General features: G+C 73.7%; 96 protein-coding genes, 1 pseudogene and 2 riboswitches. Of the genes and pseudogenes, 50 read left to right on the top strand and 47 right to left on the bottom strand.

What is annotated here, in order from left to right:
* Positions 1 to 60: 60 nt before the first annotated feature.
* From KSK32_RS24545 to KSK32_RS24535, 3 genes are all read left to right on the top strand, one after another.
* On the top strand, positions 61 to 645 hold the full coding sequence (locus tag KSK32_RS24545) for a DM13 domain-containing protein (RefSeq protein ID WP_216933320.1): 585 nt from the start codon (positions 61 to 63) through the stop codon (positions 643 to 645).
* 30 nt (positions 646 to 675) lie between these two features.
* A riboswitch (cobalamin riboswitch) is annotated at positions 676 to 883 on the top strand.
* Positions 884 to 1,013: 130 nt separating this feature from the next.
* The gene (locus KSK32_RS24540) at positions 1,014 to 1,526 is read left to right on the top strand and encodes an acyl-CoA thioesterase (protein WP_216933319.1); all 513 of its coding nucleotides are present in this window, start codon (positions 1,014 to 1,016) and stop codon (positions 1,524 to 1,526) included.
* A gap of 3 nt (positions 1,527 to 1,529) precedes the next feature.
* Positions 1,530 to 2,153: a LysE family translocator gene (locus KSK32_RS24535; RefSeq protein ID WP_216933318.1), complete on the top strand. Its 624-nt coding sequence runs from the start codon at positions 1,530 to 1,532 to the stop codon at positions 2,151 to 2,153.
* 71 nt (positions 2,154 to 2,224) lie between these two features.
* Here the strand turns inward: KSK32_RS24535 and KSK32_RS24530 are convergent, their stop codons facing one another.
* Positions 2,225 to 3,028: a PrsW family intramembrane metalloprotease gene (locus KSK32_RS24530; protein WP_254187177.1), complete on the bottom strand. Its 804-nt coding sequence runs from the start codon at positions 3,026 to 3,028 to the stop codon at positions 2,225 to 2,227.
* A 119-nt stretch (positions 3,029 to 3,147) separates the two neighbouring features.
* Positions 3,148 to 3,364, top strand: a riboswitch (cobalamin riboswitch).
* Positions 3,365 to 3,478: 114 nt separating this feature from the next.
* Between KSK32_RS24530 and KSK32_RS24525 the strand changes: the two genes are divergently transcribed.
* Together KSK32_RS24525 and KSK32_RS24520 are read left to right on the top strand one after the other, a co-directional pair.
* A complete protein-coding gene (locus KSK32_RS24525) occupies positions 3,479 to 5,875 on the top strand; it encodes a ribonucleoside-diphosphate reductase subunit alpha (protein ID WP_216933317.1) in 2,397 nt (798 codons plus the stop codon).
* The gene (locus KSK32_RS24520; RefSeq protein ID WP_216933316.1) at positions 5,866 to 6,894 is read left to right on the top strand and encodes a ribonucleotide-diphosphate reductase subunit beta; all 1,029 of its coding nucleotides are present in this window, start codon (positions 5,866 to 5,868) and stop codon (positions 6,892 to 6,894) included. Before KSK32_RS24525 ends, KSK32_RS24520 begins: the two co-directional genes overlap by 10 nt.
* A 21-nt stretch (positions 6,895 to 6,915) precedes the next feature.
* Here the strand turns inward: KSK32_RS24520 and KSK32_RS24515 are convergent, their stop codons facing one another.
* The 3 genes from KSK32_RS24515 to KSK32_RS24505 are packed head-to-tail and all read right to left on the bottom strand — an operon-like array spanning position 6,916 to position 10,798.
* On the bottom strand, positions 6,916 to 8,151 hold the full coding sequence (locus KSK32_RS24515) for an MFS transporter (protein WP_216933315.1): 1,236 nt from the start codon (positions 8,149 to 8,151) through the stop codon (positions 6,916 to 6,918).
* Positions 8,152 to 8,189: 38 nt separating this feature from the next.
* Positions 8,190 to 9,629, bottom strand: a complete 1,440-nt coding sequence (locus KSK32_RS24510) for a condensation domain-containing protein (protein WP_216933314.1) — start codon at positions 9,627 to 9,629, stop codon at positions 8,190 to 8,192.
* Positions 9,630 to 9,643: 14 nt separating this feature from the next.
* Positions 9,644 to 10,798: a glycosyltransferase gene (locus tag KSK32_RS24505; RefSeq protein ID WP_216933313.1), complete on the bottom strand. Its 1,155-nt coding sequence runs from the start codon at positions 10,796 to 10,798 to the stop codon at positions 9,644 to 9,646.
* A gap of 105 nt (positions 10,799 to 10,903) precedes the next feature.
* Here KSK32_RS24505 and KSK32_RS24500 point away from each other — a divergent pair, with 105 nt between their 5' ends.
* From KSK32_RS24500 to KSK32_RS24440, 13 genes are all read left to right on the top strand, one after another.
* The gene (locus KSK32_RS24500; protein ID WP_254187176.1) at positions 10,904 to 12,178 is read left to right on the top strand and encodes a DegT/DnrJ/EryC1/StrS family aminotransferase; all 1,275 of its coding nucleotides are present in this window, start codon (positions 10,904 to 10,906) and stop codon (positions 12,176 to 12,178) included.
* A gap of 39 nt (positions 12,179 to 12,217) precedes the next feature.
* Positions 12,218 to 13,438 carry an inositol-3-phosphate synthase gene (locus tag KSK32_RS24495; RefSeq protein WP_216933311.1) on the top strand — a complete coding sequence of 407 codons (1,221 nt, stop codon included), beginning with the start codon at positions 12,218 to 12,220 and terminating at the stop codon, positions 13,436 to 13,438.
* Between the two features lie 76 nt (positions 13,439 to 13,514).
* Positions 13,515 to 14,759 (top strand): acyl carrier protein, encoded by a 1,245-nt coding sequence (locus KSK32_RS24490; protein WP_216933310.1) that lies wholly within the window; start codon positions 13,515 to 13,517, stop codon positions 14,757 to 14,759.
* On the top strand, positions 14,756 to 16,255 hold the full coding sequence (locus KSK32_RS24485; protein WP_216933309.1) for a class I adenylate-forming enzyme family protein: 1,500 nt from the start codon (positions 14,756 to 14,758) through the stop codon (positions 16,253 to 16,255). The genes KSK32_RS24490 and KSK32_RS24485 overlap by 4 nt, the downstream gene beginning before the upstream one ends.
* Positions 16,248 to 17,495: an alanine racemase gene (locus KSK32_RS24480; RefSeq protein WP_216933308.1), complete on the top strand. Its 1,248-nt coding sequence runs from the start codon at positions 16,248 to 16,250 to the stop codon at positions 17,493 to 17,495. Before KSK32_RS24485 ends, KSK32_RS24480 begins: the two co-directional genes overlap by 8 nt.
* Positions 17,496 to 17,499: 4 nt before the next feature.
* Entirely contained in the window at positions 17,500 to 17,754 is a 255-nt protein-coding gene (locus KSK32_RS24475; protein ID WP_216933307.1) for a phosphopantetheine-binding protein, read from the top strand.
* Positions 17,751 to 18,911: an acyl-CoA dehydrogenase family protein gene (locus KSK32_RS24470; protein WP_216933306.1), complete on the top strand. Its 1,161-nt coding sequence runs from the start codon at positions 17,751 to 17,753 to the stop codon at positions 18,909 to 18,911. Before KSK32_RS24475 ends, KSK32_RS24470 begins: the two co-directional genes overlap by 4 nt.
* Positions 18,904 to 19,998: an acyl-CoA dehydrogenase family protein gene (locus KSK32_RS24465; protein ID WP_216933305.1), complete on the top strand. Its 1,095-nt coding sequence runs from the start codon at positions 18,904 to 18,906 to the stop codon at positions 19,996 to 19,998. The genes KSK32_RS24470 and KSK32_RS24465 overlap by 8 nt, the downstream gene beginning before the upstream one ends.
* A 58-nt stretch (positions 19,999 to 20,056) precedes the next feature.
* Positions 20,057 to 21,547 carry an amino acid adenylation domain-containing protein gene (locus KSK32_RS24460; protein ID WP_216933304.1) on the top strand — a complete coding sequence of 497 codons (1,491 nt, stop codon included), beginning with the start codon at positions 20,057 to 20,059 and terminating at the stop codon, positions 21,545 to 21,547.
* Positions 21,547 to 22,080 (top strand): flavin reductase family protein, encoded by a 534-nt coding sequence (locus KSK32_RS24455; protein ID WP_216933303.1) that lies wholly within the window; start codon positions 21,547 to 21,549, stop codon positions 22,078 to 22,080. Before KSK32_RS24460 ends, KSK32_RS24455 begins: the two co-directional genes overlap by 1 nt.
* Positions 22,077 to 22,940 (top strand): inositol monophosphatase family protein, encoded by an 864-nt coding sequence (locus KSK32_RS24450; RefSeq protein WP_216933302.1) that lies wholly within the window; start codon positions 22,077 to 22,079, stop codon positions 22,938 to 22,940. Before KSK32_RS24455 ends, KSK32_RS24450 begins: the two co-directional genes overlap by 4 nt.
* Positions 22,924 to 23,880, top strand: coding sequence for a Gfo/Idh/MocA family protein (locus KSK32_RS24445; protein WP_216933301.1), 957 nt, complete (start codon positions 22,924 to 22,926; stop codon positions 23,878 to 23,880). The genes KSK32_RS24450 and KSK32_RS24445 overlap by 17 nt, the downstream gene beginning before the upstream one ends.
* A gap of 104 nt (positions 23,881 to 23,984) precedes the next feature.
* Positions 23,985 to 25,820, top strand: coding sequence for an AfsR/SARP family transcriptional regulator (locus KSK32_RS24440; RefSeq protein WP_216933300.1), 1,836 nt, complete (start codon positions 23,985 to 23,987; stop codon positions 25,818 to 25,820).
* Between the two features lie 55 nt (positions 25,821 to 25,875).
* On the opposite strand, the gene KSK32_RS24435 is transcribed toward KSK32_RS24440, so the two are convergent.
* On the bottom strand, positions 25,876 to 26,910 hold the full coding sequence (locus tag KSK32_RS24435) for a hypothetical protein (protein ID WP_216933299.1): 1,035 nt from the start codon (positions 26,908 to 26,910) through the stop codon (positions 25,876 to 25,878).
* Between the two features lie 400 nt (positions 26,911 to 27,310).
* Between KSK32_RS24435 and KSK32_RS24430 the strand changes: the two genes are divergently transcribed.
* Entirely contained in the window at positions 27,311 to 28,201 is an 891-nt protein-coding gene (locus tag KSK32_RS24430; RefSeq protein WP_216933298.1) for an SGNH/GDSL hydrolase family protein, read from the top strand.
* A 55-nt stretch (positions 28,202 to 28,256) separates the two neighbouring features.
* Here the strand turns inward: KSK32_RS24430 and KSK32_RS24425 are convergent, their stop codons facing one another.
* Positions 28,257 to 29,525, bottom strand: coding sequence for a glycoside hydrolase domain-containing protein (locus KSK32_RS24425; RefSeq protein WP_216933297.1), 1,269 nt, complete (start codon positions 29,523 to 29,525; stop codon positions 28,257 to 28,259).
* Between the two features lie 207 nt (positions 29,526 to 29,732).
* On the opposite strand from KSK32_RS24425, the gene KSK32_RS24420 reads away from it, so the two are divergent.
* Together KSK32_RS24420 and KSK32_RS24415 are read left to right on the top strand one after the other, a co-directional pair.
* A complete protein-coding gene (locus KSK32_RS24420) occupies positions 29,733 to 29,885 on the top strand; it encodes a hypothetical protein (RefSeq protein WP_216933296.1) in 153 nt (50 codons plus the stop codon).
* The gene (locus KSK32_RS24415) at positions 29,885 to 30,850 is read left to right on the top strand and encodes an N-acetylmuramoyl-L-alanine amidase (protein ID WP_216933295.1); all 966 of its coding nucleotides are present in this window, start codon (positions 29,885 to 29,887) and stop codon (positions 30,848 to 30,850) included. Before KSK32_RS24420 ends, KSK32_RS24415 begins: the two co-directional genes overlap by 1 nt.
* A gap of 128 nt (positions 30,851 to 30,978) precedes the next feature.
* On the opposite strand, the gene KSK32_RS24410 is transcribed toward KSK32_RS24415, so the two are convergent.
* Positions 30,979 to 31,197: a hypothetical protein gene (locus tag KSK32_RS24410; RefSeq protein WP_254187175.1), complete on the bottom strand. Its 219-nt coding sequence runs from the start codon at positions 31,195 to 31,197 to the stop codon at positions 30,979 to 30,981.
* A gap of 186 nt (positions 31,198 to 31,383) precedes the next feature.
* Between KSK32_RS24410 and KSK32_RS24405 the strand changes: the two genes are divergently transcribed.
* Positions 31,384 to 33,606 (top strand): hypothetical protein, encoded by a 2,223-nt coding sequence (locus KSK32_RS24405; RefSeq protein WP_216933294.1) that lies wholly within the window; start codon positions 31,384 to 31,386, stop codon positions 33,604 to 33,606.
* A gap of 64 nt (positions 33,607 to 33,670) precedes the next feature.
* Here the strand turns inward: KSK32_RS24405 and KSK32_RS24400 are convergent, their stop codons facing one another.
* Complete coding sequence (locus KSK32_RS24400; protein WP_216933293.1) at positions 33,671 to 35,713, bottom strand: penicillin acylase family protein; 2,043 nt, start codon at positions 35,711 to 35,713, stop codon at positions 33,671 to 33,673.
* A gap of 229 nt (positions 35,714 to 35,942) precedes the next feature.
* On the opposite strand from KSK32_RS24400, the gene KSK32_RS24395 reads away from it, so the two are divergent.
* From KSK32_RS24395 to KSK32_RS24380, 4 genes are all read left to right on the top strand, one after another.
* Positions 35,943 to 37,496: an aspartate aminotransferase family protein gene (locus KSK32_RS24395; protein WP_254187174.1), complete on the top strand. Its 1,554-nt coding sequence runs from the start codon at positions 35,943 to 35,945 to the stop codon at positions 37,494 to 37,496.
* Between the two features lie 22 nt (positions 37,497 to 37,518).
* The gene (locus tag KSK32_RS24390) at positions 37,519 to 38,805 is read left to right on the top strand and encodes a lysine N(6)-hydroxylase/L-ornithine N(5)-oxygenase family protein (protein ID WP_216933292.1); all 1,287 of its coding nucleotides are present in this window, start codon (positions 37,519 to 37,521) and stop codon (positions 38,803 to 38,805) included.
* 110 nt (positions 38,806 to 38,915) lie between these two features.
* Positions 38,916 to 39,500 carry a GNAT family N-acetyltransferase gene (locus tag KSK32_RS24385; protein ID WP_216936336.1) on the top strand — a complete coding sequence of 195 codons (585 nt, stop codon included), beginning with the start codon at positions 38,916 to 38,918 and terminating at the stop codon, positions 39,498 to 39,500.
* Positions 39,497 to 41,281 carry an IucA/IucC family siderophore biosynthesis protein gene (locus tag KSK32_RS24380; protein WP_216933291.1) on the top strand — a complete coding sequence of 595 codons (1,785 nt, stop codon included), beginning with the start codon at positions 39,497 to 39,499 and terminating at the stop codon, positions 41,279 to 41,281. The genes KSK32_RS24385 and KSK32_RS24380 overlap by 4 nt, the downstream gene beginning before the upstream one ends.
* A 61-nt stretch (positions 41,282 to 41,342) precedes the next feature.
* Here the strand turns inward: KSK32_RS24380 and KSK32_RS24375 are convergent, their stop codons facing one another.
* The 5 genes from KSK32_RS24375 to KSK32_RS24355 are packed head-to-tail and all read right to left on the bottom strand — an operon-like array spanning position 41,343 to position 47,677.
* Positions 41,343 to 42,245: a siderophore-interacting protein gene (locus KSK32_RS24375; RefSeq protein WP_216933290.1), complete on the bottom strand. Its 903-nt coding sequence runs from the start codon at positions 42,243 to 42,245 to the stop codon at positions 41,343 to 41,345.
* 45 nt (positions 42,246 to 42,290) lie between these two features.
* Positions 42,291 to 44,393 (bottom strand): iron ABC transporter permease, encoded by a 2,103-nt coding sequence (locus tag KSK32_RS24370; RefSeq protein ID WP_216936335.1) that lies wholly within the window; start codon positions 44,391 to 44,393, stop codon positions 42,291 to 42,293.
* A gap of 5 nt (positions 44,394 to 44,398) precedes the next feature.
* Positions 44,399 to 45,388, bottom strand: coding sequence for an iron-siderophore ABC transporter substrate-binding protein (locus KSK32_RS24365; RefSeq protein WP_216933289.1), 990 nt, complete (start codon positions 45,386 to 45,388; stop codon positions 44,399 to 44,401).
* Between the two features lie 28 nt (positions 45,389 to 45,416).
* Positions 45,417 to 46,226, bottom strand: a complete 810-nt coding sequence (locus KSK32_RS24360; protein WP_216936333.1) for an ABC transporter ATP-binding protein — start codon at positions 46,224 to 46,226, stop codon at positions 45,417 to 45,419.
* 41 nt (positions 46,227 to 46,267) lie between these two features.
* Entirely contained in the window at positions 46,268 to 47,677 is a 1,410-nt protein-coding gene (locus KSK32_RS24355; RefSeq protein WP_254187173.1) for a PLP-dependent aminotransferase family protein, read from the bottom strand.
* Between the two features lie 346 nt (positions 47,678 to 48,023).
* On the opposite strand from KSK32_RS24355, the gene KSK32_RS24350 reads away from it, so the two are divergent.
* The 14 genes from KSK32_RS24350 to KSK32_RS24285 all read left to right on the top strand — a co-directional run bounded on the left by KSK32_RS24350 (position 48,024) and on the right by KSK32_RS24285 (position 61,795).
* Positions 48,024 to 49,484: an anthranilate synthase component I family protein gene (locus tag KSK32_RS24350; protein ID WP_289256384.1), complete on the top strand. Its 1,461-nt coding sequence runs from the start codon at positions 48,024 to 48,026 to the stop codon at positions 49,482 to 49,484.
* Positions 49,481 to 50,071, top strand: a complete 591-nt coding sequence (locus KSK32_RS24345) for an aminodeoxychorismate/anthranilate synthase component II (RefSeq protein ID WP_216933286.1) — start codon at positions 49,481 to 49,483, stop codon at positions 50,069 to 50,071. Before KSK32_RS24350 ends, KSK32_RS24345 begins: the two co-directional genes overlap by 4 nt.
* A gap of 16 nt (positions 50,072 to 50,087) precedes the next feature.
* Positions 50,088 to 50,798 (top strand): SDR family NAD(P)-dependent oxidoreductase, encoded by a 711-nt coding sequence (locus KSK32_RS24340; RefSeq protein ID WP_216933285.1) that lies wholly within the window; start codon positions 50,088 to 50,090, stop codon positions 50,796 to 50,798.
* A 23-nt stretch (positions 50,799 to 50,821) separates the two neighbouring features.
* Complete coding sequence (locus KSK32_RS24335) at positions 50,822 to 52,243, top strand: phenylacetate--CoA ligase family protein (protein ID WP_216933284.1); 1,422 nt, start codon at positions 50,822 to 50,824, stop codon at positions 52,241 to 52,243.
* Positions 52,227 to 52,892 (top strand): prephenate dehydratase, encoded by a 666-nt coding sequence (locus tag KSK32_RS24330; protein ID WP_216933283.1) that lies wholly within the window; start codon positions 52,227 to 52,229, stop codon positions 52,890 to 52,892. The genes KSK32_RS24335 and KSK32_RS24330 overlap by 17 nt, the downstream gene beginning before the upstream one ends.
* Complete coding sequence (locus KSK32_RS24325; protein ID WP_216933282.1) at positions 52,889 to 54,187, top strand: amidohydrolase family protein; 1,299 nt, start codon at positions 52,889 to 52,891, stop codon at positions 54,185 to 54,187. The genes KSK32_RS24330 and KSK32_RS24325 overlap by 4 nt, the downstream gene beginning before the upstream one ends.
* Positions 54,188 to 54,320: 133 nt before the next feature.
* Positions 54,321 to 55,106, top strand: coding sequence for a B3/4 domain-containing protein (locus KSK32_RS24320; RefSeq protein ID WP_216933281.1), 786 nt, complete (start codon positions 54,321 to 54,323; stop codon positions 55,104 to 55,106).
* A complete protein-coding gene (locus KSK32_RS24315) occupies positions 55,103 to 56,338 on the top strand; it encodes an ATP-grasp domain-containing protein (protein ID WP_216933280.1) in 1,236 nt (411 codons plus the stop codon). The genes KSK32_RS24320 and KSK32_RS24315 overlap by 4 nt, the downstream gene beginning before the upstream one ends.
* A complete protein-coding gene (locus tag KSK32_RS24310; protein ID WP_216933279.1) occupies positions 56,329 to 57,552 on the top strand; it encodes an MFS transporter in 1,224 nt (407 codons plus the stop codon). The genes KSK32_RS24315 and KSK32_RS24310 overlap by 10 nt, the downstream gene beginning before the upstream one ends.
* A 29-nt stretch (positions 57,553 to 57,581) precedes the next feature.
* The gene (locus KSK32_RS24305; RefSeq protein ID WP_216933278.1) at positions 57,582 to 58,886 is read left to right on the top strand and encodes a TrpB-like pyridoxal phosphate-dependent enzyme; all 1,305 of its coding nucleotides are present in this window, start codon (positions 57,582 to 57,584) and stop codon (positions 58,884 to 58,886) included.
* A gap of 57 nt (positions 58,887 to 58,943) precedes the next feature.
* Entirely contained in the window at positions 58,944 to 59,648 is a 705-nt protein-coding gene (locus KSK32_RS24300) for a flavodoxin family protein (RefSeq protein WP_252448752.1), read from the top strand.
* Positions 59,638 to 59,985 (top strand): cupin domain-containing protein, encoded by a 348-nt coding sequence (locus tag KSK32_RS24295; RefSeq protein WP_013477221.1) that lies wholly within the window; start codon positions 59,638 to 59,640, stop codon positions 59,983 to 59,985. Before KSK32_RS24300 ends, KSK32_RS24295 begins: the two co-directional genes overlap by 11 nt.
* Positions 59,982 to 60,335: a chorismate mutase gene (locus KSK32_RS24290; protein WP_216933276.1), complete on the top strand. Its 354-nt coding sequence runs from the start codon at positions 59,982 to 59,984 to the stop codon at positions 60,333 to 60,335. The genes KSK32_RS24295 and KSK32_RS24290 overlap by 4 nt, the downstream gene beginning before the upstream one ends.
* Positions 60,332 to 61,795, top strand: a complete 1,464-nt coding sequence (locus KSK32_RS24285) for a UbiD family decarboxylase (RefSeq protein WP_216933275.1) — start codon at positions 60,332 to 60,334, stop codon at positions 61,793 to 61,795. The genes KSK32_RS24290 and KSK32_RS24285 overlap by 4 nt, the downstream gene beginning before the upstream one ends.
* Here KSK32_RS24285 and KSK32_RS24280 read toward each other — a convergent pair.
* The 3 genes from KSK32_RS24280 to KSK32_RS24270 form a co-directional block, all read right to left on the bottom strand.
* Positions 61,740 to 63,248 (bottom strand): PLP-dependent aminotransferase family protein, encoded by a 1,509-nt coding sequence (locus KSK32_RS24280; RefSeq protein WP_216933274.1) that lies wholly within the window; start codon positions 63,246 to 63,248, stop codon positions 61,740 to 61,742. The two genes, KSK32_RS24285 and KSK32_RS24280, sit on opposite strands and share 56 nt — an antisense overlap.
* A 141-nt stretch (positions 63,249 to 63,389) precedes the next feature.
* Complete coding sequence (locus tag KSK32_RS24275) at positions 63,390 to 64,979, bottom strand: cellulose-binding domain-containing protein (RefSeq protein ID WP_216933273.1); 1,590 nt, start codon at positions 64,977 to 64,979, stop codon at positions 63,390 to 63,392.
* A 203-nt stretch (positions 64,980 to 65,182) separates the two neighbouring features.
* Positions 65,183 to 65,653: a hemerythrin domain-containing protein gene (locus KSK32_RS24270; RefSeq protein ID WP_216933272.1), complete on the bottom strand. Its 471-nt coding sequence runs from the start codon at positions 65,651 to 65,653 to the stop codon at positions 65,183 to 65,185.
* Between the two features lie 234 nt (positions 65,654 to 65,887).
* Here KSK32_RS24270 and KSK32_RS34240 point away from each other — a divergent pair, with 234 nt between their 5' ends.
* Entirely contained in the window at positions 65,888 to 66,022 is a 135-nt protein-coding gene (locus KSK32_RS34240) for a hypothetical protein (RefSeq protein WP_256451505.1), read from the top strand.
* Between the two features lie 171 nt (positions 66,023 to 66,193).
* Positions 66,194 to 68,947: a beta-L-arabinofuranosidase domain-containing protein gene (locus KSK32_RS24265; RefSeq protein ID WP_216933271.1), complete on the top strand. Its 2,754-nt coding sequence runs from the start codon at positions 66,194 to 66,196 to the stop codon at positions 68,945 to 68,947.
* 51 nt (positions 68,948 to 68,998) lie between these two features.
* Here the strand turns inward: KSK32_RS24265 and KSK32_RS24260 are convergent, their stop codons facing one another.
* The 4 genes from KSK32_RS24260 to KSK32_RS24240 form a co-directional block, all read right to left on the bottom strand.
* The gene (locus KSK32_RS24260; protein WP_216933270.1) at positions 68,999 to 69,817 is read right to left on the bottom strand and encodes an endonuclease/exonuclease/phosphatase family protein; all 819 of its coding nucleotides are present in this window, start codon (positions 69,815 to 69,817) and stop codon (positions 68,999 to 69,001) included.
* A gap of 123 nt (positions 69,818 to 69,940) precedes the next feature.
* Complete coding sequence (locus KSK32_RS24255) at positions 69,941 to 71,908, bottom strand: translation factor GTPase family protein (protein ID WP_216933269.1); 1,968 nt, start codon at positions 71,906 to 71,908, stop codon at positions 69,941 to 69,943.
* Positions 71,909 to 72,322: 414 nt separating this feature from the next.
* Positions 72,323 to 74,548 (bottom strand): hypothetical protein, encoded by a 2,226-nt coding sequence (locus KSK32_RS24245; protein WP_289256382.1) that lies wholly within the window; start codon positions 74,546 to 74,548, stop codon positions 72,323 to 72,325.
* A 61-nt stretch (positions 74,549 to 74,609) separates the two neighbouring features.
* The gene (locus KSK32_RS24240) at positions 74,610 to 75,554 is read right to left on the bottom strand and encodes an SDR family NAD(P)-dependent oxidoreductase (protein WP_216933268.1); all 945 of its coding nucleotides are present in this window, start codon (positions 75,552 to 75,554) and stop codon (positions 74,610 to 74,612) included.
* Positions 75,555 to 75,659: 105 nt separating this feature from the next.
* Between KSK32_RS24240 and KSK32_RS24235 the strand changes: the two genes are divergently transcribed.
* Entirely contained in the window at positions 75,660 to 76,325 is a 666-nt protein-coding gene (locus tag KSK32_RS24235; protein WP_216933267.1) for a TetR/AcrR family transcriptional regulator, read from the top strand.
* 70 nt (positions 76,326 to 76,395) lie between these two features.
* On the opposite strand, the gene KSK32_RS24230 is transcribed toward KSK32_RS24235, so the two are convergent.
* The 4 genes and pseudogenes from KSK32_RS24230 to KSK32_RS24215 all read right to left on the bottom strand — a co-directional run bounded on the left by KSK32_RS24230 (position 76,396) and on the right by KSK32_RS24215 (position 80,665).
* A complete protein-coding gene (locus KSK32_RS24230; RefSeq protein ID WP_216933266.1) occupies positions 76,396 to 76,848 on the bottom strand; it encodes an OsmC family protein in 453 nt (150 codons plus the stop codon).
* Positions 76,841 to 77,547 (bottom strand): annotated as a pseudogene (locus tag KSK32_RS24225) (TIGR02452 family protein). Before KSK32_RS24225 ends, KSK32_RS24230 begins: the two are co-directional and overlap by 8 nt.
* Positions 77,548 to 77,642: 95 nt before the next feature.
* Entirely contained in the window at positions 77,643 to 79,340 is a 1,698-nt protein-coding gene (locus tag KSK32_RS24220; protein WP_216933265.1) for a GMC oxidoreductase, read from the bottom strand.
* 44 nt (positions 79,341 to 79,384) lie between these two features.
* On the bottom strand, positions 79,385 to 80,665 hold the full coding sequence (locus KSK32_RS24215) for an AarF/ABC1/UbiB kinase family protein (protein ID WP_289256121.1): 1,281 nt from the start codon (positions 80,663 to 80,665) through the stop codon (positions 79,385 to 79,387).
* 465 nt (positions 80,666 to 81,130) lie between these two features.
* On the opposite strand from KSK32_RS24215, the gene KSK32_RS24210 reads away from it, so the two are divergent.
* Entirely contained in the window at positions 81,131 to 82,339 is a 1,209-nt protein-coding gene (locus KSK32_RS24210; protein ID WP_216933263.1) for a HEAT repeat domain-containing protein, read from the top strand.
* Positions 82,340 to 82,697: 358 nt separating this feature from the next.
* On the top strand, positions 82,698 to 83,591 hold the full coding sequence (locus KSK32_RS24205; protein ID WP_216933262.1) for an AraC family transcriptional regulator: 894 nt from the start codon (positions 82,698 to 82,700) through the stop codon (positions 83,589 to 83,591).
* 84 nt (positions 83,592 to 83,675) lie between these two features.
* On the opposite strand, the gene KSK32_RS24200 is transcribed toward KSK32_RS24205, so the two are convergent.
* The 14 genes from KSK32_RS24200 to KSK32_RS24135 form a co-directional block, all read right to left on the bottom strand.
* Positions 83,676 to 84,092 carry a thioesterase family protein gene (locus tag KSK32_RS24200; RefSeq protein ID WP_216933261.1) on the bottom strand — a complete coding sequence of 139 codons (417 nt, stop codon included), beginning with the start codon at positions 84,090 to 84,092 and terminating at the stop codon, positions 83,676 to 83,678.
* Entirely contained in the window at positions 84,089 to 89,944 is a 5,856-nt protein-coding gene (locus KSK32_RS24195) for a type I polyketide synthase (protein WP_216933260.1), read from the bottom strand. Before KSK32_RS24195 ends, KSK32_RS24200 begins: the two co-directional genes overlap by 4 nt.
* Positions 89,941 to 90,843, bottom strand: a complete 903-nt coding sequence (locus KSK32_RS24190; protein WP_216933259.1) for a hypothetical protein — start codon at positions 90,841 to 90,843, stop codon at positions 89,941 to 89,943. The genes KSK32_RS24195 and KSK32_RS24190 overlap by 4 nt, the downstream gene beginning before the upstream one ends.
* Before the next feature lie 96 nt (positions 90,844 to 90,939).
* The gene (locus KSK32_RS24185; protein ID WP_216933258.1) at positions 90,940 to 92,463 is read right to left on the bottom strand and encodes a phosphatase PAP2 family protein; all 1,524 of its coding nucleotides are present in this window, start codon (positions 92,461 to 92,463) and stop codon (positions 90,940 to 90,942) included.
* A gap of 51 nt (positions 92,464 to 92,514) precedes the next feature.
* On the bottom strand, positions 92,515 to 93,090 hold the full coding sequence (locus KSK32_RS24180; RefSeq protein WP_216933257.1) for a nuclear transport factor 2 family protein: 576 nt from the start codon (positions 93,088 to 93,090) through the stop codon (positions 92,515 to 92,517).
* 188 nt (positions 93,091 to 93,278) lie between these two features.
* Complete coding sequence (locus tag KSK32_RS24175; RefSeq protein ID WP_216933256.1) at positions 93,279 to 93,725, bottom strand: hypothetical protein; 447 nt, start codon at positions 93,723 to 93,725, stop codon at positions 93,279 to 93,281.
* A gap of 3 nt (positions 93,726 to 93,728) precedes the next feature.
* Positions 93,729 to 94,196, bottom strand: a complete 468-nt coding sequence (locus tag KSK32_RS24170; RefSeq protein WP_216933255.1) for a hypothetical protein — start codon at positions 94,194 to 94,196, stop codon at positions 93,729 to 93,731.
* A 95-nt stretch (positions 94,197 to 94,291) separates the two neighbouring features.
* Complete coding sequence (locus KSK32_RS24165; protein WP_216933254.1) at positions 94,292 to 94,939, bottom strand: hypothetical protein; 648 nt, start codon at positions 94,937 to 94,939, stop codon at positions 94,292 to 94,294.
* Between the two features lie 85 nt (positions 94,940 to 95,024).
* The gene (locus KSK32_RS24160; protein ID WP_216933253.1) at positions 95,025 to 96,236 is read right to left on the bottom strand and encodes an L-seryl-tRNA selenium transferase; all 1,212 of its coding nucleotides are present in this window, start codon (positions 96,234 to 96,236) and stop codon (positions 95,025 to 95,027) included.
* Entirely contained in the window at positions 96,233 to 98,098 is a 1,866-nt protein-coding gene (locus KSK32_RS24155) for a VCBS repeat-containing protein (protein ID WP_216933252.1), read from the bottom strand. The genes KSK32_RS24160 and KSK32_RS24155 overlap by 4 nt, the downstream gene beginning before the upstream one ends.
* Positions 98,099 to 98,167: 69 nt before the next feature.
* Positions 98,168 to 99,145 carry a DUF1702 family protein gene (locus tag KSK32_RS24150; protein ID WP_289256381.1) on the bottom strand — a complete coding sequence of 326 codons (978 nt, stop codon included), beginning with the start codon at positions 99,143 to 99,145 and terminating at the stop codon, positions 98,168 to 98,170.
* A complete protein-coding gene (locus KSK32_RS24145) occupies positions 99,142 to 99,387 on the bottom strand; it encodes a hypothetical protein (protein ID WP_216933251.1) in 246 nt (81 codons plus the stop codon). The genes KSK32_RS24150 and KSK32_RS24145 overlap by 4 nt, the downstream gene beginning before the upstream one ends.
* Before the next feature lie 28 nt (positions 99,388 to 99,415).
* Complete coding sequence (locus KSK32_RS24140) at positions 99,416 to 100,279, bottom strand: class I SAM-dependent methyltransferase (RefSeq protein WP_216933250.1); 864 nt, start codon at positions 100,277 to 100,279, stop codon at positions 99,416 to 99,418.
* A gap of 79 nt (positions 100,280 to 100,358) precedes the next feature.
* Positions 100,359 to 102,131, bottom strand: coding sequence for a DPP IV N-terminal domain-containing protein (locus KSK32_RS24135; RefSeq protein ID WP_216933249.1), 1,773 nt, complete (start codon positions 102,129 to 102,131; stop codon positions 100,359 to 100,361).
* A gap of 310 nt (positions 102,132 to 102,441) precedes the next feature.
* Here KSK32_RS24135 and KSK32_RS24130 point away from each other — a divergent pair, with 310 nt between their 5' ends.
* The gene (locus tag KSK32_RS24130; protein WP_289256380.1) at positions 102,442 to 102,996 is read left to right on the top strand and encodes a nitroreductase family protein; all 555 of its coding nucleotides are present in this window, start codon (positions 102,442 to 102,444) and stop codon (positions 102,994 to 102,996) included.
* Entirely contained in the window at positions 102,993 to 103,811 is an 819-nt protein-coding gene (locus KSK32_RS24125) for a class I SAM-dependent methyltransferase (RefSeq protein ID WP_216933247.1), read from the top strand. Before KSK32_RS24130 ends, KSK32_RS24125 begins: the two co-directional genes overlap by 4 nt.
* A 46-nt stretch (positions 103,812 to 103,857) precedes the next feature.
* On the opposite strand, the gene KSK32_RS24120 is transcribed toward KSK32_RS24125, so the two are convergent.
* The gene (locus KSK32_RS24120) at positions 103,858 to 104,712 is read right to left on the bottom strand and encodes an SRPBCC domain-containing protein (RefSeq protein ID WP_216933246.1); all 855 of its coding nucleotides are present in this window, start codon (positions 104,710 to 104,712) and stop codon (positions 103,858 to 103,860) included.
* 132 nt (positions 104,713 to 104,844) lie between these two features.
* On the opposite strand from KSK32_RS24120, the gene KSK32_RS24115 reads away from it, so the two are divergent.
* Entirely contained in the window at positions 104,845 to 105,450 is a 606-nt protein-coding gene (locus tag KSK32_RS24115) for a PadR family transcriptional regulator (protein ID WP_216933245.1), read from the top strand.
* A 55-nt stretch (positions 105,451 to 105,505) separates the two neighbouring features.
* On the opposite strand, the gene KSK32_RS24110 is transcribed toward KSK32_RS24115, so the two are convergent.
* The gene (locus tag KSK32_RS24110) at positions 105,506 to 106,126 is read right to left on the bottom strand and encodes a nuclear transport factor 2 family protein (RefSeq protein ID WP_216933244.1); all 621 of its coding nucleotides are present in this window, start codon (positions 106,124 to 106,126) and stop codon (positions 105,506 to 105,508) included.
* A gap of 293 nt (positions 106,127 to 106,419) precedes the next feature.
* On the opposite strand from KSK32_RS24110, the gene KSK32_RS24105 reads away from it, so the two are divergent.
* Both KSK32_RS24105 and KSK32_RS24100 read left to right on the top strand, forming a co-directional pair.
* Complete coding sequence (locus KSK32_RS24105) at positions 106,420 to 107,064, top strand: hypothetical protein (protein ID WP_216933243.1); 645 nt, start codon at positions 106,420 to 106,422, stop codon at positions 107,062 to 107,064.
* Positions 107,065 to 107,078: 14 nt separating this feature from the next.
* A complete protein-coding gene (locus KSK32_RS24100; RefSeq protein WP_216933242.1) occupies positions 107,079 to 108,110 on the top strand; it encodes a hypothetical protein in 1,032 nt (343 codons plus the stop codon).
* 77 nt (positions 108,111 to 108,187) lie between these two features.
* Here the strand turns inward: KSK32_RS24100 and KSK32_RS24095 are convergent, their stop codons facing one another.
* From KSK32_RS24095 to KSK32_RS24065, 7 genes are all read right to left on the bottom strand, one after another.
* Entirely contained in the window at positions 108,188 to 108,571 is a 384-nt protein-coding gene (locus KSK32_RS24095) for a VOC family protein (RefSeq protein WP_013285662.1), read from the bottom strand.
* A gap of 127 nt (positions 108,572 to 108,698) precedes the next feature.
* Complete coding sequence (locus KSK32_RS24090; RefSeq protein ID WP_254187168.1) at positions 108,699 to 110,108, bottom strand: peroxidase family protein; 1,410 nt, start codon at positions 110,106 to 110,108, stop codon at positions 108,699 to 108,701.
* A 215-nt stretch (positions 110,109 to 110,323) separates the two neighbouring features.
* Positions 110,324 to 111,073 (bottom strand): SDR family NAD(P)-dependent oxidoreductase, encoded by a 750-nt coding sequence (locus KSK32_RS24085; RefSeq protein WP_216933240.1) that lies wholly within the window; start codon positions 111,071 to 111,073, stop codon positions 110,324 to 110,326.
* The gene (locus KSK32_RS24080; protein ID WP_254187167.1) at positions 111,070 to 112,473 is read right to left on the bottom strand and encodes an MFS transporter; all 1,404 of its coding nucleotides are present in this window, start codon (positions 112,471 to 112,473) and stop codon (positions 111,070 to 111,072) included. The genes KSK32_RS24085 and KSK32_RS24080 overlap by 4 nt, the downstream gene beginning before the upstream one ends.
* Positions 112,474 to 112,573: 100 nt before the next feature.
* Positions 112,574 to 113,923 (bottom strand): cytochrome P450, encoded by a 1,350-nt coding sequence (locus tag KSK32_RS24075; RefSeq protein WP_216933238.1) that lies wholly within the window; start codon positions 113,921 to 113,923, stop codon positions 112,574 to 112,576.
* Positions 113,924 to 114,081: 158 nt separating this feature from the next.
* Positions 114,082 to 114,687, bottom strand: a complete 606-nt coding sequence (locus KSK32_RS24070; RefSeq protein ID WP_216933237.1) for a copper resistance CopC family protein — start codon at positions 114,685 to 114,687, stop codon at positions 114,082 to 114,084.
* 1 nt (position 114,688) lies between these two features.
* Positions 114,689 to 115,267 carry a hypothetical protein gene (locus KSK32_RS24065; RefSeq protein WP_216933236.1) on the bottom strand — a complete coding sequence of 193 codons (579 nt, stop codon included), beginning with the start codon at positions 115,265 to 115,267 and terminating at the stop codon, positions 114,689 to 114,691.
* Positions 115,268 to 115,343 lie beyond the last annotated feature (76 nt).

Here is a 115,343-nt window from a genome sequence, read left to right as displayed (position 1 = left end):
CGGTCGGCCCGTAAGCGGTCGGAAAGATCTTTCCGCCGGGTCGGCGCCTACTGTCGGAGCATGGGCAGAAGACGTGTGGTGTTGTCGGGGCTCGCCGTCGTGGTCGTCACCGGTCTCGCGGTGGGTCTGTACCTGTTCCAGCCGTGGCGGCTGGTGACCGACCGTGAGGTGCGCGAGGCGCTGCCGTCGGTGGCGGAGCCGCAGCCGGCCGGTACTTCCGGCCCGTCGCCCTCCGGTACGGCCGGCCCCTCGGCGACCGGCGCGGCGCCCGCCGACGTGCTCCTCGCCGCCGGTGACTTCGTCACCCACGAGCACGACACGTCCGGCCGGGCGCAGCTGGTCCGCCTCGCCGACGGCCGCCGCCAGCTGCTCCTGCGGGGACTGGACACCTCGGACGGCCCCGACCTGCGGGTGTGGCTCACCGACCGGAAGGTGCTGCCCGGCCGCGCCGGCTGGCAGGTGTTCGACGACGGCCGCTGGGTCGAACTGGGCCGGCTCAAGGGCAACATCGGCGACCAGGCGTACGACATCCCGGCGTCGGTGGACCTGGACGGGTTGCGCAGCGTGTCGATCTGGTGCAAGCGGTTCGCGGTCTCGTTCGGCGCGGCGCCGCTGGCCGGTGTGACGGGATCGGCGCCGGCCTGACGCTGGTGCCGCCGGCCTCGGACGCTGGGCTACGCTGCGGGAAGCGCTGGTTCACCCGGTCGGCGACGGCCGGGTGTCGTAAGAGGGAACCCGGTGGGAATCCGGGACTGCCCCGCAGCGGTGAGCGGGAACGACCGCCGTCAACAGCACTGGGCCACGGCCTGGGAAGCGACGGCCAGTAGGCGACCTCGTGTCCGGCCCGCGAGTCCGAAGACCTGCCCGCGTCGCGCGTACCACCGGTGCGCGCCGCCGTCGACCTCGCGGGTGGGTCGGGCGGGTGACACGCCGTGCGGAGGGCCGTCGGCGGGCCCTCGACGTGCACACCCCGGCCGGTCGGCGGTCCGCTTCTGCGAGGACGGAACCGCACAGTGCCCGACACCATCACGCTCACCGGCCGACCACCGTCGGCCTCGCACCTGACCCTGTCGCAGATCATGGACCAGCACCACACCAACCTGATGGGCACGGTCCACGGCGGGCGCATCCTCAACCTGATCGACTCGGTCGCCGGAGTGGTCGCCGCCCGCCACTCCGACGGCCCGGCAGTCACCGCCGCCATCGACGAGACCGCGTTTCTGCGTGCGGTACGCGTCGGGGACGTGGTGCACGTGGACGCCCGGATCACCTGGGCCGGCCGCAGCTCGATGGAGGTGGCGGTCAAGGTCAGCGCGGACCGGTGGGACCGCGCGGTGCCGCCGGTGGACGTGGCCACCGCGCATCTGGTGATGGTGGCGGTGGACGACGAGGGGCAGCCCCGGCCGGTGCCGCCGCTGCACACCGAGACCGAGGGCGACCGGCGGCGCTACCGGGAGGCGCAGATCCGGCGCGAGCACCGGCTGGCGCTGCGGCGGGCGCTGCTCGACGGCGCCGGGGAGGGCTGAGCGGTGCTCGGACTCTCAGCGGCCACGCTCGCCGGCTATCTGGCCGCCATCGTGGTGCTCATGCTCACCCCGGGGCCGGACATGATGTTCGTGCTCGCCAACGCCACCCGGTACGGCCCGCGGGCGGGCGCGGTGGCCGCGCTCGGGGTCGCCGCCGGGGAGGCGGTGCACGTCGCCGCCGTGGTGGCCGGGCTCGCCACCGTCATCGCCGCGTCTCCGGTGCTGTTCACCGCGATCCGGTGGGCCGGTGCGGCGTACCTGATCGTGCTGGGCCTGCGGGCGCTGCGCGGCACGGGCCGGCCCGGCGCGCGTGCGGACCGGCCGGACGGCGGCGCCGGTCGGGCGTTCCGGCGCGGGCTGCTGACGAACCTGCTCAACCCGAAGATGATCCTGTTCAGTGTGGCGTTCCTGCCGCAGTTCGTCCGGCCCGAGGCGGGCCCGGTGGCGGCGCAACTGGTGCTGCTCGGCGTGCTGTTCGTCGCGGTGCAGCTCGCCGTGGACCTGGCGCTCGGCGTGGGCGCCGGGCGGTTCGCCAGCCGGTGGGGCGACAGCCGCTGGTCGCGGCGCGTCGACCGGCTCTGCGCGGTCGCCTTCGTGGCGCTCGGCGTGCGGCTGGCCGCCGGCTGATCGACTCCGTCACGCCGAGGTGGCGGCATCAGAGGTGCTCCGACCCCGCCACCTCGGCGAACTGGCGATGATCATGACGCCGTCTCCAGCGGCGACTCCGCCGGCGTGCCGGGCAGGGCCGGCCGCTCTCGGTCCAGGTGCAGGCGCAGCAGCACCCAGCCCAGCGACACGCCGCCGATGAACACGTACGCGGGCTGGGTGCCGAACGTGTCCCAGCAGGTGTGCAGCGTGACGGCGGCGGCGAAGGTGAGCAGGAACGCCGCCAGCTTCCGGCCGCCGGGGGCGGCGGCGAACGTGAACAACGCGGCGGCGGTCAGCCCGGTCCAGGCCAGGTGCGCGGCAGGCGCGGTGAGACCGCGTACCAGCAGCGTCTGCTCGACCGCGCCGAGACTGCCCTGCGACCCGACGAACGCGGCGAACGCGTAGCCCATGGTCTCCAGCGCGGCGAACCCGGCGCCGGAGGCCACGCCGATCACCAGCCCCTGCGCCGGGGACGGGTGCCGCCGCCACAGCAGCAGGATGCCGGCCGGCACGATCAGCTTGGCGGTCTCCTCGGCCAGCCCGACGAGCGCCATCGGCAGGACGCCGAGGCGGTGCAGTGTGCCGTACTCCAGCCAGCCGGCGGCGACCACGCCGATCACGCCGCCGAGCAGCGCGGCGACGCCGACGACGGAGCCGGGGACCGGGCGGCGCGCCGGCCTCCCCTGGGCGAAGGTCAGGAACGTGGCGGGCGCGACGGACGCGCCGAGCACGATCAGCGCCGGTACGAACGTGACGGTCCCGGTGCCGGCGAGTGTCTCCAGCACCAGCAGGTGGAGCCCGACGCCGACGAGCAGGACCGCCACCCACGCCCAGCGGCGCCCGGTATTCCCCATACCGCCGAGTATCGCGCCCGCCGCGCCGCGCCCGAATCGGGGTGGGCACTGTGGACGGTGAGATCAATCCGACACGCCGACACGACATCTGGTGTTGCACGGGAGCCCTCACCGCCATATATGGTGGTGCCGCAGCTGGTTCGGCCGAGCCCTTCGGGGCGGGGCCGAGGCAAGAGGGAACCCGGTGGAAGTCCGGGACTGCCCCGCAGCGGTGAGTGGGAACGACAGCCGTCAACAGCACTGGGCCACCGGCCTGGGAAGCGACGGCCGGTAGGCGACCGGCGACCCCGGTCGGGCCCGCGAGTCCGAAGACCTGCCAGCGCGCCGTACGCCTCCGCGTACGGCGGTCGGAGGTCGCGCGGGACGACCGACGCCAGCAGCCGGGCCGGCCGTGCGCCGCGCCCGTTGGCGTCTCCCGCCGTCTCCAGACGGTGACAGCGAGGAGAGGTCATGACTGTCGTACAGGAGAGTCCCCCGTCCGGCACCGGCGGGTCCGAGGTCCGCCGGCCGGCGATGCGGGTACGCAAGCGCGACGGCGACACCGAGCCGGTGGACGTCAACAAGATCGTCCGGGCGGTGGAGCGCTGGGTCGCCGACCTGGACGAGGTGGACCCGCTGCGGGTGGCCACCAAGACGATAAGCGGGCTCTACGACGGGGCGACCACCGCCGAGCTGGACCGGTTGTCGATCCAGACCGCGGCGGAGCTGATCGGCGAGGAGCCGCAGTACTCGAAGCTGGCGGCGCGGCTGCTGGCCGCGTACGTGGACAAGGAGGTCCGCGGTCAGGGCGTGGCGAGCTTCAGCCAGTCGATCGCGTACGCGCACGGGCTGGGGCTGATCGGCGACGAGACGGCGGCGTTCGTGGCCCGGCACGCCCGCAAGCTGGACGACGCCGTGGACCCGGACGGCGACCTGCGGTTCGAGTACTTCGGACTGCGCACGGTGGCGGACCGCTACCTGCTGCGGCACCCGGAGTCCCGGCTGGTGGTGGAGACGCCGCAGTACTGGCTGCTGCGGGTGGCCTGCGGGCTGTCCCGCACCCCGGGCGAGGCGGTCGGCTTCTACCGGCTGATGTCCGCCCTGGCCTACCTGCCCAGCTCCCCCACGCTGTTCAACTCCGGCACCCGGCACACCCAGATGTCGTCGTGCTTCCTGGTCGATTCGCCGCGCGACGAGCTGGACTCGATCTACGAGCGGTACCACCAGGTGGCGAAGCTGTCGAAGTTCTCCGGCGGCATCGGCATCTCCTGGTCGCGGGTGCGCGGCCGGGGCGCGCTGATCCGGGGCACGAACGGCCGGTCCAACGGCATCGTGCCGTTCCTCAAGACGCTCGACGCCGGGGTGGCCGCGGTCAACCAGGGCGGCCGGCGCAAGGGTGCGGCCTGCGTCTACCTGGAGCCGTGGCACCCGGACGTGGAGGAGTTCCTGGAGCTGCGGGACAACACCGGCGAGGAGTCCCGGCGTACGCACAACCTCAACCTGGCCAACTGGATCCCGGACGAGTTCATGCGCCGGGTCGAGGCCGACGGCGAGTGGTCGCTGGTCGACCCGTCGGACGCCCCGGAGCTGCCCGACCTGTACGGCGAGGCGTTCGACTCCGCGTACCGGGCCGCCGAGAAGAAGGCGGTCCGCACGGTGCGGGCCCGGGACCTGTACGGGCGGATGATGCGCACGCTCGCGCAGACCGGCAACGGCTGGATGACGTTCAAGGACGCGTCGAACCGGTTGTCCAACCAGACCGGTGAGCCGGGCAACGTCATCCACCTGTCCAACCTGTGCACCGAGATCCTGGAGGTCAACGACGACGCCGAGACCGCCGTGTGCAGCCTCGGCTCGGTGAACCTCGGCGCCCACGTCACCGCCGACGGGGTGGACTGGGAGCGGCTGCGCGCGACGGTCCGCACGGCAGTGGTCTTCCTCGACCGGGTGATCGACATCAACTACTACCCGGCCGAGCAGGCGGCGGCGTCGAACCCGCGCTGGCGGCCGGTCGGGCTCGGCCTGATGGGGTTGCAGGACGCCTTCTTCACGCTGCGCCTGCCGTTCGACTCGGCGCAGGCCAAGGAGCTGTCCACCCGCGTGCAGGAGGAGATCCTGCTGACCGCGCTGGAGACCTCCGCCGGGCTGGCCGAGCAGTTCGGCCCGCATCCGGCGTACCCGCAGACCCGGGCCGCCAAGGGTGACCTGCACCCGGACCTGTGGGGCGCGGACCTCACCCAGGTCGACCGGTGGGCGGCGCTGCGGCTGCGCATCGGCGAGCACGGGCTGCGCAACTCGCTGCTGGTGGCGATCGCGCCGACCGCCACCATCGCGTCCATCGCCGGCTGCTACGAGTGCGTGGAGCCGCAGGTGTCCAACCTGTTCAAGCGCGAGACCATGTCCGGGGAGTTCCTCCAGGTCAACACGTACCTGGTGCGGGAGCTGAAGGCGCGTGGGCTGTGGACGCCGCAGGTCCGCGACCGGATCAAGCGGGCCGAGGGCTCGGTGCAGGACATCACCGAGCTGCCAATCGAGGTGCGGGAGCTGTTCCGCACCGCGTGGGAGCTGCCGCAGCGGGCGCTGATCGACCTGGCCGCCGCGCGCGCCCCGTTCATCGACCAGTCCCAGTCGCTGAACCTGTTCCTGAGCGCGCCGACCATCGGCAAGCTGTCCTCGATGTACCTGTACGCCTGGAAGGCCGGGCTGAAGACCACCTACTACCTGCGTTCCCGTCCCGCCACCCGCATCCAGCAGGCCACCGTCGCCCCGGTGCTCGCCCCGCTCTCCGGCGTGGTCTCCGCCGTGAGCGACGACGAGGCGCTGGCCTGTTCCCTGGAGAACCCCGAGAGCTGCGAGGCATGCCAGTGACCACCACCGCACCGACCCGGCACATGCTGCTCGACCCCGGCATGGACCTGACCCTGCGGCCGATGCGCTACCCGCGCTTCTTCGACCGGTTCAAGGACGCGATCAAGAACACCTGGACGGTCGAGGAGGTGGACCTGCACTCCGACCTCGCCGACCTGGCGAAGCTGTCCCCGGCCGAACGGCACCTGGTCTCCCGGCTGGTGGCGTTCTTCGCCACCGGCGACACCATCGTGGCCAACAACCTGGTGCTCAACCTCTACCAGCACGTCAACTCGCCCGAGGGCCGGCTCTACCTGTCCCGGCAGCTGTTCGAGGAGGCGGTGCACGTCCAGTTCTACCTGAATCTGCTCGACACGTACGTGCCGGACGAGAAGGAACGGTTCGCCGCGTTCGCCGCGGTGGAGAACATCCCGTCGATCGCCCGCAAGGCCGAGTTCTGCTTCCGGTGGATCGACTCGATCTTCGAACTGCGGGAACTGCGGACCCGGGCGGACCGGCGGGCGTTCCTGCTCAACCTGATCTGCTTCGCCGCGTGCATCGAGGGCCTGTTCTTCTACGGCGCGTTCGCCTACGTCTACTTCCTGCGCTCCCGGGGCCTGCTCAACGGGCTGGCCTCCGGCACCAACTGGGTGTTCCGGGACGAGTCGATGCACATGGCGTTCGCGTTCGACGTGGTGGAGACCGTACGCGCCGAGGAGCCGGACCTGTTCGACGACGAGATGGAGCGGCAGGTGAAGGAGATGCTGGCCGAGGCGGTGGAGTGCGAGGTGAGCTTCGCCGAGGACCTGCTGGGGCAGGGCGTACCCGGGATGTCGCTGGCCCACATGCGCGAGTACCTCCAGCACGTGGCCGACCGGCGACTCGCCGTGCTCGGCATCGCCCCGATGTACGGCAGCGGCAACCCGTTCGCGTTCATGGAGTTGCAGGACGTGCAGGAGCTGTCCAACTTCTTCGAGCGCCGGGTGTCGGCGTACCAGGTCGGGGTGACCGGCTCGGTCACCTTCGACGACGACTTCTGACCGCCGCCCCCGCCCCGGCCGTCACGGCCGGGGCGGGACCGGGCTCTCGCCGGGCAGCGCCGTCGCCCGGACCCGCCCGATCAACGCCACCACGGCGACCGCCATCACGGCCACCACCACGAACGCGCTGCGCAGGTCCAGCGCACCGGCGAGCAGGCCGATCACCGGTGCCGCCAGCAACGCGCCCGGCCACTGCCCCATGGCCACCACCGAGACGCCCTCGCCCGAGGTGAGGCCGGGCTGCTCCCCGGCGAAGCCGAGCACCGTCGGCGTCACGCACGCCAGGCCGAAGCCGAGCAGTCCGAAGCCGGCCATCACCGCGGCCGGATGGGGGTACGCCACCGGCAGCGCCACGCCGGCGGTGGCCACGAGCGCGGACAGCCGGACGAAGCGGATCCGCCCGAACCGGCCGGCCAGCCGGTCGCCGAACAGCCGGGCGACGGTGGCGGCCAGCGACAGGCAGGTGTACGTCGCAGCGGCCAGCACCGCTGCGGCGCCTGCGACCTCGGTCGCGTACAGGGCGCTCCACTGTGCGCCGGCCATCTCGATGAACGAGGCGAGGAAGGCGATCACCGCGAGCAGCAGCAACTGCGGGGTGAACCGGTCGCGCAGCCGTCGCCGGTCCTCGCCGTCCTTCGTCTCCTGCCGGGGCGTGTCCGGCAGCCAGCGGTGCGTGCCGACCAGCAGCGCGCCCAGCAGGACGCTGGTGACCGCCATCTGCGCCGACGGGGACATCCCGATCGCCGCGGCGCCGGTGCCGCACAGGCCGCCGGCCAGCATGCCGATGCTGAACCCGGCGTGGAAGGTGGACAGAATGGGCCGCCCGTACCGCTTCTGCACCTCCACCGACTGGGCGTTCATCGGCGTGGCCAGCAGGTTCGCCGCGAAGCCCCAGACCGCGAGCCCGCCGACCAGCGCCACCACAGTGGTGGACGCGGCCAGCAGGGGGGCGTTGACCAGGATCAGCGCGGCCCCGGCCAGCGCCAGCCGCCGGGTGTTGATCCGGCTGATCAGCACCGCCACCACGACCAGGGAGACCAGCTCCCCGGCGTTCGTGGCGATGTTCGCCAGGCCCCAGCCGGTGTTGCCGACGCCCACCGCGTCCCGCACCTCCGGCACGCGGGCCGACCACCCGCCGATGGCCAGACCCATGATGACGAAGAGCAGCGCCACCGACCAGCGGGCCCGTACGGCCGAGCGTGGCACCGGCGGCGCGGGCTGCTCCGTGGTGCGCTGGTTCGTCGAGGTGTCCGTCATGGTCGTCGTACCTCTCTCCGATCGGTCCGTCGGAACTCCTACCCGATCGCGTGGTCGAGGAAGCACGCACCGTCAGGAAGGCGTACTTGCGCCGGGGTGGTCGCGGGGTCGGTGACGAGCGCCGAGACCACCGCGACGTAGTCGTCGATCAGCCCGCTCACCAGGTCGTCGCCGAAGACGCCCCGGTTGCGGATCACCACGCCGCCGGCCCGGTCGTCGTCCACCACGACGATCGGTGAGCCGCGCTTGACCCAGACGGGCAGGCACTCGGGCGGCACGTCGGCGGCGACCACCGGCGGCGGTGTGCCGGGAGCGGGCCGGGCGGTGATGTCGACCGGCTCCACGAGCAGCTCCGGGCAGTGCAGCACCGGCGACGCCGACGCGGCGGACTGGAACCAGGCGTCGAACAGGTGGTTGTCCGGCCAGGGGCGGACATCTGCGAAGTCGGGACGGACCGCCCGGGCCAGCCGGTGGAACGCGGTGGCGTGCGCGACCGCCTCGGTCAGCGACGCGTGCGCGGCGTCGGTAACGGCGCTCATCGGCGCGTCCGCCGCCACGTCGACCGGCAGGTAGACGTTGTTGGTGAACTGACCGACGAGCTGCCGGGACAGCGGGCTCTCCCGGCCCAGCGTGGTGGTGCCCAGCACCACCCGGGACCGGCCGGCCCGCCGCGACAGCAGCACCAGGTACGCGGCGAGCAGCAGCACGTACGGGCTGGTGCGGGCCCGCCGGGCGGCCGGGCGCAGCCGCGCGGTGACCTCGGGCGGGAACGCGAAGCGGGTGGCCACCTCGGCGCTGAGCGCGACGTCCGGCGCCGGCGGCGACGCCGGGAACAACTGGTACGGCTCCACCGGCCGCAGCCGGTCCCGCCAGTACGCGGCCCGGGCGGCGGCGCCGACGCCGTTGCCGGCCTGCTCCGCCTCCTGGAGCGCGGCGAGCGCGGTGGGGTCCACGCCCAGCGGCGGCTGCGGATCGGCCGCGCCGAGCCGGGCCGCGTACGCGTGGCACAGGTCCTCCACCACGACGCGGCACGACCAGCCGTCGGAGACCATGTGGAAGAAGCAGAGCGCGAGCACGTGCTCGGTCTCGGAGAGCCGGACCAGCGCGGCCCGCCACAGTGGCGCCCGGCCGGGGTCGAAGGCGTCGTTGCGGTGCGCGTAAGCGATCCGCTCGACGCGGGCCTGCTGCTCGGCCGGCGGCAGGCCGGACAGGTCGACGTACTCCAGCGGCGACTCCACGTACGGCAGGATCCGCACCTCGGGCTCTGCGCCGATGCGATCGAACCGCATCCGCAGCGCGTCGTGGCGGTCCACCACGTCCTGCATCGCCTGCCGCAGCACGTCGACCCGCAGGGTGCCCCGCAACCGGCGGAACTCCACCACCACGAGCCGGGAGGCGCCGGGGTGAGCCGGGTCGAGCGCGGTCATGAACTCCCACATCATCTGCTGGCCGGGGGCCAGCGGGAACGTCGTCGGCACTGTCACTCCCCCGATCAGGCCGCCACCGGCGGCGCGGCCACCGGCGGAACCGGCCGGTGGTCCCCGTCCGGCCGGTGGTCCGCCTCGTCCGGCTGGTAGTCCGCCTCGTCCGGCGCGCGGAAGCCGGTGAAGAGCAGGTCGGGGCGGCCGAGCCGGAGCGAGGTGACGAACGCGGCGCCGTCGAAGAGCGTCTCGATGGCCGCGCAGGCCATCGACTCGGCCACCGCGCGCGGTCCCCGGTCGCCGCCGAGCCGGCCGGGTGTCTTCGCGGCGACCACGGCGGCCGCGACGGCCGGCACCGCGAGCAGGCTGCGCCCCCCGCTGCGCCGGGCGGTCAGCAGCCCGGCCAGCGCGGTCACGGCGAGCGTGCTGGCGGTGTTGAGCACGAACCGGCGCCGGTGCGGGTGGGCGAGGCAGAGCCACTGCTCGGAGCGCCCGTACGTGGTGAACCGGTAGGCGACCGCGCGGAACGTGTCGGCGACACCGGTGTCGTGGGTGATCACCCCGTGCGGGTCGGTGAGCAGCACGTAGCCGGCGTCGGTGAGCAGCAGCCCGAGGTGCAGGTCCTCCCCGCCCAGCGGCATCGGGGAGTCCTCCGGGAATCCGCCGACCGCCTCGAAGACGGAGCGTTTCAGTGCCATGTTCGCCCCGGCGCCCCAGGACACGCGCTCGTAGTGCAGCGGCCGGGTCAGGTCGCCGAGCAGCAGGTAGGAGCGGCGCATCACGCGGAAGAACGCGCTGTCGCCGGGTTCCACGACGACCGGACCGGTGACGCCGGCGACCTCGTCACCGGAGGCGCGCAGCCGGGCCGCGTACCGAGTGATCAGGTCGGCCGGCACCCGGCAGTCGGAGTCGGTGAACAGCAGCAGATCGTGGCGGGCGTGCCGGACGCCCAGGTTCCGTTTGGCCCCGACGTGCCGCGGCCCGCGCACGTAGCGGGCGCCGTACTCGGCGCAGGCGGCGCGGTGCGCGGCGGCCGCGGCGGGCGCCGAGTCGTCGACGACCACCACCTCCACCGGCTCCGGGCAGTTCGGGGCGGCGTCGCGCAGGCTGCGGAGCTGGCGGCGCATCTCCGCCACCCGGTCCTTGACCGGGATGACGACGGAGACGCCGCGCGTGACGGCGCGGGGTTCGGTCGGTTCGCCCACTGGCGATGCGGATCGGCTCATGCCCCGAGGTTCGACCACCGGGATACAACGCCGATACACGGCGCCGACCGGGCCGGCTATCGCACGTGTACCGCTGATGTATCGATGGCCATCAAGGTCGAGGGCATGACGACCTCCATTCCTCTCGACCGGCGGCTCGCCGTGGACGGTGGCCGGCCGGTCCGCCCACCGGACCGTCCGTGGCCACGCTGGCCGGTCCCCGCGCCGGACGCCGCCGGCAACCTGGCCGCGGTGCTGACCGGCGGCCGGTGGGCGATCAGCAGCCCGTCCGTCGGCGACACCGTCCTGTTCGAGCGACGCTTCGCCGCCGACTTCGCCCGCTACGTCGGCACCCGCCACTGCGTGCCGGTCGACCACGGGTCGAGCGCCCTGGTGGTGGCCCTGGAGTCACTCGGCCTCGGCTACGGCGAGACGGTACTCGTACCGGCGCTGACCTGGACCGCCTCCGCGACCGCCGCACTGCGCGCCGGCCTGGTCCCGGTGCTCGTCGACGTCGACCGCGACACCGGCTGCGTCGGGCCGGAGGATCTCGACCTGTCGGTGGACCCGCGTGCCGTGGTCGCCGTGCACTGGGCCTCCAACATGGCCGACGTGCCGGCGCTCGACGCGGTCACCCGGCCGCGCGGCATCTCCGTCGTGGAGGACTGCGCGCAGGCCCACGGCGCCACCTGGCAGGGCCGTCAGGCCGGCTCGCTCGGCCGGCTCGGCTGCTTCAGCTTCCAGCACGGCAAGGTGCTCACCTGCGGTGAGGGCGGGGCCGTGGTCACCGACGACGACACGCTCGCGCCGGTGCTCCAGGAGCTGCGGGCCGACTCACGCCGCTACCGCGGCGACCGGACGCCGGCGGGCGAACTGGACCTGGAGGAGAGCGCCGGCGTGCAGGGCGCCAACTTCTGCCTGGGCGAGTTCTCCGCGGCCGTGGCCTGCGCGCAACTGGCCACCCTGGACGAGCAGCACGGCGTCCGCAACCACAACTACCGGCTGCTCGGCGAACTGCTGGACGACGTCGACGGCGTACGACTGCTGCGACCGGCGGCGGGACAGACCCGCATCTCGATCTACGAGGGCACGATCGTCCTCGACGAGTTGCCGGCCGGCATGGACAACGCCGCCGTGGCCGCCGCGCTCACCGCCGAGCTGGGCCGGCGGTTCTACTGCACCGACGAGCCGCTGCACCGCAGCCGGCTGCTCCAGCCGTGGACGAAGCCCCTGCTCGCGCCGCTGGCCGAGCGCTTCGCGGCGATCCACCGGGAGCGCACGTACCCGAACACCGAGTGGCTGGCCGCCCACACCGTCCAGACGCACCACAGCACCTTCCTCGGCACCGGACAGGACATGGAGGACATCGCCGCCGCCGTCACCAAGGTGCTCGCCCGCTGATCCGCGCCGTCCCCGGCGCACCAGAGAAGGAGTCTTCCCGTGACCGTCACCCAACGCGAGACCTCGCACGCCCCGACCCCGTCCCCCGACACGGACGCGCCCGTCGGCGTGTGGCTCAACGGCGCCCGCGGTTCGGTCGCCACCACAGCGATCACCGGTCTGCTGGCGCTGCGCGCCGGCATGGCCGACTCGACCGGCTGCGTCACCGACACCGGCATGCTGCGCGACGCGCCGCTGGCGAGCTGGACCGACCTGGTGGTCGGCGGGCACGACATCGTCGACACGCCGCTGGAGAAGAAGGCCGAGTCGCTCGTCGACTCCGGGGTCATCCCGGCGCCGGTGCTGGCCGCCGTGCGCGGCAGCCTGCCCGAGGTCGAGCAGAACCTGCGCACCGGCTACGACGCGCGTACCGAGACCGGGGCGCTGGCCGAGGTGGTCGAGCGGCTGGCCGGCGACATCGAGGAGTTCCGTGCCCGCCACGGGCTGTCCCGCGTCGTCGTCATCAACGTGTCCTCGACCGAGCCGCCGGCCGACCACCGGCCCGAGCACGACGACCTGGACGCGCTGACCCGCGCCCTGGCCGACCCGGACGACAAGGCGCTGCCGGCCAGCTCCGTGGTCGCGTACGCGGCGTTCCGGGCCGGTTGCGGCTTCGTCGACTTCACCCCGTCCACCGGGGCCCGGCTGCCCGCGCTGGAGATGATGGCGCAGCGGGAGCGCGTGCCGTTCGCCGGCTCCGACGGCAAGACCGGGGAGACGCTGCTGCGCACCGCCCTGGCGCCGATGTTCACCTCCCGCGCCCTGCACGTGCTCTCCTGGGCCGGGGTCAACCTGCTCGGCGGCGGCGACGGCGCGACGCTGGAGGATCCGCGCAACGCCCGCAGCAAGCTCAGCTCGAAGTCGGGCGTGCTGCCCGCGCTGCTCGGTGAGGACGTCACGGCCCCGCTGCACATCGACAACGTGCCGGACCTGGGCGACCACAAGACCGCGTGGGACCACGTCTCGTTCGAGGGGTTCCTCGGCGTCCGGATGTCCATGCAGCTGACCTGGAGCGGGGTGGACTCGACGCTGGCCGCGCCGCTGGTGCTCGACCTGGCCCGGCTGACCGCCGCGGCGCACCGGGCCGGGCACGTCGGCCCGATCGAGGAACTGGGGTTCTTCTTCAAGGACCCGATCGGCACCGACGAGCACGCGCTGGCCGAACAGGCGCAGGCGCTCGCCACCTGGGCCAACGGGCTGGACGGCCGCGGCGACAGCTGACCTTCGCACCGGCCGCCGGCGCGGCACCGTCCGCGCCGGCGGCCCCGCCCCACGTATCCGCATCGAGGAGTACCCCATGTCCCACCACGTCCCGAACGCGCCGGACCGGCCGAGCACGGATCCGGTGTGGACGCCGATCCTGACCGGTCTGCACGCGACCGCGCTGGACTGTCTCCAGACGAGCTTCGCCCTGCTGGCCGACCACGCGAACGGGTCCGGCAGCCACCTCGCCCTCGGCGCCCGGTACGGGTTCCGCACCCGGGACCAGGACGGCCTGGTCACCGTCGAGGCGACCTCGGACGACCGGGCCACCGAGGCGGTCGACCTGCTCGGCCTGCGGGTCGAGGGCCGGTGGATGCAGCTCGACGGCCCGCAGGTGCGCCGGCTGTGCGCGCCGGGCCAGCCGCTCTACGTCACCGCCGACGCGTACGACCTGCCGTGGTGCCCGTACCACGAGCACGAGCACATGCGGCACAGCTTCCTGGTCACGGCCGCCGCGCCGGACGAGGTCACGGTGGTCGACGCGTACCACAACGACACCGCCTGGGGGCCCGCGCGCCCCGGCGTGTGGCGGCTGCCCGATGCCGCGTTCGACGCGGCGCTGGCCGGGGGCGCGCACACGCTGGCGGTGACGGCGCAACCGGCCCCGGCGATCGACGTGCCCGCCATGCTCGCCGGCAACGCCACCCGCGCCGGCCGGGCCCGCCCGGAGATCGCGACCTACCTGGCCCGCACCGGTGCCGCCCTGGACACCGTGGCCGGACTGCACCGCTTCGTGCTCGACGTCTGGCTGCTGGCCCGCGCCCGCGACCTGCACGAGCGCTGGCTCGCCGCGGTCGCGCCGGAGGCCGCCGCCGCGCTGGCCGGGCAGGGCGCGCGCTGGCAGCAACTCGCCACCCGCAGCTACGTGGCGCTGCGGCGGGCCCAGGCGGGCCGGCCGGCCGCGCCGGAACTGGCGGACGCGCTCGGCACGCTGATCGACGACCACCTGGCCGCGCTGGAGTCGATCGCCGGACCGGCCGCCGGGACCGGCGACGACGCCGCACCGGCCGCGCCGGAGCGGGCCGGCGACGACGGCGTACGGGCGGCGGTGCTCGGCGCGCTCGGCGACACCCTGGACCTGGACTCCTCGGCCCTGCGCACCACCGACGTGCTCCGGGAACTGCCCGGCTTCGACTCGTTCCGGCTGGTCGACGTCATCGACCGGGTCGAACGCCGGCTCGGCGTCGAGGTGCCGGCCACCGCGCTGTCCGCGGCCGACCTGCGCGACGTCGGCTCCCTGTGCGCCATGTTCGGCGCCGCCACCGGAGGTGCCCGATGAGTACCGAACTGCTGCACGACCTGCTGGACCGCGCCGCCGACGCGCGCCCCGACGCGCCCGCCGTCGGGGACGGGACCGTCGAGTTCACGTACCGCCAGGTGCGGGCCGACAGCCTGCGGCTGGCCGGGTGGCTGCGCGGGCAGGGTGTCCGGCGCGGCGACCGGGTGCTGGTGGCACTGCCCCCCGGCGCGACCCTGCCGGCGCTGCTCTACGCGGTCGCCCGTGCCGGCGGTGTCTTCGTCGTCCTGCGGACGCCGGCCCCCGAGGTCGCGCTCGCCCACGTGCTCGACGACGCCGAACCGGGCCTGGTCCTCACCGACGACCCGGTCCTGGCCGGCCTGTCCCGCGTCCGCGGCGTCCCGGTGCGCGGCGCGGCCGAGGCACGCCGCGCCGCGTCGGCCGTGACGATCGGCGGCGCGTCCACCGGCCCGGCCCCGCTCGCTGTCGACCCGGTCTGCCTGATCTACACCTCGGGCAGCACCGGCATGCCGAAGGCAGTGGTCTCCACGCACGCCCAGGTCACGTTCGCGGTGCGGGCGATCCAGTCGCAGTTGTGCTACCGGCCCGACGACGTGGTGCACGTCCTGCTGCCGCCCTCGTTCGACTACGGCCTCTACCAGGTCTTCCTCAGCACCGTCGCCGGCGCCCGGCTGCGCCTGGGCGACCCCGCGGACACCGGTGGCCGCCTGCTGGCGACAGTGGTCGAGTCCGGCGCCACGGTGCTGCCCTGCGTGCCGTCGCTCGCGATCAACCTGCTGCGGCTGCTCGGCCGGGCGGGCGCGCCGCGTCCGCCGCTGCGCCTGCTCACCAACACCGGCGCGGCGATGCCCCCGGAGGTGCTGGCCGGTTTGCGCCGGCTGCTGCCCGGCCTGACCGTCCAGCTCATGTTCGGCCTCACCGAGTGCAAACGCGCGGCGATCATGCCGCCGGACGCCGACCTGCGCCGGCCCGGTGCCTGCGGGCGGGCGCTGCCCGGCACCGAGATCTTCACTGTGAACGCCGAGGGGCGGCGCCTGCCACCGGGCGTCCGCGGCGAGCTGGTGGTACGCGGCCCGCACGTGATGGCCGGGTACTGGCGGCGACCCGAGCTGACCGCGCAGCGGTTCCGCCGAGCCCACGGACTGTTCCCGCAGCTGCACACCGGCGACCACGGCCACGTCGACACCGACGGGTACGTCCACTTCGCCGGCCGGCGCGACGACGTCTACAAGGAGAAGGGCACCCGGGTCAGCGCCACCGAGGTGGAGGCCGCCGCGTACCGGGTCGACGGGGTGGACGCGGCCGGGGTGCTGCCGCCGGCCGACGGCCGCGACGGCGCGACGCTGTTCGTGGTGGCCGCGCTGACCCCCGCCGACGTGCTCCGCCGGCTGCGGGAACAGCTGGAGGAGATGAAGGTGCCGGCGCACTGCGTCGTGCTGCCCGACCTGCCACTGACCGGCAACGGCAAGGTGGACCGGCGGGCGCTGGCCCGGCTGGCGGGTGAGCACAATGGCTGACCTGCCCTTCGACACCCCGGCATACCGCTACGACCTGGCCCGGGTACGCGCCAGCCACGCCACCCTGCGCGCCGCGCTGCCCGCACCGAGCCGGCTGTTCTACTCACTCAAGGCCAACCCGCACCCGGCGCTCGTGGCGGCGCTGCACACCGCCGGCTGCGACGCGGAGATCTGCTCCCCCGGTGAGCTGGCCGCGGCGCTGCGGGCCGGCGTGCCGGGCGACCGCATGCTCTACACCGGACCCGGCAAGCGCGACGCCGAGGTGGCCGAGGCGGTCCGCGCCGGTGTCCGCTGGCTCTCCGTCGACTCGCCCGAGGGCCTGGACCAGGCCGACCGGATCGCCGCCGCGCACGGCGTCGAACTGCGGTGCCTGCTACGGGTCAACGACCGGGTGCCGAACCCGGGTCAGGGGCTCACCATGACCGGCGTCGCGTCCCAGTTCGGCGCCGACGCCGACTGGATCGAGCAGGAACCGCAGCGGTTCCGGTCCCGCCCGTCGGCCCCGGTACGGGGATTCCACCTCTACACCGGCAGCAACGTCGACTCGGTGGACGCGCTGGTGGCCCAGTTCACCGCCGCGGCGCGTACCGCCCGGCGGCTGCGGGAGCTGCTCGGCATCGACCTGGCCCTGCTCGACCTCGGCGGCGGCTTCGGCGCGCCGTTCGCCCGGCCCGGCCACAACGCGGACCTGACCGGCCTCGCCGACCGGGTCGCCGCGGCCCTGGACGGGCTCTTCCCGGGCTGGCGCGACGGCGCGCCGACGGTCGCCTTCGAGTCGGGGCGGTTCCTCACCGCCACCGCCGGCACGCTGTTGACCCGCGTGCTGGACGTCAAGCGGTCGCAGGGCACGCCGGTGGTGGTGCTGGAGTCCGGCATCAACCACCTCGGCGGGATGTCCGGCCTGCGCCGGCTGCCGCCGCTCGTACCCGCCCTGCACGCCGCCGACGACCGCGACGGCCCGCCGCTGGAGGCCGCGATCGTCGCCGGGCCGCTTTGCACGCCGCTGGACACCTGGGCCCGCGCCGCGACCCTGCCCGACGTACGGCCGGGCGACGTGCTCGCCGTGCCGAACGTCGGGGCGTACGGGCTCTCGGCGAGCCTGCTGGCCTTCCTCGGCCACCCGGCGCCGGTCGAGGTCGTCTGCGACGGCGACCGCGTTGTCGAGACGTCCCGGCTGACCCTGACGCGGCACCCGGTCGACGCGCCGGGCGCCACTGCCGAAACCCGAGAAGAAAGGTGACGTCATGAACGCCGAATTCACCGAGTTACTCCGCCCGTTCCTCAAGTTCGCCGGCCCGGACGAGATCAACGAGGAGTCCCGCCTGCGCGACCTCGGCCTGGACTCCATGCGCGAGATCGAGCTGCTGTTCGCCATCGAGGACACGTTCGGCGTCGCCGTGCCGGACGACAAGCTGGTCGACTCGACCTTCGCCACGGCCGGCGGGCTGTGGGGCGTGGTCGAGGAGCTGCGCGCCCCGGTCGGCGGTGGTTCCCGATGACCGCGGCCGCCGGGTACGCCCCGGCCGTCGAGACCGTCGCCGGCGTGGCGGCGGAGCACGCCCGACAGGCCGACGAGGACGCGGCCTTCCCGACCGAGGCGCTGGCCGCCATGCGCCGTACCGGGTTGCTGGGGCTGCTGGTCCCGGCCGCCGAGGGCGGCGCCGGCGGTACGCTGCCGGACCTGGTCGACGTCACGCTGACGCTGGGCCGGGTGGACATGTCGGTGGCGATGGTCTTCGCCATGCACTGCCAGCAGGTCGCGGCGATCACCGCGTACGGCGGGGAGAAGCTGCGCGCCGAGGTGCTGCCGGCGGTGGCCCGGGGTGAGCGGTATCTCGGCTCGGTCACCACCGAGGCCGGCAAGGGCGGTCACCTGATGACCGCCGAGTCGGCGCTGAAGCACGACGGCGAGATGCTGCTGATCGACAGGCAGGCGCCGATCGTCACCGGCGGCCCGTACGCGGACGCCTTCCTGATCACCACCCGCGCTCCGGGGGCCGACTCGGCCGCCCAGGTGGACCTGGTCTACGCCGACCGGGACCAGGTGGAGATCGAGGTGACCGGCGGGTGGCGCCCGCTGGGCATGCGGGCCACGCACAGCGTGCCGATGCGGCTGCGCGGCGCGGTGCCGCAGTGGCAGGTGGTCGGCGAGCACGGCGGGTTCCGGGAGATCGCCACCCGGGTCTTCGCGCCGCTGGCGCACGTCGGCTGGGCGGCGGCCTGGATCGGGGCGGCGGCCGGCGCGTACGCCCGGGTGCTGCGGCACGCCCGCAGCGAGGCGGGACGGCGGCAGTTCGCCCCCTCCTCCGAGCTGGTGCTGCTGCGGCTGGCCGGCATCCGCACCCGGCTGGACGCGGCGCACGCGCTGCTGCGGCACACCGTCTCGGTGGTCTCCGACGCGCCGGACATGTCGGCGGCGCCGGTGCAACTGCTGCTCAACACGCTGAAGATCCGCGCGGCCGAGGAGTCCTTCGCCGCCGCCGACGAGCTGGTCGAGCTGACCGGCCTGCGCCACGGCTACCTGACCGACTCGCCGCTGACGCTGGAGCGCACGTTCCGGGATCTGCGCTCGGCCTCGCTGAACTACGCCAACGACCGGCTGCGCCTGGCCAACGGGGCGCTGTCGCTGCGCGACCCGGCGGTGCGTCTTGTCTGAGTCCACGCCGGCCGGGGACCACGCGGTGGGCGCCGCGCTGTCCGGGGTGGACGCCACCGACCCCGGTGTCGTGTGGCGCGCGCTGGGCGCCGCCGGGATCGTCGAGGCGCTCTACCCGGACGGCGTCCAGCCGGACCCCCGGCGGTTGTCGGTGCTGCTCACCGAACTGGACGCCCGGTGCCCGCTGGGCGTGACGCTGTCGGTCTGCGTCCAGGTCGCCACCGTGCTGCCGCTGCTGGCCGGCGCGACCGGGCCGGCGGAGGCCACGCGGCGCCTGATGCTGCGCGGCGAGACGGTGGTGGCGCTGGCCGTCACCGACGCCGCCGGGTCGGGCTCGGACCTGCTCGACGCCGCGACCCGGGTGAAGTTGGGCGACGACGGCGCCGTCCTCGACGGCGGCAAGGACTGGATCACCAACGCGACGAGCTGCGACGCGGCGCTGGTGCTGGCCCGGCATCGCGAGGCACGCCACTTCACCAGCTTCTGCTGGGTGCTGGTGCCGGCCGACGCGCCGGGCGTGACGGTCGGGTCCGCCGGCCGGGCCTTCGCCGGGTCGGGCGTGGGTCACCTGCGCTTCGCCGGCGTGGCGCCGGGCCCGGACGCCGTGCTGGGCCGCCCCGGCCGGGCGCTGGCCGGGTTCGCCCGGCAGGTCGGCGTCGAACGGGTAGCCGGGGCGCTGTGGGCCCGGGCGATGTGCCACCGGATGCTGGCGGGCCTGCGCGACTGGCTGCGGCGGCGACCGGCCGGGGCGGGCACGCTGTGGGACCGCCCGGCGGTCCGCGAGCGGTACGCCCGGTGCCTGGTCGCCACCCATCAGCTCGACGCGTTGTGCGCGCCGCTGCTGGACGCGCCGGACGCCGTCCCGTCCGCGGTCACCGGAATGCTGCTCAAGGTCAGCGCCGCCGAGACCGTCGACCGGGTCGCCGCCGAGGCGGTGCGCCTGCGCGGCGCGGACGCGTTCCGCGACGGCGGGGAGGCGCAGCTGCGCACCGAGGCGGCCATGTTCGGCATCGCCGGCGGCGCCACCGGCGCGATGCTCGCCGGCATCGCCGACCACGCCGACGACCTGGTGGGCGCGCGGCCCTGAGCGCGGTGGCGCGCGCCGGAAGACCGATCGACGACAGCACAGTGAAGGGAGCAACGCCGTGAGTCTCTACTCCTGGTTCGAGCGGACCGTGGCACACGTGCCCGAAGCGGTCGCGCTGGAGGTCGGCGGGGAGCCGGTGACCTACCGCCGGCTGCGCGACCTCGCCGACGGCCTCGCCGGGCGGATCCACGCCGAGGTGGGCCGGCGCCCCCGCGCGGTCGGCCTGCTGGCCGCCCGCAGCCTGCCCGCGTACGCCGGTTATCTGGCCGCGCTGCGCGCCGGAGCGGTGGTGGTGCCGCTCAACCCGGCGTTCCCGCCGGCCCGCACCGCCCGGCTGTGCCGGGACGCGGGCGTGGACGCGCTGGTGGTCGACGACGCCGGCGCCGCGACGGCGGCGCAGGTCGCGGGCGACGCCGTGACGGTACGCCTCGACGGCGCGCCGGCCGTCCCGCCGCCGGCCGTCCCGGTGGCGCCGGACGACGTGGCGTACCTGCTGTTCACGTCCGGCTCGACCGGGCGGCCCAAGGGCGTGCCGATCCGGCACCACAACGTGTACGCGTTCCTCACGCACTGCCGGGACCGCTACCCGGTCGGCCCGGGCGACCGGTTGTCGCAGACCTTCGACCTGACCTTCGACCCGTCCGTGTTCGACATGTTCGTCGCCTGGGGCGGCGGCGCCACGCTCGTGGTGCCGCAGCCGGACGAGGTGCTGACGCCGGTGCGGTTCGTCAACGAGCGGCGGATCACGCACTGGTTCTCGGTGCCCTCGGTGGTCTCGCTGGCCCGCCGGATGCGGATGCTCTCCCCCGGCGCCATGCCCGGCCTGCGGCACAGCCTCTTCGCCGGTGAGGCGCTGACGCTGGAGCAGGCGCGGGCGTGGGCCGCGGCGGCGCCGGGCAGCGTGGTGGAGAACCTCTACGGTCCCACCGAGCTGACCGTGACCTGCACCGGTCACCGGCTGCCGGCGGATCCGGCCACCTGGCCGGTGACCTCGAACGGCACCGTGCCGATCGGCGACGCGCACCCCCGGCTCGACGCGATCCTGCGCGCCGAGGACGGCACCGTCGGTGGTGACGACGGTGAGCTGTGCGTGCACGGGCCGCAGCGGTTCGACGGCTACCTCGACCCGGCCGACGACGAGGGCCGGTTCGTCACCCACGCCGGGCGCCGGTACTACCGCACCGGTGACCGGGTCCGCCGCGAGCACGGCACGCTCGTGCACCACGGGCGCCTGGACGACCAGGTCAAGCTGCGCGGCTACCGGATCGAGCTGGGTGAGATCGAGATGGTCCTGCGCGGCCATCCGGGGGTGCAGGACGCGGTGGTGCTGGCGTTCGGCGCGGGCGACGACGTCTCCCTGCGGGCGGTCTACACCGGCGCCGACGGGATCACCGGCGAGCTGACCCGCCGGTGCGCGGACCGCCTGCCCGCCTACATGGTGCCGGCCCGGATCCACCATGTGGCCGCCCTGCCCACGAACGCCAACGGCAAGACCGACCGGCGGCGGACCGCCGACCTGGTCGGCGGCGCGACGAGAGGAGCACGCTGATGACCAGCACAGGGAACGGACAGGAGCAGGAACGGGCGTTCCGTTCGGTGGCCGGGCGCTTCGCCACCGGAGTGGCGGTGGCGACCGCCGTCGGACCCGACGGCCCGGTGGGGATGACTGTCAACTCCTTCACCACCGTGTCGCTGTCGCCACGGATGCTGCTGGTCTGCCTCCGGCGGGACTGCCGGCTGCTCGGCGCGGTGCGGCGTACCGGCCGCTTCGCGGTGACTGTGCTCGGCGACGACCAGCGCGAGGAGGCTGCCTGGTTCGCCAGCCGGGGCCGTCCGGGGGGCGCCGACGGCTTCGCGGGCGTGGCCTACGACGACGAGCGGGCGACCGGCTGCCCGCGCCTGACCGACGGGGTGGCGTACTTCGGCTGCGAGGCGGTCTCCGCGGATCCGGCCGGCGACCACGCGGTGCTGATGGGCGCGGTCCGCTCCGCGGGCCTGCTCCGGCCGACCCCGCCACTGTTGTTCGTGGACGGCGACTACGCGCGGGTCGCCGGGCCGCGGGAAGCGCAGGTGGCGCGATGAGCATCGGCGCCGCTCCCGGCGACCTGCGCCACCTGAGCCTGCGCGCGGCGCGGGCCGGGGCGGACGCGATCCACGAGGCGCGGGGCCGGGGCCTGCAGACCGAACACAAGGGCGGCGCAGCCCAGGACCCGGTGACCACGGCCGACCACGCCAGCGAGCGGGCCATCCTCGACCTGCTCGCCCGCGACCGGCCGCAGGACGCCGTCCTGGCCGAGGAGTCCGGGGCCAGCGCCGGCTGCTCCGGCCTGCGCTGGATCGTCGACCCGCTCGACGGCACGCTGAACTTCAGCCACGGGGCGAGCCGCTACGCGGTCAGCATCGCGGTGGCGACCGGCTGCGACGTGGGCGACGGACAGGTGGTCGCGGCCACCGTCCTGCAACCGGCCACGGGCGCCTGCCTGGTGCTCGACGACGGCGGCGCGCTCGACGGCGACGCCCCGGTCGCGGTCAACCGCGAGGCCGTGCCGGGGCACGCCCTGGTGGCGTTCGCGGTGCCCAACGCGCCCGATCCGCGACGGCGGGCGTACCAGGCGCTCGTCGGTGTCGCGCCTCGCGTCGCCGATCTGCGCAACACCGGCTCCACCGTCTGCGACCTGGCAGCGGTGGCCCGCGGGGAACTGGACGCGTTCGTCAGCTTCGACCCCGCGCCGTGGGACATCGCGGCCGGCGCCGCGCTGGTCGAGGCCGCCGGCGGTGTGAGCCGCCGGTGGCGCCACGACGGGTTCGAGGTCTTCGCCACCGGGGCGCCGGCCGTGGTGGCCGCGCTGGCCGGCTGGCTGGGCGACGACGGCAGCGACGGCACCGCCGGCACGGGCGGCGCCGACGAGGAGAGGGGAACCGGCGATGACCGGCAGCGATGAGTTCCGGCTGGCACTGGTGGGCGCGGGCCGGATGGGCCACCACCACCTGCGGGCCCTGTCCGACCACCCGGCGGTCCGGATCCGGTACGTGGTCGACCCGGTTCCGGCCACACGGGAGGAGGTCGCCGCGGCCGGGCTGCCGGCGTACCCGAGCGTGGAGGACCTGCTCGCGGACGCCGCGCCGGACGGTCTTCTGGTGACCGCGCCCACCGGGCGGCACGGCGCGCTGGTCGCGGCCGCCGCCAAGGCGGGGCTGCCGGTGCTGTGCGAGAAGCCGGCCGGGCTGGGCCCGGCCGAGGCGGCGGAGACGGGGCGGGTGGCCGCAGCCGCCGGGATCGGGTTCCAGGTCGCCTACTGGCGCCGGTTCGTCCCGCAGCTGCGCCGGCTGCGCGAGCGGATCGCCGCCGGCGAGCTGGGCGAGGTGCTGTTCGTGGCCGCGGCGCAGTGGGACGGTGAGCCGCCGGCGGCGGCGTTCCGTACCGGAAGCGGCGGGATCTTCGTGGACATGGGCGTCCACGAGTTCGACCAGATCCGGTGGCTGACCGGGCAGGAGATCGACCGGGTCGCGGTGCAGCCGGCCGGGCCGGTCACCGACCCGGCGGTACGCGGCCGGGACGTGGACAGCGCACAGGCGTTGCTCGGCCTGTCCGGCGGCGGCACCGCGCTGGTCTCGCTCGGCCGGCACCACCGGGGCGGCGACATGGCGACGGTGGAGGTCTTCGGCACCCGGGACCACGAGCGGCTGACCTTCCTCGACCCGGCGCACGGGGACGCCACCATGTACGCGGCCCTGGCCCGCCAGGCGGAGGACTTCGCCGGGCTGGTCCGCGCCGGCCGGTCGGCGGGCGCCGGGGTGGCGGACGCCGTGGCGGTGCTCGACGCGGCGCAGCGCGCGACGGCGGCACTGACTCCGGGTCACGAAGTACACACCGATCGGTGATTACTTGCACCATCTGGGAGCGATGCATTCCCCGGGCCGAAGGTGGGAAATCCACCCCTACACACCGCACTGTGGACGGTGCACCGGAGCGGGGGAAGACATCCATGCAGTTCAATGTTCTCGGTCCGCTGACCCTGTACGCCGACGACCGTCCCGTCACACTGACCGGCACCAAGCCCCGCCTCCTGCTCGCCGTGCTGCTGCTGAGCCCGGGGCGTACGGTCGCCACGTCCCGGCTGGTCGACGGGCTCTGGCCGGAGTCGCCGCCCGCGTCGGCGGTCCGTAACCTGCGCACGTACGTGCACCGGCTGCGGCAGACGCTGGACCGCGGCGGCGACTCGGCCGACCGGTTGGTCCACGACGGCACCGGCTACCACCTGCGGGTCGACGAGGACGAGCTGGACCTGCTGCGGTTCCGGCGGCTCGCCGACGAGGCCCGCCGGGCCGCGCGCGGGGACCGGCCGGAGGCTGCCGCCGACCTGTTCGACCGCGCGGTCGAGCTGTGGGGCGGGCACCCGCTGGAGGATCTGACGGATCTGGGCACCGACCTGGGCGCGACCGTCACGGCGCTGCGGGAGCAGCACCGGGAGATGACGTCCGAGCTGATCGACCTGCGCCTTCGGCTGGGCCAGCCGGCCCGGGTCATCCCGTCGCTGCGCCGGATGGTGGCCGAGGAGCCGCTGGACGAGCGCCGGCAGGCGCAACTGGTGACCGCGCTGACGCTGGAGGGGCGCGTGGCCGAGGCGCTGGCCGTGTACCAGCAGGCCCGGCGCGGCATCGTCGACGAGCTGGGCGTGGACCCCGGGCCCACCCTCCAGGGCGCGCTCCAGACCGCGCTGGACGCGGACTCCGCCGAGGTCCGTCAACCGTCCGGCTGGCCGGCCGTCGTCGGCGCCGGGTCGCCGCCGAGCCCGCAGGCCCTGCCGATGAAGCCGCCGTCCCTGGTCGGCCGGGACACCACGGCCGGTCAGCTGCGCGTCATCGCCGAGGGGATCGCCGACCCGGACGGCGCCGACGAACACGCCGGGGTCGTGCTCGTCTCCGGCGCGCCGGGCGTCGGCAAGTCCTCGTTCTCGGTGAGCAGCGGATACGACCTTGCCGACCTCTTTCCGGACGGTCAGCTCTTCGTCAGCTTCGACCGCGGCGACGAGCCGCCGCGCGGCAGCGGGGAGCTGATCCGGGAGCTGCTGGTCGAGCTGGGCGTGCCGCTGACCGACGTGTCCGAGGACATCCGGGAACGCTCGGCCGTGCTGCGGTGCGCGCTCGCCGGCCGGCGGCTGCTGCTCATCATCGACGACGTCGACTGCGCGCAGCAGGTGCGCCCGCTACTGCCCGGGGCGGGGCGCAGCCTGGTGCTGATCAACAGCCGGCAGCGCCTGCTGGACCTGGACGTCGGCTGGCGGTTGACGCTCGGCGCGCTCGACCGGGCCGAGGCGGTGGAGTTGCTGGCCACGATCGCGGGCGAGCGCCGGGTACGGGAGCAGCCGGAGGTGTTCGGCCGTATCGCGGCAGCCTGCGACCAGTTGCCGCTGGCCCTGCGGATCGTCGGCAGCCGGATCGTCACCCAGCCCGATGTCGCCCTTCCCGGCTTCGCCGCGCATCTGGAGGACGAGGAGAACCGGCTGTCCGAGTTGTCCGTCGGGGACATCTCGGTGCGCGGCAGCATCTCGGTCAGTTACCAGGCGCTGGACGTGGACGCCCGCCGGGCGCTGCACGCGCTGGCCCGCGCCGGCTCGTCCATCACCTCGTCCAGCGCGGTGGAGATCCTGCGCCTGCCCCGGCAGGAGGCCAACCGGATGGTGGAGCACCTGGTCCAGCACAACCTGCTGGTGCCGGTCGACTCCGGCGATCCGGGCGAGCGTTTCCACCTGCCGGAACTGCTGCGGCTGTTCGCCCGCGAGTGCGTGGACGCGCACGGCCGGCCGCTGCCGGCGGCCTGAACCGCCGATCGCGGCGTGCGGGCCGGTCGACCCGCACGCCGCGATCCGGGTGTCGCTACTTGAGGAAGCGGTCCAGCGCGGCCTCGATGGTGCCGCTGTCCGGGGACGCGTAGGACTTCATCGTCACCTTGTTGTAGGAGATGAAGCTCGGGCACCGGGCCGCGGGCGCGGTCACCGTGCCGCCGTCGCCGACCTTCTCGCCGGTCTTGGCGGCGTGGAAGGTCAGGCTGTACCGCGAGGAGATGTAGTCGACCGTGACGACCTTGTCCTCGCTGTTCTTGTACTGGCACTTCTTCGGCGCGCCCTCGCTGCCCTCGACCATCTTGAGGCAGCCGATGACCGACACCGTGGCGAAGTCAGCCGACTTCGCGTAGTACGGCTTGGCCGAGCTGACCGTCTTCTGCGACCAGAACGACGGCCGGTCCGGGGAGTTGGAGAAGACGTACGCCTTCGAGCCCGCCGGCGCGGTGTACGGCGCGGCGTTGAGGATCGCGCCCCCGTCGCAGACCGCCGACATCTCGCTGGCGTAACGCGCCGTCAGCGAGTTGTTGTTGGACGGCCCGTCCGGACCGCTCGACTCCGGACCGCCCGCGCTGGGGGTCGCGGACGGGCTGCCGTCCGGCCCGGGGGTGGCACTGCCCGAGGCCACCGGCGCCGGGTCCTCCTCGTCGCCGTTGAAGGCGACGTAGGCGAGCCCGCCGCCGCAGCACAGCAGCGTCAGCGTGACCGCGCCGGCGGCGAGACCGACGATGAGCCCCTTGCTCTTGCCGCCGCTCGGAGGCGGGGTGGGCGCGTACGGCGCCGAGCCCGGGTAGCCCGGCTGGCCGGGGAACGGCGCCGCGGGCTGCGCACCGTAGGGCGCACCCGACCCGGGCTGCGCACCGTAGGGCGCACCCGACGCGGGCTGCGCACCGTACGGCGCACCCGACCCGGGCTGCGCACCGTACGGCGCACCCGACCCGGGCTGCGCACCGTACGGCGCGCCGGAGGCCGGCTGGGCGCCGTACGGGGCGTTCGGGTCGGGCTGGTTGCCCCACGCTCCGGCGTTCGGGTCCGGATAGCCTCCGTAGGGAGGGTGATTGTCACTCATCTGAGGTTCTTCCACCTGTCGTCCGTGGTTCCGGCGATCAACCACCCCGCAGCGTAATGACGCCTGCAAATTAACGATCGCCGACATTCGATACGTTGTTCACCTGCCGTGCCGGGGTCACTCCGGTGCGTACGTGCCCGGATCGGGCATCCGGCCTCCCATCAGGCGCGACGGGCCCGGGGACCGTTGGGGCGCAATGGATCGGCCGCCCGGCGAGCGGCCCTTACCCGACACCGGCGACGCCGGAAAGTGTGATGTACGCGACACCTCCGGCCGCTCGGGTGGGCGGCGGCGGACCACATCGTGGACCTCCATTTGATGAGGGTTGTCGATATTGACGCATGTCTCGGGCGCGGACAGAATCCCAGCACCACCACCAGGACCCCTCCGGGAGAGCCCCATGAACCGTCCCCGCCTGCCGCTCCTGCGGACCGCCGGCCGGATGACCGCGCTCGTCGCGGCCGCCGCCGGCATGCTGCTCGCCGTCGCCGCACCCGCCGTCGCCGCCGCACCCGCCGGGCGCTACGTCGCGCTCGGCGACTCCTACACCTCCGCCCCGCTCGTGCCCACCCAGGTCGACCTGAACTGCCTGCGCTCCAACCGCAACTACCCGTCCCTGGTCGCCGCGTCCGCCGGTTCCTCGTCGTTCGCCGACGTGAGCTGCTCCGGAGCCACCACCGAGGACATCCTGTACGGCGGCGACGGCGTGCTGGGCATCGCGCTGCCGCCGCAGGTCAACGCCGTCACGTCGACCACCGCGCTGGTGACCGTCCAGATCGGCGGCAACGACATCGGTTTCTCCGGCATCATCAGCGACTGCGCCGAGGCGAGCGTGAGCAGCCCGTTCGGCTCGCCCTGCAAGAACCGGTTCACCGCGGGCGGCACCGACCAGTTGCGGGCCCGGATCGCCGCGACCGCGCCGAAGGTGACAGCCGTGCTGCAGGCGGTCCGCCAGGCCGCGCCGAACGCACGCGTGGTGGTGCTCGGGTACCCGGCGATCCTGCCCGACAGCGGGTACGGCTGCTGGCCGGTGGTGCCGATCGCCTACCAGGACGTGCCGTACCTGCGTGGCGTCCAGAAGGCGCTCAACACGATGCTGGCCGACACCGCGGCGGCGGGCGGCGCGAGCTACGCCGACGTCTACACCCCGTCGATCGGGCGGGACGCGTGCAAGAGCAGCGGCACCCGCTGGGTGGAGGGCCTGGTGCCGCAGAACGCCGCCGCGCCGTTCCACCCCAACGCCCGCGGGGAGCAGGGCATGGCCACCGCCCTGCTGGCGCACCTGAACTGAGCCGGACGCCGTGAGCCGGCCCCGCCGAGGCGGAGCCGGCTCGCGGCCCGGCAGGTCAGACCCGGGTGAAGCGGACCGCGTCGGCGACCACGTAGCCGGCGCCGGCGCTCCAGCGGCTCACCCCGACCTTGTCCCCGGTTCCGCCGGCGAGTGTGAACACGCCGAGGGAGACCCAGCGGCCACCGCCGGTGCGCTGGTTGACCGCCACCGACCGGTTGCCGGTCGTGGTGGCCACCAGGTACGGGGTGCGGTCGTTGTAGCCGGGGTCCGCCGGGTACCACACCGAGACCTCGTAGGCGCCGGTCGCGGGCAGTGTCGCCCGGAACCAGGCCACGTCACTGGCCGCCACCGGCGCGGCGAAGCGGTAGTCGGCGCCGTGGCGTTGCCCGGAGTACGCGGAGGTGCCCCAGGCCGCGCCGGCGGTGAACCCGCCCGCTGTGGCGTTGTCGACGGTGACGCTCCAGGACGCGGGTGGCGCGTCGGCCCGCACGTCCAGGTAGTTGCGGTCGATCTTCATGGTCACGCCGCCCCACGTCTCGGTGACGTCCCCGGCGTACTGGTGCAGGCGCTGCTGGTCGGCGTAGCGGTCGTCGGCGCAGTACGTGCCCCCGTCGGTGTCCGCGACGCCGTTCCACCAGGCGATCCAGATCTGGTCCAGTCGCAGGTACCGGGTGTCGTGGTAGGCGTCGCAGACGTCAGTGATGCCGGACGAGCCGCTGGAGTACATGCCGGCGAGGTAGCCGCGGGTGTGCAGGCGCTCGACCCAGCCGGAGAGGAAGGAGAGCACCGCGGCGCGGCAGGCGGCGGTCGACGGGTACTGCTCGATGTCGTTGTAGAGCGTACTGCCGGCACCGATGCCGAGCGCCTGCGCCGCCGCGACCGCGCTGTCCGCCGCGGTCCTCCCCTGTCCGCGGGCGGTGGCCGGATCGGCGGACATCTTCGGCGTACGGGTGCCGCAGGGCGCCTGGTAGCCCAGCTCGATGGGGATCAGCCGCCAGCCCTTGCGGGTCTGGTTGGCGACCCAGGTCGCGGTCAGGTTCGGCTGGGCGCACGTCCGGCTGCCGCCGCTGATGTAGACGCCGACCGCGCGGTACGGCGACGCGGCCAGCCAGGCGTCCATCGCGGCCTGGGACGGCGCGGTGCAGGTGTCGAAGCCCTTGCCGGTGAAGGTACCGGGCTGGGGTCCGATCGCGGCGACGGCGGCGGACTGCGGCTCGGCGGTGGCCGGTGTCGCGGACCGGGCCGGTACGGCCGAAGCCGGCACCGGGACGGCCGTGGCCGCGACCACGCCGAGAAGCGTCAGGGCCGTGGTGATCGCTCTCATCGGCGCCCTCCTGAGGGATTCCTCGCTCGACGGCGAGACTTGGGCAGGATTTCTACCACGCATCGACGGACGACGACAGATGCGGATGGCGAAAGTTTTCACGACGGGAACGATCATTGAAGGGTATCGACAAAGCGGCCGGCGTCGGTATAACGTGCCCGCACTCACATCCGTCGATCGGTGAAGCGCCGACACCCGAGGAGCGCCATGACCACGTCACGATCCCCCCGTCTGCGACGCCGAGGTCTGCTCGGCGTACCCGCCCTGGTGGCCGCCGCCCTCGCCGTGGCCGTCCGTCCCGGTACGGCGCACGCGGCGCCGAAGGCCGAGTGCCTCGCCGACCTGCTCGGGGAGCAGTGATGGCCACCATTCCCTGGCTGGTGGACGTGCTGCGCGGCGCCGGCGTGCAGGTCGTGGTCGAGGGCGACTGGCTCAACCGGATGCGCCCCGGCTCGTTCGACCCGATCGGTGTGCTCTGGCACCACACCGCGGCCACCTCCAGCGCCTCCAACCCGCACCCGGCACTGAACATCTGCATCAACGGCCGCTCCGACCTGCCCGGCCCGCTCTGCCAGGCGCTCGTGGACTACAACGGCGTGTTCCACGTGATCTCCGCCGGGCGGTGCAACCACGCCGGCACCAGCGGCGGCAGCGGCCCCATCCCGGCGGGCGACGGGAACACCCTGATGATCGGGTGGGAGATCGACTACAACGGCGTCAACCAGCAGATGACCTCCGCCCAGTACAACGCCAGCATCGCGGCCACCGCCGCCGTGCTCAAGCGGCTCGGCCGGGACTCCAGCTACGCCCGCGGGCACCGGGAGACCAGCACCACCGGCAAGATCGACCCGTCCTTCATCGACCTGAACACGATGCGTGCCGACGTGGCCGCCAAGATGGCCGGCGGCGGCACCGGCTGGACCTCGATCGTGGACAACGCCACGGCGGGCCGGTTCACCGCCAGCGCCAACTGGGGCACCTCGACGTACTCCGGGCAGCGCTACGGCGCCGACTACCGCTACGCGAACCCGGTCGCCGCGAGCGACGCGGCCTGGTACAAGTTCAACGTCCCCCGCACCGGCAACTACCGGGTCGAGGCGTGGTGGCCGGCGAACGCGGGCTACAACGCGGCCACGCCGTACATCGTCGCCACGACCACCGGCAACCGGACGGTCGTGGTCGACCAGCGGGCGACCGGCGGGCAGTGGCGCTCGCTCGGCACGTTCACGCTCCCGGCCGGGGACGCCAACCGCGTCGCGGTCAGCCGGTGGACCTCCGCCGCCGGCCTGGTCATCGCCGACGCGGTCCGGCTGACCGAGGTCTGACACCGGACGGCCGGACGCGGCCGGGCGGGCACCCCCGCCCGGCCGCGTCCGCCGACGGTCGGCGCAGCGACCGGAAGGCGGCCCGGCGTCATGGTCCTGACGGCCACGGATTGTCCTCTCGGGTCGGGTCAGGGACCGAACGTGAAGACCGGGGTGATCCCGGCGTACGTGGGCTGCGGGTCGGTCACGAACGCGGTCACCTCCGGGGTGACCGGCGGCAGGGCGGGCGCGGGCGTGGCGGCCTCGACCAGGACCACCCGCCCGCGCAGGTCCTGCGGCGTCAGCGGCACGGAGTTCACCCACCGGCGGACGTCGACCGGCGGCAGCCGGTACTCGGTCCAGCCCACGTGGCCGGCTGTGCGGGCTCTCCTCCTCCGACGTCCGCCGGCGGTTACCCCGGGCGGCACGGCTCCGAACGGGCCGCCCGCCCGGCCCGCGGGTGTTTGCCCCCGGCCCGGCGGGGTAGGCGGCTGCGCCACCCGAGGGGCGGGCCGTGCAGGCGGCGTGGGCGGCCGGGACGTCGCGGAGGGTCGATGACGGCTGGACCAGGGCGAGCACAGACCCCGCCGGGCGAGGTGGTGGAGCTGCGGGTGCACGGCGTCTCGGCGGGCGGCGCCGCCGAGGTGCTGGGCCGGCCGCTGGTCCGGCAGGTCGCCGGAGACCGCAGCGCCGGCTTCTACCGTCCCCGCCCCGGGCACGCCGACGAGCACGGGGCGAGCGCCGTGACGCTGGAGGCGTACCAGTGGAACGACCTGCCGTCGGGCACCGCGCTGCGTACCCTGTCGCTGCTGTTCCTGATGCCCTTCATGCTGATCAACGTGGCCGTCTGGATGCGGCCGGGGGACGCGGTCGGCGGCGCGGTGGTGCGGGCGCTGTGCCGGGTGCTCGGGTTGAGCCTGACCGCGCTGTACGTGCTCGCCGGCGCCGGGGTGGCGCTCGACCTGGTGGCCTGGCAATGCCTGTCCGTCCCGGCCTGCATCGCCGACCGCGAGTGGCTGTCCTGGATGGGCGGGCGGCCGGTGGGGCTGCGGCTCGTGCTGCTGGCGCTGGTGCCGGCCGCCGCGGTGAGCCTGGTCTGGTGGGGCGCCCGGCGTCCGGGTCGCTCGTTCACCGCGTTCCGGGCGCCGGAGCGGGCGTCCGCCGAGCCGCCGCTGAGCACTGTCGGCCAGTGGGACACCGAGCCGTTGATGGGCCGGCTGCGCTCGATCCACATCGCGGCGGCCTTCGCCACCCTCGACGGCTGTCTCCTCGCCGCCCGGGCCGCGCAGGGCGTCCCGCCCACCGTGGCGGCGCTGCTGGCGGTCACCGGCGCGGTCCTGCTCGCCTGCGTGGTCCTGGTCTGCGTTCCGCCGCTGGTCGACCGGGCGCCCGCCGACCCGCGACGCGACCGGGCCGCCCGGGCACTGCGTGCCACGGCGGTCGGGCTCACCGTCGCGGTGGCCGGGCACCTGCTGTTCGCCCCGGCCCGGTGGCGTACCGGCGGGGGCCTGCCCGGCTACGGCTCGATCCTCACCTGGCTGCTGGTCACGCACGCGGTCCTGCTCGGCGGCCTGGGCGCCGTGCTGATCTGGCACCGGCCGCGGGTACGCGGCCACCAGCCGCCGAACGGGCTCGGCGCGCTCGTGGTCGCGGCGACGGCGGGTGGGCTCGCCGTCGCGTACTCCGCCGAACTGGTCCAGCGCACCGCCGACCTGCTGGACCGGGGCATGTTTCCGGCGGACGACATCCCGGGCCCGGCCCGGGCGTACACCTGGGCGATCTACGGCTTCTTCCGGGCGTTGCTGGTCACGCTGGTGGCCGCCGCCGTGGTGGCGCTGGTGTCCCGGCGCGGCCGGATCCGGGCCGCCCAGGCGATCGTCGAGCGCGACTTCCCGGCGCCGCCGGCCGAGGCGGCGCCCCGGCAGCGGCAGGTCCGGACGATGATCGTCCGGGCCCGGTTCACCGACCTGCTGGTGCCGCTGGCGGTGCTGTTCGCCGTCGTGGCCGGCGCGGGCGCGGCGACCACCGCGATGGCGCTGGTCAGTCCGGAGCCGGGCGAGGCCCTGGAACGCCGTACGCACGTCCCGGCCGAGCTGGTCATGTTCGGCATCGAGGTGGGTGGGGTGGCCATCTCGGCGGCGGTGCTGGCCCTGGTGCTCGCCGGGATCTTCGCCTACCGCAGCCCCGGGTTCCGCCGCCACGTCGGCGTGCTCTTCGACCTCGCCACGTTCTGGCCCCGGTCCGCGCACCCGTTCGCGCCGCCCTGCTACGCCGAGCGGGCCGTGCCGGAGCTGGCCCGGCGCATCACGTACCTGGTCCGCAGCGGCAACGGGGTGCTGCTGTCCGGCTACAGCCACGGCTCGGTGCTCGTCGCCGCCACCGTCCTGCAACTGCCGGCGGAGATCAGCGCGCGGGTCGCCCTGCTCACCTACAGCTCACCGCTGCGCCGGCTCTACGCCCGGCTGTTCCCCGCCTACGTCGGCGACGACATGCTGCGCGGGATCGGCGGCCGGGTCGGGTGGCGGTGGCGCAACCTGTGGCGGGACACCGACGCGCTGGGCGGATGGATCTTCTCCCCGCACCGCCCGGGCGAGCCGGCCCGCGTCACGGGCCCGGAGGCGACAGTGGACCGCCGGCTCCGGGATCCGGAGAGCCTGGTCGCCCCGCCCTGGGACAGCGTCCCGCCGCCGATCAAGGGTCACCTTCCGTCCGAGGACGATCCGGCGTACGCCGAGACGGTGCGGTACCTGGCCGGCCGGCTCCGCGCCGGACCGTGACGCGGGCGGGGGCGTACCGGCTCCAGCGCCGGCTCGCCGAGGCCGGGGATCCGCTCCAGGTGGATCACATGGTCTCGTCCTCCGGCAGGGGACCGGCCGGCACCGGGATCAGCGTCCCGGCGGCCCAGTGGGCCAGCTGGTCGGCGAAGTGCGGATCGCCGGGGCGCCCGGAGGCACCGAACGGCACGATCCAGCGGCTGGCCGCCCGGTCGGTCAGATCCCAGACGTAGCGGGCCACCGGGCCGCGCCAGCAGGCGTCGGAGACCCCCGGCACGCTTGAGGTAGCCAGCACGCAGTCGGTGTCACCGGCCAGCGCCACCCGCTGCCGCATCGCTGCCACCGCGTCGGTGACCGCCGACGCGACGCCGAGGTGCACCGGGTGCAGCAGGTGCCGGCCGCCCCACTCGCCGGGCGCCGGACCGGCGGCCACCTCGGCCAGCGCCTCGGCGGCCGGTTCCACGAGGTCGGCGCCGAGGTGGGCCGCCAGGTTGTCCAGCGCCAGGCCGATCCGGGCCGCCGGGCCGGTCCAGGGGGCGAACAGCTCGTCGAATCCGCACGGCTCGTCGAGGGCGCGCAACCTCGGGTGTACGCGCAACCGCCGGGCCAGCGCCGCCCGCCAGGCCGCGTACGCGCCGGCCTCGGCCGAGCCGGCCGCCATCACCCGGTCCCATCCGCGCAGCCGCAGCAGCAGCGCGCGAGCGGGTTCGCCGAGCCGGTCCGGGTCCAGCCGGTCGAGCAGCCGGTACAGCGGGCCGGCCGGGAGCCGGTCGTCGGTGTGCACGGTGGACGGACCGGCGCCCTCGGCGAGCAGTGCCCGGATCCGGCGGGCCCGGTGCGGCGGGGCGAAGTCGGCACCGTGCGCTGCGACGTCGTCGCGCCGGTCGTTGGCGCAGACCGCCACGCCGTCGACCGGCTCGTCGACCAGCGGCAGGTAGTCGCCCCGCCACCGGTACCGCGGCTCCCAGGCGGGCACGGGTTCCCGGCGGCACCGCTCGTCGCGTACCGGGACCAGGCCGGCGACCAGGCGGCGGACGCCGCCGTCGGTGTCGGCGGCGAGCACGCTGTTGACCGGCTCGACCCAGTGACGCAGCGCGTCGGCGACGTCACCGGTACGCCGCGCGCGCAGCAGCGGCAGCAACGCCTCGAAGCCGAGGCGGGCCTCGACCCGGCTCGGGGTGCGCAGCGCGATCGCCTCGCCGGTGAGCCGGTCGTGGTCGATCACCGGCCCGCGTGGCGTCTCGATCACCTCGACCGTCTCCGGGGCGCCGCCGCGGACCTCGATCTCCTCGACGTGGCGTGCGGCGGGCGTCCAGCCGTCGGCGTCGCGCACCAGCACCCGGTCGCCGTCGCGGCGCAGTCGTTCGCGGTAGAGGTCCTGGTAGTCGGCCATCGCGTTGGTGACGGCCCAGGCCACGTGACCGGTGTGGCCGAAGTGCGGCACGCCCGGCACGCCGGGGAAGGCGAGGCCGACCACGTCGAACTCCGGGCAGGCCAGCCGGACCTGCTGGTAGACGCCGGGGAGTTCGAGCAGCCGGTGCGGGTCACCGGCGATCACCGGGCCGCGCCCGGTGGCCGGGTCGGCGGGCAGCGCCCAGGCGTTGCTGCCCGAGGACGCCGGTCCCTCGACCGCGAACAGCCCGGCCGCGCCGGGGCCGAGCGTCCGGGCCACGTGCGCGTACCAGAGCTTGTTCGGGAAGGTGGAGAAGAGCACGTGCTGGACGAGGAAGACGCCGAGCGGCGACCAGGGCTGCCACGGTTCGGGCCCGGTACCGGTGGCGGCGAACTCCGGCGCGCCGGCGGCGCCCTCGGCGAGTCCGGAGTTCACCCCGTCGACGTACGCCTCGACCCACCGCCGGGTGTCCGGGTCCAGCCGTTCGTAGCAGCACCGGGCGGTGTCGTCCAGCCGTACGCGGCGGGCGAACCGGTCCCACGCCAGCTCCGCCGGGCCGATGTGGGCGGCCAGGCGGCCCTCGGCCCGCCATCGTTCGACGCTGATCTGCCAGGCCCGGTCCAGCGCGGCGACGCGCCCCTGCAGACGCGCCAGCGCGTCGGCGTCGGCGGCCCACAACCGGGGCACACCCCACCTGTCTCGATCGACGCGTGTCATCGTCCCGCGCCGCCTCGGCGCGCCGGGCAACGGTTCCGTTCGACAGTCAACTTAGGATAACCTCCCCTAACCGAGGGCGACCTTACCGCGACGCGTGCGGGGCGCCAATCGGCGGTACATGTGGGACCAGGGCACCCCGGTTCGTGCTTGATAGTTAGGGCACCCTAACCTAACCTGATCGCCGCGGCTGTCGCCGCGCATCCTGTCCGTACGACCGCTGGGAAGTCGCATGAGTTCGATCGGGAGCCCGACCGGCGCCGCGCCCGCCGACACCGGCCGCGCCGCCGCCGCGGCACGCGGCCACCTGTTCAACGCCGGCTCGCTCGGACGGTACCGGGACGTGCTGGCGCGCGGCGTCGACCGGGTGGCCCGCCGGGTGGGCGAGGCGGACCGGCCGTTCACCGGCGTCACGCCCGGCGAGCTGGCGCCGCTCATCGACGCCATCGACCTCGACCGGCCGCTGGGCGACACCGACGCCGCCCTGGACGAACTGCACGACGTGTGGCTGCGTGACGCGGTTTACTTCCACCACCCCCGCTACCTGGCCCACCTGAACTGCCCGGTGGTCATCCCGGCGCTACTCGGCGAGGCGGTGCTCAGCGCGGTCAACTCCTCGCTGGACACCTGGGACCAGAGCGCCGGCGCGACGCTGATGGAGCGGCGCCTGATCGAGTGGACGGCCGGGCGCATCGGACTGGGGCCGACCGCCGACGGGGTGTTCACCAGCGGCGGCACCCAGTCGAACCTCCAGGCGATGCTGCTCGCGCGCGAGGAGGCGTACCGCACGGTGGTCGGTGGCGCCGCCACCCGGCCGGACCGGCCCCAGGTGCTCTCCCGGCTGCGCATCCTCACCTCCGCGGCCGGGCACTTCAGTGTGCAGAAGGCCGCCAAGCTGCTCGGCCTGGCCGCCGACGCGGTGCTCACCGTGCCCACCGACGCCGGCCGCCGGATGCGCACCGACGAGCTGGCCCGCGCGATCGACCGCTGCCACCGCGACGGTCAGGTGGTGATGGCCGTCGTCGCCACCGCCGGCACCACCGACTTCGGCACCGTCGACCCGTTGCCGGAGATCGCCGACATCTGCGCCGCCGCGGGCGTCTGGCTGCACGTCGACGCCGCGTACGGCTGCGGACTGCTGGTCTCCCCCACCCGCCGGCACCTGCTCGACGGCATCGAACGGGCGGCGTCGGTGACCGTCGACTACCACAAGTCGTTCTTCCAGCCGGTCAGCTCCAGCGCGCTGCTGGTCCGCGACGGCCGGGTGCTGCGCCACGCCACCTGGCACGCCGACTACCTCAACCCGGCCCGCGCGGTCGAGCAGGGCATCCCGAACCAGGTCGACAAGAGCATCCAGACCACCCGCCGGTTCGACGCGTGCAAACTCTGGCTGACCCTGCGGATCATGGGACCGGACGCGATCGGCGCGCTGTTCGACCAGGTCGTCGACCTCGCGGCGCAGGCGTGGCGGCGGCTCGACGCCGACCCGCGCTTCGAGGTGGCCGCGCCGTCGCAGCTGAGCACCGTGGTCTTCCGGTATCGGGCGCCCGGTCTCACCCCCGGCCTGATCGACGAGGCCAACCTGCACGCCCGCGACGCGCTCGCCGCCTCCGGCGCGGCCCTGGTCGCCGGCACCAAGGTCGACGGCGCCCACCACCTCAAGCTCACCCTGCTCAACCCCGAGACCACGGTGGACGACATCGCCCACGTGCTGGACCTCATCGCCGACCACGCCGCCTGGTACGCCCGGACCGCGGCCGCCGCCGAGCTGTCCTGCCCGGTCTGACCCCGTCGAGGAGAACGAGAACATGTCGACCCACGACTTCATCGCCGTCGGGCTGGGCCCCTACAACCTCGGCCTGGCCTGCCTCACCGCGCCGATCGACGACCTCGACGGCCTGTTCCTGGAGGCCCGCGACAGCTTCGACTGGCATCCCGGCATGCTGCTCGAATCCACCCGGCTCCAGACGCCCTTCATCGCCGACCTGGTCACCCTCGCGGACCCCACCTCGCCGTACTCGTTCCTCAGCTACCTCAAGGAGACCGGCCGGCTCTACCCGTTCTACATCCGGGAGAGCTTCTTCCCGCTGCGCGCCGAGTACAACGACTACTGCCGCTGGGCCGCCGCCAAGCTGCCGAACCTGCGCTTCCGGCACAACGTCACCGCCGTCGAGTACGACGAGACCGACGACCGGTACGTGGTGCACGCGGACACGCCGGACGGGCCGGTCACGCACCGGGCCCGGCACCTCGTGCTCGGCACCGGCACGCCGCCGTACCTGCCGCCGGCCTGCGCCGGGCTGGGCGGTGACCTGATCCACAACTCGCGTTACCTGGAGCACCGGGACGCGCTGCGGGCGAAGGACAGCATCACCGTCGTCGGCAGCGGCCAGAGCGCCGCCGAGATCTACCACGACCTGCTCGGCGACATCGACACGTACGGCTACCAGCTCACCTGGGTGACCCGCTCGCCCCGGTTCTTCCCACTGGAGTACACGAAGCTTACGCTGGAGATGACCTCGCCGGACTACGTGGACTACTTCCACGCGCTGCCCGAGCCGACCCGCTACGCGTTGGAGGCCGCGCAGAAGCCGCTGTTCAAGGGCATCAACGCCGATCTGATCAACGACATCTACGACCTGCTGTACGCCAAGAGCCTGCACGGCCCGGCGCCGACCCGGCTGCTGACCAACACCGAGCTGGTCGAGGCGGCGTACGCCGGCGGCCGCTACCGGCTCGGGCTGCGCCACACCGAGCAGGACCGCGCGTTCACGCTCGACACCGCGGGGCTGGTGCTGGCCACCGGCTACCACTACCGGGTGCCGGAGTTCCTCACGCCGGTGCGCGACCGGCTCCGCTTCGACGCGCACGGCCGCTTCGACGTGGCCCGCAACTACAGCATCGACCACACCGGCCGGGGCGTGTTCCTCCAGAACGGCGGCACCCACACGCACAGCATCACCTCGCCCGACCTGGGCATGGGCCCGTACCGCAACTCGTGGCTGATCCGGGAGATGACCGGCCGGGAGCACTACCCGATCGAGAAGGCGATCGCGTTCCAGGAGTTCGGCGCGCCCGCCGGGATGCCGGCATGAGCGAGCGCACCGAGCGAAGCGAGGGCCGCGAGCGCATGCCCAGCCAGCCCGGCATGAGCGAGCGCACCGAGCGAAGCGAGGGCCGCGAGCGCATGCCCAGCCAGCCCGGCATGACCGTGTTCACCCGCGTCGACGACGCGTTGGGCGAGTTCACGCTGCGCCCGCTGGACCCGGGCGCCGACGCCGCGCTGCTGCACCGCTGGGTCACCCATCCCAAGTCCGCGTTCTGGCTGATGCAGGACGCCGACGTGGCCGCCGTCGCCGCCGAGTACCGGCGCATCGCCGACCACCCGCACCACGACGCGTACCTGGGATCGTGGCGCGGCACCCCGGCGTTCCTGGCCGAGCGGTACGACCCGGCCCACGTCGAGCTGGCCGGTCTCTACGACCCGGAGCCCGGCGACGTGGGCATGCACTTCCTCTGCGCACCGGCCGACGCACCGGTGCACGGCTTCACCCGTGCCGTCATCACCACCGTGATGGCCTGGCTGTTCGCCGACCCGGCGGCCCGCCGGGTGGTGGTGGAGCCGGACGTGCGCAACACCGCCGTGCACGCGCTCAACGCCGCGGTCGGGTTCACCGTCGTCGGCCCGATCCGCAAGCCCGAGAAGGAGGCGCTGCTGAGCGTCTGCACCCGGGACCAGTTCCGGGCCGCCACCGGCGCGCCCGTCACCGAGGAAGGGGCACCGGCGTGAACGCCAGCGCGTCCGTGGACCATCTGACCCCCGAGGCGTGGGCGACTGCGAACCGGCTGCTGGTGCGCAAGGCGCTCGCCGAGTTCACCCACGAGCGCCTGATCAGCCCCGAGGCCGACGGCCCCGGGCGGTGGCTGGTCCGCAGCGACGACGGCACCGTCGAGTACCGGTTCGCCGCGCAGCGGCTGGCGCTGGACCACTGGCAGGTCGACGCGGACAGCATCGTGCGCCGCCGCGAGGGCGCGGAGCTGCCGCCCGACGCCGTGGACCTCTGCGTGGAGCTGCGCGGTGCGCTCGGCCTCACCGACGCGATCCTGCCGGTCTACCTGGAGGAGATCACCTCCACCCTCGCCGGGACCGCGTACAAGCTCGCCAAGCCCGCGCTGAGCGCCGCCGAGCTGGCCGCCGCCGGCTTCCAGGCGATCGAGACCGGCATGACCGAGGGGCATCCCTGCTTCGTCGCCAACAACGGCCGCATCGGCTTCGGCGTGCACGAGTACCACGCGTACGCCCCGGAGGCCGCCGCGCCGGTACGGCTGCTCTGGCTCGCCGCGCACCGCGACCACACCACGTTCACCTGCGCCGACGACCTGGACTACGACACGCTGGTCCGGGCCGAGCTGGGCGAGGAGGCGCTGGCCGGGTTCACCGCCACGCTCACCGGGCTGGGCCTGGACCCGGCCGACTACCTGTTCATCCCGGTGCACCCGTGGCAGTGGTGGAACAAGCTGGCCGTCACGTTCGCCGGTGAGGTGGCCCGGCGCCGGCTGGTCTGCCTCGGCGAAGGGCCGGACGAGTACCTCGCGCAGCAGTCCATCCGCACCTTCTTCAACGTCACCGACCCGGCCAAGCACTACGTCAAGACCGCGCTGTCGGTGTTGAACATGGGCTTCATGCGCGGGCTGTCCGCCGCGTACATGGAGGCGACGCCCGCCATCAACGACTGGCTGGCCGGGCTGATCGAGGGCGACCCGGTGCTCAAGCGCACCGGCCTGTCGATCATCCGGGAGCGGGCCGCGATCGGTTACCGGCACCGGCAGTACGAGGCGGCGACCGACAGGTACTCCCCGTACCGGAAGATGCTGGCGGCGCTGTGGCGGGAGAGCCCGGTGCCCGGACTGGAACCCGGGCGCCGACTGGCCACCATGGCCTCGCTGCTGCACCTGGACTCCGACGGCCGGTCGCTCGCGGCCGCGCTGATCGACGAGTCCGGGCTGGCCCCGGCCGACTGGTTGCGCCGCTACCTGGACGCCTACCTGGTACCGCTGCTGCACAGCCTGTACGCCCACGACCTGGCGTTCATGCCGCACGGCGAGAACGTCATCCTGGTGCTCGACGGCGGCGTGGTGGAACGGGTCGTGTTCAAGGACATCGCCGAGGAGATCGTGGTGATGGACCCGGACGCGGACCTGCCGGAGCGGGTGCGGCGGATCCGGGCCGCCGTCCCGGAGGACGAGAAGATCCTGTCCATCTTCACCGACGTGTTCGACTGCTTCCTGCGGCACCTGAGCGCCGCCCTGCACACCCAGGGCGTGCTGGAGCAGGACGCGTTCTGGCGCACGGTGGCCGAATCCGCCACCGGCTACGCCGCAACGGTGCCGCACCTGGCCGACCGGATGCGCCGGCACGACCTGTTCGCGCCGGAGTTCACGCTGTCCTGCCTCAACCGGCTCCAGCTGCGCAACAACCAGCAGATGGTGGACCTGTCCGACCCGTCGGCCGCGTTGCAGTTCGCCGGCACCCTGGTCAACCCGCTCGCCCCGTACGCGCCGCGCGACTGAGGGCACGACAGAAAGCGGGCCGGCGCGATGCGCCGGCCCGCTTCGTCGGCGGTAGGGACGATCAGTTCTCCGCGCGGCCGGCCCGCCAGTAGCCCATGAACGCCACCGCGCACCGGTCCATGCCCCGCTCGGTGACCAGGTGGCGGCGCAGGCCACGGATGACCGCCGCCTCCCCGGCCAGCCAGGCGTAGAGCGCCGCGCCGTCGGGCCGCTCCGGCACCTCCCAGAGGATGTCCCGGTCCACGTCCACCTCGGCCAGCGGCACGGCGGCCGGCTCGGCCGGTACGGGCACCAGCCGGTCGCCCAGGCTCGTCACGGCCGGAGTGAGCCGGCTGCCGTGCGGGGCGCCGTCGCGGGGCAGCCAGGTCACGGTGACGCCGGCCGGCGCCGCGCAGGGCAGCTCGTCGCCGGTCTCCGGCACCTCCACCAGCGCGTGCCCGCGCGCGTCGGCGGGCAGCCGCTCCAGGATCGCGCAGATCGCCGGTGCGGCGGTCTCGTCACCGGCGAGCAGCAGCGTCGCGCCGGCCGGAGGCTGGAACTCGACCCCGCCGTGCGGGCCGTCCCACCCGGCGTCCGGGCCGACCACGGCGATCCGGTCGCCGGGGCGGGCCCGCCGCGCCCACCGGGTGGCCGGGCCGCCGTCGCCGTGCAACGCCATGTCCACGTCCACCTCGTACGCCTCCGGCCGGACCGCCCGGACCGTGTAGGTACGGATCGGGCTGCGCAGCCCGTCCGGCAGCTCACGCCACCGCGGGAACCAGTCGGGCCCGTCGGGCAGCTCCCCCGGCGCCCCGTCGACCCGCGGCAGGGCCAGCTTGATCCGCTGGTCGTACCCGTTGTCGGCGAACCGGTCCAGATCCGGGCCGGTGAGCGTCACCCGCAGAAAGGACGGGCCGAGCCGGCGCAGGGCACGGACCTCCACGGAGAAGACTCGCCAGGGCGCGACGGCCAGGGTGCTGGTCATGCGTCATTCCTCTCACGGCCGCCGGGCGGCGCGTCGGTGAACGGGCTAACGGGCAGCGGCCGCGGCGCGGGAACGCCACAGCAACCAGACGAAGTACGGGGTGCCGATCATGGCGGTGACCAGACCGGCGGGGATCTGGGCGGGTGCGATCACGCTGCGGCCGAGCGTGTCGGCGAGGCTGACCAGGGTGGCGCCGAGCAGCACCGCGACCGGCAGGACGCGGGTGTGCCGCCCGCCGACGAGCGCCCGGGCGGCGTGCGGCGCGACCAGGCCGACGAAGCCGATCACGCCGACCGCCGACACGGCGGTGGCGGTGAGCAGCGCCGCCAGGCCGAGCGCGACCAGCCGGGCGCGTTCCAGCCGGATGCCGAGCACCCGGGGCGTGTCGTCGTCGAGCGCGAGCAGGTCCAGCTCGCGGCGTACGGCGGCCACCAGCGGCAGCGCGATCAGCAGCGCGATCGCCACCGGCAGCACCTGCGGGGCGGTACGCCCGTACGTGGAGCCGGACAGCCAGGTCAGCGCCTTGCCGGTGTTCCACGGATCGGACGACACCACGATGAACGTGATGATCGCCGTACCGCCCTGCCAGACCGCGAACCCGATCAGCACCAGCCGGTCGGAGTTGAGGCCGTGCCGCCGCGCCAGGCCGTAGACCAGCGCGAACGCGGCGACCGCGCCGAGACCGGCGGCGCCGGACAGGGCGAGCACGCCGGCCATCGGCGCGAACGTCAGCAGCGACACCGCGCCGATGCCGGCGCCGCCGGTGATGCCGAGGATGCCCGGTTCGGCGAGCGGGTTGCGGCACACCGCCTGCACCGTGGTGCCGGCCAGGGCCAGCGCGGCGCCGGCCAGCAGCGCCGCGGCGACCCGCGGCCAGCGGGCGTCCAGCACGAAGGTGTACGCCGGGCCGGTGCGGCCCTGCACCCAGTTGACGATGTCGCCGATCAGCACCCAGGTGTCCCCGGCCAGCATGCCGAGCACCAGCGCGGCGGTGACGACGACCGCGCAGACCGCGACGACGGCCGCGACGAAGCCGCGGGAGCGGACTGCCGCGTGGCCGCCCGGCGCCTGCCGGGTCGGTCCGGCGTCGCGGTGGCGGCGGGCCAGCCAGATCAGCAGCACCGCGCCGAAGAGCGTGGTCACCACGCCGGTCGGCACGTCGACACCGGCCTGCCCGCCGAGCACGGCGCGCAGCAGCACGTCGGAGCCGAGCACGATGAGGACGCCGACGATGCCGGCCAGCGGCATCAGGATGCGGTGCCGGTGGACCTCGGGCACCCACCGGCCGAGCAGCCGGACGATCACCGGAGCACCGAGGCCGACGAAGCCGATCGGCCCGGCGAGGGTGACCGCCGCGGCGGAGAGCAGCACGGCGAGCAGCACCACCCAGAGCCGGGTACGGCGTACGTTGAGCCCGAGCACGGTGGCGGTGTCGTCGCCGAGGGCGAGCAGGTCCAGCCGGTGCCCGAGCGCCACCAGCAGCAGCGCCGCGACCCCGATCACGGGAGCGAGCTGGGTGAACGCGACCAGGTCGCCCTGCACGAGCGAGCCGTTGCCCCAGGCGAACAGGCCGATGGTGGACTGCTCGAACAGCAGCAGGAGCAGCATGGTCAGCGAGGCCAGCGCCATCGCGGTGGCCGAGCCGGCGAGGATGAGCCGGGTCGTGGCGGCCTGGCCGCCGGCCGAGAGCAGCATGACCAGGGAGGCGGCGGCGAGGCCGCCGCAGAACGCCAGCCCGCCCGCGGGCAGCGCCGGCAGCGCGATCCCGAACGCGGCGGTGGCGACGATCGCCAGGTGCGCGCCCGCGTTGACGGCGAGCGTGTCCGGCGAGGCGAGCGGGTTGCGGGTGGTCGACTGCAACGCGGCGCCGGCGAAACCGAGCGCGACACCGACGGCCAGCCCGGTGAGCAGCCGGGGCAGGCGGGAGGCGACAAGGATCCGGGCGGTCTCGTCGTCACCACCGGTGATCAGCCGGAGCAGGTCCAGCGCCCCCACCGACGACGTGCCCTGGGTGAGGTGCACCGCGGTGATCGTGACCAGCAGCGCCGCGGCGAGGGTGAACGCGCCGGCGACCCGGCTGCGCCGGGCGGGCGGCGGCCCGGCCGGGGCCGGCCGGGTGGCCGGCCCCGGCGGGGCGGGGGCGGTCATCGCGCTCAAGCCGTGTAGACCTTCACGAGCTCGTCGATGTACTGCTTGGCGGACAGCGTGCCGCCGAACGTCCAGATGCCGTTGGGCATCTTGTGCAGCTTGTTCTGCTGCACGAACGGCAGGGAGCGCCAGATCGCGTTGCCGGCGAGGCCGTCGGCGAACACGTCGGTGCCGTCCGAGGCGTTGTAGAAGAAGTGCAGGTCCTGGCTCTTGAGGACGTTCATGCCCTCGACGTCGGTCTGGCCGAGGCCCCACATCTCGTCGGTCTTACCGGTCCAGGCGTTCTTGAGGCCGAGCTGGATGCCGAGCTGGGACACGAGCGCGCCCTGGCCGAACATCCGGATCGAGACGGTGCTGCCCTCCTTCCAGCCGTCGGCGATGGCGAACTGCTTGCCGGCCACCCCGGCGTCGGCGATCTTCTTCTTGCCGTCGGCGAGCGCGGCGTCGAAGTCGGCGAGCAGCTTGTCCGCCTGCGCGGTACGGCCGGTCGCGGTGGCGATCATCTTCAGGTCCGCGCGCATCCGGCCGATGTTGTCGGAGGCGTCGCTGCCCTTGGTGACCAGCACCGGGACGTACTTCTCCAGCTGGGCGACGACGGCGGAGCCGCGCTCGGCCTCCATCACCACGAGGTCCGGCTGAAGGGCGACGATGGAGTCGACGCTCGGCTCACCCCGGGTGCCGACGTCCTTGACGCCCGGGTCGAGCGGGGCGGCGGTCACCCAGGTGGCGTACCCCTTCGGGTCGGCCACGCCGACCGGCATCACGCCGAGGCCGACGAGCATCTCCACCTCGCCCCACTCCAGGCCAACGACCTTGGTGGCGGGGCTCTTGAGGGTGATGGCCTTGCCCCGGCTGTCGGTGACGGTCACCGGGCCGGTGGACGCGGCGTCGGAGGGGGACGGTGCGGCGGGGGTCTCCTCCGTGGTGCCGCAGCCGGCGATCAGCAGCGCGCCCGCCGCGGCGGCGGCGAGCAGGGTCAGACGGGTACGCAACATCGGTTTCTCTTCTGTGTGCAGGAGTCGGTCAGGCGGAGACGCGGGTCGTGTGCCGGCCGACGGGACGAGTGGAGAGCAGGTTGGTGAGCGGGTCGACTGTCACCTCGACGCGGATGCCGTACGCCTCGGTGAGCGCCGCCTCGGTGAACACCTCGTGTGGAGTGCCGGCGCCGCGGACCCGGCCTTCGTGCAGGAGCACGACCTGGTCGGCGACGGCGGCGGCCTGGTTGAGGTCGTGCAGCACCACACCGACGGCGACGCCGGCGGTGTCGGCGAGTTCGCGCATCAGGTCGAGGATCTCCACCTGGTAGCGCAGGTCCAGGAACGTGGTCGGCTCGTCCAGCAGCAGGATCGCGGTGTCCTGCGCCAGGCAGGTGGCCAGCCAGACCCGTTGCAGCTCGCCGCCGGACAGCTCGTCGACCGGGCGGCCGGCCATGGCGTGGACGCCCGTCACCCGCATGGCCCGGTCGATCGCGGCCGGCCCGTCGAGGTCGTTCGCGCGCCACCGCTGCCGGTACGGGTGCCGGCCGTAGCCGACCACGTCCCGCACCGTCACCCCGCTGGGGGTGGGGCGGCTCTGCGCGAGCAGCGTCACCCGGCGGGCGAAGTCCCGGGCCGACAGCGCCCGGGCGGGCGTGCCGTCGGCGAGCACGATCTCGCCGTGCTCCAGCGGGTGCAGGCGGGCCAGCCCGCGCAGCAGCGTCGACTTGCCGCTGCCGTTCGGGCCGACCAACGCGGTCACTGCTGCGGGCCGCAGCGTGATGGCGGCGTCGTGCACCACTGTCGTGCCGTGGTAGCCCAGCCGCAGGTCACTGCCGCTCAAGCCGTCGGCTCGCACCGTTCTGCTCGTCACGCAGGTTAGGCTAACCTAAGCGCTGATCACGCTGTCAAGCCGGTCCTTCGGTCGGACTCGGCGGCCCGCCGCACGTCCACACGTGTCGCGTGGCGCGCGGTGACGTCGCGGTAGGCGGCGGCGACCCCGGCCAGCCCCCGGCCCAGCTCGGCACCGCGCACCCCGGCGTACCCGATGACCAGCGCCGGTGGCCGGTCGTCGGCGCGCAGGGCGTAGAACCGGCCGCCCCGCACCAGCACGGACCGGCGCCGCGCCGCGGCCACCATGGACTCCTCCGCGCACCAGCGGGGCAGCACCAGGTACGTCTGGAGGCCGCCGCTGGCGTCGAGCGGCGCCACGCCGGGCAGGTGGCGTGCGACATGCTGGCGTACCGCCCGGCCGCGGCGCTGGAACTCGGCCCGCAGCCGGCGCAGGTGCCGGTCGAACGCGCCGGTGTCCACGAGCCGGGCGAAGGCGAGCTGGTCCAGCCCGGAGCAGCCGATGTCCCAGCCGGCCCGGACCCGCTCGATCGGGGCGGCCAGCGCGGTCGGCGCGGCCAGCCAGCCGAGCCGCAGCGCCGGGGCGAGGACCTTGCTGGCGCTGCCCGCGTAGACCACCCGGTCCGGCGCGACGCTCTGCAACGCGGGCATCCGCTGCGCCGGCGCCACGAACGCGGCGTCGAAGTCGTCCTCGACCACGTACCCGTCCACCGCCCGCGCCCAGTCGATCAGCTGCTCCCGGCGCCGCCGGCTCATCGGCGCACCGGTGGGGAACTGGCTCGCCGGGGTGGTGAGCACGGCCCGTAGGCCGGTGGCGGCCAGCTCGTCGACGCGGACGCCCTCCCGGTCCACCGGCACACTCACCGGCCGCAGCCCGGCGTCGGCGATGAACGCCCACTCCCCCGGGTGCCCCGGATCCTCCACGCCGATCGCCTCGTGTCCCTGGTCGCGCAGCACCCGGCAGAGCAGCGCCAGCCCCTGGGCGAAGCCCGAGGTGATCATCAGGTGCTCCGGCCGGACGCGCACGCCCCGGACCCGGCCGAGGTAGCCGGCGAGCGTGCGGCGGACCGGCGGCAGGCCGGACGGCGGGGCGTAGCCCAGCTCCCGCGACCCGGCCGAGCGCAGCACCGCGCCGACGCTGCGGATCCAGTCCTGGCGCGGAAACGTCGACACGTCGGTGCCGCCCGCGCGCAGATCCCACACCTCGGGCTCGGGCGTCTCGTCGGCGGTGAGCGCGGAGGCGACGCCGGCGTGTGCGGAGTCCGCGACCGAGGTGCCGGAGCCGCGCTGCGAGGTCAGGTAGCCCTCGGCGCAGAGCTGCTCGTACGCCTCGACGACCACGGTCCGGGACACGCCGAGGTCCGTCGCGAGCTGCCGGGTCGACGGGACGCGCGTCCCGGGACGCAGCGTGCCGTCGGTGATCCGGCCGCGCAGAGCGTTGCGGAGCTGCGTCGACAACGTTTCACGCGCGTCACCGTCAATTGACAGATTCAGATGCCACACCGATTGGTCCTCTCCCCGGTCTCCGAAGTGGTATGGACAGCGGGAACCGCACTTGGTGAAAGTGTTTCCCGGGACCGCAACCCATTCCCGGCCGAACCCGGGGGGTGCCGCGCGTCCTTTTCAACGGGGAAGTCCGATCTGTCACCGATCGCGGTCCAGCCGGTCCACGTCGGGGCATTCGGGCTGCTCAAAGGGGGGTTCCACAGTGTCCTCAATGTCGGTCACGGTGGGCGCGGAAACCGCAGACCATCGTTCGGAGACGCCGGGACGCACGACGCCGGCCGACCACATTCCCATTTCCGTGACCTCTATCACACTGCCGTCGGTCAATCCGCTCGCGTTGTACACCGCATTGACACAAAGCCATGCGACACACGACGCGTACCTCTTCGAAAGCCTGGACGGGCCGGCCGCCGACCGGCAGGCCGCGGCGGTGGGCTGGGGCCGCCTCGCCGAGCTGCGGTTCCTGGCCGACAGGTGCGAGCTGACCGCCGCCGGACCACTCGGCGACGCGCTGGGCGCGATGGTCACCACGGTCCTCGGCGCACCGGCCCGGCGGCACGACACCACGTCCGCCTGGCACGTGCCCGGCCCGGCGCAGCTCTGGTCGGTGGTACGCGCCGTGCAGCGGGCCTTCACCGTCGAGACGTCGGTGCCGGCCGACCGGTTCGCCTTCGGCTTCCTCACCACGCTGGCCTACGAGGCCGCCCGCGACATGGACGAGCTGACCCTCGACCGGGCCGACGACGACCTGCCCCGGTGCGCGCTGACGCTGTTCCGGCACACGGTCTGGTGGGACCTGCGCGCCGGGACCGCGCACCAGCTGCACGCCACCGGCCCGCACCTGCCGCCGCAACCGGCGCCGCCGGTGACGCGGCTGCTCACCGGCACGCCCACCGAGCAGCCGCCGCCACCCGCGCCCACACCGACCCGGGTACGCGACACCGTCGACCAGGAGACGTTCGCCGAACGGGTGCGGCGGTGCCTGCGGCACATCCGGGTCGGCGACAGCTACCAGGTGCAGATCGGCCACCGCATCGAGGTGGAGAGCGCCCTCACCCCGCTGGACGTCTACCGGCGCCTGCGGCACCGCAGCCCGTCGCCGTACATGTACCTGGCGCCCTGGGCCGGGCGCACCGTGATCGGCGCCAGCCCGGAGCTGTTCCTGCGCCTTTGCGGCGACCGGCTGTCGATGCGCCCGATCGCCGGCACCGCCGCCCGCTCGGCCGACCCGCTGACCGACCGCCGCCGGGTGGCCGAGCTGCGGGCCAGTGAGAAGGAGCGCGCCGAGCACGTCATGCTCGTCGACCTGTGCCGCAACGACATCGGCCGGGTCTGCGAGCCGGGCACGCTGTCGGTGGACGCGATGCTCGACGTCGAGCCGTTCGCGTACGTGCACCACCTGGTCTCGACCGTCTCCGGCCGCCTCGACGACGGCGCCGACGTGTGGGCCGCGGTCAGGGCGGCGTTCCCGGCCGGCACCATGACCGGCGCGCCGAAGCTGCGGTCGATGGAGATCATCGACGGGCTGGAGGCGGAGCCCCGGGGCATCTATGCGGGCGCCATCGGCCTGGTCGACGTGCGCGGGTTCGCGGTGCTCGCGCTCTGCATCCGCACCGTCGTGCACGACGGCCACCGCTACCACACCCAGGCGTCCGCCGGGGTGGTCGCCGACTCCACACCGGCCGCCGAGTGGCGGGAGACGCTGGCCAAGATGAGCGCCGCCTACTGGGCCCTGACCGGCGAGGAGCTGCTGCCGTGAAGGTCCTGCTCGTCGACGCGTACGACAGCTTCACCCACATCATCGACCAGTACCTGCGTACGCTCGGCGCGCGGACGGTGGTGATCCGGTCCCGCGCGCGCAGTCCCCGGCACCTCGCCGCGCTGCGCCCCGACGCGGTGGTGCTCGGCCCCGGGCCCGGCCACCCCGGCGACTCCGGCCACGTCGAGCTGGTCCACGCGTTCGCCGGCCGGGTGCCGCTGCTCGGCGTCTGTCTCGGCCACCAGGCGATCGGCCTGGCGTACGGCGGCACCATCGCTGTCGCCCGGCACCTGATGCACGGCAAGACCAGCGACGTCACGCACGACGGCCACGGGGTCTACGCCGGGGCGCCGACGCCGCTCACGGTCACCCGGTACCACTCGCTCATCGTCGCCGACCCGGTGCCGCCCCCGCTGGAGGTGACCGCCCGCTCCGGCGACGACGGCTACGTGATGGGCCTGCGCCACCGCACGCTCGCCGTCGAGGGGGTGCAGTTCCATCCGGAGAGCGTGACCACCCAGGACGGGCTGCGGTTGTTCGACAACTTCCTGCGCGGCGTACCGGCGGCGCTGCCGGCCGCCGGCTGAGCGGCGCAGACGGATCATGTCCGACTTCGTACCCCCGCTCGCCGTGGTCACCGGCGGGGCCGGCGGCATCGGCCGGGCCGTCACCGCGGCGCTGACCCGGGCCGGGCACCGGGTGCTCAGCGTCGACCGGGAGCCGGCCGCCGACCCGTCCGCGTACGCGGCGCTCGTCGCCGACCTGGCCGTGCCGGAACAGGCGCAGCGGCTGCTGGACGACGTGCACGAGCGGCACGGCCTGCCCGCCGTGCTGGTGAACAACGCCGGCGTCTACCCGGCCCGGGACTTCCTCGACTACGACCCGCGCACGTACGCCGAGGTGCTGGACACGAACCTCGGCGCGACGTTCTTCGGCACGCTCGCGTACGCCCGGGCGCTGGTGGCCGCCGGACGTCCGGGCACCGTGGTCAACGTCGCCTCGATCAGTGGCCGGATCGGCAGCCCGGACGCCGCGTACGGCGCTTCGAAGGGCGCTGTCGTCGCGCTCACCCGCAGCCTCGGCCGGGCCCTGGCCGCGCACCGCATCCGGGTCAACGCGGTCGCTCCCGGCCTGGTCGAGACGCCGATGGCCGCCCGGATCCCGGCGGCCCGCCGGGACGACTACCGGGCCCGCATCCCGGCCGGCCGCTTCGGCGCTCCGGCCGAGATCGCCGCCGCCGTCGCCTGGCTGGCCGGCCCGGACAGCAGCTACGTCACCGCCTCCGTGCTGGACGTCGACGGCGGCCTGCACTGACGCACTCCGAGAGGACCCGACCCATGTGGCTTCCCACCACCGGCCCGGCGGCCGGCTTCGCCGCCGACTACCTGCGCCTGCACCGCGCGTTCTACGACCGCACGCTCACCGCCGCACAGCTCGGTGACTGGCGGGACCGGCAGCTGCGCCGGGTGCTCGACCAGGTCAGCGGCGGCTCGCCGTTCTACGCCCGGCACCTCGCCGGGATCGACCTGACCGCGGTCACCCCGGCCACGCTCGACCGGCTGCCCTTCACCACGAAGGCGCACCTGCGCGAGGAGATGCTCGACGTGCTCAGCCGCCCGCTGGCCGAGGCCGTCTTCTTCTACGAGACCACCGGCACGACCGGCCCCGCCACGCCCTGCCCCCGCGACGGCCGCGAGGTGGTGGCCAGCAACGCCCACGTCACCGAGTCCTGGGCGTCGATCTTCCGCCACCACTTCGGCGACCACGCGCCCCGGGTGGGGCTGATGGGCCCCACCGAGGTGCACTCGTTCGGCGACACGCTCGGCGACGTGGCCCGCAACACCGGCGCGATGAACGCCAAGATCTGGCCGTACTCGCCGGTGATCGGGTTCGCCAAGGCCCTCCAGCTCATGCGGGACCTGGACCTGGAGGTGATCTGCTGCACGCCGGGCGTGGCGCTGATGCTGGCCAAGGCCGCCGAGCACCACGGCTACCGGCTGCGCGAGGACTTCGGGGTCAAGCTGCTGTTCGTCACCGGCGAGATGTGCACGCCGGCACTGGCGCGCAACCTGGAGTCGGTCTGGGGCGCGGACGTCTACAACATCCTGTACGGCTCGCAGGAGGCGTTCGTGATCGCCACTGCCTGCCGCAACAAGCGGATGCACCTGTCCCAGACCAACTACCTGGTCGAGGTGGTCGACCCGGAGACCGGCGCGTCGCACGGCCCGCGCGGCACCGGCGAGCTCACGGTGACCATGCTGGTCGACGGCGTGAAGCCGCTGATCCGCTACCGCACCGGCGACGCCGTGGTGGTCGGCGAGTCGGACTGCGACTGCGAGATGCCCGGCGACCTGGTGCAGATCGTCGGGCGGACGCTCGACCGCATCGACCTGGGCGGGCAGCGGCGTACCGCCGGGCAGATCGAGAGCGCGGTGCTCACCGGCGTCACCGGTTCGGCCGGCTACCAGGTGGTGATCGACCACGACCCGGCCGGCGGCGACCGGCTCACCGTCCGGCTGGAGCTGCTCAAGAACCTGGTCGACGACCCGGCCGCGGTGGCCGACGGGGTACGCCGGCGGGCCGCCGCCACGCTCGGCGTGCCGGTGGAGGTCGAGCTGAGCGACGGGCTGGACCCGATCGTCAGCACCGGCGCGTTCGTGAGCTGGAAGGCCGCGCGGATCGTGGACCGGCGGGTCGCCGACGACCACGAGACCCGGGTGGCGCGGCGGATGGCGGGCAGGCGTGGCTACGACACCTGACACCACCGCCGCCGAGCCGCTGCCCGGGCCGCTCGCCGGGGCGTACGGGCGGCGGTGGCGGGCGGTGGTGGACCGGTGGGCGGGCCACCCCGGCACGGCGGTGGCGACGCTGGGCCCGGCCGGCACGTCCAGTCACCTGACCGCCGCGTTCCTGGCCGAGCGGCACGGACTGCGCATCGAGCTGTGCGACACGTTCGACGAGGTGCTCGGCGCGCTCGTGGAACGCCGCGTCGACCAGGCGCTGGTACCGAGCGCGTACCAGGGCGCCACCCGCTTCCACTGGCACCGCGACCTGCGCCTGGACGCCTACTTCGCGCAGGCCACCCCGGAGTACGGCATCGCGGCCCGGGAACGGGACGCGCCCCGGGGCGACGGCGAGGTCACTGTGGCCGCGCTCTGGGAGGTCCGGCGGATCTTCGCCGACCTCGCCCCGCCCGCGCTGCGCGACCGTCCGATGCGGTGGCTCGACGCCGAGTCCACCCAGCACGCCGCCGAACTGCTCGCCGCCGGGGCCGCCGACCTCGCGGTGACGAACGCCCCCGGCGTACGCCGGCACGCGCTGCGGTGGGTGGTCCGCCGCCCCGGCGCGGAGATCGTCTGGCTGCTCTTCGGCCACCGCCGACCGCCCCTTCGAGGAGAACCGGAGTGACCGCCGTGTCCCGACGTACGCTGCTGCACCGCGCCACCGTCCAGGAAGGGCTGGGGGTGGCGTCCCGGCCGCACCACAGCGTGCTGCTCGACGGGGAGCGGATCGTCGCGGTGCTGCCCGAGGCGCAGGCCCCGCTGCACGACCCGGACGTCGACGTGCTGGACCTGGACGGGCGGACCGTGATGCCGGGCATGACGCTCGGCCACACCCACATCGCCTACCTGAACGTGCTCGACGGCCGGGAGACGCTGTTCAAGTACTCGATCCCGGAGGTGACGCTGGGCGCGGCGGCGAACGCGGCGGCGATGCTGCGGCTGGGCTACACCGCGTTCGTCGGCGCCGGCTCGGTGGCCGGCATCGACATGGCGCTGCGCCGGGCGATCGACGCCGGCCGGCTGCCCGGGCCCCGGATCACGCCGTGCAGCCGGGACCTGATGGTCTCCGGGCCGCCGCAGCGGCGCAATCCGGCGGTCAAGCAGCGCATCCCCACCGACCTGATGCGGCTGGCCGACACCCCGGAGGAGCTGGTCGAGTACGTCGACACCGAGGTCGCCCAGGGCGCCGAGATCATCAAGGTGTTCTCCACCGGCGACGACACGTTCCCCAACGGCCGCTCGCACGAACTGCTGTTCACCGCCGAGGAGCTGGTGGTCGCGGCCCGCGCCGCACACGAGCGGGGGGTACGGATCCGGGCGCACTCGCGCGGGCTGGGCGGCATCCGCAACGCCATCGCCGCCGGGGTGGACGTGATCGACCACGCCACGTACGCCGACGACGCGGCGCTGGAGGCGATCGCCGAGCGCGGCATCTTCGTGGTGCCGAGCCTGCACCAGCCGCACCGGCTGCTCACCACCGGCACCGCGCACGGCAAGACCCCGGAATACCTGGAGACGCTGGAGTTCCGGGCCGAGGTGGAGAACACGCTGCGGATCCTGCCGCTGATGGTGGAGATGGGCATCCCGATCGTGGCCGGTGACGACTTCGGGTTCGCCTGGACCCCGCACGGCCGGTACGCCGAGGAACTGGAGACGTACGTGAGCATGGCCGGCATCCCCGCGCCGACGGTGCTGACCTGGGCCACCGCCAACGGCGCGCGGCTGGCCGGGCGCGGCGGCGAGGCCGGGACGGTGCAGCCGGGCCGGCTGGCCGACCTGGTGGTCACCGACGGCGACCCGGCGCGGGACATCACCGTGCTGGGGCGGCCGGAGGCGATCGAGATGGTGCTGCTGGGCGGGCGGGTGGTCGCCGGGGACGCCGCCGCCTACCGGGACCGCCGGCCGGCCGGGGTGGCCTGATGCGGCCGGCACGGCGGACCGGGGTGCGGGGCCGGATTGGCCTCACCGGATCGGCGGGGATTGGCCACAACCGGTGGCGGCGCCGCTTCGTACGGTCGGGGCGACCGTGTGAACCGAACCGACGGGGATGACGATGACCCAGCTCAGCGACGGCGCCGACCGGCTGTCCGTCCGGATCGACGACCGGGTGACGGCGAGCGTGCCGGACTACGTCCTCGGCCTGCTCGCCGTGCCGGCGATCGAGGTGGCCCCGGCCCACCCGGCCGTGGCGGACCGGCTGACCGCCGCCGAGGACGCGCTGCACCGGGCCGGCCTGGACAAGGCCGGGGTGTCCGGACTGCCGGGCATCGCCGGGTGGCGGGCGGCGTACCGGGCGGTGGCGGTGAACCCGAACCGGTTCCCGTGCGCCGCCGAGTCGATCGCCCGGCGGGTGGCCCGGGGTGACCGGCTGCCCCGGATCAACGCGCTCGTGGACCTCTGCAACGCCGTCTCGCTGGACTCGGCGCTGCCGGTCGCCTCCTGCGCGGTGGACGGTGTCGCCGCGCTCGCCGTCCGGCCGTCCGACGGCACCGAGACGTACCTGCCGCTGGGCGCGCCTGATGCGCCGGAGCGGCCCGAACCGGGCGAGATCGTCTACGCCGACGACGACGGGCGGGCCCACTCCCGGCGCTGGAACTGGCGCCAGGGCCACCTGGTCCGCACCGACCTGGGCCGGCGGCGGCTGCTGCTCACCGTCGAGGCGGCCCATCCGGGCGGCCGGGCGGAGGTGGAGGCGGCACTGGACCGCCTCGACGCCGTGCTCGGCGAGCTGACCGCCGCGCCCCGCCACCGGGCGGTGCTGGACCGGGACACCCGGGACGCCGCGTTCGCCGTCGAGACCCCGCTCAGCCCCGCCGGCACCCCGGGGGGCCGCTCGTGAACCGCGCGATCCTGATCGTCTACCGGCCCGCGGCCGGCCGCTACGCCGCCCAGTTCCGCAGCGTGGTCGCTGCCGCCACCGACCTCGGCGTGGACAGCGTGGTGCTGCTGCCCACCGGCCAGCCGGCGCCGGAGACCGCCGGGCTGTCCTGCCACCGGGCCGACCTGGACGACCCGGAGGCGGTCCGGGCGGCGGTCGCGGCGATCGTCGCCGACCGCCCGATCGAGCGGATCTTCCCGCTGTTCGAGGGCGACGTGCTGACCGCCGCGCGGTGCCGGCGCGACCACGGCATCCCCGGCCTGGACCCGGAGCAGGCACTCGCCTTCCGGGACAAGAACGTGATGCACCGCCGCGCCGTCGAGCTGGGCGTGCCGGTGGCCCGCTCCTGCCGCCCGGACACGATCGGCGCGGTCGCCGAGTTCGCCGCCGAGGTGGGCTGGCCGGTCGTGGTCAAGCCGTACGCCGGCTGGGCCTGCGGCGACACCCACCGGGTCGACTCGGCCGTCGACCTGGCCCGGGTGTGGCCGCTCGTGGCCGACTCGCGCCACGACTACCGGGTCGAGGAGTACGTCCGCGGCGCGGAGTACCACGTCGACTCGCTGCTGCGCGACGGCGAGGTGGTGTTCGAGCAGCTCTCCCGCTACACGTACTCGGTGCTGGAGTTCCGCGACGAGCCCGGCGGCACGGTCTCCCGCAAGCACGACCTGACCCCCGCGGAACGGCGCATCCTGACCGCCAGTGCGGAGCTGCTGCGCGGCTTCGGCATGCGTACCGGTGTCGCGCACGTGGAGTTCTTCCTGCGCGACGACGGCGAGGTGGTCTTCGGCGAGGCGGCGGCCCGGGCCGGCGGCGGGTCGATCGTCCCGGCGATCGAGGCCGGGCGCGGCATCAACCTGGCCGGCGAGTGGTGCCGGCTCGAACTGGACCCCGGGCACCGGCCCGCCGCCGTGCTGGGCGCGGAGACCGGCACCGAATACCTGTGCTCCGACCGGTACGGCCGGATCACCGCGATCACCACCGCCGACGAGCTGCGGGCGCTGGACTCGGTCCTCGACGCCGACGTGTGGAAGGGCGTCGGCGACGTGCTCGCCCCGCCGACCGCCTCCAACGACGTGCTCGGCTGGTACGTCTGCGAGGGCCGGGACTTCGACGACGTCCGGGCCCGGTTCAAGACGATCCGGGACGCCTTCCAGGTACGTACCGAACCGGCCGGGGAGGCGTCATGTGGCTGAGCCGGTTCCGGGCGCTGCCCCGTCCGCTGCGGATGCTGGTGCTCGCTTCCTTCATCAACCGCGCGGGCATGTTCGTCTTCCCGCTGCTCGCGGTCTACCTGGTGCGCAGCCGAGGGCTGAGCACCGGCGAGGCGGGTGTGCTGATCTCGGTCGGCAGCACCGGCCTGCTCGCCGGGAGCCTGCTCAGCGGCCCGGTCTGCGCCCGTGCCGGACGGCGGGCCGCGCTGGTGTCCAGCCTGCTGCTCAACGCGGTCGGCTACCTCGGGCTGGCGGTGCTGGACGGCCCGCCGTGGACCTACGCGGCGCTGTTGTTCGTCGCGCTCGTCGGCATGGGCATGTTCGCGCCCGCGGCCAACACGCTGATCGCCGACCTCGCCGAGCCGGAGCAACGGCCGTTCGCGTACACGGTCAGCTACATCGCCAACAACCTCGGCATGGGCGTCGGGCCGCTGCTGGGCGGCCTGGCCGCGGCGTACTCGTACGGCCTGATGTTCGCCGGGAACATCCTGCTCGGGCTGCTCGCGGCGCTCACCATCCGGCTCAGCGTGCCCGCCGACACCCGCCGCGACGCGGCCGGAACGCCGGCGAAGTCCGGCCTGCGCCGGGCGGCGCTGCGGCGCGACCTGGACGTCGCGGTGCTGGTGGTGCTCTCGTTCTGCTACGTGGCGCCGCTGATCGGGCTGGAGTACACGCTGCCGCTGGCGGTCACCGGGGTGCTGAACTCGTCGGTGGCGGTGGTCGGCGCGGTCTACACGATCAACAGCATCGTCGTGGTGGGCGCCGGCATGCTGATCGAGAAACGGATCAAGGCGTACCCGACCCGCACCCTGCTCGTCGTCGCCGGCCTGCTCTGGTCGGCCGGGATGGCGGTGCTGGTGTTCGCGTTCTCGCTGCCCGCCGTGCTGCTGTCCACGGTCGTCTGGACGCTCGGCGAGATCATCGCCTCGGTGGTGGTGCCCACCTACATCGCCGACCACGTCGAACCACGCCGGGTCGGCGCCTTCATGGCGCTCAACGGTTTCGTGCTCAGCTCCGCCCGGCTGGTGGTGCCAATGGGGCTGGGCTTCGTCTGGCAGGCGCACGGGCACCGGCCCGTGCTGCTCCTGCTGCTGCTGACCCCGCTGGCCGGCGTCCTCGCGTTCGCCGCGCTGCGGATCCGGCCCGAGGCCCGGCCGGTGCCGGAGCCCGCCGCGCCCGCCCCCGCCCGTCCCTGACCCGCCCGACCCCTCACCGGAAGAGGCCCATGACCGCCACGAAGTTCGTCCTGCCCGAGAGTGACATCCCGACGACCTGGTACAACGTGGTTCCCGACCTGCCCAAGGGGCTGCCGCCGATGCTGCACCCCGGCACCCGGGAGCCGATCACGCCGGCCGACCTGGCGCCGCTGTTCGCCTCCGAGCTGATCGCGCAGGAGTTCTCCACCGAACGGGACGTGGACATCCCCGGTCCGGTGCTCGACATCTACCGGCAGTGGCGGCCCAGCCCGCTGATCCGGGCCCAACGGCTGGAACGCGACCTGGACACCCCGGCGCGGATCTACTTCAAGTACGAGGGGGTCAGCCCGGCCGGCAGCCACAAGCCGAACACCGCCGTCCCGCAGGCGTACTACAGCAAGCTCGACGGGGTGCGGCGGCTGACCACCGAGACCGGCGCCGGCCAGTGGGGCAGCTCGCTGTCGATGGCGTGCGCCTACTTCGACCTCGAGTGCGAGGTCTTCATGGTGCGCGTCAGCTACGACCAGAAGCCGTACCGGCGCGGCCTGATGGAGACGTTCGGCGCCTCGGTCACCGCCAGCCCCAGCGACCGTACCGAGGCCGGCCGGGCGGTGCTGGCCACCGACCCGGACTCCACCGGCAGCCTCGGCCTGGCCATCTCCGAGGCGGTGGAGGCCGCGCTGCACAGCGGCGGCACCGCCCGGTACGCGCTCGGCTCGGTGCTGAACCTGGTGCTGATGCACCAGACGATCATCGGGCAGGAGGCGCTGGCGCAGATGGGGCTGGCGGGTGACTACCCGGACGTGGTGGTCGGCGCGGCCGGCGGCGGTTCCAACTTCGCCGGCCTGGCCCTGCCGTTCCTGCGCCGTCAGCTCGACGGCGGTCCCACCGTGCGGTTCCTGGCCGCCGAGCCGGCGTCCTGCCCGTCGCTGACCCGGGGCAGCTACGACTACGACTTCGGCGACACCGCCGGACTCACCCCGCTGGCCAAGATGCACACGCTCGGCCACGACTTCCGGCCGCCCGCGATCCACGCCGGCGGGCTGCGCTACCACGGCATGGCGCCGATCGTGAGCGCGCTGCGCGAGGTGGACCTGATCGAGGCGCGGGCGGTGCCGCAGACCGCCTGTTTCGAGGCGGGCGTGCGGTTCGCCCGCAGTGAGGGGATCGTGCCGGCGCCGGAGTCCAGCCACGCGGTGCGGGTCGCCGTGGACGAGGCGCTGCGCTGCCGGGAGACCGGCGAGGAGAAGGCGATCCTGTTCTCCCTGTCCGGGCACGGCCACTTCGACATGCAGGCGTACATCGACTACTTCGCCGGAAAGCTGACGGACTGACACCGGGCGGGACGCGGCGCGGTGCGGCGCCGCGTCCCGGCCGACGAGCCCTCGGGGGTGCGATTGCCCAGCGAAGCAGCCACCATCCTGGCCATCAACGGTTCCGAGCGGGCAGGCGGCAACACCGACCTCGCGGTCGCGCACGCCGGACGCCTGATCGCCGAGCGCGGGGCCGTCCTGCGCACCATCCGGCTGCGCGAGCACCGGATCTCGCCGTGCAGCCCGTGCGGCGACTGCAACAGCCGCACGCTGCCGTGCACAGTGGACGACGACGTCCCGGCCCTGGTGGAGCAGATGGTCAGCGCGGACGGGCTGATCTACGCCGCGCCGGTGCACGGGTTCGGCCTCGCCCACCTGATGCAGATCTTCATCGAACGGGCCGGGGTCGGCTATCTACGCTTCACCCGCCCGCTGGCCGACAAGGTCGGCGGCATCATCGTCACCGGCCGCCGCTACAGCGACTCGTCGGTGCACAACCAGATCGTCAACAACCTGCTGCTCAACCGCATGATCCTGGTGGGCAGCGGCTTCCCGGTCCTGCTGCGCAACACCACCGGCACACCCGGCCTGACCGACCCCGAGGGCGTCGACGCGCTGGAACGCATGGTGCACCGGATGGTCGACATGGTGCAGCTGCTCAAACGCCACCAGCGGGTCACCGGCGGCCCGGTGCTGCCCTCGCGGGACCGCAACGAACGCGTGCCGCGGCCCCGCCGTGCCGAATCCCTACCGACCAGAGGAGACACCGAGAATGTCCACTGAGCAGGCGACCGTCCCGGTCGGCATCGACTTCCCCGCCACCGAGTGGGAGAAGTGGGACAAGCCCGGCGCCGAGGGCCGAGTCAAGATCGCGTACGTCGGGGGGCAGCGGCTGCGCCTGCTGGAGCTCCCCGCCGGGTTCGACGAGCACCACTGGTGCCTGCGCGGGCACACCGGCTACGTGCTGCGGGGCGAGTTCACCATCCACTTCCGGGACCGCTCGGTGCCCTGCCGCCCCGGCATGGGCTTCGTCATCCCGGACGACGAGGAGCACCGCTCGCAGGGCAGCGCGGACGAGCCCACTGTCGTCTTCGTGGTCGACCGGGTCGACCAGCCGTGAGCGAGGCGCAGGCCGGGACCGACGGCACGGCCCGCATCACCGAGCTGCGGGCCGCCGTGGACCGGCTCGACCAGCGGATCGTCGAGTTGCTGGCGGTCCGTACCCGGGTGGTCCGGGAACTGACCGCGCACAAGTCCGACGAGGCGGCAGTGCGGTCACCGGACCGGGTCCGGCAGGTGCTCGACCGGGTCGCCGAGCTGGCCGGCCGGCACGGCATGCCGCCGGAGGTCGCGGTGGCCACGTACCGCACGCTGATCGAGGAGCTGACCCGGATGCAGCTGGACATGCTGGCGGACCGCCGCGCCGCCGGTACGGCGCCGGCCGCCCCGGCGGCGCCGGAGCGGCGATGACCGGCGGCCGGGCGCCCGTCGACCTGCGGCACGCGCTCGCCACGCTCGACCCGCTGCCCGGCGAGCTGGTCCGCGTCGCCGAGGAACTGCCCGCCCGGTACGGCGTCTCCGCGCACTACGCCCGGTGGGCCGGCGCGCCCGCCGCGCCACCCACCGGGCCCGGCCCGGCGGTGCTGTTCGACCGGGTACTCCCCGCGCACGGTCCCACCCGGGCCGTGCTGATGGGTCTCTACGGCACCCGGCGCCGCGCCGCGGGGCTGCTCGGGGTCACCCCGGCCGAGTTGCCGCACCGGCTGCTCGATGCGGTGGCCGCGCCCCGGCCGCCGGTGCCCGCCACCGACCCGGCGCGCTGGCCCCGGCACCGGCTGCCGCTGGATCTGACCGCGCTGCCGGTGCCGGTGCTCACCGACGAGGACGCCGGGCCGTACCTGACGCTCGGGGCGGTGCTCGCCACCGACCCGGACTCCGGGGTACGCAACCTGTCGGTGCACCGGATGTGCGTGCAGGGCCCGGACACGCTGACCATCTGGATGGTCCCCGGCCGCGATCTGGAGCTGGCGCACCAGGCCGCCCTGCGCCGGGGCGCGGCGCTGCCGGTGGCGATCCACCTCGGGCTCGGCCCGGCGGTGCTGCTGTCGTCCTGCTGTCCCAGCTCGCTGGTGCCGCCGGACCTGGACGAGCTGGCGGTGGCCGGGGCGCTCGCCGGTCGGCCGGTCGAGCTGCTGCCGTGTGCCACCGTGGACGCCGAGTTCGTCGCGCACGCCGAGTACGTCATCGAGGGCGAGCTGCTGGCCGAGCACGCGCCGGAGAGCCGGCACGGCGCCGTCGCCACCCCGGAGTTCCTCGGCTACCAGGGCCGCGCGCACCCGTCGCTGCCGCTGATCCGGGTCACCGCGATCACCGCGCGGGAGAGCCCGATCCTGCAGGCCGTCTCCGGCCCCGGGCACGAGCAGTCGGTGCTGCTCGGTTTCGGGATGGAGGCCGCGGTGCTGGACCTGCTGCGCCGCCGGGGCACGCCGGTGCTGGCCGCACACTGCCACACCGCCGGTGGCGGCCAGCTCATGGTGGTGCTCCAGTGGCCGGCCAAGCGCGGCCCGGCCGACGACGAGGCGGTACGGGACGCGGCGGAGGCGGTGCTGGACGGCTTCCGGATGGCCAAATTGGTGCTCTGCGTGGACGAGGACGTCGACGTGGAGTCCGACCAGGACCTGTGGTGGGCCATGGTGACCCGGTTCCAGGCCGACCAGGATCTGCGGGTGCTGGCCGACCGGGAGGGTTTCCCGCTGGACCCGAGCCAGCACACCGGCTACTCCCGGTCGCTGTCCGCCGACGGGCGCACCGCGAAGGCGGTGTTCGACTGCACAGTGCCGTACGCCCAGCGGGACCGGTTCCGCCGGCCCCGGTTCACCGAGCCGTCGCTTCCCGTGCCGCGCCGGCCAGCAGCGTCACTCCCTCGCTGATCCGGGCGGTGGGCAGCGCCGCGTACCCGATCAGGAACGTCGGCTCCGGCGGCGGGTGGGTGACGAAGTAGCCGGAGGCGGGATAGACCCGGACGCCGCGCGCGGCGGCGGCGCGCACGATCGCCGCCTCGCCGGCGCCGGGCGCGCCGCCGAGCGTGACCAGCACGTGCAGGCCGGCGGCGGCGCCGGAGACGCGCACGGCGGCGCCGAAGTGCTCGTAGAGCGCCTCCAGCAGCCGGGCCCGCCGTCGGCGGTAGAGGCGGTCCATCCGGGCGATGTGCCGGGCGTACGCGCCGGAGTCGATGAACTCGGCGAGCGCCTCCTGGGTCAGCGTCGGGGTCAGCCGGTCGGTGATCCACTTGATGCCGAGGAACGGCCGGACCAGGTGCGGGGGCAGCACCGCATAGCCGATGCGCAGTGAGGGAAACAGCGTCTTGCTGAAGCTGCCGACGTACGCCACATCGGCGCCCTGCGGGTCGGCCGCCAGCGACGGGAGCCGCTCGGCGGCGAAGGTGAACTCGTTGTGGTAGTCGTCCTCCAGCACTGTGACGGCGTGCTCGCGCGCCCAGCGCAGCAGCGCCCGCCGCCGCCGCTCGGACATGACGTACCCGGTCGGGAACTGGTGCGACGGCGTGACGTAGACCAGCCGGACCCGGTCCGGGTCCAGGCCGTGGCCGCGTACCCGGTCCTCGATCTCGCCGACCCGCAGCCCCTCCTCGTCGACCGGCACCGGCACCACGGCGGCCCGGGAATAGCCGAAGATCTGCCGCAGCACGGTGTGGCTGGGATCCTCGATCACCACCACGTCGCCGGGGCCGACGAGCAGCCGGACCAGGATGTCCATGGCCTGGGTGGCGCCGCTGGTGACGATGGTGTGCTCGCGGGCGACGTCGAGCGCCCGGCTGCGCCGCAGCAACGCGGCGATCTGCGCGCGCAGCGCCGGGGAGCCCTCGGCCGGGCCGTAGCCCAGCGCCACCGCGTCGGCGCGGCTCACCGCCGTGGCGAGCGACTGCCGCCAGCGCGCCACCGGGAAGCTCGCCAGCGCCGGGGTGCCGTGCCGGAAGTCGTACGCCCCGTCCGGCCGGTGCATGGGCGCCGGCTCCCAGGGCCGCCACAGCGGGCTGCCGGCGTCGGTCGGCAGCGGCGGTTCCGGGCGCAGCGGGGTGCGGGCCGGCGGGTCGCGGTGCGGCAGGTCGGGCAGGGCGTCGCTGACCCGGGTGCCGGAGCCGCGCCGGGAGGTGAGGACGCCGTTGGCGCGCAGCAGCTCGTACGCGCGGGTGACCACGGTGCGGGAGACGCCGAGTTGGTGGGCCAGTTCCCGGCTGGGCGGCACCGGGTCGCCGGGGCGCAGCCGGCCGGCGCGGACGGAGCCGCTGATCTGGTCGCAGAGCTGCTGCTGCAACGGCACCGGGCTGTCCCGGTCGAGCACCACGAGCAGCTGCGACGACCCCACCCGCGACGCTCCCCCACCTAGCCGCCCCTCCCGGCGATCCTAGTCCCACCCCGCCCCCACACCCGGTCGATCATGAGGTTGACTGCCTTGTCGATCTCCGATTCGGCCGCCAACTTCATGATCGGCCGGGCAGGTGCGGGGTTAGAGGGAGACGGGGCGGCCGCCGAGGGTCACCGTGAGGCGGCCGTCGGTGGTGAAGGACCAGGCCAGGGCACCGGAGTACGTGCTGCAGCGGGAGCCGTTGGCGCCGGACCAGAACTGGTTCGAACCGTCCACGTTGCCGATGGTCTTGTCGTTGGAGCCGCTGCCGGCGAAGCGGCAGGAGGTGTTGCTCCGGAACACCGAGGTGCCGGCGTCGAACGAGAAGTTGCGTTCGGTGTTGTCGATGCTCAGGTTGTTGGAGATCGTCATGGTGCCCGGGTTGCGGTTGTACGTGAACCCGTGCTTGCCGTTGCGGTACGCGATGGTGCGCCGGACGGTGTGTTTCACCGCGATGTCCTCGCCGCCGAGCTTGAAGCCGTTGCGGTCGCCGTTGCCGTTCTGCGTGCCGTTGCTGAGCGTGCCGTTGCCGTACGCGAGGGAGTCCTCGATGGTCACCGTGCCGATCGCGCCGGTGTCGGACTTGGTGTAGAGATCCCATCCGTCGTCGATGTTGTGGTGCGACACCGCGTACCGGAAGACGTTGCCACCGCCGACGGTGAGCTTGGCCGCGAAGCCGTCGGCGTCCTCGCCGTCGGAGTCGGCGTTGTCGTGCGACTCCACGCTGACCATGAGGTTGTTCGCGGGCCACTGGTCGCGCGGCGTGCTGGAGGCGATCCGGGACAGTTGCAGCCCGGTGTCGCGGTTGAAGCGGGTCACCGTCCGCTCGATGATGTTGTTGCTGCCGCCGACGAAGATGCCGTTGTCACCGGCCCGCTCGACCACGAGCCCGCGCACGTGCCAGTACGAGGCGTTCAGCGCCAGTCCCCGGTTGGCCGGATCCTCGCTCATCGCCGAGAAGTTCAGGATCGGCGTCTCGCCCGGGTAGGCGTACAGGTTCTTGCGGGCGCTCGACGTGCCGTTGTTGCCGGCGGCGACGGTGACGGTCTGGGACAGGTGGTAGGTGCCGCCGCGCAGGTAGATCGTGCCACCGGCACCGACGCGGGTGATCGCCGCGGCGATCGTGGTGGGGCTGGCCTGGGTGCCGGCCGCCCCGGCGGTGCCGTTCGGCGCGGCGTAGATCGCCCCGCCGGTCGGCGGCGGGCTGCTGGGCGGCGGCGTGCTCGGCGGCGGGGCGCTGGTCGGCGGCGTGCCGGTGGTGGGGGTGACGCCGCCGGTGCAGGTGACGCCGTTGACCGCGAACGCGGACGGGACCGGGTTGCTGCTGTTGTTCCAGGTGCCGTTGAAGCCGAAGGACGTGCTCGCGTTGGTGCCCAGGCTGCCGTTGTAGCCGACGTTGGCGGCCCGCACCGAGGCGCCGCTCGCGGTGATATCGGCGCCCCAGGACTGGGCGACGGTCTGACCGGCGGCGAAGGTCCAGGTGACGGCCCAGCCGGTGAGCGGGTCGCCGAGGTTCGTCAGGTTGACGTTGGCGGTGAAGCCGCCGCCCCACTGCGCGGTGACTGCGTAGTCGACGCGGCAGCCGGCGGCCGCCTGGGCAGCGGTCGCGCCGACGGCGAGGCCGGACGCGGCGAGCGCGGCAGTCGCCGCGGCGGACGTCCACAACACCGTACGGCGGTGTCGGTTGATCATGCTGGTCTCCTGCGGGTGGTGGTGCCGTGCCCGCGCCGGCACCGATGCCCGGTCGGTGTCGGGGGGCGGGCCTTGATACCCGGACGTCGGTGCCGTGCCGAACGCTCACGCCTCCCGCGCAGTAAGCGCTTTCAGCGCAGCCTAACGACGGACGTCGATGTGGTCAAACCTCCGCCGCGCCGAACGATCCCGACGCGACCGGGTCACAACGGCCCGAACACGTCGCCCGGGTCGGCGTCCAGCGAGAGCGTCTCCAGCACGGTGAGCAGTTGCCGTTCCTCGTACCGGAAATGCGACTCCATGATCGCCGCCACTCCCTCCACGTGCCGGGCCAGCTCCCCGGGCGGGGCGTCGCGGGCCACCGCCGCGCTCAGCCCGGTCAACAGGTACCCGATCATCGAGTGGTCCTGCCGCAGCCGGTCCAGCGTGTCGCGCAGCTCGGGATGCCGCGCCGCGATCGCCGGAAAGAGACTCCGGTCCTCGCCCTCGTGGTGCGCGGTCAGCGCCGCGCAGAACCCGTGGCAGAACAACAGCAGGTCACGCGTCGCCGGGCGGGCCGGCTCACCGTCGGCGAGCGCCCGCCGGGTCACCTCCAGCGCCTCGCGCAGCCGCCCGTGGACGGCGCGCATCTCCCGGCTCCAGGCCACCAGCCTGGTCTGTTCGCCCTCAGCCACGAGGCGAGGGCGAAGGGACGACGAGTGCCATCGTCGTACTCCCTTCGGTCCGGCGCCTCCATGCCTGACACGGTCTGCCACCGGCACGCGACGCTGCGCGGAGCCTAACCGGCGGTGCCGGCGCCATCAAGTAGTGCCGGCGCCACCCCGGTGCGGCAGCAGACGGGATGGCGCGTGGGCCCGGTTCTGACGAGGCTTGAGGCCGTACCCGTCCACCTCTGTCGAGGAGTTCCCATGACCCGCCGCACCTTTCCGGTGGCCGTCGGCGCCGCGGCTCTGCCCGCCGTCACCGCGCTGGGTGTGCCCGCCACGTCCGCCACGGCCACCGACGCCCGGCTGCAAGGACGTCACCCGAGGAGGCAGCCGTGAACGACCCCGCGGAGACCGCCGCGTTCCGGCGGACGGACCGGCCGCGTTAACGCTGCGAATCGATTGACATTCAGCTATGTAAACGCCAGGCTGGGAGGCGTTGTTAGCGTTAACGCAACCGTCGTCTCAGGCACCTTCCCCACCACCACCGTCCCCGCCACGGAGGCCGCCATGCCCGCTCCCCTGGTGAACCGCCGATTCGTCCTGCGCACCACCGCCGCGACCGCCGTCGCGGCCACCGCCGGCGCCGCCGCCGGATCCGTCGCCGCAGGCGGTACGGCACGCGCCGCGCTGCCACCGGCCCGCCCCGACATCGGCGTGTCCGCGTACGCGTTCGACCCGGGCCAGGTGAGGCTGACCGCCGGCCGCTGGCAGGACAACCAGAACCGAACGGTCGCCTACCTGCGCTTCGTCGACGTGAACCGGCTGCTCTACAACTTCCGCGCCAACCACCGCCTGTCCACCGGCGGCGCCGCCGCCAACGGCGGCTGGGACGCGCCCAACTTCCCGTTCCGCACCCACATGCAGGGGCACTTCCTGACCGCCTGGGCGCAGGCGTGGGCCGTGCTGGGCGACACCACCTGCCGGGACAAGGCGCTCACCATGGTCGCCGAGCTGGCCCGGTGCCAGGCCAACAACGGCGCGGCCGGGTTCGGCACCGGCTACCTGTCCGGCTTCCCGGAGTCCGACTTCACCGCGCTGGAGGCCCGGACGCTCAGCAACGGCAACGTGCCCTACTACTGCGTCCACAAGACACTGGCCGGACTGCTGGACGTGTGGCGGCTGATCGGCAGCACCCAGGCCCGGGACGTGCTGCTGGCGCTCGCCGGGTGGGTCGACCGGCGCACCGGCCGGCTCACCTCGGCCCAGATGCAGGCCGTGCTCGGCACGGAGTTCGGCGGCATGAACGCGGTGCTGACCGACCTCTACCAGCAGACCGGCGACGGGCGGTGGCTGACAGTCGCGCAGCGGTTCGACCACGCCGCCGTGTTCAACCCGCTCGCCGCGAACTCCGACCAGCTGAACGGGCTGCACGCCAACACGCAGGTGCCCAAGTGGATCGGCGCGGCCCGGGAGTACAAGGCCACGGGCGTCACCCGCTACCGGGACATCGCCGCGAACGCGTGGGCCATCACCGTCGGCGCGCACACGTACGCCATCGGCGGCAACAGCCAGGCCGAGCACTTCCGTGCCCCCAACGCGATCGCCGGCTACCTGCGCACCGACACCTGCGAGGCGTGCAACACGTACAACATGCTCAAGCTGACCCGGGAGCTGTGGCAGCTCGACCCGGACCGGGTCGCGTACGCCGACTTCTACGAACGCGCGCTGCTCAACCACATGATCGGCCAGCAGAACCCGGCCGACGCGCACGGCCACGTCACGTACTTCACCCCGCTCAACCCGGGCGGGCGGCGCGGTGTCGGCCCGGCGTGGGGCGGCGGCACCTGGAGCACCGACTACAACTCCTTCTGGTGCTGCCAGGGCACCGGGCTGGAGACCAACACGACGCTCGCGGACGCGATCTACTTCCACAACGGCACCACGCTGACCGTCAACCTGTTCGTCCCGTCGGTGCTCACCTGGAGCCAGCGCGGCATCACCGTCACGCAGGCCACCTCGTACCCGGTCGGCGACACCACGACGCTCACCGTCACCGGCCCGGTGGGCGGGTCGTGGACCATGCGGATCCGGATCCCGGCGTGGGCCGGCGGAGCGAGCGTCAGCGTCAACGGCGTCGCGGCCGGCATCGCCGCCACGCCGGGCAGCTACGCCGTGCTGACCCGCGCCTGGACCTCCGGCGACACGGTCACGGTCCGGCTGCCGATGCGGGTGGCCACCGTCGCCGCCCCCGACGACGCCGCGGTGCAGGCCGTCACGTACGGGCCGGTGGTGCTCTCCGGCAACTACGGCAACACCACGTTGAGCGGCCTGCCGACGCTGGACCCCGGCTCGGTCACCCGTACCGGCGCCGGCAGTCTCGCGTTCACGGCGCGGGCCGACGGCGCCACTGTGAACCTCGGCCCGTTCTACGACGCCCACGGGCACAACTACACGGTCTACTGGCGGGTCGGCGCGGGCGGTGGCAGCGGTGAGGCGAGCTTCCGGCTCGCCAACGCGGCGAGCGGCCTGGTGCTCGGCATCCAGAACATGTCCACCGCCGACGGCGGGCTCGCGCTGCAGTGGGGTGACACCGGCACCACCGACCACGACTGGCAACTGGTGGTCGACGGGTCGGCGCTGCGGCTGCGCAACGTCAACAGCGGCAAGGTGCTGGGGGTGGAGAACATGTCCACCGCCGACGGCGCCCGGATCCTCCAGTGGGCGGACAACGGCACCGCCGACCACCTGTGGGCTGTCGTCGACGTCGGCGACGGCAGCCACAAGCTGCGCAACGTGCACACCGGCAAGCTGCTCGGCATCTCCGGCGGCTCGACCGCCCAGGGCGCGTTCGCCGTACAGGACCCGGACAACGGCAGCCCGGACAACCAGTGGCGGTTCCTGCCCAACGGGGCGCGGCGGATCCAGAACCTCGGCAGCGGGCTGGTGCTCGGCGTGCAGAACATGTCCACCGCCGACGGCGGTCTGGTCATCCAGTGGGGCGACACCGGCACCGCCGACCACTTCTGGACCGCGCTCGTGGACACCGGTGGCTACCTGCGGCTGCGCAACGGCAACAGCGGCAAGGTGCTGGGCGTCGAGGGCGGCTCGACCGCGGCGGGCGCCCGGATCCTCCAGTGGGCCGACAACGGCACCGCCGACCACAGGTGGCGGCTGCGGCACGGTGGGGGTGGCTGGTTCCGGATCCAGTGCGCGAACGGGGGCCGGGTGCTCGGGCTCAGCGGCGGCTCCGGCGCCCAGGGCGCGCAGGCGGTCCTCGCCGACGACACCGGGGCCGCGCACCAGCGCTGGCGGTTCGTCTGATCATGCGCTGACCGTGGGCGCGCAACGCTTGCTCGTCTTCGGCTTTCCGGGTCAGTACAGTCCCGGTGGCGGCGGCGACCACGAGCGGATCATGGTCGCCAGCAGTGCCGGATGGTCGGTCGTACCGCGCATGTCCACCGCGCGGCGGCAGCAGATCGTCACGCCGCTCGACGCCAGGATCTGCTGCCGGGCGCCGTCGTCGATCCGCCGGTAGCCCACCGGCACGCACGACCGCACGTCCGGCATGCCACCGGCCCGCAGGTTGAGGTCACCGCCGAGGACGGTCGGCGCGCTCCCGGCGTCGCCCCGGACCCCGGGCACCACGGTGCCGAGCAACTGCCCGCACTGGGCCAGCGCGACCTGGGCACTGGTGTTCGCCAGGTGCGTGGTGCACGCGTGCAGCCCGGCGGCCCGGACGCACAGCCACACCCGTTCCTCCGGGTCGGCGAAGTCCTGCGCCGGATAGGTCCCACTGTGCACCGACGGCCGGGCGTCACGGTCGTCGAGGCGGGTCAGCAGCCCGATCCCGTACGGCTCGCCGTTGTTGCACCGGGTGGGACCACCGGAGGGCCGGTCACCGGCGGCCTGGAACGCGGACACCACGGTGCCGCCGGCCCGCGCGGCCCGCAGCGTACGCTCCAGCGTCACCACGTCGTCGCGGCAGACCTCGTTGAGCGTGACCACGTCGGGCGCCTCGGCGGCGATCACGTCGGCGGCCTGGCCGACGGCCCGGCCGGTGTAGCAGCCGGCCCGGCCGCTGTTGCACAGGTTCATCTGGAGCACCCGCAGCACTCCCGTGCCGGTGGCGCCGGCGCCCGACGACCCGGCGGGCAGCCCGGCCACGACGAGCAGGCACACGACTGCCAGCACCCGGCGGACACGCCGGGCGGGGTGGGTGGCCGGCTGCGCGGACAGCGGGGCTCCAACGGGACGGGCGGCGGCGGGCGCCGGTGATCCTATCGCCGGAACGCGCCCGTCGCCGCCCGGCGCGGCCTACCTCGGTACCGCCCGGAACCACGCCTCCCGGTCGTCCGGGTCGGGCCCGCGCCGGGGCAGCCTCGGGGGTTCCTCGCCGGTGACCGGCGCGTAGTGGTCGAAGGTAGTGGTCAGCACCGCCTCGCCGCCGGTGAGGTCGGGCAGGGCGGCGACGACCCGCGGCACCCGGGCGGACGGCAGGGTGCCGCTCACCTCGAGGTAGCCGCCGGCGACTTCGGTGTCGTGGACGACCGCTCCGAGCCGGGCGAGCAGCGCCAGCACCGTCTCCACCGAGTGCCGGGGCAGGTTGACGTCGAACCGTTCGACCGGCTGGCACACCCGCGTACCGGCCTGGCGCAGCGCCGCGGCGACCACGACCGGCGCGAGGTTGCGGAAGTCCGCCGCCACCGTCGAGATCGACTTGTCGAACTTCTGGTGCGGCCGGCTCTGCCGCGGCCAGTACCGGGACGCCGTCATCGTGACCGTGCAGTCGGTGACCGGCCAGCCGTGCCGACCCTGCCGCAGCGCGGCCCGCACGCCCTCCTCGGTGGCGGCGACGAACGCCGGCGGCAGCCGGCCCGGCTCGATCCCGGGCCGGAACTCGATGCCGTGGCCCGCCGGGGCGGCCTCGATGCGCAACCCCAGCCCGGCCAGGTACGGGTTGTCGCGCTCCCGGACGCGTTCCTCGGCGCCGCCGGTGCCGTCGACCCGTTCGATGCAGGCGGTGAGCGTGCCGGAGAACCGCACCCGGACGCCGTACCGGTCCTCCATCAGGGCGGCCAGCACCTCCTTCTGGACCTCGCCGTGCAGGCGGATCACCGCCTCCGCCTGCTGCTCGTCGAGGCGCAGGTCGACGAGCGGGTCCTCGTCGGCCAGCTCGGCCAGCCCGGCGAACATGGCCAGGCGCTGCGCCGGGTCCGCCGGCTCGACGACCGCCTGCCGGGTCGGCGGCGGGAACCGGTAGGCGTGCCGCCGTGGCGGGTCGCCGATGTGCTGGCCGATCCGGGCCGACACCCCGCGTACCGCCGCGATCTGCCCGGCGGAGACCGACCGGCGCACCAGCACACCGGCGGGCTCGATGACGGCGATCTCGGTCACCGGCTCCGGACGGCCGCCGGCGAGCCGCACCCGGTCCCGCACCCGCAGACGCCCGGACCACAACCGCAGCCAGACGCGCCGGCCGTGCCCGTCCCGGTCGACGGCGAAGACCGTGCCCGCGGGCGGGCCGCCGGGCGCCTCGCCGTACGTCTCGCCGTGCGGCAGCAGGTCGGCCAGGACGTCGCACAGCTGGCGCACCCCGGCACCGGTGATCGCCGAACCGCACACCGCCGGGACCAAACTCCCGTGGCGCACCGCGCGGCGGAGCGCCCGCCGGACGTCGCGGACGCGGACCGGCCGGTCGGTCAGCCAGCGCGCCGCCACCGCGTCGTCGACCTCGGCCACCTCCGCCACCACGGGTTCGGCGTCGAGGTCCACGGCATGCACCAGAGCCTCGCGACGGCCCTGGCCGGTGACTGTGGTGAGCGGGACCGGCCGTGCCCCGAGCCGGTGCCGCACCTGGGCCGTCACCCGGTCCACGTCGGCGCCGCCGCGGTCCACCTTGTTGAAGAAGAACACCGCCGGTACGCCGATGCGGCGCAGCGCCCGCCAGATGGCGACGGTCTGCGGCTGGACGCCCTCCACGCTCGACACCACGAGCACGGCGGCGTCGAGCACGGCCAGGGACCGCTCGACCTCCGCGATGAAGTCGGGGTGGCCGGGGGTGTCCAGCAGGTTGATGCCCAGGCCGCCGATGGTGATCGACGTGACGGCCGCCCGAATGGTGATGCCACGGCGGCGTTCCAGCTCCATCGAGTCGGTCCGCGTCGTGCCGGCGTCGACGCTGCCGGGCTCGGCCACCGCGCCCGCCTCGTAGAGCAGGCGTTCGGTCAGGCTGGTCTTACCGGCGTCAACATGCGCGACGATTCCGAGGTTCAACAGGGCCAAGGCAGCGCTCCACGGTAGGACGGGCAAGGGTCCGAAGCGTGGAAGCTGCTCGCATGGTCTCTCCTGGTCTTGGTCGTGGTGGCGGCGGTCGCCGCCGGCGTGCGGTCCTACCCTGCCCGCCCGTCGCGATCGCCACCACCGAATTCGGTCCGGCTCAGCGCACGGACGCGGCCGTACCCGGCCAGGGCGTGGAAGGCGGCCTTGGGCGTCCACGAGCCGTCCGAGTACGCGATGCGCGGCATGCCTTCGGTGCCCGGTGACGTGCTGGTCGAGATCGTCGACGAGGTGTTCCCGCCGTTGGTGCGTGGTCGCAGCTGACGGATTTCCGCGGAGGACGGGGCGTTCGAGGCGGGTCCGCCGTGCCCGGCTCCGGCGGCGCGGACGCGACGCGCCGGCGGCGGCACGGGGGTGGCCTCAGCCGGTGGCGCCGGACGGGATGTCGTCGACGAGCTCCCGCACGGCCTCCCGGTACTCCGGCTCGGTGTGGTAGTGCCAGTGGCGTTCGACAGGCGGCGGCACGGTGTCCGGCGACTCCACGACGACGCTGCGGGGGTCCCGCAGCCGGACGTCGACCGTCTCGGCGGCCGGGGGCAGGTGGGCCCGCAGGCCCGGGTCGCCGAAGATCGGGCCGGTGTCGCGCCACAGGTTGCGCCAGCGCCAGCCGATCCGGTCGCCGACGTCACGCAACGCCTGCTCGCCGAGATAGGCCGGGTAGAGGCGGGCGTAGATGCGGCGCAAGGGGCTGCCGTGGGTCAGCAACGCGACGTGGGGCAGGGCCTCCGGCGGCAGTTGCAGGACGGTGGCGGCGGCCAGGACGGAGCCGTGGCTGTGTCCGGAGATCACCACCGGGCCCTGTGCGGCGAGCGCGGTGACCCGCCGGGCCAGCTCCGGTACGGCGCGGGCGGCGTAGCACGGCGGCGCGAACGGGTGGACCGTACGCGGCCAGAACGTGCCCAGGTCCCACAGGACGCCGACGAGCCGGCGGGTCTCCGGCGACCGGTACGCCCGGTAGCCCAGGATCAGCAGCCCGATGACGAGCAGGCTGATGACCCAGATGCCGACATCCGTCACGTACGCGGTGAGCACGGCGAGCGTGTCGTGCCGGCGGCCCAGGCGGGCGACGAGCCGGGTGGGGCCGATCCCGATCAGGTCGAGCGCGACGGTGGCGAGCCCGACCGAAGAGATCACGAAGAACGCCACGAATGTCGGCCCGAGCTCGTCGGTCACGAAGGACCGGGCGATCGTCGAGCGGACCCCGTCGAGTCGCGGCGTCGCCTCGGCGGGCGCGTCGGGATAGTCGTGCTCGACCACGCGTCGCGCGTACGCCCGCCGCCGGCGCCGGACCACCGGCAGGGTGACGGCGATCGTCGCGCTGACGACGAGCAGGGCAGCGAGCCCGGCCAGCGCCGCCCACCAGTAGGCGACGGGTGGTTCCAGCGGCCCCAGGGCGGGCGGGTTGTTCCGGATCGGGTCGGGGATACGACCCCGGTCGAGCTGGTCCGCCGTCCGGAACACGAGCGTGGCCGTGTAGGCGGAGGCGACGGTGACCGACATGGCCGCGACCAGCGGTGTGCCGAGCCCACGGAGCAGGGCGCGGGAACCGGGCGGCCGGGCGTGTCGGCGCACGAGCGTCACCGCGGCGATCAGGACCAGCATCAGCCCCTGCGCCGCGACCAGACCGGCGACGGCGCCCTCGTAGCCGGGCATCTGACCGGCCGGCACGGGAACCTCCCGCCGGGACACGGCGTACCCCAGGCTCGACACCGTGGCGACCGCGACCAGGATCCGGACCACGCGGCGCGACGGCCCGGCCCACCCGGCGGGGACGGTCACGGTCAGCAGCACGGCGCAGAGGACCACGAGCCCGGCGGCGAGGCCGAGCAGCCCGACGGCGACGGCGCTCCACCGGCCGTGCGACACCGCGACGACGAGACCGGCGCCCACGGTGCCGGCGCCGAGGCCGGCGTGGATCTGACGCAGCCACGAGGTCATCTGCTCGTCGTGCCAGACCCCGGGAGCGGCGAGACTCCCGGTCGACTCCAGGAACCGCCCGCGCGGCGGGGCCGATCCGAAGCCCTCGAAAGCGGCGGTCGATCGCTTCCCGACGGCCCAGAACACCCGCAGCGCCAGCAACGGGACCAGTGCGAGCACGGCCAGGCGCGGGCCGATCGGGAGGGCCACCAGCCACGACAGGTACGGTCTCCCCTCCCGGCACTCGGCGTACGGGACGCACTGCCAGCCGGTCAGGTTCATGGTGACCCCGATCAGCGCCAGCGTGAACGCCACGGTCAGCGATCCGGCCAGCAGGCGGCACAGCCCGCCGAGCAGGCCGCCCCGGTCCACCGGCGTGGAACGCATCCACACCGCGAGGTTGCTCAGCATGAACGGCAGCAGCACCAGCATCGACGCCGTACGCACCGCCACCCCGGCGGTCAGGGTTCCCCAGCGGTACGCCTCCACCACCAGCCCGGCGGTGGCGCCGCCAGCCGAGCCGAGCCCTTCCCGGACCCGGTAGAACCCGGCGTGCCCGTCGCCGGCCACGCGCACCACGATGGGATGGTCGACGATCGTCTCCGCCGACGCGCCGGACACCCCGTGGACACGCAGCTCGACGCCTCTGTCGCCGCCGGGAGTCTCCACGATTGAAGCGTCACAAAGACGGTCCGTCCGCGCTGCCGAACGCGGAACAGAGAGCCGGGGGCTACCGCACGCCGGAGGGCCCCGCCGGAACCGGGCGCTGCCCGGGCCGGACCGGGAACCGCACCCCGGTGAGGTCCTCGGAGGCGGCCCAGAGCCGCTGTTGGAGGGCCACCTCGTACGACTGCGGGCTGGACGTGACCAGCCGGGGATGGCCCCTCACCTCGTACCGTCCGCCGGGGCCGTAGTACTGGCCGCCGAGTACGGCGGGGTCGGTGGCGGCGCGCAGGGTCGGCAGTGCCCCCATGGCGGGTGTCTGGGTGATCAGCGGCGCGAGCCAGGTGAGCGGAAGTCGCAGGGCCGCCGGGGAGTTGCGGGCGAGTTCGGTGCTGGACACGCCGGGGTGCGCGGCCACCGCGACAGTGGTGCCGTACGGGGCGAGCCGGCGCTGCAGCTCGTACGTGAACATCAGGTTGGCCAGCTTGGACTGCCCGTAGGCGGCGACCCGGCCGTACGAGCGCTCAAGGTGCAGGTCGTCGAAGTGGATCGCGGCCCGGATGCGGTGGCCGACGCTGCTGACCGTCACCACACGCGAGCCGGGCACGGGCAGCATCAGGTCCAGCAGCAGCCCGGTGAGCGCGAAGTGGCCGAGATGGTTGGTGCCGAACTGGAGTTCGAAGCCGTCCCGGGTGGTCTGCTGCGGGGTGTACATCACGCCGGCGTTGTTGATGAGCAGGTCGATCCGGTCGAACCGGGACCGCAGCGCCGACGCGGCGGCGCGGACGGAGTCGAGCGAGGTCAGGTCCAGCGCCTGCACGCTCACATCGCCGGTCAGGCCGGCCGCGGCCCGCTCGCCCTTCTCCACGTCGCGAACGGCGAGCACGACCGACGCGCCGCGCCCGGCGAGCGCCTTCGCGGTCTCGTACCCCAGGCCGGTGTTGGCCCCGGTCACCACCGCCACCCGCCCGTGCTGGTCCGGAATGTTCGCCGTCGTCCACGTCTCGCCCATGCCACACTCCCCTATAAGGTACCGAAAGTATCTTGTACCGACGACAGTAAGGTACTCCCGGTACGTTGTCAACGTACCGGAGGTACCTAAGTTAGGCTGGCGAACGTGACTTTCCAGCGGGCCCGGACCGAGGAGCAGCGGGAGATCCGCCGCCGGGCGATCCTCGACGTGGCGTCGGCGATGCTCGACGAGATGCCGGTGGCCGCCGTCACCCTGAACGAGCTGAGCCGCCGGGTCGGCCTGGCGAAGCCCAACGTGCTGCGCTACTTCGAGTCCCGCGAGGCGGTGCTGCTGGAACTGCTGGACCGCTACCTGCGGGAGTGGCTGACCGAGCTGGCAGACGAGCTGGCCGGCGGCGTCGACGCGGCCCTGCCGATGGCCGAGCGGGCGACCGCCGTGGCCGGGATCGTCAGCCGCTCGCTCGCCCGCCGATCGGTGATGTGCGACCTCTTCGGCGCGCAGGGCAGCGTCCTGGAGCACAACGTCTCCGTCGAGGTGGTGGCGCGCTACAAGCGCGCCTCCCTGGACCGCCTCGCGACCATGACCGGCCTGATGGGCAAGCACCTGCCCGAGCTGGGCGAGAACGCGACTCTGTTCAGCCTCCAGACCATGGTGCTGGCCGGCGCGCTGTCGGCATACAGCACACCGCCGCCGAGCCTCGCGGCGGCCTACCAGGCCGCGCCCGAACTGGCCCGCCTGCACCTGGCGATGGCGGACTCCCTGAACATGGCCCTGACCGCGACCCTCCTGGGCGTGCTGCCCCGCGGCTGACCGGCCGCCCGGCATCGACGACCGCCAAGGTGAGGCGGCGGTCGGGGACCGCGTGCCGGCGGTCCGTCGGTTATCGCGGCCCGGTCGAACCCGTGTCGTTCGCGTCCACGATGGAGACGGGCGTGCCCAGCTCCACCGTCCGGGAGACCGTGCAGAGCCGGTCGTGGGACTGGCGGAGCGAGCGAGGCAGCATCTCGCGGGCCCGGTCACCGTCCGAACCGTCCGGGAACGTGACCGCGAACGTCACGGTGAGGTTCTCCATCCGGTTCCCGGTCTCCGGGTCGCGGATCTTGTCGCCGCTCACCGTGACGGCGAACCGGGTCGGTTCGGCGCGCCGGCTGGTCACGTGGTCGACGTCCACGGCGGTGCAGCCGCCGAGCGCCGCCAGCAGCAGCTCCACGGGCGTGAAGGTCGCGTCCTCCCCCGTGCCCATCGACAGCTCGCCGCCACGGGCGTTGCGCGCCACGTATCTGCCCACGCTGGTGCGCTCGATCTCCACCGACCGGAAGGTGTCATCACTCATGCGCCGAACCTACCGAAAAGCGTTCCACGAACGTGCGGTACACCGGTGTGCCCGGCAGCCCGTCGCGAACGGCGAACACCACGAGGTCGAACCGGTCGACCACCCGGAGCGCGTCGGCGAACGCGCCCGCCACAGTGGCCGGGTCGTTCCGGAACACCCCGCACCCCCACGCGCCCAGCACCACGACCCGGTGCCCGTGCGCGGCCGCCACCTCCAGCACCCGCCGGGCCCGCCGCGCCAGCACCGCCGGCACGTCCGCGGCGTGCCCCGGCTGGTTGCCCAGGATCGCGCCCAGGTTGGGCGCCGCCGCGGTCAGGAAGGACGTGGTGTACGGCCGGTCGAGGAGGTCGCCCTTGTCGTCGCGGAACACCGGCACACCCGGCGAGTAACCTGCGCCTTCGCCCCGCCCAGGAAGCCGCCACCCGGGTTCTTCGCCGACGCGAACACCAGACAGGCCGCGCCGGACCCGAGCCGATTGGCGGCCTGCAACGTCGACTCGTGCGTCACCTCCACGTCGCCGGCACCCGGCTTCGCGTCGCCCGACGGGAGCATCTCGTCCGGCGGGTGGTGGCGGGTGCCGGCGACCGCGGCGCGTACCGCCGCCCCGATCTCGACGTCGTCACCGGCGTCGTTGCGATAGCGTCCCGACTCGGCGATCGCGACCGTCTGCCGGGCGATCTCGCGGAGACGGCCGCTCATCCGGCACACCCGTCGATGTCGTTCATGATCGGTAATCTAGGCAGCCCGCACCGCGGCGGGCAACCGATCAGCGACCGGCGGCCCGGCCCCGGCCGCTACCGCCCGGCCGGCTCCCCCAGCAGGCGATCCAGCGCCCGGTCGGCCACCGCCGCGATCGTGAGCGCCGGGTTGGGTCCCACCGGCCCGGGCATCGCCGAGCCGTCGAGCACGTAGAGCCCGGGATGACCGAACACCTGACCGTGCCCGTCGCACACCCCGTCCCCCCGGTGGCGGCCCATCGGCGCGCCCCCGAGCGGATGGACGGTGACCACGCGGCGCAACCACCACGCCGGGTTGTCGGTGTAGCGGCCACCGAGGGCGTCGGCCACCGCCCGCATCGTGGACCGGACCGCCGCGAAGTACCCGGCGCTGGTCCGGATCGTCCAGTCCACGTCGAGATGGTCGCCGCGTAGCCGGAACACTCCGTCCGGCACGTCCCGCCCCATTCCGAGCAGCGGCAGCGAGCCGGCGGAGAGCCGCCCGTCGCCGAGCAGCCGGGCCAGTCCCCCGCCCAGACCGCTGCGGGGCGAGCCGGTGAGCCGGGCCGACAGTCGGCCGACCGCGAACCGTAGCCGGCGGGCCGAGGCGCCGGACAGCCGGGACGACTCCGCCAGCCAGTCCACGAACCCGGGATAGCCGCCGTCCTGAAGGTAGAAGCCGCGGCCCGCCGAGCCGTCACCGTCGTGCGCGTCCCCCACCCGGATCGCCGTGGTGATGACGGGGCCACGGCTGGCCGAGAAGCGGGTGGCGTCGCCCCGGCGTGGCGGCCGGATCAGGCCGAGCAGGTCACCGTTGCCGCTGAACCGGGTGCCCAGTGCCGGGCCGACGGCGGGCAGGCGGTGCCGGTTCCGCAGCAGGAGGTACGTGGTGCCGTACGTGCCGGCGGCGAGCACCAGGCGGTCACAGGTGATCGTCCGGCCCGGCCGGGCCCGGCCGTCGCTGCGTCGCTCCTCGTCGGCCGGGTCGTGTGCGAGATACCGGACCTCGTACCCGCCGCCGGGCCGGGGGCGGATCGTCCGGACCTCGGCGCGGGTCCGCAGTTCCGCGCCGTGCCACCGGGCTGCCGACAGGTAGGTGTGATCGAGGGTGTTCTTGGCGCCGTCGTTGCAGCCGATGTCGCACTCTCCGCACAACCGGCAGGTGCGGCGCGGCGCGGCGTGCAGGTTGCCGTACGCCGGCTCGGCGATCAGCGCGGCCGGGGCCGGCTCGGCGCCCGGCCTCGGAGCGAAACTGACCGCGAGCGGCGGGTGCTGATACGCCAGTCCCAGTCGTTCGGCTGCCGTCCTCATCGCCGCCGCCTTGGGCACCGAGCGGTACGGCGGATGGTGGGCCGGGAACCGGCTGGCGCCCAGCATCCGCTCGACCCGGTCGTAGTGCGGGTCCAGGTCGGCCCGGGTCACCGGCCAGGTCTCATGGCCGGCGCCCGGCACCGGCTCCTCAGTGACGAACCAGTGCTCGTCCTTGCGCAGCAGGACGTTCGCGTAGATCAGGGAGCCGCCGCCGAGCCCGCTGGCCACCACCGACTCCAGCCCGCGGAAGGTCCACACGTCGAACAGGCCGTACAGTCCGCCGCTCGGCTCCCAGAACGCCCGGCCCATCTCCTGAGGCGTACGCGGGAAGCTGCCCGGCGGGTACGGCCGCCCGCGTTCCAGCACGACGGTGCGGCGGCCCGCCTCCGCCAGCCGGTACGCGGCGACCGAGCCGCCGAATCCGGAGCCGACCACCACCGCGTCGACGTGCTCGTGGGTTTCCATGTTCCGGTCTCCTCCCGGGCGGGTGGATCAGGGGCGCGTGGTGATCAGGAGTGCGTGGTCACGGAAGCCGTCTCCTGAAGCCCGCGGAGGACGTACGGCACCGCCTCCGCCTGGAAGTCGATGTCCGGCGCCAGCTCGCGCACCGAGCCTTCGAGCACCAGCAGGGCGAGGATCGGGAAGACGAACTGCGGGTCGGCGTAAAGGCCGCGGGAGCGCTGGATGGCGAAGAGCGAGGCCGCGAAGGACACCAGGTCGAAGTCCGCGGCCGCGACCGAGCTGTTGCGGGCGACCAGGGCCACCACGTCCTCCCGGAAGCCGTCCCGGTCGTACCCGTCGCCGGGCGCCCGGGCGGTCGACAGCAGAACCTCGGCGCAGCGCCGCCCGTCGTTGCGGCCGAGGTGGTAGAAGAACTCGGCGAACGTCCGGCGCGCGAAGCCGGTCAGACAACGGACGAAGCCCGCGTCGACGATCACCGCCGTACCGTCCGACATCAGGTAGAGGTTTCCCGGATGCAGGTCGCAGTGGACGAAGCCGTCCCGGAACAGCATCTGGTAGGCGGCCCGCAGCCCGTTGAGCACCGCCGCCCGGCGAGCGCCGGTCGGCCGGGCGCCGCGTTCCAGCCCGTCCATCCACTCCGTCACCAGCACCGTGCGGCCTGACATCTCGGGCACGACGGCCGGAACCCGGACCCCGGGCAGGGTGTGCAGGTTCTCCCGCAACCGGGTCAGCGACCGGGCCTCCCGGACGAAGTCGAGCTGCTCGTACACGGCCGCCGAGACCTGGTCGACGATCTCCGCGAGCGGAACCCGGCGCAGCGCCGGCAGCCGGCCCGCCGTGCGGGCGACGGCGCCGACCAGGGCCAGGTCGAGCCGCATGGTCCGGTCGATCCCCGGCCGCCGCACCTTGACGGCCACCTCGCGGCCGTCGCGGAGCCGGGCCCGGAAGACGCAGGCGATGCTGCCCGCCGCCATGAGGGTCAGCCCGGATGCCTCCCCGATGACGGAGCCGGTCAGCCTCGGCGGCACGGTCCGGACGACAGCGGCGATGTCGGACGGCGGTGACACCCGGTCGTGCAGCCGGGACAGGCTCCGGCAGAGCCGAGGAGGCAGCACATCGGCCCGGGTGCTGAGCACCTGTGCCAGCTTGACGTAGGCCGGGCCGAGCCGTTCGACGGCGTCGGTGAGCGTGCCCGCCACCCGCTCCCGCACGGCGACCCGGCCGGCACCTCCCGGACCGGTCCGGCGCAACGCGTCGACCAGCAGGCGGGCACCGAGTCGCCCGGTCCAGCCGGCCAGCAGGACGGCGACCGTTCCCGCCCGGACCACGAGTGACCATCGTACGAACATTGATTCCCGCACCGCTTTCTCCCCGACCTCGGCAACGGGGGAACAATAGTTCGCAACGGCCCTCGGTTCTGTTTCTGGAATGCAGGAGAGCAAGAATTCGCAGCTCTCCTGCATTCGCAGTTACGCGTTCTTGCTGCGCTGCGCCGGACGGTTGACGTCGCGCTGCCGCAACGCCAACCCTGGAGGGGCACCACCGCAGGCGGGACCATGGCATGTGGAGCAGCGGCCAACGGAGCCGGTCGCCACCGGACGGCTTCATGGCTCTTCGCCTGCGGCCCGAATCCTGAACCGGCAATGAGGTCGCGAATGGTTCGCACTCGGTCTGCAGCCGGTGCCCGTATTCGCCATCCGAGGCGAAACCCCCGATGACTGCTCCGCATCGGGATTCGCCGCCCGCATAACACAGGCACCGCAATCACCAGAGATGAAAGGGTGATCACGAAAATGACGCTCCAATCCATCGGCCTGTCCACCGGGGGCCGGGACCGTGCGCCGCAGTGGGAGCATTACCTCAAGGGTGACCCGGCGCTGCTGAACAGCGAGTTCGGCGACATCCTGGACCGCGACGCCGTCCGGCTCGACATCCGCACCGACGACCAGGTGGCGTACGAGGCGCTGCACCACCCGGATCCGATGGTTCGCGAGCAGTCGCTGTACCAGGCGATGGACCGCCGGCTGACCGGGACGATCGACCTGATCGCCGAAAGCATCGCCAGCGACGAGAACCGCGAGGTGCGGTGGAACGCGCTGTGGGCGCTGGAGAAGATCGGCGGCCCGCGGGCCCTGCAGGTCATCGAGCGGCACATCGACGACGACGACGCGGACGTCGGCGAGTGGGCCCGGCTGTTCAGCTCCGAGCTGCGCACCGGCGTCCCGGCCTTCGACAACCGGTCGTTCACCTGGGACAGCGACCGGACCTTCGACGAGACGATCCTGCTCAACATCCACTGCGACGTCTATGTCGCCCTGGACGAGACGGGCCGCAACTGGGGCAAGATCTCCCTGTCCCCGCAGGGGCTCGCCCGAAGCTACGGGCAGGCCCACGCGTGCCCGAACGTGGACACCCGCAACCAGAAGCTCATCATCAGCAAGACGCTCTCCGGCCTGCACGACGACGGCTCGCCGCACACCGAGAACTTCGTGTTCCGGGGTCTGACGAACCACGCCAACGCCGGTCGGGGCAGCTTCTACTTCGAGTCCCGCGGTCTGCGCCCGGTCTTCCTGTCCGGCCGCGCGGACGACGACAGCCTGGGCCACCGCAACGAGATGGTCGCGGCCAAGCGCAGCGGTGAGTGGACCCTCGACCCGCAGATCCAGATCAAGGGCGAGTCGGCCATCCGCTACGTGCGGGGCCGCGTGCACACCTGGGGGTACGTCAACTTCGACACCATGGCCGGCAGCTCGCTGGAGGAGGTGCTGTTCCCTGGCAACAGCATCCTCGGCACTCTGGACACCCCCACCGGCCCGCTCGCGAACGCGTTCATCGTGGGCACGTTCAAGGGCAAGCTGGTCGACTGGGACGGCGACGGCAAGATCAACGTCAACTCCCTCGACATCTACTCCACGCTCGACGGGGACGTCGACTCCGACCAGGACGGCGTGGCCGACATCCCGGGCGTGCAGTTCTGCCCGCGTACCAACTGGATGAACTGAGCTGATTGGTCTCCGGGGCGGACGGCGAATGCCGTCCGCCCCGGAGCCGTATCTGCGGATTCTTTGGCGATCGATGACGACGATCAGCGCCTTTGCCGTAGTCAGGTCTTCCCGCCGTCGACATCACGCCATTGGTGAGGACATTAGCAAGATTGCGACTATACGCACAGCGTGACGAGCTGTTGACTGAACGCTCAGCGGCGCAGCTGGCGGAATGCCCGCTCGCATGCCTCAAGACGTACGAATCTCGGGCTTTTGTACCCGAATGAGGACCGGTCGGCGGCAGGGGGAGACGTCTGTCCGGGCCCCCTTCGGAGCACCGTCCGATGCTCAAGAAAATCCTAGGGGAGGCCATACGATGACCACCGCCGATCAAGCATGGCGACAGGGGGGGAACTGTATGGATTGCGCCCAATTCATGACGTGCAGCACTCTGAGCGTCTGCCTCGGCAATCCTACCGACGCCGCCCGGCTGGATTCCGTCACCCGAGCCGTCGAATACATGACTGAATATCTGTCGGAACCTCAGCGACTGTCCGACATCGCCCAAGCCGCATTACTCAGCCCGTTCCACTTTCACCGGGTCTTCCGGCACGTCACCTCCACCACGCCGGCGCGGTTCCTGACCGCGCTACGGATGGCTCAGGCCCGGAACCTCCTCGTCAACTCGGACCTGTCGGTGACCGAGGTCTGCATGGCCGTCGGCTACTCCAGTCTCGGCACCTTCATCAGCCAGTTCACCCGGCTGACCGGGATGTCGCCGCGTCGGTTCCGATCCGCGATGTCCGTCTTCGGCCAGGTACGACTGAGCGAGCTGACCGACCCCGCCGCCGATCGCCACTCCGCCCCGGGCCCGGTCGGCGCCGTCACCGGGGGGCCGAGCGGCGGCGGATGCGCGGTGCTGGCGCTGTACCGGTCGGAAGAGCCCGACGACGTCCCGCTGACCTACGGCGTGCTGGAGACCAACCGTCTGAGTCGCATCCGGCCGCTGGCCGACGGGGCCTACCACGCCGTGGCGCTCGGGTTCGACAAGAGCTCGACCCTGTCCGACGTGCTCGGGGACAACGGCCGGCAGGTGGAGTTCGTCGGCGCGGGCGGCGCACCCATCGTGGTCCGCGGCGGGCGCACCTTCCGCACCTTCCAGGTCGCGCTGCGGCGACCCCGCCCCATCGATCCTCCACTGCAGCTCACCTCGTCGGTGCTGGCCCTGGCCCGGCGCCGGCGGCCGCAGCTGCTGGCGACCGGCAGCTGACGCGCGGGACGGACCGTCACCCGACGGCCGGGTGCCGACACCGCGGCGCCCGACCCGTTCGCCGGGTCGGGCGCCGTGACGGTGTCAGGCGGTGAAGGCCGCCAGGGCCGCCCGCAGGTCGACCGGCGGATCGACGGGGACCGGCCCGGCCGCGGTGGGACGCAGACAGGCCACCGTCTGCCGCCCCCGGGCCACCTCCCGCCCTGCGCGGAGGAACTCGAAGTGCATGCTCAGCCGGTGGCCCTCCCGGCCGTCGGCACTCATCCGCACCTCGATCTCCTCCAGGCCGAAGCACTCCTCGTAGTAGTCCATCGCGCACGACACGGTCACCAGCGTCAGCTCACCTCGTCGGAGCTGGTCCAGGACGGCCGGGGCGTGGTCGGCGAGGAAACGCTCCCGGCAGTGCCCCTGCCAGTGCAGGAAGTGGGCGAAGTAGACGTTGCCCACCATGTTCGTCTCGTCCATCGTGACCACGTGCCGGTAGACGTACCAGCCGGTCATGACGCCACCGACCGGGTCGCCACCGCCACCGCCACCCGCCTCGCCCCACCGGTCCAGGCCAGCACGGTCACCACGGTGAGATCCCGGCCGGTCGAGACGAGCAGGCCGTCCGGCTCCGCCTCCCCGTGCGTCAGCACCTGGTCCGGGTCGGCGCCGATCTTCACCAGCGCCTCCCGGGCGGCCCACAGCCGGGTGGCGGCCACCTCCGGGGCGTCCCCGGTCCGCCGGCCGAGTTCCTCGGCGCTCGCCCGCGCGCCGTCGTCCAGCAACCCGGTGGGCGGTCGGCCGGTCACCGGCTCCCAGTCCACACCGACCGGACGATCGGCCAGCGCAACGAGCACCTGCCCGTCGGCGTAGCTCGCCGAGGCGTACCGGCCGGGGACGTGGAGCGCGCCGGACGGCCGGTGGTCCACGTTCGCCTCGGGCATGGCGAGATGCCGGGCCAGCAGTCCACGGGCACCGTCCGCCTCGCGCCGGCCGGGCCCCACCACGAGTTCGACCGCGTCGACCGCGCCGACCTCGATCAGCCGGCGGGTCAGCCACGGGCCCACCAGCTCCGCGCCGAGCCGGCCATCGGACCTGGCCACCGCGAACTCCCGGTTGTCGCCGACCGCCCGCAGCCGCAGACCCCGCCAACGGGCCACCGGTACGCCGGCCTGCGCGACGTCCACGTCGAAGACGTACTCGTCGGCACTGTGCCGCACCTCCCGGGCCTCGACGGTGAGCAGCCCTCGCAGCGGCCGCCAGACGACCACCTCCGCCGCACCCACCGGCAGCACCCTGCGGTGCGGCGCGCAGGCGAGCAGCGCATGGATCGCCGCGTCGTGCCCTGCCGGGCTGCCCAGCAGCAGATCCTGCCCGAGGACGGAGGCGAACCAGCGATCCCGGTCGTCGGCGTCGACGGTGGCGCGCACGGCGAAGGCCGACACCGGGCCGGCACGCCTCAGGCGGCGCATCCGTCCCTCGTGGAAGAGCACCGGTCCGTACCACGGATGCGTGGTGGTGGTCTCCTCCCCGGTGTCCACGGGTGACTCCGGCGGGGGTCCGGCATCGTCCTCCGCGGGATCGGCGGCCGGAGGTGCCGGCGGGTCGGCGACCGTCCCGGCGAACCGGTCCGTGGCGAAGCCGTCGGTGTCCGCGCGGATCGCCACCGCCACGTCCCCGCCGGTCTGCGCGGCCAGCGCCGCCACCCGGATCCGCCTCGTGCGGCGCTCGGGGACGTCGATCGGCGCGGCGAAGCTGGCGTCGCGGACGGCCCACCCGGCCCGGCTTCCGGTGGTCAACGCCGCCACCTGCGCCATCGCCTCCAGCCCGAGCACGGCGGGCAGCAGCGGGGCGTCGCCGACCCGGTGCTCCCGCAGGTACGGGTCCGCCCCGACGGACAGCACCGCCTCGGTCACCGTGGCCACTTGTCCGACCCGGCTGACCACCGACTCGGCGAAGCGCAGCCGGCCCGGCTCGGGGGCGTCGGGGGCGGGCGCCGGGCTCAGCGTGCTGGACTCGGGGAAGGAGGCGGTGCAGAGCACTGTCACCGGAGCGGTCGGGTCGGTGAGGATCCGCCACAGCGCCGCGACGCCGTCGTCCGGCGCGATCCCGGCCACCCCGCGCCGGCGTAGCGAGTCGAGCACGTCGAGCCGCACCCCCATGCCGATCCCGGACCAGACCGACCACTCGACGAGGTGCACCCGGGTCTCCGGGTGACCGGCGGCCCACCGTTCCACGTCGTGCCGCAGCCACTCGTTACCGATGCAGTAGGCGGCCTGCCCGGCGAGGCCCTGCCGGCCGATGATGGAACCGAATGCGAGCACCAGCCGCAGGTCCGGCCCGACCGCGTCGAGCACCGACCGGAGCCCGGCCACCTTCCCGCCCAGGTGCTCGCGGAGATTCCCGGCCGTGACGTCGGCCAGCTGGGCGGGCCGGTTGATCCCCGCTCCGTGCACCACCGCCCGCACCGGCCCCACCCGCTCCGCGCCGAGCACCGCCCGGACGGCGTCGGGATCGGTCAGGTCGACCCGCTCGTATCGCAGCCGGTCGTCGCCGAGGACGGCACGTAGCCGGCGCAGCGCCTCCCCCGTCTCGGGGTCCTCGGCGGGACGCCGGCCGAGAACCACCAGGCGACATCCGGTCCGCTCGGCGACGGCCGCCGCGGCGAAGGCGGTGATGCCGGTGGCCCCGCCGGTGACGACGCACACGTCGCGGGGCCCCAGCGGTACCTCCCGGATCTCCTCGGCGGGGCGGTGCACAGAGGTCACCAGCCGCTGGACACCGCCGGGTCCGGCCCGAAGCTCCGCGTACCCGGCCGGTACCGCCAGCTCGGCCAGCAGGCCGGCGTCCGCGTCCGCGGACACGTCGAGCACGGTCACGGCGCAGCCGGTGATCTCCGCCGCCGCCGACCGGCCCACGGCTGCGGCGGCCGGGTGGCCGGCGTGCACGATCGCCAGCCGGGCCGGCCGCTGCCCGGCGATGCGGGCCAGCAGCGCGGCCACCTGCTCCGGGCCGTCGTCCGGGCCGAGCACGACGGCGAGACCGTGCGACGTCGCCGCCCCGTCGGGTACGACGGGCAGGGCTGTGTGCAAGGGATGTCCGTCCGGGGCCTCGACCCCCCACCGCACGCAGCCGGCGGCCGGCGGTCCGGGCAGCGGTCCCCGAACCGGAACCCAGTCGTGCCGGAACAGCCGCACCCAGGGCGCGAGACCCTGCGCCGGCGCCTCGTCGTCGTCGCCGGCGGCGGGCAGCTGCGCGAGCACCTCGGCCGCCTCGGCGACTGTCGCGTCGGCCAGTGACAGGGGCGCGGCCGGAGGTTGCCGGCCCAGGGCCGCGGCGACCGCCGAGACGGTGCGGGCCACCTGCAGCGAGTTCAGGTGCAGGTCGCCGAGCAGCCGGCTGGCCGGGGTGATGCCCGCCACCGGCAGTTCCAGCTCGGCGGCGAGGTGGGCGCGCAACCGGTCGAGCGGATCGTCCGGGCGGGGAGCGGACCCGGCCGGGTCTACCGACCCGGCCGGGTCCGCCTCGGGCGAGGTCGGCGCCGGTCGAGCGGAGGCGGTCCTCACCACCGCTGCTGCGACGCTCGACGGCTGCTCGACCCGGCCCGGGAGGGAGTCGCGCTCCACGTCGGCGGACGCGGAGCGCGGCTCCGGCAGCCCGGCGCGAGAGATGCCGGCTCCGCACGGGCTGCTGAGGAACGTCATGGCCGCTCCGGGCCGGAGCGGACGGTAGGGCCGCCCGTCGTACCAGGCGGCGAGATCGCCCGCGCCGGCGACCACGACCGCGGCGGTGGCGAGGGCGAGCGAGCGCGGCGGACCGCCGCAGTCCAGACTGACCGCCGGTACCGGCAGGAACCGGGTGACCAGCCGCGACAGCATGGTCCCCGGGCCCGCCTCGACGAACAGGTCGCACCGCTGGCCGAGGTCGCGGGCGGCGGTGGAGAAGCGCACCGGAGCGGTGAGCTGACGGGTGAGCAGTGCCGCCAGGTCGTCGACCGTCCGCACGTCCGCACCCGTCACGGTGGACGTCACGGACCGCGACGGCGGGACGAACTCGACCGTGTCCAGCTCGGCGGCCCACGCCGGCAGCGCGGGTTCCATCGCAGGGCTGTGGAAGGCGTGCGACACCGGCAACCGGGTCGCCTCGATCCCGCTGTCGCGCAGCGTCGCCGCCAACCGGGTGAGATTCTGGTCGGCCCCGGCGAGCACCGTGCGGTCGGGGGCGTTGAGCGCCGCGACCACGAGCCCGTGCTCGTCCGCCAGCCGGCCCGCCCGCGTCTCGTCGACGGACAGGCTCACCATCCCGGTGCCCGGCACACCACTGTGCTCCATCACCCGTCCACGGGCGGCGGCCAGCGCGACGAGCCGGCCCGGGTCCAGCGCACCGGCCCAGGCGAGGGCGGTCAGCTCGCCGAGACTGTGCCCGACGGCGCCGACCGGGGCGCAGCCGAGCCGGTCCAGCCAGGCGAGCCCGAGCAGCGACTGCCACACGACCGCCGGCTGTGCCGCCTCGGTGCCGGTGGCGCCGGTGGCCGGTGGCCCTTCGGGCAGGTCGCCGAGCAGCCGGGGCAAGGGTCCGGCGTCGTACCGGACCGGTGCTCCCTGTCCGGGCAGGAGCAGGCCCACCCGGGCGGGCGGTCCGCCGCTCAACGCCACCCCCGCCGCCTCGTCCACCACGACGCGTCCGTCCCAGGTGGCGAGCAGTCCGGTCGCGGCGCGGGCCGCCGCCGACAGCTCGTCGGCGTCCCCGGCGACCAGGGCGCAGCGGATTCCGGCCGTGCCGCCGGCAGCGGCGGCGAGCGTCGCCGCCACGTCGCCGACCTCGGCGTCGCTGAGCGTCGCGCCCCAGTTCTCCAGCCGATCGAGCCGCTCTGCCAGCTCCGCCGTCGTGGCCGCCTCGATCAGCAGAATCTCCGGCCGGATCGGATGGCGGGACCAGGACCGCACCGAGGGCGGAAGACGACGGCGGCCCACGGAGGCGGGATCGGCGTTCTCCACCACCACGTGACTGTTGATCCCGCCGAAACCCATCGCGGACACCCCGGCGGCCAGTCGCCCGCCCGGCCACGGTTCCGGCTCGTCGAGCACCCGCAGGGTGGCGTCCGGCGCGCGCAGCAGCGGGTGCGGTGTCTCGCAGCCGGTGGTCGGCGGAAGAACCCGGTGGTATGCGGCCAGGACCGTCTTGATCAGTGCGGCCGCTCCGGCGGCCGCCTTCGTGTGCCCGATGTTCGCCTTCACCGAACCGAGCGCCGCCGCCCCGGAGACATGCCGCCGGATCCCGGCCAGCGTCTCCAGCTCTACCCGGTCGCCGACGGCGGTGCCGGTGCCGTGCCCCTCGATCAGGCCGATCTGCTCCGGCGCCACTGCGGCCATCCGGTACGCGCGCCGCAGCGCCAGCGCCTGTCCCCCGGCGTCGGGCCGGGTCAGGCCGCCGGAGCCGTCGGAGGACGTCGCCCATCCGGTCAGCCGCGCGTACACGCGCAGCCCGCGCCGCTCCGCCTCGTCGGCGCGCATCAGGGCGACGATCCCGCACCCCTCCCCGGGCAGGAATCCGGTGGGCCGCTCGTCGTACACCCGCATCTCGCCGTCGGCGAGCGCGCCGAGGCGGGCGAAGCCGATCATCTCGAGCGGATCCAGCGACAGGTCGACGCCACCGGCGAGGGCGAAGTTCAGCTCGCCGGAGAGCAACGCGTTGGCGGCGGTGACGACGGCCAGCAGACTCGACGCGCAGGCGCCGTCCACCGTGTAGCCGGTGCCGTGGAAGTCGAAGTGATTGCAGATCCGGCCAGCGATGGTGTTGCTCAGGGCCCCGGCCAGCGACTCGTCGCCCGGCTCGGGAAACGCCGACGCGATGCCGCGCCGGGCCTGGTCGAGCACCTGCGCGGCGACGGCGGGGTCCACTCCGCTGTGCCGCAGCGCCGCCTCGACCGAGCGGCGCACGAACGGCCAGTGCAGCCGTACCAGGCCCGCCCGGGTGAACTCGCCGGTGAGCGAGTTGCCGAGGATCACGCCGACCCGGTCGGTGTCCAGGCCGGCGCCCGCGGGGAAGCCGGCGTCGGACAGGGCGGCCGCCGCCGTCTCCAGTGCCAGCCAGTGCGTGTGGTCGGCCGCCCGCCAGCTCGACCCGGACACGTGGAAGGCCTCGCGGTCGAAGCGCCAGTCGCGCAGCAGCCCGGCCCGGCGGACGTACGTGGAGTCCGGTGCGTGCGGCGCGCCGAGCCGGTGCTCGGGGTCCAGGCGCGTGGCCGGGACAGCCCGGAACGCACGGCGGCGGGCGAGCACCGACCGCCACAGCTGTGCCGGGTCGTCGGCGTCCGGGTAGCGGCAGGCCAGGCCGACCACCGCGATCTGCCGTTCGCCCGGCCTCATGCCGCCTCCCGCAGCCGGATCCGCCGGGCCCGGGCCGGCCCGCGTCGGCGGGCCAGGAGCAGACCCGCGCGCAGGGCGCACGTGATGACCAGGGCGAGGAACAGCCCGTACGACACGTGCGCGAGCACCAGCACGCCGTAGACCGCCGCGGTGCACAGCCCGAACGCCCACTGGTTGGCGCGGGCACGGGGGGTGGTTCCCGGGTCGGTGATCATGTAGTTGGTGAAGAGGATGAAGGCCAGGCCGGTCATCGGCAGCAGCGCGGCGACGAAGTCGTGGTCGAACAGGAGGGCGCGCAGCAGCGCCTGCCCGACGAACCCGGTCAGCCAGCCGAGGATGAGCGGCATCTTCCCGGTGAGCTTGCCGTTGAGCAGCGTGCCGGCCATCAGGACGCCGAGCGGCAGCAGCCAGTCCAGCGCGCCGGAGACCCCGGCGGTGAACTGGTAGGGCGGAGCGATGCTGACCCACGGGAAGAGCACGAGGGTCAGCGCGATGCCCGCGTTGGACGGGTTGAGCACGTGCCGGGGGCGGCCGTCGACCCGGATCCGCAGGACGTGGCGGGAGCCCACCGCGGCCGCGACGGCGAACAGGTACGGCCAGGGTGAGGAGTTGCCGTACAAAAGCATCGCGCAGGCCAGCGCCCCGATGTGGGTGGGCAGGAGATGGTCCACCAGCCGCCGGAAGCCACCGGTGAAGGCGGGCGCGCGACCCTCGGCCCGGGCGGCGAGCGTCTCCAGTGTCAGGTCGAGGACGTAGCCCAGCAGGAGGGTCAGCACCGGCGTCACCGGGGCCTGCTCGAACCCGAGGAAGAGGTGACCGAGCACCGTGAGGATCGTGATGGACAGGGCGAAGCGGCGCAGGGCCGTCAGGCGGAGGTCTCTCGCGGCAGCGGACGTCACAGCGGTCACCGTTTCCGTCGGTGGGTGGTCGGGTTGGCGGGCCGTCGCGCCGGCCGGCGCGCTGAGGGGAACAGCAACCGGCCGGCGCGACGGGGCTCAGATGGTGACGGACGTGCCGTCGAACCGGGTCAGGGTCAACGAGTGGTCCTCGTTGAACCAGGACTTCTGGCGCCGCAGGATCTCGATGGCCAGCGCCTCACCCAGCAGGCTGGACGCCGAGTAGTCGCTGCGGTAGTGGACGCCGGCGATGTTGCGGCCGACGGCGATGTTCGCGGCGAGCTTGTTCAACTCGCCGCCGACGGTGAGCTGCCCGGCGTCCGCGCCCTCGTACGGCACCAGCGCGGTGCCGGTCGCGTCCGCCTGGACCGGGTCGGCCAGTGGGGCCGTCTCGTCGAACCACGCCTTCAGCACGGTCACGGCGGCGGCCGCCACGGTGGCGTGGCCCGCGGTGTACGAGGGGTGGGTCGGGGATCCCTCCGGGTACGCCTGCGGGAGCAGGTGGCTCTGGTAGCGGTCGAAGACCCGCTGCACGGCCTCGGACTCCAGCAGTTCCCGGTCGAGGAAGTCGTACCGGTGCAGACCGGTCAGGTGGGCGTGGACCCGCCCGCCGACCGCCTCCGGCCGCAGCCTGCGGTGCACGTACCACTTCTGCCACCAGGTGGTCCGTAGCGCGCGGGAGGCGACCGACGTGACGAGGTCGAACAGGTGGGGCATGCCGAAGGTCGCGAAGCCGTCCTGGTTCGAGGACCAGTGGTACGGCAGGTTGGCGTCCAGCGGCGCCCGCTCCCGCAGCAGGATCAGCCCGGCGTTCAGGAAGGGCTGGAACGGGCTGGCGTCCGCGTCGAAGTGGACGTAGTGGCCCAGGTCGCGGGGTGTGCGCAGGTACCGGGTGTCGGTCCGGTTCCGGTCGCCGGGGGCCAGGCCCCGGGACAACCCCCGCTGCACCGCGAGCCAGGTGGGAAACGTGGTGACGTAGTCCCGCCCCGGCTGCACGGTGTCCTGCCGCTGCGGGTAGTGATGGGTGCCGAACTGCACGTCGCGCAGGAGGAACTGCGAGACGTACGGCCCGATCAGGTCCTGCGGGGTGTCACCGCGGAAGAGCGTGCGAGTGGTCACCACCCCGCCTTCCTTCGGGCCGCGGAAGTCCGACATCCGGGACAGGTCGGCGGCGGCCGACGCGACCAGCGGATCGGTGTCGAACTGGTCGAACGGCACGTCCCGGGTCAGCGCCATCCAGTAGAGCTCGGCCATGTCGCCGGAGTTCTCCGGGCTGTCGAGCCGGGGCGCCGGCGGCGCGGTGAAGGAGGTCGCGTCGATGCCGTCGGCGTTCGCCGCCAGCCCGCCCTGGGGATTGGTCAGCTTGCGGCCAGCGGCCGGGTCCAGCGGGATCGACTCGAAGTCCGCCGGGTCGGTGCTGTTGACCGCCCGCAGCAGCCGCCGGTACGCCTCCGGGTCCACCTCGCCGGTGTCGTCGTGTGGCAGTCCCTTGCTGTAGCAGGCGACGTATCCCGGGTAGATGTTCTCCTCTCCGTTGTTGACGTGCTCGGTCGGATCCGGCCCGGCGATCCGGCCCTCGGTCACCGGCGGCTGTCGTCGGGAACTTCCTGACGAGGTACTCACTGCACACACCTTTCTGCTGCGGCTCCGGACGGGCAGCCGCCGGCGGACACGTCAGTCCGCGACCGGGGTGCCGGTCGCCGGGGCGCCGTCGATCGGGATCCGCACGCCGTTGGCGTTGACCCGGAAGCGCGGGGCTGCTGCCGACATGTGCCAGTGCAGCCACTTCCAGCCCTCGGCCGTGCGGATGGCCACGGCCGAGGCGCGCAGCGGCTGGTGCTCGAAGGTGCCGTCGGTACGGGCGATGACGACGTCGCCGTCCTCGCGGGTCAGCCCGATGGTGGAACTGGCCAGCACCTGGCTCACCGACACGGTCTTGTTCTGCGTCTCGCCGTCGGCCGGGAACAGCGTGTCGAGGTACTCACGCATCGCGGCCTTCTCGGTGATTGTCACCGCGTGTCCCTCGGCCGAGGTGAGTTCGTAGGTGGTGAATTCCTCGGCCAGGCTGTCGACGATGGCGTCCGCGTTCTTCTCCGCGAAGGCGGTCTGGAGGTCGTTGAGGAGCTGCCGGACCTCGATCTCGGCCTGCGGGTCGGGCCGGAAGACACCGGCTCCCCCGCCTGCGGCGTCGGCGAAGACGCCGCCGAGGAAATCGCCGAGCTGGCGGCCGAAGTTCTGTACCTCTGTCATTTCTGCGCCATTCCTCTCTGGATGTTCCCGGGACGGAATCCGCCCGCCCGCGAACAGTGGGAAACAATCGGTCCGGTGCGACCGTTCTCGTGCGGCGATCGGTATGTCTGTTGTAGATCGCGCGGGTGGTGGGGTACTTCTTCCGCCTTGCGGTGCGCCGGTTCCGGCGTCCGGACGGGGAGGCCGAGTCAGTCCTCGTCGGAGGAGCCGGGACGCTGCCGGTCCCGGACGGCCTGCACCTCGGCCCGCAACTGCACGATCTGCCCGCGCAGGTCGGCGATGACCAGTTGGGCGCTCTCCCGGACGCCGGCCACCTCGTCGCGCGTCTCCTGGCGGACCCGGGCGAGCTCGGACCGGTGTTCCTGGAGCAGGCGCTGCCGGTCGTCACGTGCCTCGTCGAGGGTGCGCTGCCAGCGCTCCAGCAGCTCGTTGCGCTCCATGATGATCGCGGCCTGTGCCTGTTCGTGTGCCGTGGACAGGGCCTGCTCGACGACCAGGGCCTCGTCCCGTGCCGCCTCGGCGAGGCGTGCCTCCTCGCGGCTGCGCTCGACCCGCGCGATGTGCCGGGTGCCCATGTAGGTCAGGATCGCGGTGCAGACGGCGGCGATCGGTGTTCCCACGGACTGCCAGTCCACCGGTCACCTCCCTCGCGCCACGCTCGACAGGCTCCTGGCCTCCGCGCGGGCGACGATCCGCAGGCAGTTCATCGCCAGCCAGGCGAGGGCCAGCTCGGTGATCCAGATGGAGGACCGCCAGTCGGCGAGCATCGACTCGACCGCGGCGAACACCCACCAGGCGGCCGCCCCGGCCACGACCCGCCGCTGGTGCCGGCGTAGGCGGCCGAGCAGGTTCATGACCTGCGCGGCGAGCAGAAGGGTGGCCAGGCCCGGGGCGAGCACCCGGAGCACCTCGCGAAGTAGCGGCGGCATCGCCCCGAGTTCCGCGATCACCAGCCCGGGTTCGGCCCAGAGCATGGCGGCGTGCACGGCGACGGCGACGGCCAGCACCAGGCCACCGGGCAGCCGGCGGAGGTGGTCACCCCGGGCGGCCCGTGGTTCGCGCTCCGGTGCGAAGCGGCGGCGGTCGCGGACGTGTGAGGTGGACATCGGGGCCTACCACGGTCCGTGGTCATCGGAACTCGACCGCCCGGACGGGCACGGCAGGGCTGCGTACATGGTGGATCCTCTCTCTGGCTGCGTGGTCACGCGTACGGCCGGATCTCCCACCTCCCGACGGCCTCGGCCTCCCGGACCCCGACCACCTCGCGTGCGCTCAGGTCGACCGACGCCTGGCCGAGCCGTACCGGCCGGTCGGTCGCCGACCAGAAGAAGAACGTGTAGAGGCGGTGGCCCCGGCGCGGGTGGCCCGGGTCGGTCGCCGCCCGGGAGATCCTCGGCACCACGACCCATCGGCTCTCCTCCGCGAGCGGGCCGAGCCGGCCGGCCGCGCGGAGCAGGCCGAGCGCCTCGGCCTGCTCGGACCGGGTCAGTGGCGGACGGGCCCGGGCCCGTCCGGTGACCGCCGTGAGGCGGCCGGACGGCAGGTCGAGGAAGAACTCCAGCAGCAGGTCCGAGTCGTAGTCGTAGAGCCGGATCCGGGCCGTGCCGGCGTACCGCCGGGATGTCCGGAACCACGAACGGGCCGGCGTCGGCGCCACCTCCACGTCGAGCAGGTGGTGCCGGACGCCGGCCAGTCTGGTCCGGGCCGCCGGCTGGGCGTACAGCAGACGCACCAGGCGGGCCTTGAACCGGTCGGCGGCGGCGAGCAGGTCATGTGCGTCCCGCTCACTCGTCCGTACGCCCGCGAGCAGGTGCCGGGCGCAACGGCCGAGACGTGCCGGACCGGTCATGGGCTTCCTCCGTCAGCGGGAACTGGGTTCCTCCTTTCTATGCGTCGGCGTGCCGGGGCGACTTCTCGCGGATTGCCCTACCTGATCAAGGGCGGGACGCGGCCGCGAGCACCGCCACGACCAGGTCGGTGTCGTTGCCGGCGGGCACCGAGCGCAGGTCGAGCAACAGGTGTCCGTCCCGGAGCTCACCCACCACGGCCGGGTCTCCCACACGTAGCCGGCCGGCGAGCCGCTGGTCGATCGCCACCGCGAAACTGTGCAGCCGGGTGCTGGCGCCGCTGAGCACCGTGACGTGTGACTCGACCAGTTCGGCGGCGACTCCCCCGGCCCGCAACGCGCCGACGAGCGACTCCCCCCGGGCCCGCAGGTCGTCGGGAGCGGCCCGGACGGCGGCGAGCGTCGGTGTGCCGCCGTGGACGACCGTCGCGCGAAGCGCGGCCAGGGCCAGCTTGTCCGCCTGCATAGCCCGGGCGAGCGGATGTCGCCGCACCTGTTCGATCACCGCCCGGTCGCCGAGCAGCAGCCCGGTCTGCGGACCGCCCAGCAACTTGTCGCCGCCGGCGGTGACCAGCGTGGCGCCCTGTCGCAGGGCGGTCTCCGCGTCCGGCTCACCGGGCAGCGCGGGCTCGGGGCGCAGGAGGCCGGAGCTGATGTCCGCGATCACCGGGACGTGCAGGCCGGCCAGGGCCGCCACGTCCGGCCGGTCCGGCGGGGCGTCCGTGGCGGACCGGCCCGGCACCAGGGTGAGCACACATCCGGTGCCGGACCACACCGCCTGCCGGTAGTCCTCGAGCACCGCCCCGTCCGCCGTACCGACCGGGCAGAGCCGGGCGCCCGTCGAGGTGAGCAGTTCGGGCAGGCGGAAGCCATCGCGGATCTCGTACAGCTCCCGCCGGCTGATCACCAGTTCCCGGCCGGGCGCGAGCACCGTCGCGGCGAGCACCAGCGCGGCCGGGTTGCTGTTGACCACGTAGGCCGCGGCGGCCGTCGGCACCGCGGCGAGCAGGGCGGCGACCGTCTCCCGGCCGCGTCGCCCACGCTGTCCGTTGTGCAGGTCGTACTCCAGGTCGGTGCAACCGGAGGCCACCGCCACCGCGTGCCGGGCCGAACCGGAGAGGACGGCCCGGCCGAGGCCGGGGTGCACCAGGACGCTGGTGGCGTTGATGACGTGCCGGGGCGGATCCCCCGCCGGCAGCGGATCCTGGTTCCGTTCGCCGGGCGGGCGGACGGCGGCGGCCGGCGACGGCGGGTCGAGGAGGGCGGGTGTGGCGGCGGGCCGGCTCGTCCGGGCCCTCATCGTGTCGTCACCCGGCCGTCGTCGTGCATCACCAGCTCGTGCCGGCCCGGCGTCAGCCGCACCTCAGCGGTCCGCACCCCGCCGGCCGTACGCCAGGACAGCGTGTACGGGGCCTCCCGGTCGACGGCGAAGAAGAGTTCCGTGCTGGAGGCGCCGGCGTGGCCGTTGCTGGGGTAGAGCTGCGCGCGAAGGGCCGGCCGGCCCTCGCCGGGCCGGACGACCACCGAGGCGCCGAGCGCGGGGGTGGGCTGCCGTCCGGCCGCGCCGGCGCGCAGCAGGACCAGTGTGGCCCGGCCGACCGACCGGGAACGGTTCATCAGCAGCCGGCTGTCCTGCCACTGGTTCGCCACCAGCGCGTCCGGGCGGCCGTCGGCGTCCACGTCGCCGACGGCGATGCCGCGGCTGACGTCGAGGTGACCGAGCCCGCTGAGGGCGGCCACGTCGACGTACCGTCCGTCGGGCCCGCGCGTCCAGAGCACGTTCGCCTGGTGGCCCGACAGGTCGTCTCCCGGACGGAAGTGCGGCCAGGCCCACGGGTGCTGGAGCACCTGGTCGTTGGCCATCGCGAGTTCCTGGAGTTCGGGCCAGCGCCACCGGTCCCCGGCCATGAAGCCGGTCGCCTGGAACAACTCGTCGGTGCCGTCGCCGTCGAAGTCGACGGCCTTGACGTCCCAGCCCCAGCCGCTGCGGGACAGGCCCAGAGGTTCACTGCGGTCCCGGTAGGGCAGCCGGCCGTCGAGCAGGTCGGAGCCCTCACCGGTCGGGGTGAAGGCGAAGTTGCTCTCCTGCAGCCCCCAGGGCGTCGTGATGTTGCTGACCACGATGGTCGGCAGGTCGGCGCCGTCCGGGTAGGTGTAGGCCACGCCCATGCCCTTGAACGAGTCCCGGCCCAGCACCTTCGACTTCGGCGCCAGCACGGTCCGCTCGCCCCGGACCGGACGCAGGTCCAGCCGCCCCGGCCGGGAGTGGTTCACCAGGAGGTGGTCCGGGCCGAAGTCGTTGGCGAGGTAGACCTCGGGTCGCAGATCCCCGGTCAGATCCTGCATCCCGATGGCGAGTGTCCAGGAACGGGCGGCCCGGTCGGGTACTCCGGTGGACGCGTCGAGCCAGGCCGGTGCCGTGTCGGGGGCACCGGGGCGGGAGAGGAAGGCCCGGTTCGTGCCGCCGTTACCGGCGTCCGCCATGCCCGCCTGCATCCGCATCCGCCCGTCCCCGGCGGCCTCCGGATCGAGCACCCGGGCACCGTCGGGGAAGTAGTTGCCGACCAGGATGTCGGCCGCGCCGTCCCCGTCCAGGTCGCCCACCGCGAGCGCGGTGGTGTTCCACACCTGCGGCGGCCCGACCAGTTCCACCGGGCGCCATCCGTCGGCGACCCGCAGGAACTGCACCGGGGAGCGGCCCCAGTAGTAGACGACGAGGTCGCTGTCGCCGTCCGCGTCGAGGTCCGCCGGGACGCAGCCCATCGGCGCGACGCGGCCGGTCGGGCCCGGCGGCGCGACGAGCGACGCCGGTGGATAACGCTTCCCGGTGCCGGGCGCCGGGAAGACCCGCACCGAGTCGTCGCGCGGATCGACGAGGCACACGTCGTCCTGGCGCCGGTTGCCGTCGGCGTCGAGCAGCGCGACCGCGGCGCCCACCGCGGAGATCCAGGACCGGATGCCCGACAGCTCGGGCGCGACGTCACGAACGTTCCTGGCCCCGGCCGGGGCCGTGTTCAGCGGGCGTACGTCGAAGGCGAAGCGGGCGGCCAGCACGGCGGCCTCGCGAGGGCTCGGCGACGGCCTCACGGTGAGCACGCCGAGGACGGCTACCAGCACGATCACCAGTGCTCCGGGCAGCATGCGACGCGGTGACAAGGACATGGGGTCTCTCCCTGCTCGTGGCGGCGGGCGCCGCCGGCGGGTGCGGATCGGGACCGGTGGAGCCGAGGCTCAGCCGGCCGCCGCGGTTGCCCGGCGGCGAATCTCCCGCTGCCACCACCGGTAGGAGTCGATCTCGGGGCCGAGGGCGAGGGCGGGATCTCGGGAGTCCCGTGCCCAGTTGGCGGCCGTGTCGGCCGGTACTCCGGTGAGCGCGGCCACGGCCGCCGCCGTGTGCGCGGGCACATGGCCGGCGATGCGCCGGGCCTCGGCCGCGAAGGCGGCGCCCTGGGCCAGCGCGGCGCGGTCCCTGCCGTCCAGCGTCTGGAGGTGTTCGAGCTGCCGATCCGAGCAGCCGCCCGCGTAGCAGACGGCAAGGCCGACGCCGGCCCACAGCTCGGGCCGCAGGCCCGGTGGGAACCCTTCAATCCGTCGGCCGATCGCCGGGACGTCACCACACTCGACGAACCACAGGCTGCGGCCCAGCCCCTGCCGCAGCACCGTCTGGACGGAATCGTCACGGTCCGGCCGGTCGGCCAGCCGGCGGATCACCCCCGGCCCGCCGAAGAAGCCGCGGGCGAACCCGGCGCCGTCCAGGGCGAGCCAGCGCAGCAACGGGTCGAGCGGCAGCCGGCGGTGGACGGTCCGCCAGGGCAGCACGGCGGCCGCCCAGCCGGCCCCGACGTGAACGAGGTGGACGAAGCCCGCGCCGGGGCCGTCGAGCAGGTGCCCCAGCCGGGTGGGCCCGCCCTCCCGGCTCCCCGGCCCCGGGGACCGGCGCGGCGTGGCCAGGTCGGCCAGGGCCGCGGCCAGCGCCGCTCCCTCGTACGCGAACCCGCGGTTGACGGGATCGACCAGCGCCAGCTCCTCGTGGATGTCGCGGCGCCCGGCGCGCCGCAGCCGGTAGCCCTCGACGAAGGCGAGCGCGCGGGTCTGCAGGAGCAGCCGGCTGGTCACCTCCCCGCGCCGGTGTCGCCGCCCGGCGAGTTCGACGAGCGCCGGCGACAGGGGCGGCACGAACAGACGCCCCTGTCCCCTGCCGCTCGTCACCGGTAGGACCGATCGTCGTCCGGCGCCCCGCCGGCGGGGGCGAGCCGTCGGCCGTACGCGTCCCGCGGGTCGCTCAGGGGCGTCACCAGCTGGCGGGTGACCAGCCCGAAGGCGGCGGCGACGGCGGCGTTCACGGCGGCGATCTGGGCGCAGGACCACCCGATCACCCCGAACGCGGCCAGGAGGTTGAACAGGGCGAAGAGTGCCACCTGAAGGATGACGGGCTCACGCTTGAAGATCATGTCTGCTCCGATCGTTGTCGAGGGCGGGTCAGGCCGCCTGCCGGGCGGTCGCCCGGCGGGGTCGGCGGGCGAGCCCGTGCCAGTACGTGAGCTGCCCGCTCCGATAGGCGTCGAGGTAGAAGTCGGTGGCCGTGCGCCAGTCCGTGAGTTCCTCCGCCGTCACCACGGCGGCGAGTTCGCCGGCCCGCTCGGCGGTCGCGTCGGCGATGGTCTGGAAGCAGGTGACGGCGGTGTCGGTCACGTCGACCAGGTGCACGTCCACCAGGCCCGCCGCGGTGAACAGGTCCTCCGACCGCGAACCGCCGGGCAGCGGGCGCAGCCCGTCGAGATCCCAGGCGCGGCGTTGCGTCGCCGCGGTCATCTCCGGCCCCGCCAGGGTGTCCGCGAAGACCAGCCACCCGGCCGAGCACAACGCCCGGCGGGCGTTGCGCAGCGCCGCCACCGGATCCGACAGCAGGGACAGCGAGTCGACGACCAGCGCCAGGTCGTAGAGCCGGTCCGGTTGCCACCTGGTCACGTCGCCCTCCACGAACGACACCCGGGCCATCCCCGGGCCCGCCTCGGCGCGGGCCCGGCGGGCACAGGTGAGCTGGGCGGCGTTGCGCTCCACGCCGGTGACGGCGCACCCGGTCCGCTGGTTGAGGTATCGGGCGACCGCGCCGGTGCCGGAGCAGAGTTCGAGCACGTGTGTCAGCGGACCGACCCGGAACGTCGCCGCGACGTCGTCGAGCAGGCGTGCCCCGGCGATGTTGGTGAACTCCCACCCGCCGTGGACCGGCTCGTAGACGGTCGTCCGCCAGAGCGGGCCGGTCACCGTGTCGTAGATGCGGTTCTTGTCGTCCTCGTCCGGGGCGGCGTTCTCCCGCCACGCCCCCGGCGGTGCTCCGGTCATCTCCTGCTCCTCCTGTCACACGCGTCTGCTGATCGCGCGGTCATCGCCCACCCGACCGGATGGGACGCCGTCACATCCGTCATCTGCGGCGGGTGTCGACGGGGCTGCGCACCGGACCGAGCGGCGACTGCTCGAGCACCCCGGCCGTCGTGGTTCCGGCGACCAGCGGCCGACCGAGCGGCGCGAGCGGTGAGTCGGCGGCCCAGACGTTCTCCGCGAGCCAGTACTCGACTGTGGTGCGGGTACGGGTGAAGAGCACCTGCTCGCCGTCGGCGGACGGCACCGGGTAGCGGACACCCGGCCCCGCCTCGGTCACCACCCGGCCGGTGCAGTCGGGTAACTGCTCGAACAGTTCCTCTACCTTCGAGGCGACCATCGTCGACAGGATCCGGCCGTCCGCCGTGGACCGCGGGTTGTTCCGCTCCACGTAGTCCGGGCCGGCCAGCGTCAGCAGTTCCCCGCTGTCCAGGTCGATGCGGTAGAAGCCCCAGGTCCAGTTCCCTCCCCGGGTGGACATGAAGACGACGCCGCGCCCGTCCGGGGTGAAGGCCGGTGCCTCGTCCCACCAGCTGTCCTCGGTGAGGTTGGTGATCCGGCCGCTGTCGAGGTCGAGGATGAGCAGGTTCGCCTCGAACGGCTCGGTCTCGCTGCGGAACACCAGGCGCCGCCCGTCCGGCGCGAAGGAGACGGGCGCGTGCAGTCCCCGCAGGTCGTCACGGCCGGCCGTCCAGACGCGCGGCTCCCCGCCCGCCACGTCGACCGTCGCGATCTCCCATCGTGCGGTGGGATCGGGCCGCAGCGCGCAGGCGATCGTCCGGCCGTCCGGGGACCAGGAGGGAAAGGCGGCCTCGCCGACCGGCACCGGCTGGGACACCCCGGTCGCCAGGTCCAGGATGCGCAGGGTCGATCGACCGTCCACCTCGGTGCCGTACACGATCCGGCGGCCGTCGGGCGCGAAGGACGCGTACCGCGGCTTCTCCTCGGCCGGCACGAGTTCCCGTACCGCCTTGGTCCGCCGGTTCCACACCGCGATGCCCGCGCCCTCGTCGACCAGCCGGTGGAAGAAGAGGTGGTTCCCGTCCCGGGTCCAGGTGGGCCACCGGTCGTCAGCGCCGGTGACGACGAGCGGCCCGCCCTCTCCGTCGGCGAGCCGCTGCACCCAGATGACGGACCGTCCCTCGTCGCTACGCGAGAAGGCGACCGCCGGGCGGGTCGGGCAGATGGTCGGCTTGTAGTCCCACGACGAGCCGTCGGTGACCGGGATCGCCTCCCCGGTCCGGCTGTCCAGCAACCACACCGCTCCCGCGCCGGTGTCGTACGAGTGGCAGACCAGCCAGCGTCCGTCCGGCGCCCAGGAGCAGGCGCCGGCGCGGCCGGGCTCGGTGGTCACCCGGCGCGGCTCGCCGCCGTCGGCGGGCACCACCAGGAAGTGCCGCCTGCCCCAGGGCCCGCCGACGTAGGCGACGGTCCGGCCGTCGGGTGACCAGGAGGGGTACTCCTCCTCGTGCCCGGCCGAGGTCAGCTGGCGGGTCTGGCCGTCGCTGAGCCGGTAGAGCCAGATCGCCTTGTGGCCACCGCGGGAGGAGGTGAAGGCCAGTTGCTCGCTGTCCGGCGACCACTGCGCCTCGATGTCGTCACCGGAACCCCAGGTGCCCTGCTGCCATTTTCCGGTGCGCAGGTCGAAGAACCACAGATTGACCGACCCGTTTCGCTTGGAGGAGGCGACGAATCTGGTTCCGTCGGGCGATATCGCGCCGTCCCCGGAACCGTTCGGATCGGCGGCGAGAAGCCGGAGGCGGAATCCGTCCGTTCCCGCGCCGGCGATTCCTGCGCCCCGGGTCGCCCGCTTCACGACACCGGCCGGTCACGACGGACCGACCCATCGAATCGGTGCCGGGCCGCTGAACACGATCGCACGCCAAACCTCCCTGAATCACACGTCACTGGCTCGCGGCGGCATGCCGGCGCAGCGATCAATTCGTACCGGGATGCCGTGGGCACGAACTTCTCGGATCTTGCTCGTATCGATGGACGACGCTTGAGCAAGATGCGAGTGGAACGCCGTTGTCCGGCGACCTTGAATGGTGCGGAACCGCCGGGGGTCCGGCCGGCCGACCAGGGAGGGATCTCCGCGCGTGAATGGAATTTCGGCGGTGAACGGCGTGGTTCATCCGTTACTCACCACGCCGGCCGGCACGCAGATCTTCGACGGGTCGGCGCTGCCGTGGACCCGGTTGGCGGGACTGCTGGAGGCCGCCCGGTGGACCGCCTCCAGCTGGAACCGGCAGCCCTGGCGCTTCGTCGTCGGGCGCAACGGCGACCGCACCTTCCAGGAGATGCACGGCGCGCTCACCCCGGCGAACCGTGCGATCGCCGGCGACGCCGGGGCGCTGATCCTGGCCCTGCGTCAGGTCCTCGGCGTCGACGGCGCTCCGCTGATCGGCACCGAGTACGAGCTGGGCCTCGCGGTCGCCCGGCTCAGCGTGCAGGCACGGGCCACCGGCTGGCACGCCGTGCAGCTCGGCGGATTCCGCCGTCGTGCCCTGGCGGCGGCGTTCGCGGTACCGGCGGAGTTCGAGCCGTTCGTCGTACTCGCCGTGGGGCGGGCCATTGCCGACCCCTCCCGGACTCCCCTGCCCCGCTCCCGGCTGCCGCTGGCCGACATCGTCCTCACCGGAAGCCCGGGCGCGCCTGCGGACGGAGAGGGGACCTCGTGACCGCCGTGCCCGACCCCGCCGTACCGGCCACCGCCACCACGGCTGCCCGCGCGCCGGCGTGGCCCGGTGACTGGGCCACCGACGGCCTGTGGCGGCTGATCTGGTACGGGCCCGCCCACCAGGGCTGGGAGTTCGGGTCGTACGCCGGTCCGGCGCTTCTCGACCGTGCGGTCGAGGAGCTGCCGCTGCACACCTCGGACCGCGTCCTGCACCTCGGCACCGACGGCGGGGAGACGGCCCGGTACCTCGCCCTGGGGGTGGGCTGTGCGGTGACCGCGGTGGAGCCGGACCCGGTCCGGCGTGGTCACGCCCGCCGCCGCGCCCGGGCGTTGCCGCCCGACGTCGCCGCGCGCGTGCGGATCACCGGATCCCCGCCGGAGGGCACCTCCGGCCCGCCCTTCGACCGGGTGCTGGTGGTCCAACCGGCCCGCATCGGGGACGACCTGGCGGCCGTGCTGCGTCAGGCCGCCCTCGCGGCGCGCCCCGGGGGACGGATCCTGCTCGGCGAGCTGGTCCACCATCGTCCCGGTCGGCCCCGCGCCGCCGCCCCGAACGGGCTGGAGGTCCGGCTGCGGCAGGCCGGCTTCGGCGGACCGCGGTCGGTCGACATCACGGACGGGGCGGCGGAGGCGCTGCGCACGGCGCAACTGACCCTGATCCGGCGGCGCCACGAGGTGCTGCACCACCTCCCGCCCGCCGCCGCCGACCAGCTCCTCGCGCTGATCCGCACCGCGCAGGCCGACCTGCGTGCGGGCCGGTCCCGGTTCTGGGCGGTGAGCGCGACCCGGACGTCCCCGGAATCCGGCCCGGGGTGACCCCCGCCGTGCGGGGCGGGCGGCGCGGACCGTCGCCCGTGCCGTGTCAGCCGACCGGCTCGTCCTGCCACACGCTGCGCTGCCAGTCCTGGCCGGAGGCGAGCATCCGTTGCAGGTCGATGAGGAAGTTCTCCCAGCCGATCTGGTGCCGGTCGGCCGGGCGGCCGCCCAGGTCGTGCTGCACTCGCACGGTGGTGCCGCGCCCGCAGGGACGCAGCGTCCATCGCACGACGCTGTCCCGGTGCCCGCGCTCCCGCCAGGTGTACGCCAGCGACCGGGAGGGCTCCAGGTCGACGATGGACCGGGGGCCGAGGTCGTCCCCCCAGCCGAAGTCGTACCGGCCGCCGACTTCGGGCGACACCGACGCGCTGGCGGCGATCCACCGATCCAGCTCCGCCGGCACCGTCAGCGCCGCGTACACCCGCCGGGCCGGGACGGCCAGGGTCGCCTCCGCCCGGGCCGTGCCGCGCCGGGGCCGCGCGAAGTCGTGCCGGACGACCGGGCGGCCCTCCAGATGGTTGGCGAGGTTACCCGCGGCCAGGCACCAGAAGTCCAGGGCGGAGGGGTCGTCGGGACCGCCGCCCGGAGGCGACCACTGGACGAGCCGGACGCCGGTGCGCCCGGTCGGCACGGACACCAGCTCGATCTCGACCGGCGAATCGACCCCGGCCTCCCAGCAGAGCGCGAGCCGCCGACCCGGTTGCGCATCGATCGTCCGCAGGGCGCCGCTGGCCCATCTCGGGGTGAAGCTTCCATCGGTACGGACGCAGCCCGCGTCGGGCTGCGCCTCCACCCGTTCGGCGAACCAGCCGGACAACGCCTGGTGATCGGTCAGCGCGGCGTAGACGGCCGACCGGCGGGCGTTCACGGTCGTGCACACCGTCAGACGTGCCGGTGCCATGGCAGCTCCCTCCACCGAGCGGTCCGGCACGAGGTGGGAGGATCCTCCGGCAAACTTCGCATCCCGCCGAGCGCCGCACTAGGACTAATAGTCATAGTGGAAGCCGCAGCCGCCCACCGCAAGGAGGACATCGTGGCAGATCACCCCCGCCCCGGGGCGCCCGGCCTGCCGGCCACCGCGTACGCGGTTCTCGGTCTGCTCTCCTTCGGGCGCGAACTGACCGGTTACGACCTGCGCAAGTGGTCCATGAACATGCGCTTCTTCTACTGGAGCCCGGCGCAGAGCCAGGTCTACAGCGAGCTGCGCCGGCTGCTGGCCCAGGGCTACATCAGCGAGCGGCAGGAGACGCAGCGCGGCTCGCAGACCAAGCGGTACTACCGGATCACCGACGCCGGGGTGGCGGCCCTGCGGGCCTGGCTGAGCAGGGACGAGGTGGATCCGCCGGTGATCAAGCACAGCGTGATGCTGCGCCTGTTCTTCGGCCACCAGGCGGACCCGGAGGAACTCCACCGCGCGCTGCACGGCTACCTGTCCTGGCTCCGGGAGCAGCGCGCCGACCTGGGCGAGGTCGGGCGTGGGCTGCTGCCCGACTTCCAGTACCCGCATCTGGTGGCCGTGTGGGGCCAGGCCTACTACGCCGCGGAGACCGCAGCGGTCGAAGCGGTGCTGGCCGAACTCGAACGTCTCCGCCCGCCGGCGGTCGGAGCCCCTGCCCCGCCGGGACCGCCGGACCACTGAGACCGGGCGCGCGACCGGGGCCCGTCCGGACGGACGGGCCCCGGCGGATCCGGCGTCAGTCCCGCGCGGATGCGCCGCCCGGTGCCGGCCGGGAGGCCGCCGCACCGGCGGACGAGCCGGTGGTGCCCGGCGTCGGCGGCGCAGCGGCCGGGCCCCCGGCGGGCGCGGAGGGTCCGCCCGCCTCGGGCCCCAGCAGCTGCGCGGCGAGCGCCGCACCGTCGTAGTAGACCCGCCACCGGAAGATCCGCCCGTCGCGGAACTCGAAGGTCTCGGCCACCTCGGCCTTCACCAGCCGGTTGGTCGGCGGGACGGTGCCGCCCGGCACCTCCAGCGGGCCGGTCTGCAGACCTCCACCGGCGTGCTCACTGGCCACCTTCTCGCCGTCGGCGATCAGGTTGGTGATGAACAGCCGCGCCTCGGGCAGCGCGGTCTTGGAGATCGAGAACCAGCGGCGCAGTCCGTCCGGCCCGCGGTAGATCTGCCCGGCCGGCACGTCGTGCAGTTCGAAGTCGTCGGTGACACTCTCCACGATGGAGTCGAGATCACCCTGGTTGTACCACTCGAAAATCTGGTGGATGAGTCGGCTGTTGCGCTCCGGTGCGACCGGGTCCCCGAATCCCAGCAGACCACTCAGCAACGTCCGGAGTTGTTCGCCGAACACGCGCAGGTCATTCACGTGGCTCTCCTATTCTGCGGTACCGCTCCTCCATTCGTACGGCCGCCGCGGTCATCGCACTTCTCGCAGCTTGCCGCGTTCCGCGGGCCGGTAGCGGACGTCCGGCGGACGGCTGCGCAGCAAGGGGGAAGAAGCCGCCCGGACGGTGCGCACCTACCAATGGATGGAGATCGGTGTGCCACGTCTCCGAACGGAGATCGGTAAACGATTCTTCAAGTCGGCTGAGGAGCGGCCCCGCCGATCTTCCTGGGGAAGCGCCCGCCCACGGCCGCACAACTGTGAGGAAGGACAGAATGCCCGCACTGCTGCATTCCCACGAAGTCAGCCAACTTCTCGAACTGGTCCAGGACCAGCCTGGTTCCACCTCCGTCTTCCTCGACCTGCTCGGCCAGATCAAGGACCGGGTGGCCGCCGCCATCGACGCCGACCCCCTGGTCGCCGAGCGTCTGGGCGGCAACCGGCACCGGCTGATCGACATCGAGTTCCGCGAGGAGGAGCAGAAGGTCGCCGACGCCCAGGTCTCGGTCCGGCTCGCCGAGGCGGTCATCTACGACTACGACCGCAGCGTCCTCATCATCGCCGTGCTGGACCTGCGGGCCGGCGTGGTGGAGGCGATCGTCGAACGGCCGGGCATCCAGCCCGCGTTGACCGCGGAGGAGCGGGACGAGGCGTACGAGCTGGTCGTGGCCGACGACCGGTACGAGGCGCTGCGCGCCCGCGGCGCGGTCGACATGGTGGCCCTGCCGGCCCGGGCGGCCCAGATCGAGGACAACCCCCGCTTCGGCCACCGGCTCTTCCAGCTCTACTTCTGGTCCCGCGGCGACGCGCCGGCCCGGGTCGGGCAGGCGGCGGTCGACCTGAGCACCCGTGAGGTCGTCTCGACCGACGAGGCGCGGGCCACCGCGTCGGGGCCGCAGACCCAGGCTCCCCACAACTGACGAGGAGACAACCAATGCCTGGCGGTTACATCACCCACGCCAACTGGACCTTCGGATACTCGATCAACACGATGCAGGGCACCGGGCTGCGGCTCGCCCACGCCCACTTCGACGGCCGACCCGTCCTGTTCCGGGGCGAGCTGGCCTTCACCCTGGTCGACCACGGCCCGACGCACGGCGTGACCAAGAACGGCCTCGGTGCCCGGGGCGGCGGCTCGCCCCTGGTGCCGCTGCTGCCCACGGCACCCAACGCGGCCGGGAGCGACCTGCCCCCGACGGCGATCGCCACCAACGACAGTCAGTACGACGCCGCCGCCAATCCGACCGGCGCGGTCCACGTCGAGCGGTACGGCCCGAGCGGCATCGAGCCGGCGAAGGTCGCCTTCTGGGCGAAGTTCCAGGCCGGCGACTACCAGTACGTGCACCGCTGGGAGCTCTTCGAGGACGGTGTCATCGCCGCTTCGGTGGGTGTCGGCGGGCGGCCGGCCGCCGGCCCGGTGGCCGGTCTGCCGCACACCCATCACCACTACTACCGGCTCGACCCGGACGTGGCGACGATCGGTGGGAACACCGTCCAGCTCGGCACCCGGGGCGGGTCCACCGCGACCCAGTGGCAGAACGTGACGCGTGGCGCCCACACCCTGGAGCCGGGCTCCCGGCTGCGGGTGGCGAGCGACGAGCCCAAGCCCAACGGCCTGCTCCGTTCCTACGAGCTGCTGCCGGGGTCGAACATCGGCCCGGACGGCCGCACCAGCAGCGCCGACCTCTGGGTCGCTCCCTACCGGGGCAACCTGGACGACGGCTACGAGGTCGGCACCGACGACAGCGTCCTGACCTCGAGGTACGCGGCCGAGACCGGCGCCTCGGTGGGCGAGGAGAACGACGTCAGCCTGTGGTACGCGCTGCGGCAGCACGTCGAGCCGCGGACGGCGGGCGAGGAACACCGGATCGTCCCCTACCGCTTCACGGGCTTCCGGCTGGACCCGCGCGACTTCCTCGACGACACTCCGAACCGGCTCTACCGGACCTCCCCGCCCTCGCCGTGAGGCGGGCGGCCTGATCCGAGGTCGAAACAGGGGTGGGGCCTTCGCCGGCCCCACCCCGTCGTCGTGTCCGCCGACGGTCAGCCCGTCGGCGGCTTGAGCCGGTCGGGAGCCGGCTCCCACAGCTCGATCCGGTTGCCTTCGGGGTCGATCGCCCAGCCGAACCGGCCTTCCGGATAGTCCTCGGGCTCGGGGCTGACCTCGACGCCGGCGGCGCGCAGTTGCGCGAGCATCGCCGCCATGTCCCGGACGCGGAAGTTGAGCCGTACCGCCTGCCCGGTCTCCTCCTCGACGTCGGCGCCGTACGGCGCGAAGACGGTGGGGCCCTGTTCCTGCCACCAGTCCCGGTCCTCGTCCGGAGTGGGCGGTGGCGTGAGGCCGAGGTGGTCGACATACCACTTCGTCATCGCCGTCGGGTCCTTGACCCGGAAGAAGAGACCACCGATGCCCGTCACACGTTCCACAGGGAACCTCCGTCTGATCCGCCCCGCACCCGCCGGGGCCGGGCGCTCACGTCTCGTGCACTATGACTGAAAGTCATAGTGCACGAGACACACGATCCACGCCAGCCGGACACGGGCGGGCGGGCCGTCAATCTCCGGAGCCGCGCCCGGCCGGCACCAGACCGGCGAACCGGAGCAGTTCGACCATGCCGAAGACACCGTTCTGACCGGCCAGCGTCGGCCGCCAGGCCGGGTAGGCGGAGCAGTACGACATCGGGTCTCCCTTCAGGATCCCCAGCAGCACCTCCGCCACGAGCCGTCCGCCGACCGGACCGAGCCGGTGCCCACCGGTGAGCACCTCCGCCTCCTTCAGGATGTAGTACCAGAGGTAGGCGGGACCGTCGAAGTCCAGCAGCTCGTCGGAGAGCGGCACCTCCCCCATGGCGCGCGCGACGTCCTGGCCCGACGGCAACTGCTGCGCCTCGCTCCGCAGCATGTTCCGCACCGCCAGCGAGCCGAGCGACTTCGCCAGCGCGCCTTCCTTCGCACCCGGCACCGCGCTCACCGGAAGGTTGAGCAGCGCCGACGTGAGCGAGGCGCCGAACGCCTTGGCCCGCTGCGGTACCCGGTTCGGGTCGGTCCGGAAGAACAGCGACCAGTCGATCGAGTGCTCCGGCAGGATCCGCCCGCCCCGCAGGTCCGCCCGCGGGCTCGGGGGCGCGTTCCGGTCGGCCGGGAACAGCGGCGCGCTGAACCTGTCGTTCACCTGGTAGCGGGGCAGGATCGTCGAGTGCATCACCCGGAACGCGGCGACCGCGAACTCCACCGGGATGTACGGCACCGGACGGGGATCGTAGAAACGCAGACCGTTCTCGAAGATGTCGTCGACGACGTGCTGCCCGACGAAGAGCGGCAGGTACTCGTGCACCACGATCCACTGGAAGTGCCAGCGGACCAGTTGCTGCGCCTTGTACGTGAGTTCGTTGTAGTAGTTGTCGAGGGAGAGAAGGTCGTCGAGCCGACCGGCCGGCGCGTCACCCGGTGCCGCCGGCCGTGACCGGACCCGGTCGCCGACCGCGTCGGTGAGGCTGCCGTCGGCCAGCCCGTCCACCACGCGGTTGTGGAACTTGATGAACGCGAGGTGGATGTGGGCGATCAGCATGTTCTCGTCGTTGCGCGGATCCCCGATCAGCGGCACCCCCTCGGAGGTTCGCGCGAAGTCGGTGCCGCCCGGCCCGAGCACCAGTTTGGTGCCGTGCGACGCCTGGTCGTAGAGGTAGGGGTCGACGGTCGGCCCGGCGCCGTAGAGCGCGTCGAGGTCGAGCCGCGGCGGCCGGAACGCCTGGATGGCCTCCGGGTCGACCTGCTGGTTCAGGACGGTGGTGGGGTCGAAGGTGATGTTGTGGTCGATGAACTGGGCGAGGTAGACGAAGCCGGTGTCGACCGGGCCGAGCTTGTCCGGAGTGATCTCCCCCGCGTCCAACCGCCCGCCCGGAAGTCCGTACTCCTCGGCCAGCGGCAGGCCGGTCGGTCGACGGGGCGGAAGGTTGGGGAACATCCGGCCGAACCGGCCGTGCTGTGCGGTGTTCCCCGGGGGAACGTGGAGGCCGCGGTGCTGAGTGACGCCGTGGCGCATGGCAGTCCCTTCATGAGGCTGATGCGAAGGGGCGCGACCAGGTGTCGCGCCCCTTCGCCATTGATAGCCACCGTCGGGTGCCGGGTTCTTCTCCCGTCTTGCGGATCCGCCACGGAGCCGGGTACGCGTCCGGACGCTCAGCCGGCGAGGAAGCCGCCGTCCACGGCGAGCACCGCGCCGGTCACGTAGCTCGCCTCGGCCGAGGCGAGGAAGACGGCCGCGCCGACCAGGTCCTCCGGCTCCGCCACCCGGCCGATCGGGATCCGCTGGGCCAGCATGGCCTGGACCTCGGGGGCCTGCAGGAGCGGCTCCATCATCGGCGTCCGGGTCGCCCCGGGGATCAACTCGTTGACCCGTACGCCCTGCGGCGCGAACTCGGCGGCCCAGCTCACCGTCAGCATGTGCAGCGCCGCCTTCGCGGCGGCGTACACCGCACCGCCCGGAGACCCCCGGTGGGCCCCCGCGGTGGTCACGTTGACAACCGAGCCGCCGCGCTCCACGAGGGACGGCAGAGCAGCCCGGGTGACGAACAGCGGCGCCTTGAAGTTGATCGCCAGGACCTCGTCGACGTTCTCCTCGGTCACCTGGCCGGCGGTGCCCATGCTCATCACGCCGGCGTTGTTCACGACGACGTCGATCCCGCCGTGGCCGTCGAGCACCGCCCGCACCAGCCGGCCGGCCTCCCCGGGCCGGGACAGGTCCGCGAGGATCGCCTCGGCCCGGCCCCCGGCAGCCGAGATCCGCTCGACCACGGCGTCGGCGCGCTCCTTGTCCCGGCCGTGCACCACCACCGTGGCGCCCTCGGCGGCGTACCCCGCGGCGATGGCCCGGCCGATGCCGGAGGTCGAACCGGTGACCAGCGCTACTCTTCCCTCGAGACGTTTCATGACGGCACTCCGATCGACGTGTGGTCCGGGCTGTCGGTCTGGTCCGGCGAGGCGGCGGCGGGTCGCGGCGGCCGGATGACGAGCGTGAGCAGCGCGGCGGCGACGAGGATCGCAGCTGCGACCTGGAAGGCGAGCACCGTGCCGCCGATGGCGGCGGCGTCCGCGCCGGCGCCGTCGGAGATCATCTGCCGCGACCTCAGCCCCGCGAGACTGACCAGCAGCGCGAGGCCGACGGCACCGCCGATCTGCTGGGCGACGGTGAGCATCCCCGAGCCGAGCCCGGCGTCCTCGGCGGTGGTCGCGGACATCGCGGCGGTGGCGAGGACCGGCACGGCGAGCCCGGCGCCCAGGGCGACGAGCACCATGCCCGGCAGGATGTCCGGCAGGTACCGTTCGGTCCCGTCGATCCAGGACAGGTAGAGCAGTCCGGCCGCGGTGAGCAGCGGTCCCAGGAGCAGCACCGGCCGGGGGCCGAGACGCCCGACCAGGCGCTGCGAGAGCGAGATGCCGATCAGCAGGCACGCGGCCATTGGCACGTACGCCAGGCCGGTCTGCAGCGGCGACCAGCCCAGGCGCTCCTGGACGTGCAGGGTGAGCAGGAAGAACATCGCGAACAGGCCGGTGGTGAAGAGCATCATGGTGCCGTTCGCCGCGCTGCGCGTGCGGTTGGCGAAGAACCGCAACGGTACGAGCGGGTACGTGACCCTGCGTTCCTGGAGCACGAACGCCGCGAGCAGCACCACGGCCACCGCCACCGGGACGAGCGCGCGAGGGCTGCCCCAGCCGGCGGCGGGCGCCTCCAGCAGCGCGAACACCAGGGCGGCGAGGCCGACCGTGGCGGTGACGGCCCCCGGGATGTCGACCCGTTGGCGAGCGGCCGTCGCGGCGGACGGGACCAGCGCAGGCACCAGCGCGAGCACGACGACCGCCACCGGCAGGTTGATCAGGAAGACCAGCCGCCAGGAGACCAGGTCGGTGAGCAGACCGGACAGCACGTAGCCGACGATGCCGCCGAGGGCGGCGATACCGCCCCAGAGGCCGATCGCCTTGGCCCGCTCCGCGCCCTCCGCGAAGATCAGGGTGATCAGGGCGAGCGCGGTCGGTGAGGCCAGCGCGCCGCCGACGCCCTGCAGGAACCGTGCCGCCACCAGCTGCCAGGGCTCCTGCGCGACGCCGCACGCGAGTGACGCCACGGCGAAGACAGCCACACCGGCGAGGAACACCCGACGGTGCCCGACCAGGTCCCCGGCCCGTCCGCCGAGCAGGATCAGCCCGCCGAAGGCCAGCAGGTAACCGTTCACCACCCAGGCCAGTCCGGTGGCGGAGTAGCCGAGGTCCTCGCGGATCGACGGCAGCGCGACGTTCACCACCGTGTCGTCCACCACCAGCATGAACTGCATGAAGCAGAGCAGTGTCAGCGCCCACCAACGCCGGCGTAGTGGTGAACGGGTTTCATCGGCCGCAACGGCCATGTCTCCTCCTGGGTTGATGCACGAGGTCTCACGTGTGACGTGACTCGACGACCATGGGCAGGCTGTTGGGCAGGCCGCCCTTGGCGACCGACGGCTTCACGACGTGGCCGGGCACGGGCCGCAGGCGCAGCCGCCGGACGAGCGTGGCGAAGACGACGAGCATCTCGGTCATGGCGAACTGCTCGCCGATGCAGATGTAGCGGCCGGAACCGAACGGCAGGAACGCGTTGCGGGGCACCTCTGCCGCCCGCTCCGGCAGCCACCGGTCCGGGTCGAAGCGAAGCGGATCGCGGTAGATCCGTGGGTCGCGGTGGATCGCCTGCGGGCTGAACATGATGGTCGCGCCGGCCGGCAGGGTGAACCCGCCGAGTTCGACGGCTCGGGTCGTCTGTCGGGTCAGCACCCACATCGCGTACAGCCGCAGCACCTCGGTGAGGAAACGCCGGGTGTACTCGAGCTTCGGCAGGTCGGCCGCGGTGACGGGCCGGTCGCTGAGCACGTCGGTCAGCTCCTCGTGCAGCCGGCGCTCGACGTCCTCCCGCTGGCCCAGCTCGTACGCCGCCCAGACCAGGGCACCGTTCGTGGTCTCGGTCGCGGCGGTGGCGATGGTCATCACCTCGGCGTGGATCTGAAGGTCCGGCATCGGCTCGCCGGTCTCCTCGTCCCGGGCCGCGAGCAGCATCGACAGCACGTCGCCGTGGTCGACACCGTCGCGCCGGTACGCCTGGATCATCCGGTCGATGATCTGATGCAGCCGGAGCAGTGCCTGGTCGAAGCGGCGGTTGCCCGGGGTGGGAAGGGCCGCGAGGGCCGGCATCATGGTGCGGACGGCCACGCCGCTGACCGCGATCGGGATCGACGTGCGGAACTCCTCGACCGCCTCACGACCGATGTCGGAGGCGAACAGCGCCTTCGCCGCGACGGTGAGGGCGATCTCGCGCATCTCCTGTTCCATCACGACCCGGTCGCCGTCGCGCCAGCCGGCGATCCGCTCGCCGGCGATGGCGCGCATGACGTCGACGTAACCCGCGACGCGTTCCTTGTGGAAAGCGGGCTGCATGAGACGGCGCTGACGGTGGTTGAAGTCGCCGGTCGAGCACGAGATGCCGTTGCCGAGCACGAGCTTCGCCTTCTCGACCAGGGGGCCCTTGCCGGCGAAGGCCGAGGCGTCGGTGACCAGCACGCGGCGCAGCAGATCGGCGTCGTTGACCACGTAGACCGGTTTGCGGCCGAGGTAGATCCGGACCACCGGGGCGGTGTCCCGGGCGCGCTCCATCAGCCGGAGTCCCTGGCTCATCAGCAGCGGTGCGTGCCCGGCTATGGGCAACCGGCCGGGCAGCACCGGCACCTCTGACTTCGTCCTGTCTGCGGCGACCATCGGATCCTCCCCGGCGGTTCGCGCCCCACCCGGCTGGCAGCGCCGGCCGGGATGCACCGCGGGCGAGCGGCGATCAGCCGGCGGGACGGCAGTGCACGAAACCCGTCGCCGCCCGACGCCCTCTATGACTAACAGTCATAGTGGAGTATGACTATCAGTCAGTGCAACCCCGGCGCGCCGCTCACCTGCCGGGGGTCGTCCCGTCGCCGGCGGTGGAGCAGCCGCAGGCCGACGACCAGCAGCACCAGCAGGTCGGCCCCGAGCAGCACGAGCACCCACGGCTCGGCCGACGCACCGTGCGAGTGCCCGTCCGCCGCCGCATCGATCCCGACCGGCAGGTCGGGCCGCTCGCCGGCAACGGCCGGCGACGCGTCCCCGCGTACGTCGAACCGGATCGTGCCGGCCAGCTCACGACCGGCGCCGAACTCGGCGTGGTAGGCCACCAGGTACGTCCCCTCACCGGCCGGCGGCACGGCGATGCTGACCTGGCGTCCGCGGACGACCGGCCGGCCGGCCTGCGGCGCGACACCGGGCGCGGCGACCGAGAGGTGCGTCCCGGAGCCGGCCGGCGGACGGTCGAAGGTGAGCGTGACCGAGGACGGCGGCCGGTCGACGACCGCCCGGTCCGCGGGCGCCGCGGAGACCATCCGGGCCGGGGCAGCGGCCGACAGGACGCTCAACAGCGGTACGCCGAGCGCGAGCGCCGCCACCGCCGCACCGGCCGCCCGGCCCACGCGCAGCGGCCGGGCGGCGGGGACGGGCACGTCACGCCCCCGCGGGAGCGGGACGACGACAGCTGCACCGCATCAGGGCCCGCTCGCGCCACGTCGGACGCAGGTGCAGACCGATCGCGATCACCATCGGCGCGAAGACCACGGCGTTGTAGAACAGGTGCAGCTCGACCCGCGGGAACACGACCTGGGCGAGACTGGTCGGCACCGGGCGGCCCAGCAGGTACTGCCCGGTGAGGGACTGCACGAGCAGCAGCAGGTGCTCCAGGTGGTGCCACACCTGAACGCCGAGGGCGATGCCCCACCAGAGCCGGGCGCGGCCGACGAAGCCGTCCCGCAGCAGCCAGAAGCCGGCGAGCATCACCAGGGCGTATCCGTAGTGCAGCCACTCCGACTCGATCAGCCACGGGAAGGGCATGCCCAGCAGACCACGGGCGTCGGGCCGGCTCCAGCCCAGGATCCAGATCTGCGCGGCCTGGACGAGGTGCTCGGCCCAGTGGGCCAGCACGACGAACGTGAACACGGTGATCGCGGCGCGGTGCCAACTGGTGTTCAACGTCGTGTCGAGCGACGTGGAGCTCACCGGCTGGAGCCGCCGGGGACGGTCGGACATCGGGCCTCCGGGGATCGGCGCTGACGGCGGGGCCGTAGCGGTCGGACGGCTTCGACGGTAGGAGCGAACCCCGGTC

The organism is Micromonospora sp. WMMB482 (assembly GCF_019038635.1).
Classification (GTDB): Bacteria; Actinomycetota; Actinomycetes; order Mycobacteriales; family Micromonosporaceae; genus Micromonospora; species Micromonospora marina.
Note: the sequence above shows the minus strand (reverse complement) of the source record. Positions and strands in the feature narration are given on the sequence as shown.

Excerpts from the sequence above, each read along its gene's own strand:
- KSK32_RS24170 (WP_216933255.1), bottom strand. The coding sequence starts at position 94,196 with ATGTCCACCTCACACGTCCGCGACCGCCGCCGCTTCGCACCGGAGCGC.
- KSK32_RS24080 (WP_254187167.1), bottom strand. The coding sequence starts at position 112,473 with ATGCAGTTCATGCTGGTGGTGGACGACACGGTGGTGAACGTCGCGCTG.
- KSK32_RS24395 (WP_254187174.1), top strand. The coding sequence starts at position 35,943 with ATGAGTTCGATCGGGAGCCCGACCGGCGCCGCGCCCGCCGACACCGGC.
- KSK32_RS24390 (WP_216933292.1), top strand. The coding sequence starts at position 37,519 with ATGTCGACCCACGACTTCATCGCCGTCGGGCTGGGCCCCTACAACCTC.
- KSK32_RS24320 (WP_216933281.1), top strand. The coding sequence starts at position 54,321 with ATGACCCAGCTCAGCGACGGCGCCGACCGGCTGTCCGTCCGGATCGAC.
- KSK32_RS24480 (WP_216933308.1), top strand. The coding sequence starts at position 16,248 with ATGGCTGACCTGCCCTTCGACACCCCGGCATACCGCTACGACCTGGCC.
- KSK32_RS24505 (WP_216933313.1), bottom strand. The coding sequence starts at position 10,798 with ATGAGCCGATCCGCATCGCCAGTGGGCGAACCGACCGAACCCCGCGCC.
- KSK32_RS24500 (WP_254187176.1), top strand. The coding sequence starts at position 10,904 with ATGACGACCTCCATTCCTCTCGACCGGCGGCTCGCCGTGGACGGTGGC.
- KSK32_RS24220 (WP_216933265.1), bottom strand. The coding sequence starts at position 79,340 with ATGGAAACCCACGAGCACGTCGACGCGGTGGTGGTCGGCTCCGGATTC.
- KSK32_RS24155 (WP_216933252.1), bottom strand. The coding sequence starts at position 98,098 with ATGTCCTTGTCACCGCGTCGCATGCTGCCCGGAGCACTGGTGATCGTG.
- KSK32_RS24455 (WP_216933303.1), top strand. The coding sequence starts at position 21,547 with ATGACCAGCACAGGGAACGGACAGGAGCAGGAACGGGCGTTCCGTTCG.
- KSK32_RS24525 (WP_216933317.1), top strand. The coding sequence starts at position 3,479 with ATGACTGTCGTACAGGAGAGTCCCCCGTCCGGCACCGGCGGGTCCGAG.
- KSK32_RS24230 (WP_216933266.1), bottom strand. The coding sequence starts at position 76,848 with ATGAGTGATGACACCTTCCGGTCGGTGGAGATCGAGCGCACCAGCGTG.
- KSK32_RS24475 (WP_216933307.1), top strand. The coding sequence starts at position 17,500 with ATGAACGCCGAATTCACCGAGTTACTCCGCCCGTTCCTCAAGTTCGCC.
- KSK32_RS24100 (WP_216933242.1), top strand. The coding sequence starts at position 107,079 with ATGCCTGGCGGTTACATCACCCACGCCAACTGGACCTTCGGATACTCG.
- KSK32_RS34240 (WP_256451505.1), top strand. The coding sequence starts at position 65,888 with ATGACCCGCCGCACCTTTCCGGTGGCCGTCGGCGCCGCGGCTCTGCCC.
- KSK32_RS24210 (WP_216933263.1), top strand. The coding sequence starts at position 81,131 with ATGACGCTCCAATCCATCGGCCTGTCCACCGGGGGCCGGGACCGTGCG.
- KSK32_RS24140 (WP_216933250.1), bottom strand. The coding sequence starts at position 100,279 with ATGACCGGAGCACCGCCGGGGGCGTGGCGGGAGAACGCCGCCCCGGAC.
- KSK32_RS24120 (WP_216933246.1), bottom strand. The coding sequence starts at position 104,712 with ATGGCACCGGCACGTCTGACGGTGTGCACGACCGTGAACGCCCGCCGG.
- KSK32_RS24240 (WP_216933268.1), bottom strand. The coding sequence starts at position 75,554 with ATGGGCGAGACGTGGACGACGGCGAACATTCCGGACCAGCACGGGCGG.
- KSK32_RS24165 (WP_216933254.1), bottom strand. The coding sequence starts at position 94,939 with ATGACCGGTCCGGCACGTCTCGGCCGTTGCGCCCGGCACCTGCTCGCG.
- KSK32_RS24305 (WP_216933278.1), top strand. The coding sequence starts at position 57,582 with ATGACCGCCACGAAGTTCGTCCTGCCCGAGAGTGACATCCCGACGACC.
- KSK32_RS24445 (WP_216933301.1), top strand. The coding sequence starts at position 22,924 with ATGACCGGCAGCGATGAGTTCCGGCTGGCACTGGTGGGCGCGGGCCGG.
- KSK32_RS24335 (WP_216933284.1), top strand. The coding sequence starts at position 50,822 with ATGTGGCTTCCCACCACCGGCCCGGCGGCCGGCTTCGCCGCCGACTAC.
- KSK32_RS24275 (WP_216933273.1), bottom strand. The coding sequence starts at position 64,979 with ATGATCAACCGACACCGCCGTACGGTGTTGTGGACGTCCGCCGCGGCG.
- KSK32_RS24295 (WP_013477221.1), top strand. The coding sequence starts at position 59,638 with ATGTCCACTGAGCAGGCGACCGTCCCGGTCGGCATCGACTTCCCCGCC.
- KSK32_RS24075 (WP_216933238.1), bottom strand. The coding sequence starts at position 113,923 with ATGGTCGCCGCAGACAGGACGAAGTCAGAGGTGCCGGTGCTGCCCGGC.
- KSK32_RS24545 (WP_216933320.1), top strand. The coding sequence starts at position 61 with ATGGGCAGAAGACGTGTGGTGTTGTCGGGGCTCGCCGTCGTGGTCGTC.
- KSK32_RS24195 (WP_216933260.1), bottom strand. The coding sequence starts at position 89,944 with ATGAGGCCGGGCGAACGGCAGATCGCGGTGGTCGGCCTGGCCTGCCGC.
- KSK32_RS24285 (WP_216933275.1), top strand. The coding sequence starts at position 60,332 with ATGACCGGCGGCCGGGCGCCCGTCGACCTGCGGCACGCGCTCGCCACG.
- KSK32_RS24385 (WP_216936336.1), top strand. The coding sequence starts at position 38,916 with ATGACCGTGTTCACCCGCGTCGACGACGCGTTGGGCGAGTTCACGCTG.
- KSK32_RS24530 (WP_254187177.1), bottom strand. The coding sequence starts at position 3,028 with ATGGGGAATACCGGGCGCCGCTGGGCGTGGGTGGCGGTCCTGCTCGTC.
- KSK32_RS24420 (WP_216933296.1), top strand. The coding sequence starts at position 29,733 with ATGACCACGTCACGATCCCCCCGTCTGCGACGCCGAGGTCTGCTCGGC.
- KSK32_RS24105 (WP_216933243.1), top strand. The coding sequence starts at position 106,420 with ATGCCCGCACTGCTGCATTCCCACGAAGTCAGCCAACTTCTCGAACTG.
- KSK32_RS24310 (WP_216933279.1), top strand. The coding sequence starts at position 56,329 with ATGTGGCTGAGCCGGTTCCGGGCGCTGCCCCGTCCGCTGCGGATGCTG.
- KSK32_RS24205 (WP_216933262.1), top strand. The coding sequence starts at position 82,698 with ATGACCACCGCCGATCAAGCATGGCGACAGGGGGGGAACTGTATGGAT.
- KSK32_RS24425 (WP_216933297.1), bottom strand. The coding sequence starts at position 29,525 with ATGAGAGCGATCACCACGGCCCTGACGCTTCTCGGCGTGGTCGCGGCC.
- KSK32_RS24430 (WP_216933298.1), top strand. The coding sequence starts at position 27,311 with ATGAACCGTCCCCGCCTGCCGCTCCTGCGGACCGCCGGCCGGATGACC.
- KSK32_RS24400 (WP_216933293.1), bottom strand. The coding sequence starts at position 35,713 with ATGACACGCGTCGATCGAGACAGGTGGGGTGTGCCCCGGTTGTGGGCC.
- KSK32_RS24515 (WP_216933315.1), bottom strand. The coding sequence starts at position 8,151 with ATGACGGACACCTCGACGAACCAGCGCACCACGGAGCAGCCCGCGCCG.
- KSK32_RS24440 (WP_216933300.1), top strand. The coding sequence starts at position 23,985 with ATGCAGTTCAATGTTCTCGGTCCGCTGACCCTGTACGCCGACGACCGT.
- KSK32_RS24180 (WP_216933257.1), bottom strand. The coding sequence starts at position 93,090 with ATGACAGAGGTACAGAACTTCGGCCGCCAGCTCGGCGATTTCCTCGGC.
- KSK32_RS24365 (WP_216933289.1), bottom strand. The coding sequence starts at position 45,388 with ATGTTGCGTACCCGTCTGACCCTGCTCGCCGCCGCCGCGGCGGGCGCG.
- KSK32_RS24200 (WP_216933261.1), bottom strand. The coding sequence starts at position 84,092 with ATGACCGGCTGGTACGTCTACCGGCACGTGGTCACGATGGACGAGACG.
- KSK32_RS24415 (WP_216933295.1), top strand. The coding sequence starts at position 29,885 with ATGGCCACCATTCCCTGGCTGGTGGACGTGCTGCGCGGCGCCGGCGTG.
- KSK32_RS24340 (WP_216933285.1), top strand. The coding sequence starts at position 50,088 with ATGTCCGACTTCGTACCCCCGCTCGCCGTGGTCACCGGCGGGGCCGGC.
- KSK32_RS24160 (WP_216933253.1), bottom strand. The coding sequence starts at position 96,236 with ATGAGGGCCCGGACGAGCCGGCCCGCCGCCACACCCGCCCTCCTCGAC.
- KSK32_RS24490 (WP_216933310.1), top strand. The coding sequence starts at position 13,515 with ATGTCCCACCACGTCCCGAACGCGCCGGACCGGCCGAGCACGGATCCG.
- KSK32_RS24405 (WP_216933294.1), top strand. The coding sequence starts at position 31,384 with ATGACGGCTGGACCAGGGCGAGCACAGACCCCGCCGGGCGAGGTGGTG.
- KSK32_RS24265 (WP_216933271.1), top strand. The coding sequence starts at position 66,194 with ATGCCCGCTCCCCTGGTGAACCGCCGATTCGTCCTGCGCACCACCGCC.
- KSK32_RS24520 (WP_216933316.1), top strand. The coding sequence starts at position 5,866 with ATGCCAGTGACCACCACCGCACCGACCCGGCACATGCTGCTCGACCCC.
- KSK32_RS24065 (WP_216933236.1), bottom strand. The coding sequence starts at position 115,267 with ATGTCCGACCGTCCCCGGCGGCTCCAGCCGGTGAGCTCCACGTCGCTC.
- KSK32_RS24435 (WP_216933299.1), bottom strand. The coding sequence starts at position 26,910 with ATGAGTGACAATCACCCTCCCTACGGAGGCTATCCGGACCCGAACGCC.
- KSK32_RS24090 (WP_254187168.1), bottom strand. The coding sequence starts at position 110,108 with ATGTTCCCCAACCTTCCGCCCCGTCGACCGACCGGCCTGCCGCTGGCC.
- KSK32_RS24370 (WP_216936335.1), bottom strand. The coding sequence starts at position 44,393 with ATGACCGCCCCCGCCCCGCCGGGGCCGGCCACCCGGCCGGCCCCGGCC.
- KSK32_RS24375 (WP_216933290.1), bottom strand. The coding sequence starts at position 42,245 with ATGACCAGCACCCTGGCCGTCGCGCCCTGGCGAGTCTTCTCCGTGGAG.
- KSK32_RS24470 (WP_216933306.1), top strand. The coding sequence starts at position 17,751 with ATGACCGCGGCCGCCGGGTACGCCCCGGCCGTCGAGACCGTCGCCGGC.
- KSK32_RS24145 (WP_216933251.1), bottom strand. The coding sequence starts at position 99,387 with ATGATCTTCAAGCGTGAGCCCGTCATCCTTCAGGTGGCACTCTTCGCC.
- KSK32_RS24450 (WP_216933302.1), top strand. The coding sequence starts at position 22,077 with ATGAGCATCGGCGCCGCTCCCGGCGACCTGCGCCACCTGAGCCTGCGC.
- KSK32_RS24085 (WP_216933240.1), bottom strand. The coding sequence starts at position 111,073 with ATGAAACGTCTCGAGGGAAGAGTAGCGCTGGTCACCGGTTCGACCTCC.
- KSK32_RS24485 (WP_216933309.1), top strand. The coding sequence starts at position 14,756 with ATGAGTACCGAACTGCTGCACGACCTGCTGGACCGCGCCGCCGACGCG.